Raw genomic sequence first — 115,343 nt, 5'->3', positions numbered from 1 at the left:
GCTAGATTTTCTATTTTACTGGCCTGAATCGTCATCATCAAAAAAGCGGTCCTCATCGAACTCATTATTATCATCGGTAGACGGCTTTTTCTCCCCTACTTCAAGTATCTTAAACTCTGTACGCCTGTTCACCTGATGTTCCTCTTCAGTTTTGGCATTAGGTATGATCAACTTAGACTCACCATACCCTTTAGCAGTCAATCTATTGGCCGAAATACCCTGGGAAATTATATAATCCACTGCTGACTTGGCCCTTCGCTGCGAAAGCTTCATGTTATAACTATCATCAGCCCGGTCATCGGTATGCGAACTTAATTCTATCTTTAACTCCGGATTATCTTCCAGAATAGTTACAAGCTTATCCAGTTCGCTTGCAGCATCCTCCCTGATGTCCGACTTATCAAGATCATAATAAATGTTCTCAAGCACGAAAATTTTGTTCTTCTCAATTTTCTCCAGAACAAGTAAAGTATCGTATTTTACATCCGTAACAAGCTGCTTCAGCGTATCACGGTCTACACTCTTTCCTACGGTAGTAAATTGAGCCCGGGTTATAAGGTATCGATCTTTACCTCCTTTTTTCTCCCCAACAAGGTTGTAGCGCTCATGCTCATAAACCCTAAACAGAAATTTACCGTCGTCTTCTGTAACAGTTTCATCCAACACTTCTCCTTGATGGTCAAGGAGTTTTACTTCTACCCGAGGCAGAATTATATGCTTATCATTATCGTCACGGGTCATAGTAACACCCTGCAGGTAATAATTGACAATTTTAAGATCAGGGTCTTCATTGACGAAAGTATAAATATCATCATCTCCTTCTCCTCCAACTCTGTTTGATGTAAAAAAACCTCTATCTGCCTTAAACAAATACATGCCAAAGTCATCCGCATTAGTATTCATTGGCTCACCAAGATTTTCAATTTCAATCCTTCCGTTTCTACGCTTAGCCACCAACAGATCCAGCCCTCCAAAACCGGCATGCCCATCACTGGAAAAGTACATAAAGCCATCATCAGAAATGTATGGGAACATTTCATTGCCTGTGGTATTTATCTCAGACCCTAGGTTTGTAACCTTATAAAAACGTCCTCTTGAATTTCTTTTGGCAGAATATATATCCGTACCACCATAGCCCCCAGGTCTGTTTGATGCGAAATAGAGTGTTTTACCATCTCTGCTAAAGGTTGGGGTTGAATCCCAGTAACCAGGATTATTAATATTCAGCATTCTTGGCTCCGTCCACCCATCACGACGATTACTTGAAATATATAAATTAACATCAGCTGTCCCCTTCTTCTTTCCTGAATTCCCACGTGCAAAAATCATGGTTTTTCCATCAGGGCTAAATGTCACCGCCCCCTCATTGATATTATAGTTATTGATAAGTTCATCGAGTTCTTTTATAGTAGCTGTATCAATCCTCGCTCCTTTGGTCTTTACTTTATATATGTTAGTGAACGGAGTACCTGTGGCCTTATATATTTTGCTATCACCTCGTGAAGAGGTAAAATAAAGCTCTCCATCATTATATACAGGAGCATACTCAGCTGCAGGTGTGTTGATATCATCAAGGTTCTTTACTCTATAGTAATTTTTCTTAGCCCTCACCTGCTGCAAATTATTGAGGTTATCATATTCCTCCTGTCCTCTTTTTTGGTATTCCTCATCTTTAACCAACTTCAAGTGCTGATCAAGCTCCTTTTTCGCTTGATCATAATCACCATTTGACTTTAGAGCAAACGCATAGAACAATCGGATAGAGTCATTCTTCATACCTCTATCTAGTGCCTTTTTGTAGTAAGGTACCGCCTCTTGCAATCTGTTGGATTGTCGGTAAGACTCTGCTATATAAAAGTTAGCTTCCGCATTATTTGGATCCTTTTTTAGTACCCCTTCATAAAGCTCAATAGTAGACTGAAACTGACCGCGATCAAAAGTTTTTGATGCCTTTTTCTCAGCACTACACGAAAGCAGAATAAGCGCCAGAAAGGCTATCGAAATTTTTAACGTCGCATTCATATTTTAATATTCCTTTGCCTAAATTTATAATTATTACTCCTCAATCGTATAACGACGAGTATAAATATTATGTTGTTGGCGTGCAGTTTAACTGAAGTACCTACCTAACCATGTAGACTTGGCCGGAACTATCCATGAAGTTTCCAGTTCACTTTTATTGGACACTAGATTATTAAAAGTAAGCGTACTTTCATCAATCTTTCCTTCCGCCACACTGGTTTTTAAGTTACTGAGAGATTCAAGATATACTTCTTCATTAAATATAAAGGCAATTTTAGTGCGATCAAAAAAGTTGATGCCTAACTGCTGCTCTATTTGCTTCACAAAGCCTACTGAGCTGTCAATAGAACAACCACTGGCTTTGTTAAAATTTTCATCAGCACTGATCACTAAAAATTGGTTATGAAATATTTTAAAAGAGCTTTTCAGAGGAGCTCCATGAGCGGCCCATTCCTCAAAAAAATTTACCCCTGCATCATTAACACTGACTACTTCGGTATTTGCCAATTTTCGATTCGCCTGGTATATCCATACTCTGGCATCATCGGGCATGTTTTCAAATGGTACTAGCATAATAACAAATTTAGAAAAAAAACGGCAAAAGCCCGGATTAAGTTCTGCTAAACGGAATCAGCTTACACCATCCTTAAGCACCCATATTCAACTCCTGGCTTGAGCAACAGAGACCTTAATCCCAAAGGTTCTCCAGGGTGTACGGACCTTCGTCAACCACCCAAAAATTACCTGTTACATAACGCAACCCACGATCAAGCTCAGCAATCTCCTCCATTTCTTGAGGACCTAGTTCAATAGCGGCTGCCTTGTAGTTCTGTCTGATACGGTCTGGGCTTACCGACTTAGGGATTACGGCTATATTTCGGCTTAGTGACCAGGCAATCAATACCTGGGCAGGAGTTATGCCATTGTCTTGTGCAATTCTTGTAATCGTAGGGTCTTCAAGAAGTAAGGGCTCATCATCAGCTTTAAGCAAAGCTGGCCGGTCTTTAGAACCAAGAGGAGAGTAAGCTGTGAGAAGTATGCCTTCTTCTTTACAAAAATCAACCATCTCTTGCTGTTGCAAATATGGATGCATCTCAATTTGGTTCATTTCAGGCTTGATTTTACACTCTACTGAGAGCGACTTCAATTTATCAATACTAAAATTTGAAACACCAATATGCGTAGTCAAACCTTTTTCCTGCACAGCTTCCATAGCTCTCCAGGTTACTGATAGTGGAATCTCATTAAGTGAAAAGAAATCACTTGCTTTCTCAGCCATAGACACCCCCTTTTTTAGAGCCACCGGCCAGTGGATAAGAAAAAGATCAAGGTATTCAACCTGCAAATCAGCAAGGGTTTTCTTTAAAGCTGGCTCAACATCTTCAGTGCCATGAGCATCATTCCATAGCTTCGAAGTTATCCACAAGTCTTCACGCTTAACGATACCCTCATCAAAGCATTCTACCAATGCATCTCCGACTTCCTTTTCGTTTCCATAAATAGGTGCACAGTCAATGTGTCTATAGCCAGTTTTTATAGCCTCTTTTACTGCAGCATAAACTTCTCCTGGTTGTGATTTCCAGGTACCAAGGCCAAAAGCTGGCATTTTATCTCCATTTCTAAATTGAAGTGTCTTCATTGATCAATATTTTTAATTAGTTGGCATTAGTTCTCCAATGTATTTTCAACGTCCATATCAGCTTCATTGTTACTATAATTTACTTGCTACAAGCCAGATAATATAAAAACGTCAAATAACTGACTTTTTCCCATCCTATAACCCCCTAAATTTATACTAAACCCTGCCGTGATACTTTTGTGATAACTGAAATATACCTTTACTAAGGAATAAGTCCGGCTTGTGATCTAGGGAAATAATCATACATGAAAAAGGTACTGCTTATAGAGGATGATGCTCATATAAAGGATTTACTTGAAATCCATTTAAGCGATTTAGGTTGCCATTTAAAAATGGCACAAAATGGGAATACAGGTTACCAAATGGCTCTAACCGAAGTTCTGGACCTCATTATATTAGACTTAATGTTACCAGATAAAGACGGTATAGAGATCTGCCGAGACCTCCGAGCCAATGATATTGATACGCCCATATTGATGCTGACTGCACGATCAGAAGAAATTGATAAAATACTGGGACTTGAGACCGGTGCAGATGATTATTTAACCAAACCCTTCAGTGTGAGGGAATTTATTGCTCGGGTAAAGGCCATTTTTAGAAGGGTACAAATGCTTAACACGCCCAAAGAAGACACCCGAATAATCAAGCATGGAGCATTGACGATAGACCAATCCAAAAGGAAGGTGCTACGGGATGGAGAAAGAATTGACCTTACTCCAAAAGAATTTGACCTGCTCTACCTGTTAGCCTCTAACCCTGGCAAAAGTTATTCACGTGACCGCCTTCTAAGTATCATTTGGGGGTATGAATTTGAAGGCTATGAACACACAGTAAACTCTCACATCAATCGCCTTCGAGCCAAAGTAGAAAAGAACCTGAACAACCCCGAATACATTCTTACTACCTGGGGAATAGGCTACAGGTTCAATGATGAGATTTCCGAAATAAACCAGTTTAAAAATGAAAATTAAAAATACCAGCCTGGGTTTTTTTTGGAAAATCTCCCTCACCCTAGTCGGACTTTTGCTAATTGTCGGCTTCTCTTATATTTTTATTACCGCCACGCTGGCTGAAAAGTATGTCCAGGAAAAAAATCAGGCACTGAATGCAAGTATTGCCGAGCACATCATCACTGAAGTAAAGCCATTTATCAATGGAGAGCTTTCGGAAAGCGCAACGCATGACATCATGCATCATATGATGGCCATCAACCCAAGTATAGAAGTATATATACTTGATCCAAAAGGCAAAATATTGTCGTATGTGGCCCCATACAAAAAAGTGAAAATGGATGCTGTAGACCTGACTCCCGTTCGTCAATTCATCCGCTCTGAAGACCAAAAGTACATTGTTGGTGACGACCCAAGAAACCCCGGCATTCACAAGGTTTTCTCAGCAGCCCCAATACAGGAGAATGATCAAATCCTGGGATATGTTTACGTAGTATTGGCAAGCGAAGAATATGACTCCGTATCAGCATATATGAGGAACAGTTATATTCTACGCCTCGGCGGCAGAGCAATCTTTACTACTTTGTTTGTAGCACTGATCCTTGGGCTTTTGGTCATCTGGCTTATCACCCGTAACATCAACCGCATAATACAAAGTGTCAAGCGCTTTCAAAATGGTGAAATGAGTGCCCGGATACCTGTTAGGTCAGAAGGAGGTATTCATGATCTGGCCCTGGCATTTAATGAAATGGCTGATACCATTGTAGGTAACATTGAAAATTTGAAATCCATGGAAAACCTGCGTAGGGAGCTTGTTGGCAATGTCTCGCATGATCTGCGCACTCCTCTGGCGGTTATACATGGCTACATTGAAACCTTAATAATCAAACGGAAAACACTTTCTGAAGAGGACCGTGAAAAGTACCTGAAAATCATACTCGAAAGCACCGAAAAGCTAAGAAAGCTGGTGAATGAGTTATTTGAACTTTCGAAGCTTGAATCTAAGCAGGTCAGTCCTAAAAAAGAGCCTTTCTTTATACAGGAGCTAATTAACGATATCAGTCAAAAATTCCAGCTTTTGGCCCGACAGAAGAATATTGAGTTAGTAACCTCCAAACACCAGAGCAATACATTAGTACTTGCAGATGTTGGGTTAATAGAACGGGTGTTACAAAACCTGATAGATAACGCGCTAAAATTCACCCCAGAAAGAGGAAAAATAGAAGTAGAGGTAGGTCAGGGTGATCAATACGTTGAAATCAGGGTTTCTGACTCCGGTCCCGGTATACCCAAAGATCAGATCCCGTTCATATTTGACCGTTATCATATTGGAGATAAGCGTATCAGCCTGGACAATAACAACACGGGATTAGGACTAGCCATTGTTAAAAAAATTCTGGAAATTCATAATGCTACGATTCATCTGAGTAGTAAAGTCAATTACGGTACTACTTTCTCATTTCAACTGCCACAATACCAAACCGCTCAATCATGAAAAGAATATTTGCAATACTATTAATCCTTACTGGCTGTATTGGAACAGATATCATAGATGATGAAATGGAGGAGAAAATAGTTATTGAAAGCCCTCTGACATCATTAAAAGTAGGGGAAACGCATCAGTTTTCGGCAAAGTACTTCAACAATATCGGCAAGGAAGAGCAAGTGGTTTTTGTATGGACTTCGTCCGATGAGTCTATCATTTCGATTGACAATACAGGCCTGGCCACAGCTCTTAAAACCGGTACTGTTACACTCAATGTACTTGCGGAGGGTATTAGCGCCGCTCTGAAAATAACTGCCAGCAACGAAACCAGTGGAGAAGTAGAACAACGAACAGCATCATTATCAACGGTAAGTTCTTACCCACTTTCTGGCGATGTAATACTCAAAAAGGGGGCAAACGGTCTTATCCTGGAATTTGCCGATAACTTTAACACTACTTCTGCACTTCCCGGATTGTATGTCTACCTCTCCAACAATATTAACACAATTAATGGAGCTCTGGAGGTGGCAAAAGTTGCAAAATTCAGTGGTGCGCAGTCCTACGAAATAAGTACAACCTCAGATCTTTTCCAGTATAACATAGTATTATTTTACTGCAAACCTTTTGTAGTACCTGTAGGTAACGGCAAACTAAACCCTTAAACAAATGAAGATCTTCAAAATTACTTTTGCTATTGCCCTGGCATTGTTCAGCACGGAAGCTTCGGCGGGAGGGGGCTGGCCCCAGCCAAGGGGAGATATATTCCTTAAACTCAGCCAGTGGTGGGTAGTTTCAGACCAACATTACACCAATACGGGTATGATTGACCCAAACCTCACCAGAGGAACATACAATACCAGTATCTATGCCGAGTATGGCTTTACTGACCGGCTAACAGGTATACTCTATTTTCCTTTTTTTAGCCGGGCTACATTAAATGAGCTAGTTTCGGGTACAACTGGGCAACTCATTGCTGAGGGCGATGCCATAAATTCTTTGGGTGATACTGATTTAAGTATAAAATATGGATTGATCACTAACAAGCCAATCGTTGTAAGCGCCACCTTAACCCTCGGCATACCCCTCGGAAATGACAATGGTGGGAGAGATGGTTCGTTACAAACCGGAGATGGTGAATTCAACCAAATGATATCTATTGATGTCAGCAAAGCATTTAAAATGGGTGAATTTGACCCTTTCTTTTCATTAAAGGCAGGTATTAACAACCGCACCAATGACTACTCCGACGAGTTCCGTTATGGAGCAGAGGCAGGCATTACTATAGGCAAGGTAACACTCATAGCCAGACTTTTTGGAGTTAAGTCTTTTGATAATGGGGCTGATAACTTCATTGCTATTGGCACAAGCCTTTTTGCAAACAATACGGAATACACTTCGTTTTCTCCTGAGATCGCCTTTAACTTCACAAAAGCATTTGGAATTTCAGCCTCATATGGCACTGCCTTTTCAGGGCAGCTAATTTTTGCCAATCCCAGTTACTCTGTTGGCGCCTTTTTAAAGCTTTAGACTTACGTTATGCTTTCGTGATAATTCCGTGATACTTGAAGCCGACTTTTGATAATATGTTAAACAGAAAATTTTAAAACCATGTTAAAAAAACTCGGAATACTAATCATACCCATCACGCTATGCATTGCTTGTAGCAATGACGATACGGAAGAAATACTAATTGATACCAGCATGCCTCAGGGAAGCTTTACGACAGCAAAAAATGGTATTTTTGTTGAGCAGAATGACACGGGAAGTACAGGTACCGCCCAATTAGGTACTGACGAAAACGGCATCCAGTTTTTGCATTTTGCTGCTGACTTTTCTACTAATCTTGCTACCGGAACGGTAACCGTTTACCTGTCCACTTCCAGCGAATATAAAGCTGACCCTAGCAGTGGCAACCCTGATCTTAGGCTCATCGGCCCCGTAAGCTCTACTGGTGAAAATTACTTCATGTTAGATCCAGCTGCAGCCAGTAAGTTCACTCATGTGATCCTATGGTGCGGTTCCGCAAATATCCCTTTCGGGTACGCTGAATTGAATTAACTTCCATGAACAGTCGAAGTATAAAAGGCAAATGCATGTCCCTGGCATTGGGGGCAGCATTCCTTTGTTTCTCAACGGTACAGGCACAAAGCGGCTGGACCCGTAAAAAAGGAGAGTACTATTTGAAAGTACAAACAAACCATGGCAAGTCTGATAACTATTTCAACCTTTCCGGCGAACAGTTAAAGACCTCTGAATTTGTACAGTCTGTTACCGGGCTTTATGGAGAATATGGGATAACCGATCGGTTTACAATAATTAGTTATGGACCCGTGATCAAACATCAGTACTTTCAAACCACTGAAAAAATTACCGCTTTGGGCGACCTCCCCATTGGCTTTAAGTATGGTATATTTCAGGGCAAGATACCTATATCAGTAAGTCTGGTTACAGATATACCAATAGCTAAGGCCAATAACTATGCACAAAATAAAGAAAATAGCTTTGAGCAGATTAACTTACCCGCTGGTGATGGTGAATGGAATTTTAGGTTAACGGCAGCCGCATCCCATTCATTTTACCCTATCCCTGCCTATGCATCGGTATATTCCACATTTAATTACAGAACCCAATATGAAGGCGTTGATTTCACCCACCAGGCAATGGGTGGTACCGAAGTTGGCATCATCATAGGCTCAAAAGTTTGGCTCATTGGAGGCTTGTCTTTCCAGAAGTCTTTAGGAAGTGGGGCAGCAGTAGATTTTGTAAGGGGTGAAGGTACGGAGTTTACAGCTCTGGAGATTAAATCTGCAGTTGAGGTTTACAATGCCATCAGCCTTAACGTTGGCTATTTTAGGTATATGGATTTGATTATAGAAAGAGCTAACCTCTATAGCTCAGGAATCATCTCGCTTGGACTGGCTTATGAGTTTAAAAAGTAGAGGAACAGAATAATTGTTGTTTAGCTTTTCAAGATTAAGCCCGGATACTGAACCCGGGCTTTTAATTAGCTTTTATTTCTCACCCAAGCCTTCCGCAATAAGTTCGGCCAAGTCCTTCACTTTCACATCTGCTTCCTTCTCTTTATTTTTTACACCATCACTCATCATAGTCATGCAAAAGGGGCAACCTACCGCAATGGTATCAGCACCGGTACTCAAAGCCTCTTCAGTTCTTTCAACGTTAACTTCTTTATTACCAGGTTCTGCATCTTTAAACATCTGTCCGCCACCTGCACCACAGCAAAAACCTTTCGTCTTGCAACGCTTCATTTCTACTAACTCAGCATCAAGCGCCTCAAGCACCTCTCGGGGTGCCTCATAAATATTGTTTGCTCTACCAAGATAACATGAATCATGATAGGTGATCTTTCTTCCCTTAAACTCTCCTCCTCCTTTCAAAGAAACCTTTCCCTGATTGATCAACTGCTGTAAAAATGTGGAGTGATGAATTACTTCATAATTTCCACCTAATGCAGGATACTCATTTTTTAATGTATTAAAGCAATGCGGACAAGCAGTCACTACTTTTTTAACTTTATAACCGTTCAATACCTGAATATTTGAAACGGCCTGCATTTGAAAGAGGAATTCATTGCCAGCTCTTCTTGCCGGATCGCCCGTACAAGTTTCTTCAGGACCAAGCACTGCAAATGAAACCCCAACTACATTTAATATTTTAACAAAAGCGCGGGTAACGTTTTTATACCTGTCGTCATAAGAACCAGCACAGCCTACCCAGAACAATATTTCCGGAGACTCTCCTTTTGCAGCCATTTCGGCCATGGTAGGCACATTATATGTATTATCGCTCATAGCTTATAGATATCTTTTTATTAGTCAATTCTTTTACGCTTCTTCTTTTTTCAGATTATCGGCCCATTTAAACCTATCGGTAGGGGCAAATTTCCATGGAGCAAAATTGGTTTCAATGTTTTGGAACATGCTATTCCAGCTCGCAGGGGAGCCCGACTCTTCCATAGCCACATATCTTTTAAGTTGATATATGATATCCAGCGGGTCAATACTCACCGGACAAGCCTCAACACACGCTTGGCAACTTGTACAGGCATTGATCTCTTCTTTGGTAATAAAATCATGGAGTAGCGTCTTTCCATCTTCAAGACCTTTACCTCCCCCGGCAAGGCTTTTACCCACTTCTTCCACTCTGTCGCGAGTATCCATCATTATTTTTCTCGGCGACAACAGTTTTCCGGTCTGATTAGCAGGACACTCCGAAGTACAACGGCCACACTCCGTGCAGGCGTAAGAGTCCATCAAGTTCTTCCAGGTTAGATCATTGATGTCTTTAGCACCAAACCTACCTATTTCCTCCGGTGCAGGCGGTGGTGTACCTCCTTCCGGCTGTATCCCCAGCATCATGTTTACTTCGTTAGTTACGGCATCCATGTTTTTCATTTGCCCCTTAGGTGTAAGTGTGCTATAGTAAGTGTTCGGAAAAGCCATGAAAATATGTAAGTGCTTAGAGTAAGTAACGTATACTGCAAAAGCAAGAATGCCCACTATATGAAACCACCATGCAGCCCTTTCAATAAAAATAAGGCTTGTCGTGTTCATTCCTTCAAACAAAGGAATTAGAAAAGAGCTAAAGAACAATGAACCAGTTGCGGTATAATGCTCAGGGTTCAGTTGTTGCAATAATTGATCCGCTGCGTTCATGGTAAGAATAGCAAGCATAAGTACAATCTCAATAACCAATATCAGGTTTGCATCGAGTTTTGGCCAAGAAGTCATCTCACGAGAATGAAATCGCTTGACTTTAATAATATTCCTGCGAATCAGAAAAGCTGTACATGAGAAAAGCACGGCTACCGCCAGAAATTCAAAAATATTCATCAATACCGGGTAAATGCCTCCCAGAAACGGAGCAAAAATACGATGTTGACCAGAAAGCCCATCCAGTACAAACTCCAGCACCTCAAGGTTGATGACCAGAAAGCCTACATAGATCAACAGGTGAAGAAAAGCTGGAATGGGTCTCTTAAACATTTTCTTTTGACCAAAGGCAATTAAAAATGTGTTCTTCCACCGCTCGGATGTATTATTTTTTATATCTACATCCTTACCTAGGTTAATATTACTTTTTATGCGTTTAATGCGTTTAAACAGCACAAATATGGCTGTTCCAAGTACGATTACAAATGCTATTTGTCCTATGTATTCCATTCGAAGTAAATTTATCTGTATAAATTTAGTGTTTTTATTTGCATCAATTACAAAATTATATAGTTTTGCATCCTCATTACAACGGTGCTGTAGCTCAGTTGGTAGAGCATCGGACTGAAAATCCGTGAGTCGGTGGTTCGAGCCCACTCAGCACCACATCAAGGTCCCGAAGAAATTCGGGACTTTTTTGTTTTAAATCATTAGCGTTTTTCATCAGTTGAGTTTCTTTTGGTAATTTAGATTATAGGCTTAAAATTAATACTTATGCCAAAAATAGTATGCAAGCATACTATTTTTCCCGCTAATTTATAATAGTTCTTGATAACTCAGCCCCATGTAACTACCTTTTAAGAAATTTAAAAAAAATCATTCCCCATTGCCTGAGATTTCTATAAGACTTTTTTCGCAGCATCTGATGCAAGGTGTTTGGTGCATCATACTCGCACTTTTATTCCTATATACATTTAATGTATACCGCAAGCACTACCTTAAGATCTGGGCTTTCAGCTGGTGGGCTTTCGCCCTATACCTCCTTACTGCGGCAGCCATACTGCAGCTTATGTGGGTATACCCAGTACATCACCCGATTGGGGTTTCATTAACAGTACTATCCATCTGTGCTGCTTACACCCAGACCGTATTGTTATTTGTAGGAACATGGGAATTGATTAATGAAAAGAAGTTTAAAAAATCACAACTTTATCTTTTTCTTCTTTTGACTGTTGCTCTAGCAGTGCTCTCAAGTATAGTATTCCTGAATGGAGCAAATGCTTCTGAGGAAAGATTTTTTGCAAGAGTGGGCATCAGAGCAATTATTACTGGCATAGGTTTTCTCGCGACAGGAATCTGGATAATAACCACAAAATCCACCTCTAAAGGTCTTGGCAAAAAATTACTAACTGTTGCATTTATAATTTTCGGTCTTGAGCAAATCAATTACTTTGTCGTAGGCCTTCTGCCTCTTTTAGGCATCGAATATGAATTCACATACATAACACACTTAGGTCTTCTTGACTTTTTCCTACAAGCTCTTATCGGCATGGGAATGGTTATCTGGTTATTAGAAAACGAGCGGAGAGACCTTAAAAAGGCCAACGCTGATCTTGACAGTTTTTTTTACAGCACTTCTCATGACCTAAGGTCTCCAATAGCTTCAATACTTGGCCTGACTTATCTTGCAAAACATCAAAGCAAAGACCAGGAAACCCTGGAGATATTTGAAAGGATAGAGGGTCGAATCCAAAAACTGGATGAGGTTATTAACGACATTCTTAATTATTCAAAAAATAGCAAGAGGACACTGAATATAACAAAACTTAATTTTAATGTATTACTTGACGATGTAATTGGTTCCATCAAGTTTGTCAAAGGTGCTTCAGCCATCAGGCTGGACTATATTCCTAATGAGAAAAACCTGCTCAATGGTGATAAAGACAGGCTAGTAACTATTTTAAACAACCTCATTTCTAATTCTGTCAAATACCATGACCTTTCCAAAGCTGACCCATATATAAGAGTAAGCTTTCATAAATCCGGCGGGATGGCAAGAATAACTATAGCGGACAATGGGAGCGGTATTGACCCTAAAGATCAGGCAAAAGTTTTCGATATGTTTTACAGAGCTTCTACCGACTCACAAGGCTCCGGTTTGGGGCTGTTTATTGTAAAAGAAGCTGTTAAAAAGCTCAACGGAACAATAACGCTGGAATCAGCTCCCAGAGTAGGATCAACCTTTAAAGTAGTAATACCTGATCTGGAACCCTGACATGAGTGTGAAGCACTCAAATAGACAAATCAGGCATTACAAAAACCTAATTGAGTCTCTTAAGCTTCGCTATTTCCTTATCGGACAAGAATCTCCACTTACCTCTCGGAAGGTTAAGTTTATCCAAAGGACCATACATTACTCTATCTAATTTTATTACCTCATAGCCAAGGTGCTCAAAAATTCGTCTTACAATACGGTTTTTACCAATATGAATTTCAATCCCGAGCGTCTTTTTATTGTTATCAACAATAGCCAAGCCATCCACCATAGCCAGTCCATCCTCTAATTCAAGTCCTTGCTCAATCTTTGCAAAGTCTTCCTTGGTTATACTCTTATCCAGCTCGACCTTATAGATCTTTTTCACATTGTGGGATGGGTGTGCTAGTTTTCGGGCCAATTCACCATCATTGGTAAAAAGTAAAAGGCCTGTTGTATTGCGGTCAAGTCTACCTACAGGGTAAATTCTTTCTTCACAAGCATTTTTCACCAGCTCCATTACAGTCCTGCGATTTTCCGGGTCGTCAGTGGTGGTAATAAAGTCTTTGGGTTTATTGAGAAGTACATAGACAGGCTTCTCCGGACTTAGCTTTCTACCTTTAAAAACAACTTTGTCAGTAGGTTCAACTTTGTAACCGAGTTCAGTGATTACCTGCCCGTTAACCTTGATCTCACCGGCTACAATGAGCTTATCTGCTTCGCGTCGTGAACAAACTCCGGCGTTGGCAATATATTTATTTAATCGGGTCTCTTTGGCTGCATTCTGCTTCGGAGTCTCTGCTTTTGCAGAGCGTGATTTCGGCATTGCTTTAGCCTTACCTCCTGACCTGCCACGATTATTATCTGGTTTTCCTGATTTTTTCATAAGAATAACGCAGTATCACTACTGGATTTAATAGTTGATGTAGAGGTTAATTTTCTGACTCCTCTCCAATTGAATTATCATCTGCAGGAGTAAAATCCTTTGGTGTTGGCAACTCGTTGAGGCTATTTATACCAAAGTACTCCATAAAGAAGTCGCTAGTACCATATAGCAACGGCCTTCCTATTGATTCTGATTTTCCTTTAATTTCCAACAAGCCCTTTTCTAAAAGCTTTTGAACCGCATAGTCACAGTTTACCCCACGTATGCTTTCAACATCTGATTTTGTTACAGGCTGCTTATAAGCTATGATCGAAAGAGTTTCCAAAGCAGATGTTGACAATCGTCTCTTTGATTGCTGTTTAAGCATAATACCTATACTGGCCTGGTAAGCTGGCTTAGTCAAAAATTGATAACCCCCTCCGGAAGAACTCAACCCAAAAGAGAATTCTTCTGACTCAAATTTTGCTTCCAGCCTTTTTAAAGCCTCTTCTATATCCTTCTCTGGCACATCTGCCTCAAACATCTCTGAGAGACAAGCCTTAAGTTCTTTTACCTTTATGGGGTTGGGCGAACAGAATATTAATGCCTCTATATGATTCTGAAGAAAATCCACGGATTAGCTCTGCTGACTCAGTTTAGCTTCAATAGATTGAGTAGTATGAGGTACTGCACGTAAACGATCCTTAGAAATGAGTTTGCCGGTTACAGAACAGATACCGTAAGTACCATTTTTAATTCTTACTAAGGCACTTTCCAGGTTGTTAATAAACTTCTGTTGACGCGCCGCCAACTGACTCAGGTTTTCCTTCTCGGCTGTATCAGCACCATCCTCCAACACTTTTGTATTCCCGGAAGTAGAGTCTGTCCCCTCATCATTGCTTTTGTTAAGGGTTTCTTTTAATATTTTAAGCTCATTTTTGGCCTTCTCTAATTTTTCGATAATGAGTTCTTCAAACTCATTTAACTCTGCCTCTGAATACCTGGTCTTTTCTTCGTTACTCATTATGCTAAAATTTAAGTTAAATACATCGGTTCCAATAAAACCGCCTAAAAATAGTTTATGGAACCCAAAACAAAAAAGATTATATTGAATAAATTGTTTCAGGTCTAAACAAATTTAGTTTAAAATAGTGCCATAAAACCAACAAAAATTTATTCAGTTTATGAAAGTTGTTAAATCTTATATCTTCATTTTTTTACTTTTCACGATTGCTTGTCAATCCCCCAAAAAGGAAGAAAAGGTCATCGGCAAGGAAGTAGAAATAGGAAAAACAGAACAGCCAGGCCCCATTACACTAGTCATTCATGGAGGAGCAGGAACCATAAAGAAAGAAAACATGAGTGCTGAAAAAGAAGCTGCATATACTGCCAAACTTGAGGAGGCTCTCAACAGTGGATATGCTGTGCTTGAAAACGGAGGCACGAGCCTCGATGCCGTTACAACCACTATACAAATACTGGAAGAATCTCCATTGTTCAACGCAGGTAGGGGAGCCGTATTTACCAATGAAGGCAAAAATGAGATGGATGCCTCTATCATGAACGGCAAAACTAGTGAAGCTGGAGCTGTAGCCGGGGTAACCAATGTAAAAAGCCCTATTATGGCAGCAAGAGCTGTTATGGAAAAATCACCTCATGTAATGATGGCAGGCAAAGGAGCTGAACAATTTGCCAAAGAACAAGGCCTGGAAATAGTCGACCCCTCATATTTCTACGATGAAAATCGCTATAGGCAACTGCAACAGATAAAAGCAGAAGAAAATATCACGGCCTTCCTCAAAAAATATCCCGATTACAAATTTGGCACTGTGGGTTGTGTAGCACTAGACTCTTACGGCAATATAGCCGCAGGAACTTCAACAGGAGGCATGACAAACAAGCGATATGGCCGCATTGGTGATTCGCCTGTAATTGGCGCAGGAACTTACGCTGACAACGCCACCTGCGGGGTATCGGCAACCGGACATGGTGAATTTTTTATCCGAAACGTAGTAGCATATGATATAGCTGCCTTAATGAAGTATAAAGGTCTGAGCATTCAAGACGCCGCTAATGAAGTGGTGATGAATCATCTTGTTCAAAAAGGGGGATCAGGTGGAGTTATAGCTTTAGACAGGCAGGGAAATATAGCTATGCCATTTAATACATCAGGAATGTACAGGGGTTATATCCGTGAAGAGAATAACCCCGTAGTTAAGATATACAAGGAATAAGTTCTAAGTCAACTCTAATTGAGAGTTGAGATTTTTAACTCGCTCCTTTAAAGCAGAAATATCCATATTAACACGGTATTTCATTTTGATATACCTTCGGATTACTTCAGCCTTTTTCCCTTGCCTCAAATGAAACAGGATTGACTTGTCAATAACACAATTCATAACTATAGCACGTTTTAGGTTTATAGGTATTATAAATAAAGCATTTTTTTTTAACTAAAGTTTGTATTTAAGAATTGAATTTAAAATTTAAAGGAAAATTTAAATGTAATCTTAAAATTAGTTAAATTTCAAAGAAGCTTATTTCCAATCCTTTGTGCATCACCCACTAAAACTTTGTTCCTACAACTACCTTTTCCTTAAACTGTAACAGATCTCCGTTCAGGTTGAAAACCTCAAGGTAAACCAGGTAATAGCCTGTTCTTACTTTTGCTCCTGAATCATCTGTTGCATCCCAGGTATAAAACCCTTCCGTAGCCAAATAATCATTCTCTCCCAAGGTTTTAATTGTTCTCCCAAATGCATCTACTATTCGCGAATTAGCAACATATCCCGGTTGGTCGAATGCATAAGTTATAGTTGTAAAATCATTCTGACCAGATCCATCAGGAATTATAACTTTCGGATCGGCAACGATATTTCCATTAACAACCTGTACACCTGTTTTTACTTGAGAATTAACATATCCCGGGGTAGCAAAACCAACAGTTGAAGCTGCAGACTTCCAGTTATTACCATCATTGGTAGGCGCCGTAAAAGATACTCTTTCCAAAGAAACCCCTTCTTTATCTGTCAGCAACTCAAATTGCCACTCCTCTGAATACTCCAGTAGGTCCAGCACAGCAGAATCCTGATTGATGAGTATGACAACACCACCATTATCATTGTAAGCAGGAAGTTTTTTAACCTCATTGAGGTTTCTGTCTTCCGACATAGGATACTGTTCTTTCACCCTAATGGCATCTTCGGTAACTACTATATAGCTATGAGGTTCCAGCACCACATCTCTGACTGCAGCAGGGAAAATTTCTTTTAGAAAGTATTGACCATCCTGTTTCACCCCATTAGCCATTAACCTCCCTTTGAGATTGATATGTTTAGATGAGTTGTTATAAAGTTCTACAAAATCAACGCCGCCTGAATAAGGGTTAAACAACACCTCATTTATAATTATATCCAAGCTATCTGCCGGCTCGGTCAAATAAAACTCCAGCGCTTCCTCAGAACTTACAAAGTTGCCACTACAGTCTTTGATCCCTTTTACTCCCAGGGTATATGCCGTATTGCCATGAAGCTGCCCTGAAAGCTTCAAGTCTACTTCTGTAAAGCTATCGCCCAGTACTACATTTGATATATCAATATAGGGAGTAATCACAAAATTATCAGGAGTAATTTCAGTATCAAGCACTTCATTAAACCTAGCTACCACCGAGTCCGGCCTGAGACCCAGTACTTCAATCAACTCGGGAGACGTAAGATCAGGGTTTTGACTCAGAACAGAGTTTGTAATGCCGGGAGTCCCCCCTGAAAGATGCTCTGATGCCGTCCAGTTATTGCCATTACTGCATAGATTATCAGGGTCAATAAGCTCAAGTGTCCAGCCACCGTCTGACTTCGAAGAACTTTTATACCAACTTTTTGAATAATGCACTGAATCTATGGTGTGATCATCGTTATCCTTTATGACTATGAAGTCTTCTCCGTTGTTAAGCGTAGGCCAGGGATCCAACCCCATTGCTGCTCCATATTGCCCAAACTCTTCAACAGCCTCTTTCGGACAAAGAATTAAATATTTTCCAGGAAATAGATAGTGGTTACTCAATGCCCCCCGTTCTTTTAAATCAGAAAAATGCCAACCGCTGAGGCCAAAAATCTTATCACTATTATTATAAATTTCAACAAACTCCTTATCTGGCAGGTCATTAGGAGGACTTGGGTCTGCCAATATTTCAGTAATAATAACATCCTTGACCTCCGCCACTTCTTCCACAAAGTAGAGGAACTCAGAAAGTATCGATGAAACCATATTGCCAAAAAGATCCTGAATACCTGTAATGCTAATTTTCACGGGACTTCCGACAGGGAAGCTGCTTACAAAGTCTAAATGAACAATACTAGGATTTACATGATCAACCCTGGCTGATGCCGGGTAGCCTATACCACTATCAGCAAAATAATTACTTGCATCTTCACCTGTTTGCGTATCTATATTTTCTGAAAAGAAAAGGTCGATCCGGGTACTGGAAACAACTTCGGTTGATACTAAGCCCGGAGCTTTTGTGTCCTTTGACGTAACAGCTACATCATCAAAATAAAAAGCCTGATTTTTAGTGCTTGAATGCTCAACTTTAAAACCAAAATAGGCCCCATTAATAAACTCCTCATCAACAGCGGTTCCAATAGCTTTGTAAGATTCACCTCCTGATGTGTCTGCCTCTAGTACCCATTGGCCAGAGGCTTTTCTAGTTATACGTATATTCACATTAAAACCTGTAGCTACAGAAGGGTTTGGGTCAGAAATTAAAGGAGTGGTCGAGCCAGTTTTAAATAAATCAATGCCATCTCCACTTCCAGACTCTCCAAGACGGATAAAGTAACCCTCCTCAGCATTTGTTAAATCGCTGCTATTACTCAAAAGGTAAATCTCCACATTGTTAGAACTACTAGGAGAAGCTTCATATCTTGCTTTAAACTCCCATGCCACTTCTTGCTGAGTTACATCGGGCACACCATTTGTGCTGATCCACAGGGTAGCTGAAGCCTCTGGACCGTTACTTTGCAACTCACCGCCAGCAGTATAAAAATCAAATCCTGCACCTGATTGGTTTGAACTGCTCCATGCAGGGCTGATAGAAAGATCCCCGTCAGAAAAATCATCCGTAAATTGTGATTGACAGGGAAACTTAACCAAAAAGAGGAACAGGAATGCTAAAAAGAGCTTATAATGACCTAACAAGACAATTAATTCATATTAACAATAGGGGTAAAAAACAAAAATAGTATTTTTGAGTACATATTTATGTCAACATGAAACGGATATGGCTCTAATATCTTTCGGGATACAGAATTATTTCAGTTTCAACCAATTAAAATTATTATTAAAATGAAACTAGCCATTGTAGGAGCAACGGGCCTAGTAGGACAGGAAGTTCTGCAGGTAATTGAAGAAAGAAATTTTGAATTTGATCAATTGTTTTTGGTAGCCTCTGCCAAATCGGTTGGAAAGACTCAAACCTTCAAGGGTAAACCCTACAAGATTATTGGCATGGAAGAAGCCATCGCTAGTAAACCAGATATTGCTATTTTTTCCGCAGGAGGAAGCACTTCACTGGAGTGGGCGCCGAAATTTGCGGAAGTGGGATGTATTGTAGTAGATAACTCATCCGCATGGAGAATGAGCCCTGATCACAAGCTGATAGTTCCTGAAATTAATGCAGAAGAACTAAGGATTGATGACAGGATTATTGCCAACCCTAACTGTTCAACCATACAGATGGTAATGGCTTTAGCTCCATTACATAAAAAATATGGTATAAAAAGGTTGGTTATCTCAACCTATCAATCAGTAACCGGTACAGGTAAAGCTGCAGTTGATCAACTTATGAATGAGCGAAATGGTGTTGACGGTGAAAAAGTATATCCTCACAAAATTGATATGAATGTATTGCCTCATATTGATGTATTCCTGGATAATGGCTACACCAAAGAGGAAATGAAAATGGTAAATGAAACCCGAAAAATTTTAGGTGATGATAGCATTGCCATTACTGCAACTGCAGTACGATTGCCCGTAATGGGAGGTCACTCTGAATCCATAAATGTTGAATTTCACAAGGACTTTGACCTGGAAGAAGTAAAAGAACTTTTGAACCATGCGCCTGGAGTAGTACTTGAAGACGATGTGAAAAATGCTGTTTACCCTATGCCTCTTAATGCACACCGTAAGGATGAAGTATTTGTTGGAAGGCTTAGAAGAGATGATTCTCAACCGAACACCTTAAACATGTGGGTTGTAGCTGACAACCTGAGAAAAGGTGCCGCAACTAATGCTGTTCAGATAGCAGAATTTCTAGCTGCAAATAATCTTGTGTATTAATTATTAATATAAAATAAGCCAATGCCATTCTTGTAGCCAGGAATGGCATTTTTTATATCTATATCAAGCCATTGAATGAAGGATTTGCTCAAACCAAATGTACAGCAGTTCATCAAAGATCACGAGAAAGATGATCCCATAGCGCTTATTCTTAAGTACAAGGAAGTTCATGGTGTATCTATTAAATCAATTGCTGCTCAAATCACTGCTCGTCAAAAAGCAAAGGTAAAGTTACCTGAATGGTATGATACAGAAGGTCTGATTTACCCACCACCCATTTCCATGGAGCAATGTTCGTCAGAAATTACTGCTAAATACAAAGCTGAATTAGTAAGAGGTAAATCGCTTATAGACCTGACCGGAGGTGCCGGTATTGATACGTATTATTTAAGTAAAAATTTTGAGCAGGTCACCTACATTGAGCAAAATGAAGAGCTTGCGGAAACTACCTCAGGCAACCTCCAATCCTTGGGAGCAACAAACATTATTTGTAAAAATGAGAAAGCGGAAGGTTTTCTTAAACACGCTTCCAAAGTTGATGTTATTTACCTAGACCCGGCCAGAAGAGATGAAAATGCTCAAAGGGTTTTCAGATTCGAAGACTGTGAGCCTGACATAATCAAAATTTTGCCAGACTTACTAAACAAAACGGAAATCGTTTTGGTTAAAGCTTCCCCAATGCTCGACATTGATATATCCATAAAAGGTCTTGAGTACGTACATGAGATCCACATTATCTCAATTGAAAATGAATGTAAAGAGGTCCTTTACCTGCTCCGCCAATCTCCCCGAAAAGATCCTTTAATCAGCACCGTCAATATCAGAAAGCATGGAGACAGGCAAAGTTTCAGCTTCCACAAATCAGCTGAAGGGAATGTGGCCACTGAATATGCAATGCCCGAAAAATTTCTCTATGAGCCCAATAGCTCCATACTCAAAGCAGGAGCTTTTAAAAGTGTTGCGCACAGCTATAACGTAAAAAAGTTACACGCTCATACGCACCTATACACCAGCCAGGAAGAAAAGTCAGATTTCCCAGGCCGACGGTTTCGCATTATAGATGTAGTACCATATAACAAAAAAGCCATTGCTGCTTATTTACCGGATAAAAAGGCCAATATTACAACTAGAAATTTTCCGGATGAAGTCAGCACTATCAAAAAGAAACTTGGATTAAAAGATGGTGGTAATATCTATCTCTTCGCTTTTACCGATAAAGATGAAAACAAAAAGATCGCGGTTACGGAAAGGGCCTAACCAAAATATTCCAATAACCTGTATAAGGCAAAAAACAAAAGGCCTGCTGTACCATAAAGTTTAATTACCTTTTTTCTGTTCTGCGTGTCTTCCCACCAAAGCATTACCCAGGGCCTATAAAGCCCCGTTATTAAAAAAACAAGGCTAACAACAGATAAAACAAAGAAAAGATTGGTAAGCAACTCCATTAACAACTGGTTTATTTGAACCTCAAAAGATCAAAATAAAATGAAAGTTACAATGCTTATGGAGTATTTACAAGAGGAGTGTGCACAGTATTGGGTTATCAATGAACTGCGGAACATTCTCCCATTGTAAAACAAGGAAGAAATATTCCGCAGTAACCTGTGAGTGGTTTAATTAAAATCTTTTTTCTGCTCCAACGTTTTAATATACCCTTTAAGGAAAACCTTGCTATTCTCCGGGGCTTTGGCAAGAGCCTCTTTTTCAAATCTCAGAGCCTTCTCATAGTCTCCCAAAGCAGAATAGCCACGTGCCAGTCCATGAGGTGCCAACCAGTGATCTTTCCACTTCTTACTGGCCATTTTAAAAACTTTAAGTGCTTCGTTATCCTTGTCTTTCCCAATTAATTGACGACCATATGTATAATAATCCTCAACTGCAGCATTTGGATCTTCCAGGGCTTCATTCATAACCTTTGCTGCTTCTTCCGTTTTTCCCATCGCAGCCAGTACCATGGATTTCATTTGCAGCGTTCTAAAGTTCTTCTCACTAAAAAACTGACCGTCTATAGCACTGTTTGCCCAACTCAGTGCTTCATCAAGGTGTATTTTGTTTTGAACCAAATAGCCTGTAGCCGCTGTCCAGTTATTAAGCGTGAAGCCAGGACTTGAATGCAGTTCGTTTTTTAAATTTTGATATACCAACTCAGGCGTATCAAATTCAGCCTTAAATGGTATTCTTTTCTTCTCCCAATCCAGTACTATCACCGCATGTTTATCTGTAACACCCACAAAATTATAGGTAAGCAATGGTGTACTTTCATGATCTTTCCATTGCACATTAACTCTCAGGGCATCCTCACTTTCATTGTAAAAAAAGCTACCCCACACATTAGAGTTTTTAGAAAAAATAACAGTTACCGCTCCATTTTCTGCTATAGCCATATGTAGTCCGTACTTCCCTGCCTTAAGCTCTTCCCCTTCTATTTTAACATCATGGCTAAACTCGATAGTAGTATTCTCATTAGCACCGGCACGCCATGGAGCAGCCTTGGAAGTACCAAACCCCAGATTATTAAACCCGTAGGGCACCAGTGTTCCCCATATCTCTCCTGTACGATCCTGCCCCTGAGGACTTACTACATTTGGTCTGGAGTAATTGATAGTAATAGTTGAAATACCTACTTGCTGCTTTATCTCGGCAGTCGGACTAACTTGCGGAAGTTTAACTCCCTGCCCCATTGAGGACTGATAAAATAAGCAGACACTCAACAGTATCATGAAAAATTGTAAAGCTTTAGATCTCATGGTTAAGTTTATTAAGATGTAAAAGATTGATTAAGTAGGTTCTGACGATCAATCTTTAAACGGTCAACTATAGAAGAAGATTCCCTAATTATTTAACTGTATCTATAGGGTGGATGAAAGGCGATTTACAAAGGGGAAGGGCAATAAAAAAGGGCAACTAAACTTGCCCTTTCAACTATATTTTAATCTTTTTTAAACCTTATCAGGTAGGTCTTATTCTCCTCACCCTCGACAATACGCCGTATATTTTTGTTATGTGTCCATACAATAACTACAAACAGAAAAAAGCCAAATATAACCAACAATGGCTCATTGGTCTTGAACCTAGGCACCAGCAAAAGCAGAGCAGGAAAAGATAATGCTCCTATTATGGAGGACAATGATACATATTTGGATATCAACAGGGTGATAAGGAAAACAACAATACAAAGCAATGCAACTTCATAATGAATAGCAATCATCATTCCTAACAAAGTTGCGACACCTTTGCCTCCCTTAAAGTTAATAAAGACGGAGAAAACATGACCTATAACGGCCACTACACCTAATATAAGCTTAAAGGTAACCAGGTTCTGTTCCTCAATGAAATCCAAATTAAATAATACCCGTGCCAGGGAAGTAGCTACCATACCTTTAATAATATCACCAAGCATAACTATTGTACCAGCTCTCTTACCTAATACTCTAAAAGTATTTGTGGCACCAGGGTTTCCGCTACCATGTTCTCTTACATCAATTCCATGTACAGATTTTCCAAACCAAACGGCAGTGGGTATAGAACCAAGCAGATATGCTAAAATTAATGCTATTGCTATTGCAGCTATTTCCATATTTTTTATTTAAGTAAAAAAAAGGAAGTAAGTCCATAACTTCTTCCCTACACTGTTAGTTTCAAATATACAGATTTTTTTTGAGGTAAGCGGTATAATCAGAACCCATCGTCATCGTCTTCGAAGCCGTCGTCTTCTTCTGTACCACCAAAACCATCATCGGGGGTTTCATCCACAACCTCCTCAACCTCAGAGTCAAGATCATAAAATTCATCTATCCCATAGTATTCTAACCTGAACCTGTTGATAAAGTTCAAAGTTTCCGCCTTATCCGCAGGAGAGAAAATGAGATCTCCAATTTTAGCTTTTGAGCCATTGCTCTTTTTGCTGATTATAGCATTATAATTTTCGTTGGATGAATAAGTCAAAAGTCTGTCGTCTTCCAGGCTGAAATAGAACCATGACGCAGGGGAGGCTTTAATGAAAATATTAAATACGGTTCCTCCATCTTCATTTTTCTTTATTTCCATGAATCCGTCAAAGGCTCCATTGACATCCGTCCTCTGAATATTGGACATCCCCAATTTACCTTCACTGTAAAAGGCCTTATAATCAGGAGACCACTTCAGGTCAACATTTGTAAATACTAATGATACGGCTGTCTCTTTGGCAAACCCTCCCATGGATACGTACTCCTCTAGTGACAGCTTCTCATACTCTCTTGCTGGCCTCTCACCTATAATTTCAGCCAGTTTATACAATAGCTGCGTTTGATCCCCAAGACCTTCAGGCGCCCCAAGGTTGTTAATAACGTCTACTATATCCATGGCCATAATGCTAAAAGCCTGAGCTGGTAAAGTAGAAAAGTCAACAGCAAGCATACTGTTTAGCTTATATTCATCACGATCAATATTGCCATCACCTAACACTGCGGCATTTATTGAGACATCTTTTGAAGGTCTCATAAAATTAACCGGTCCTTCAAATCGAATGTCTCTTGTATCCTGATTATAACGATAAACTTTACCAGAAAGCTTTTTGCCTGCCATTTTTAAGGTATCCTCAATGGCATATTCGTTACTATTCTTATCAAAGTGCAAAATCCCTGAGGGCACAAAAAACTCCTCATCATCGGGGGAGTATCTTTCACTAATAAATGTACTATAAAGGCTATTGTCTCCCAAAGAGAAGAACAAACCTGCTTCTAACCTTCTGCCCTCTTCTGTAACAGAGTTATCAAAGTTTATCATTACGTCTCGCTGGTCTCCTGTACTGGAGTGTTCTATCCATGTATTATAACCTGGCTCGTGCAGATCCAATTTGACGTAACCATCAAGCTGCATGGCTGGCTTGTGGGCATAAAGGGTCATATCGCCTTTATAGAACATTCCCGGTGAGATCAGAATATTTTGCAACTCACTTACAGAACCATTAGCAACTGTATGTTGCTTGAATACCTCCTTTTTCCTTGAGCTTGCCACCTGTATTTCCTCAAGATGAAAATTTTCCATCTTTATTGGAACAGTATCATTAAGTGCATTTACAAATTGATATGTCGCATAACCTGTAAACTCATTTCTGGATTTAATATCAATAACCCCTTCTGTAAGCCTATGGTACTCATGAAGTGTGTCCAGAATAATGGTCGTGTTCGTAAGTCTGCCAATTTTGGAATTTTCCAAAATGAGTACCTCATTATTTTCAGGGGTGATTTTCGCATCGGCCACAACTATATAAGGTATACCGCTAACTTTAAGCTCCAGCGTATTAATATCATAGACCGCTTCCGTGGCATTGAACCTGAGTGAATCAAGATCCTCTCTTGTAGTATAGAAGTAAGAACTCTCCAGAGGTACGTCCTCAGGTTTCCTCATAGTGATCTTCTCTTCATTCAAATCCCACCTGGCCTGAGTAATTGATGTTTTAAACTGGGCATAAGGGAATTCAAAAGCTGCCTGACCTTCCACTTCAGGGCTGATGTCAGCATAATTTTCATCCAGATTGAAGCGTAAATAGACGTCATCACCGGAAAGTGCAGGCTTATCAGGGTTATCTGACTTCAACTCAAAATCAGCATGTCTCGCCGAAAAGCGATTATGCTTAAAAGTAATTCTATCCGACTTGGATTCAGAACCTCTGGTAAGAAGGGTGCCGGAACCATAAACTCCCTTATTAGAAACAATGGCCGTACCATCCAGGGAAGCCGTCTCATTGTAAAACTGAATAGGGTCCTCGACGTTGCTTATATACATACTGTCTTTCTTGGGCAACCACTTCATTTCATAGTTCTTTACCGAAGCCTGAGGAAATAGAACTCCATTATATTCTTCTTCACTGATCTCCACATAGTCTCCCTGAGCAACAACCGAATCCGGATAAAATATAAAGTCCTCCGAAACCATGGTTGTGGTAAGGAAGTCAATTCGACCATGACCCCTAAGGCCTTTTTTGTTCAGGGTTAACTGGTTGTAGAATTTTCCTTCTCCCTCATACAAGGTATACCCATCAGTGGGTACTTCATGCGTAAACCCTAATGAATAATCGGGCTGTATCTCCAGTTTTTCCTCAAATGTCGGGAACATACCACTAGACACAAATGACCCCTGGAAGCCAATAGAAGCAGGGTCGGAACCACTTAAACTATCAATCCCAAAGGGAGGAACGAGAAAATACATTGACCTGTCGTACACTCCTGAGAGCACCTCCTTCCTATCAAAATATACTACAGCACCTTTACCAGAATCAAATTTAGGATAATTAGGCAGGTTAACCTTTCCTGATTTATTACCTGGCTTATTAACAAATAGTGTTCCTGACGACGCCTGAAGGTTATTAGTAACATCACCGGTAATCTCAGAATCCACTGATACGAGCGCATTGTCTACCTTGCGCCGACCTGACCTTCCCCGACTATTCTCGTCTTTAACATAAAACTGAATGGAATCAATTTCATTCAGATAAATAAGAAAGCTATCGTATTTAAAAGTAAAATCACGCCCAATATATTCAAAGTTACCTGCAGTAACTTTACCGTTAAACTTAAAATCCCTATCCCTCATGAGCACGATTTCACTACTATCAGGTTTAATAATTACATTCAGCGAATCACTAATCTTAAACCCGTCTACACCACGAACCTTAAATGTTCTCTCTTCAAAATTTAGTGTCGAGTTTGCCTTATGGTGTATCACAGAGCTAATGATGATATTATCAAAATCCTTTTTGCCAAACTTCGAATCAAATAAATGCTTACCCTTATCTTTAACTGTAATCAGTCCCTTATTAGAATCATATCCAATCAAGCCTTTTTGTGCAAGGAACAGCATGGCCCCTTTAATTACCCGCACATCTTTTTTATAGTGACGAGCCAGCTGATCTACATAGAACTTTTCCTCATGCTTCTTTCTAGAATAGGCTACAACTAAAGCCAATGGATTAAATGGGTATATTTGGTCTCCCAATCCACGATAATCCTCAACATTGAAATGATCTGATGATTCAAAATGGGCAGGAACAATCTGTCTACCTTCAAGAATAGACGCATCAAGAGATGCAGAATCGAGATGCCACCTGATGATATCTGCTGTAAAATCTATGTTAAAATAAGTTGCTGTGTAAGGTGTATTACGAAATCCACCTTTGTCTTTTTGTAGTACCAGATACTTATTCTCAAAATCATATTTAAACCTTACTGCGGGATGGTATATGGAATCGCTACCCTGGTAGATCACTATGGAAGCTCTACTTGCAGTGACCGTCGAGTCTGAGAATTCAAATATTTTGGCCTTTGCTCTAAATTTTTTAGAAGCCTTATCATGAACTTCAATTCTAGAAAAATCCCCTAGTACTGAGGAGCTGTATATTTTGCTGCCTTTTAAAGAAAACCCACCATGGTAGATCAGGTCTTTGCCAATATTTTTAACGCGAATATTACTATAGTAAGACATGAACCTGGGGTATTCGGCATCGGTAGTAGTATCATGTCTTACGCTTTTATATTTAAAGACTCCTTCCAGAGGTTCATCCAACTTACCTTTATAAGTAAGCTTCACTGCTTCTGCCTGTAGACTGGGCTTATTTACATCAAAACTATAGGTACTAAATTTGCAAAAAACAGAATCGGCACCGAGCCCTGTCATAGACCAGTCAAACTTACCACCATCACCGACAAATTGTTTTTTTAATATCAGAAAGGAACCCTTGGTATTTTCCAGAAAAACGGAGTCATACGGTGTTGAAAAATTCAAAGTGGCGTTATCAAATTGGATTACCGGTCCGCTAACTACAGGCAGGACAGGCCCACCTCTAATGGCCTCCACCATTTGCTGATCTTCGGTAACATCACCTTCTGAGTAAGTTTCATCCTCCCAATTGTCATCTTCCCACTCCGTATCCCAATCATCATCGGCAGGCTCTTCATTCCACTCATCAAAATACTCATCATCGGCAGTTTCATCAAAATACGGATCTTCTTCAACAGGCTCTTCCTCCACCTCTATAGAGGCCGGATCATCAACATATTCAAAGTAATATTCATCATTGCTGACATATAGCCTGTTCGATTTGGCATGATAGAGCGCATTGTGTTCAAAAAAAGACTTAGTTACCTGCAAGTATTGAAGCAACTCCTCCAAAGTATGGTTATCAATCACCTTTTCAGTAACATTAAGGAAATTAATCATTTTCTGAGCATCAGCCCCCTCTGTATTTACAGCATGCGCAATGGCAGAAAAATATGCAGAGTAAGTTTTTTTATTACCGTTTTTACTGTTCATCAGCACGGAAACCTGCGCTATTATCTTGTCTTGCTGGTCTTTAGGCAGCTTCACCCAGGCCATTTGAAATTCATCACTGATACCCAAAACCTGATGAGCCCGCCCATCATTAAGCATCACCCTTACTGTATCTTTTGGAACAGCCGGTCCGGAATTGCTTTGAGAAAAAGCATTAAAGCCCAACATGCAGAGCAGAAAAAATAAATATCTAAAAGTTTGCCACATGATCAGTCCTCTGAAATTCCTAAATTATTGTGAATAAACCAATTGATGATGATTACTTGTAAACGCAACCGTCAACGAAAAAATTAAATGGCAGGTACTTTTTCTCCTACCTTTTCTCAAAAACCAACGACGACCAATAGTTTCTACTTGAGTTACCGAGCAAACGAAATCCATATTTAGAAGCTTCATTCTCCAAATCCTGATCATCGGAATCATAGAACCCGCTCAGTATCAGGATACCCCCTTCAGGTAAATAAGTCTGGTAGTGTTTTATCTCATCAAGAAGCACATTCTTATTAATATTGGCCAAAATGATATCAAACTTACCTTCAAGTTGTAGAGATTCGATTGTCCCACCAAAAACACTAACGTTATCACATTGGTTCAATGCCACATTTTCAGGGGCATTTTCTATACTCCATGAGTCGATATCATAAGCCACCACTTCTTTTGCTCCTAGTTTTGATGCCATAATGGCAAGTATAGCTGTGCCACAACCGGCATCAAGTACTCGCTTGCCTTTGTGGTCTAGCTCCATCTGGTTTTTTAACATCAGATAAGTAGTAGCATGATGCCCTGTACCAAATGACATTTTGGGTGTAATAATGATCTCGTAAGGGTATTTCTTATCAATTTTATGAAAAGTAGCCCTAACCAGGCATTTGTCTTCTACTATTATCGGATCATAATTTTTCTCCCAGTCTTCATTCCAGTTCTTTCTCTCTACTTCCTCTATGGAATATGATATTGATGTAAGCTCTGCATACTTCGCTGCCAGGTCTTTAACATCCTGCTCAGAGAACTTCTCAATTTCAATATACCCTTCAACACCCTCTTCTGTTTCCATCATGGAGTTGTAGCCAAGCTCACTGAGCTCAGCTATTATGATTTCAGCAAAATCTTCATCACATGAAAATTTAACCCCTATAAACTCTGCCGGAAGTTTCTCTGCACCCATTAAAATGACTTTACAATATCAGTGAAATCTCTTGATTTTAGAGAGGCGCCTCCAATTAGCCCTCCGTCAACATCTTTACAGGCAAAAAGCTCCTTTGCATTATCAGGCTTGCAACTTCCACCATATAGTATAGACATATTTTCAGAAACTTGTCCGCCGTATCGCTCTGCAATAAATTCTCTGATTGTAGCATGCATTTCCTGCGCCTGGTCAGATGACGCCGTTTTACCAGTGCCTATAGCCCAGATAGGCTCATAAGCGATCACTATTTTAGAGAACTTGTCATCATGCAAGTGAAACAAACTGTCCCCGATTTGATTGCACACGTATTCTTCAAACAGACCATTTTCCCTAACCTCTAAAGGCTCTCCACAGCAAAATATAGGAGTAAGATTATTTTCCAGGGCTAAATCAACCTTTTTCGCCAATTGCTTGTGACTTTCTTTAAAGTATTCCCTTCTTTCGCTGTGCCCGATAATAACATATTCGACACCTACTGAGGCCAGCATGTTGGCGGAAACCTCTCCAGTGTAAGCACCTTGTATATTATCATTACAGTTTTGTGCGCCGAGATGGATCTTATCAACACCAGATATTAGTTTATTTACTTGAGTTAAGTGAATGAACGGAGGTGCCAAAACGACTTCAACATCTCCTCTCACTTCATCAGAGATCATATTAACAATCTCAGAAGTAAGCTTTAGCCCCTCATCAAGGGTATTATTCATTTTCCAGTTTCCGGCTACAATTTTTTTTCTCATAGTTAGTGTACGATTTTAATGGACACACAAAGATAATATTTATAATGTCTTTTAACTGATCCTACTCCAGTTAACGGCTGTTTTGCGCATAGACTCGATCTGACTTCTTATATTTCGGTTATCCGGATGCGACAGGTCGGGATCTGCATCGAGCAAACCAATAGCGGCGCCTCTGGCCACCTGTAATATTTTGCCGTCCTTTCCCAAGTCAGCTATCAACAGATCAAGCACGCCACTTTGCTGGGTTCCTGTGAGATCCCCCGGACCACGCAATTGCAAATCGGTATCGGCTATTTCAAATCCATTGTTAGTCCTCACCATAGTTTCTAGCCGCACCCTGCCCTCTTTGCTCAGTTTATAATCGCTGATGAGTATGCAATACGACTGATCTGCTCCTCTACCTACCCTTCCACGGAGCTGATGTAACTGTGCCAGACCGAATCGCTCTGCATTTTCTATGACCATAACGGAAGCATTAGGTACATTTACCCCCACTTCAATCACTGTAGTGGCCACCATGATCTTAGTTTCGGCTTTTACAAACCGCTGCATTTCATAGTCTTTGGCATCAGGCTTCATCTTACCATGCACAACGCTTACAGGAATGTCAGGAAAAGACCTGCAAATACTTTCATAACCATCCATCAAATGCTTGAGATCTAATTTTTCCGACTCTTCAATCAATGGATAAACGATATAAACTTGCCTGCCTTCATCAATTTGCTCTTTGATAAAGCCATTTACCCTCAGCCGGTTCGAATCATACCGATGAACAGTTTTAATGGGCTTCCTACCTGCAGGAAGCTGATCAATAACTGAAATATCCAAGTCGCCATATAAAGTCATGGCCAGGGTTCTCGGGATAGGGGTAGCCGTCATTACCAACACATGGGGATAAACATCCCTGTTCTTTTGCCATAGCTTGGACCTCTGAGCCACACCAAAACGATGCTGCTCATCTACTACAGCCAATCCCAGTTTTTTAAACTGCACTACATCTTCAAGCAAAGCATGGGTACCCACAATAATGTTCAAATCCCCAGATTTCAGGTATTCATGAATGATCCTACGCTCACTTTTCTTGGTGGAGCCTGTAAGCAGGGCAATGGTGATACCCATACTATCAGCATATTCCTTCAGCCCTTGGTAATGCTGGGTAGCCAATATTTCGGTAGGGGCCATCATCACCCCCTGAGTCCCTGAGCCAACTGCCAGCAACATACAGATAAAAGCCACTATGGTTTTTCCACTTCCCACGTCTCCCTGAAGCAGGCGATTCATCTGCTTACCGGATTTCATATCATGATATATTTCCTTTATTACACGTTTCTGAGCATCAGTAAGGTCAAACGGTAAATGCTCATTATAAAACCTGGTAAGAAGTTCCGTGTCCTGAAAAATCTGTCCTTTAAATTTATCTACTCTGGCTAGCTTTAGCTTTAACAGCCGTAGCTGCACATAAAATAACTCTTCAAATTTTAACCTGAAACTGGCTTTTTGCAACAACTCCGTATTTTGAGGAAAATGAACACCAAATAAGGCTTCTTTTTTTGAAAGCAAGCGGTAGTCTGCTATCAGTTTTTGAGGCAGGGTCTCCCTTATCCTATGCTCTGCAAGCTGAAGTAATGTCCGTTGTAACTTCGAAATAGCCTTGCTATCCAGGTATTTTTTTTTGAGCCTCTCTGTAGTATGGTATATAGGATGCAGATAGCTTACGTCTTCATTTTGATGTGTAAGCAGCTCGATTTCCGGGTGGGCTATATTCAATTTACTGCCAAATGCAGTAGGTTTTCCAAAAACCATATACTCCACCCCTGGTTGCAGCTTTTGAAGCACCCATTGCACCCCCTTAAACCAAACCAGTTCAATCTCACCAGTTTCGTCTCTTAAATATGCTTTAAGCCTTCGCTTACGGGGCGGGCCTGCTGTTTCTATATTGCGAATCCTTCCCTTGATCTGCACATATGGCATGGTGCCGTTCAGCTCTCTGACAGTATGAAATTTAGTACGGTCTTCATACCTGAACGGATAGTGCTGAAGCAGGTCTCCATATGTGAATATATTGAGTTCTTTATTAAGTAAGGCCGCTTTCTGAGGGCCAACTCCTTTTAGGAATTCTATCTTTGTATCAAAGAATCCTTGCATGCCTGCAAACTAGCCAAAAAATTTCTTTTACGGTTAATTTCTGCTACTCTCCTTGAGGCTGTTCCACTTCAGGGTATTCATCATATGTACTATATCCACTTTTACGTACTCTATAGCAGGCTGCAGTGAATCATTTTGTACTTGTGTATTAAAATAAAGCGCACCTCTCAGGAAGTTTTCTGTTGAGTCTGTGGAAATAAATTGAAACTGGCTGGGTACCTCACCTTCCAACTCTGCATAAACAACCGTTTTTCCCGATGGTGTCTTTGAAATCGCTTCATCAATAGCAGAGGCTTTAATCTGGTGTTTTGCTGTCAGGAAATAAGCATCGTCAAAATACTCCTTAAGCGAATCCAAATTATTGACCGTTTTATAGGTTATATGGATATCGGCCTTAAACTGCGGATAGTAGATCTCGACCCAATACTTATCTGATATCCATGATGAATCCTTTAGTAAACGTGCGTGCTTTGAATACTCAAAATAATAGGGGAGAGTATCGGGCAATGGTTGGTATGCATGCTCAGGAAGTATAAAGCGATTGTACCCTTTCGGCTTGGGTGCGTAATCAGACTCACAACCCCACAATACTAAAACTATGAAAAAAGCCAACCATAGTTTAGTTATAATCTCCTTTATCTTCATCATTTTCCTTTATAAAGACCCGCACCTTTTTAATTCGCTTGTTATCCACTGCCACTACCGTGAAAACATACTTCTCAAAATAAACTTTCTCACCCGCCGAGGGAAGTTTGGTATTAATCTCCAGCAACAAACCTCCTAGCGACTCGCTCTCACCTTTTATCTTTTCAAAAGTATTAGGGTTAATTTCCAGTATCTTACAGAAATCATTGAGCGTTGTTCTTCCCTCAAAAAGGTAAGTATACTTATCAAGTTTGCTATATGCAATATCCTCATCGTCAAACTCATCATTTATTTCACCCACTATCTCCTCTATGACATCTTCAAGTGTGATCAGCCCTGAGGTTCCTCCGTACTCATCTACAACAATGGCCATATGAACACGCTTCTCCTGAAAGTCCTTGAGCAGGGCGTCAATTTTTTTGTTTTCGGGCACAAAAAAGCCTTGTCTCAATAGCCTGAGCCAGTCAAAAGACTCATCCTGATCTACATAGGGCAACAGGTCTTTTATATACAATATCCCTTCTATATTATCTATAGTGTCCGAGTAAACAGGAATACGAGAAAAGCCTGACTTATTGATCTTATCCATCAGGTCATGAAAATCCATTTCAACATCAAATGCTGTAATGTCCATTCGTGACTTCATAACCTGCTTTACCGTGAGGGTTCCAAAGTTTACAATCCCTTTAAGAATATCTTTCTCCTCGTCTGTGGTTTCTTCACTGGTAGTGGTTATCTCAAGGGCATGATGCAACTCTTCAACAGAGATATCATATCCTTTTTTGATAAACCGACGCTCAATAACGCTACTACTGCTTACTAGTAAAAATGATAAAGGTTTGAAAACGGTGCTCAATAATTTGAGCATGGTTGAAGTTAACCTGGCAAACCTGAGATTATTAGGTGTAGCATAAACTTTTGGCAAAATCTCACCAAAAAACACAATACCCAGTGTAGTGATGGTGGTGAGAATAATTACAGGTTTACCTTCAGTAGTTTTAGCATCCAGAATCTCCCACATTACAAATGTTGACAAAGTAACTATACCAACATTAATAAAGTTATTCATGATAAGTATAGTAGCCAAAAGCTGCTTGGGGTGTCTGATAAGTGAAACTATCCGCTTATCGGGCATCTCCTCGCTTTCTTTGCATTCGGCAATATCTTTTGAAGTAAGCGAGAAGAAGGCTACTTCTGACCCGCTTATTAATGCAGACATAACCAGCAGCAGCAGAAGTGTTATGCCGCTAATTAAATAAAACAGTGAATCCTCACTGAAAATGGTCGCTAGTAAATACTGACTTGGAGGTTCGTCTATTGTTTCCAATACTTAGGATTTATTCTAAAAATCAGAATGGAAGATCGTCAGATTCATCATCCATGGCTATATCAGCCGATGCCTGTGAAGAAGCCGTCTCCTGAGGTCTTGAAGGAGCAGGGCTACCGCCACCTTCAGACATACCTTTAGGAGTTAACATAGTCATGTTATCTCCAACAATCTCTGTTGTATATCTGGTTACACCGTCTTTTTCCCAAGACCTGGTACGGAGTTTACCTTCGATGTATACCATATCTCCTTTATTAAGATATTTTTCAGAAATATCTGCCAGGCCTCTCCAAAGTACCACATTGTGCCACTCGGTTTGCTCTCTTCTTTCTCCTGTATTCCTATCTTTATATACTTCCGAAGTAGCCACGGGGAAATTGGCTACAGAAGCTCCACTCTCCAAATGCCTTACTTCAGGGTCTTTTCCCAACCTTCCAACAATTATTACTTTATTAACTCCTGACATATTATAGTTTATCTTTTTTGCAAAGCTACTAATGTTTTATAAATCTAACTAAAAAATAGTATCATTCAAATAGCGCGAAACCAAAACAGGTTTAGGTAATTCGTGAATATCATCATGTGAAAAAAAACGCAGTCCCTGACGTTTTATCATTGATAATACTTCCTCTTTTTGATCCAGATCAATAGCAAAAAAACGAGCATAAAGTTTCCGGTGGGTGAGCACATGTTTATAATCCTTGCTAATATTAACCTCCTTAATATAAGGTGTCAGCTCGTCAAGAAATTCATTATTACCAGCAAGCCAGTCAAAGTCCCTAAACCCACTCTCTTCAAAAAGCATGTAATCAAACAGGCCTTTCCATATATCATTGCCTTTACGCTGCTTCATGGCCATATCTTCACCATTTTTAAAAACCAGATAATGTAAATAACGACTTTTGACCTTTACCTTCCCCAATTTTACAGGAAGTTCCTTCTGCTGACCATGTATACGAGCATAGCATTCCATATTAAATATACAGTCACCACAAGCCGGTGATTTTGGAGTGCAGTGAGTAGCCCCAAATTCCATTATAGCCTGATTATATACATCAGGTTGTTCTTCAGATATAAGCTCATTGGCTACCTTTTCAAACTTGCGCTGACCGATTCCACTTGAAATGTCATCATCTATTCCAAATATTCTTGATAATACCCTATATACGTTGCCATCAATTACGGCTACAGGTTCCTTATAGGCAAAAGAAGCAATGGCAGCGGCTGTATATTTGCCAACTCCAGGAAGTTTTAACAAGTTTTTGTACCCAAAAGGGAAGTTTCCCTGCAAATTTTCCGCAACTATTTTTGCGCACTTATGTAAGTTTCTGGCCCTTGAGTAATATCCTAGCCCCTGCCACAAACGTAGGATTTCCTGCTCGCTGGCAGCTGCGAGATCTCCAATTTTTTCAAAATGTTTTACAAATTTGTTGTAATAAGGTAAGCCCTGAGCAACACGGGTTTGTTGCAAAATGATCTCTGAGAGCCATATTTTGTACGGATCAGCAGTATTGCGCCAAGGTAATTCCCGTTTATGCACACTATACCACATAATTAACTTTTTAGCGAATTTTTTGTTGTTCAATTAAGTTGTTTTTTAGTCGAAAAATGAACAAAATAGGGTGTTAGATTTTTGGCGTATTTAATTTTTATATATTACCCCATGGAGCCTAAATTTGCTGACCAATATACACCTAGTAATTAAATATCGTTAATCAAAAGACTACTATTCGTGACTAAAGCAGAAGTAATATCCGAAATATCCGAGAAGACCGGAATCGACAAATCAGACGTAACTGTTTCTGTTGAGGCATTTTTCAATATTGTTAAAAACTCAATGGCAGAAGGTAATAATATTTACGTCAGGGGTTTTGGAAGTTTTGTAAACAAAAAGCGCAAGAAAAAAATTGCCAGAAATATCTCTAAGAATACGGCAATTGTAATCGATGAGCACTATATACCAAGCTTCAAGCCTTCAAAAGTATTTATTGAGAAAATTAAGACCAGCGATAAAGTAAAGGACGCCAATAGTTAATATTACCTTTACTTTTAAATCTTAATATTATCCTTGAACTTTGCATGCATTTCTAATCGAAATTTATGCTAAAGACAAGGATAATATTAATAGCAAGTGCAGCACTGCTGGTGCTGCTTATTTTTAGTCTCCCTAAAGTCGTTGTTGACAACGATTCTGACGGGCTTTCATCTACTCAGGAACCGGCTGAAACTAAACCTCCAGACACTCCTTTGCCGACCAATACACATGATCTGGAGCTATCGGAAAATTCCCAAGAAAACATCAAAATTTTAAAGGAAAAACTTACCGCTAGTAAAAATATTGAAAAAAGTATTATCTTTGCGGACTCTTTAGCAAAGCTGTATCTAAGTGTAAGTAAATATGATAGCGCAGCTAAGTTCGTTGAAATCATTGCTCAAAATATTCCTAATGTGGAAAACTTGCAGCGTGCCGGAGACACCTATTATGAAGCATTTAGCTTTGCAATGGATGCCGGCAAAAGAGCTGAAATGGGAAAAAAGGCAAGGGAGTATTATGAAAAAGTATTGAAGGAGTCGCCAAACAGGCTGGACATCAAAAATAACCTGGCTATGACTTACCTGTCTACATCAAACCCTATGCAGGGTATTATGATGTTGAGAGATATTTTAAAGCAGGATCCAGAAAATGAAAAGGCCCTATTCAATATGGGCGCTTTGTCCATGCAATCTAACCAGTATGACAAAGCCATAGAACGCTACAGTAAATTAGTGGAGTTATACCCGGAAAATACTCAGGCCCGTTTCTTTTTAGGTGTTAGCTATATGGAGACCGGCCAAAAAGACAAAGCCAAAGAGCAATTTATAAAAGTAAAAGAGCTGGATGACGATCCACAAGTACAAGCTACCGTGGATTCTTATCTGGAAGAAATTGAATAAATAAAAAATTGTTTAACTATCCCGACGAGTCGGGAGCAAAAAATTTAAAAGTATGCCTTGCGGTAAAAAAAGAAAAAGACATAAGATCGCTACTCACAAGAGAAAGAAAAGATTGAGAAAAAACAGACATAAGAAGAAGTAATTCTTGATCATGGTCCCGGTTTCCCCGGGACTATGCGTCTATACAACATCTTTTTTAAACTAAATTTTAATCTCAAATTACATACATTTTGAGTAACGAATTAATAATTAATTCAACTCAGAACGGATGTCGTATAGCCCTATTAAAGGATAAAAGTCTTGTTGAGTTCCATCATGACGAAGATGGTAACCAGTTTACAGTTGGAGATATATACCTGGGCACTGTCCGAAAAGTGGTTCAGGGTCTCAACGCAGCGTTTATTGATATAGGTTATGAGAAAGATGCCTTTCTGCATTATCTCGATTTAGGACCTAAGTTCAGTTCGCTTCAGGATTTTACGAAGCGTGCGCTTTCAAAAAAAAATACCTCCAGTAAACTGGAAAAATTTGGCTTAAAGCCAGACATAGATAAACATGGAAAGATAACCAACGTACTTTCCAGGAATCAACAAATACTAGTACAGGTTGTAAAAGAGCCTATATCAACAAAAGGGCCACGATTATCCTGCGAGTTGTCTCTGGCAGGCAGATATTTAGTGCTTGTTCCTTTTTCGAACACAGTAAATGTCTCTAAGAAGATAAGCAGCAGCGACGAGCGAAAGAGACTCGTAAGACTGGTGTCATCAATTAAACCTGAGAATTTCGGCGTAATTATAAGAACAGTAGCTCAGGGTAAAGATGTACGGGAACTGGATTCAGACCTTCGTCATCTTCTCGACATATGGCATCAGGGTGTAAAAACACTTAAAACAGCCAAACCAAGGGAAAAAGTAATCGGAGAGATGAGCAAAGCCTCATCTATTCTAAGAGATGTTCTTAATGAGTCATTTGACAACATCCATATCGATGATAAAGATATATATGATGAAGTAAGGACTTATATTAAGACCATCGCCCCGGATAAGGAAAAGATCGTTAAGCTTTACAACGGAAAAGCCAAGATCTTTGAAAATTTTGGCATTGAAAAGCAAATTAAATCAGCCTTCGGGCAGTCCGTAAGCCTTAAAGGTGGGGGTTATCTGATTATAGAGCATACAGAAGCCCTTCACGTAATCGATGTAAACAGTGGCAACAAGTCTAACCGTGAAGAAGACCAGGAAGCCACCGCTCTGTCGGTTAACATTGAGGCTGCCAAAGAAATAGCACGCCAGCTTAGGTTGCGTGATATGGGCGGAATAATTGTAGTCGACTTCATTGACATGAAGAAGGCCGAAAATAAGAAGATGATCTACAAGGTCATCAAAGAAGAAATGGCAGCAGACAGATCTAAATTCACTGTACTGCCCTTATCTAAATTCGGCCTGATGCAGATTACCCGCCAAAGGGTAAGGCCTGAGATGAACATTACCACTAAGGAAGTTTGTCCTACCTGCCAGGGAACTGGCAAAATCAGCGCTTCTATCCTGGTTTCAGACCTTATAGAAAGGTCGGTAGATTACCTGATGACGAAGCAGAATGATAAGGATATAACTGTAGTGGTACACCCTTTCATATACGCCTACTTCACTAAAGGCACCATGTCGAGAAGGCTGAAGTGGTTTATGAAATATTTCAAATGGGTTAAAATGGTACAGGACTCTTCACTGGCCATTACGGAATACAAGTTCCTCAACAAGTTTGGAGAGGAGATTGATGTTGGAGAGCTATAAAGCATTAAAGACCTCCAAGGTTTTCGAAACCTTGGAGGTCTTTTTGTTTGTTCACGTCTCTGAACAACCCCCAAACTAGTCATCTCATAGCAGCTATTATTCAATCACCGACCGCATCTTCCTTACAACCGTATTCCAACACTTTTACTTGGCTATTTCCATTTCGAACTATTGTCATTTCAAGTTCTCCTACTGGTTTGAAAAGAGAATCCCCTTCATGTATATCCTCATATGCTCTTGTTTTCTCCGCTACAAAAATAGTGCTTTTAATTATGCCTTGCGGGTCATTAACTTCAATGGTTTTATGATTATGATTTCTCTCATCTCTGTATTTGGAAACTATTACCCCATTAAACAACGTACCTCTAGCCTGCTTTTGCTCCCAACACCGGAGTTCATTTGGAGTTCTTAAAGAAAACGGAGCCCTTGTCAATATTTTTCTAGAAAACATGAAATGAAAAACAACCAAGAGCACAAAAATCACTCCTAATACTATTATCCAACTTTTTTTCATAATTTTTAAAGATTACCTCCAAACGTCCATGTTTTCATCCAGCTATAAGTGGCACCTGATACCTCGGAAGAATAACCAGAAAAACCTTCAATATAAAGACTTCCGTAATTGAAAGGAGTATTTGTAATTTGATCTCCACCATGACTAAAGTCAAGGATTCCCGCGCCTATTCCAACCATGTCCATCACCTTCTATTTTATCTAGCGTAAAAGGAGTCTCCGGGTTACTCAGAACAAAATCACCCAAGACGATCCCACGGAACCATCATGCCCCACATGCGCACCAAGAGAGATTCACCCCCAGGCTTCTATCTCTCTAATATTCAATCCTCTGCTATAAAACCACACCGGGCGGACGCCCTAGGTCTATGGATCGCTACGCTAAACCTTAGACCAGACAGAGGAACTCAATATTGGCCCTTCTAACTCAACAAGTTGGAAAACGGGATCAGGGAACCTTCTGTTAAAGAACTTCAGCAGCTTGCAAAGCTCTTTGGTATGACTGTCGATCAGGTTTTGAACTTTGAAGGGGAGATCCCCCAGGAGGTTACTCTTGAAAACAAACCGGGATTTGAACAGCTTAATATGATCAACCAGCTGGACGAGGACGATAAAAATGTTATTCTGAAGATCATTGATACCATGCTCACCAAAAAGAAGTTTAAAGAGTTCTTTCAGAAAAATGTGGCTTCCTTATAACCAAAAAAACCTGCATCTCTGCAAGGCTCTTGTATTTCTCTCCCTTATCTCCTGTGCCCATTCCGATATGAAAAAAGCCCGGGCTATTTACCCAGGCTCCTATATCTCTCTAATATTCAATCCTCTGCAATAAAACTACACCGGGCGGACGCCCTAATCCATTATTGGTCTAAGGATCGCTACGCTAAACCTTAGACCAGATAGGGAAGGCAGGATTAACATTGAGGAATATCAAAGAATAGTCTTATAATGTTTCCTGCTTTAAGTACCCAAAAAAAGAAAAATATAAACATCAACAACAATTTAATCACCCCCCAAACTCTCCTTTCTTTAAATCTATGTCTGAGCTTATTTATACGATCCACTGAATAATAGTAATAATTGAATCCTAATAAAGTCAACCCAAATATTGCAAATCCTATTTTCAAGTTATTATCCTCACTTATAAAGGCATCACAACCTAAAATATATTTGGATGCTATTATATAAATTGGAAGTATTAGGAAGCCTTCAAATACAACTACTCCCATACGAGCCCAATAAGATGAGTTGTATATTCTAAGCCCTAATATTTTCACAAATAAGTAATTAAAAATAATCATCAGAACCCTAAATTTATACTTCCACTAACATTTGAATCTATTGCATTTTTTGTATAGTCTGTAAGACTAGTACCAGTCACATATGAAGTACCCACATCTACGACTCCATAAATAACTCCATAAACAGGAAAAGCTATTTGTAAAGCAGTATTAATCCTCACAAAAGCATCGCCCCAAGTTAATTGCCCATCAGATACTATTGAATACCCATTTGTAAAAACAGCTGTTACTGTTAACGCAGGGGCAGCAACCTTCATTATTGCAGCTCCATTCCTAGCAAATGAACTGCTTACTTTTCCTAAGCGGACAGCATTGTTATTAACAGACTTATAAGAGGAAAAAATATTCTTTTTAAGATGAAACGGAACACTCCCTTTTCCACCGTTTTTAAATGCATCATATGCCGCAGCTTCAAAAGAGGGCTTCAATGCAGCAATCGCCAATTGTGCAGAAGTCAAAAAGTCATCTGTCAACGCAGCATGTAACGTTCTACCTCCTTGAGCAAAATCTAAAGAAGTATAAGTTCCTGCAACAAGTTCTGTTACACTAATAGGTATATCAGTATATGGAACAAACATTTGTCCCTCATCGTCAATATCCACATATTGATCATCGATCAGATATTGTGTAAGAGTTCTTCCTTTACGGGATACACCGGAATGAGCTACAACTGAAGATGTTCCATGTCTAAGGTGATATCCATAACCCGCAGCCATAGCCTCCTGATCACTTTTAAAGTAACTATAACCACCAGAAGGAGTCCAAGTTCCTCCATAAGAAGAATTCATCAACCTACCTGATATATCTCCTACACTAGAACCCCCAGATCCCCTATATCCACTGCTCATATGGTATTTTCCTGACCCAATACCCATCCTTCCTGTAAGGAAAGCCATCGACCCAAAGTTATCCGCCCCACTAAGAATACTGCTACCACCACCATCGCGATCCCCATCCAAAATAACCGGCCTTTCGGTCAGCCCTGTCGGATCATTAAAAGAAACAGGATTATTAAACCCGAACCTGTACGGTGTAAGTGTCGGGGTCATGTGGGCCAGCGCGTCCACACCATTGAAGCGCCCTGTTGCCGGATCATACTGCCTGAACGGCGTGTCGTAAGTGTCCGTAAAGTCGTTGTACTCGGTGGCTGCATTGAACTTGTGGGCGTTTGGAGTCTGGTCCATACGCGTCCAGCTGGTATTTTGCTGTAGCCCGAACGGGTAGTAGTTATTGCTCTGTACTACCTTCCCTTCCGTTAACATTACCTCAAAATCATCAAAATACACTTCGTTTAGTGTATTGCTTTCATTTGTCAGGTAAATATAGATAAATCCTTCGATATCGGAAGTGATATTATCTATTCTTAACTCATGAACTGTATTGGCAGTAGCAGGTATTTGTGTATGCCCATGCTGATGAACTGTAAAGTCTTTGGTAAATAAAATATAGTTGAGGTATGCTGCGGGTTGCAGATCATTTTGTGTTCCCTGTAGTCCTATCCCTCCAAGCACGGGGTCAATAGCCTGCTCTGTAAAGCTATAGATGGTTTGCTCAGTTGTGTTTCCTCCATTCACACCTCCAAAGGCTGCTGCCAAGGCCGTAATAAAGCTATTAAGATCTACAGGGCTGGCATTGCCGCTGCCTCCTCTATGATAGCCTTGTACCTTCATATCTATCCTATCACCGGGGTACACGGGCAGACTAAGCGCTGGCCCGGTCATCTGTACACTGTTCAGCCTAGAAACTTCATCTCCTGAAACGGCATCAGGGTCTACAGCACGAGAGTTATCCATGTTGGTGAATATCTCCCCTTCATTATGAGCCTCCTCAGTCTCCATGGTCGCTTTGAAGTTGTGTACTTTTTCCTCTGTGGTAAATACCGTACGTACATTTCCCAGATGATCCGACAGGTAATATTGGTACTCCCAGCTTCCATCCAACTTATTGGGCAATATACGGCCCTGCTGGTGATGGATGTATTGCAGGGTATCATTATCATAAGTAAAGGCACCTATGTAATCGGTTCTCTTCACCAAATTACCTGAAGGGTCATATACCTGTTTGTACAGTTTGGTACCAGCAGCATCGTAAACAAAAGTGACTTTGGAGCCATCCAATTTCACGATCTGCTCCGGCATATTCATCAGGTTATAGCTGACAAGGGCGATCTCTTTGTTGTTGTCACTGGTGATGTTGCCGTTGGCATCATAGGTGTAATCGTCACCTGACCTGTCCTTGAAGCCATCCACCGCAGGTTCTGCCATACTGTTATCCGTGATGGAGAGGAGCCTGTTGCTAATTCCTACTGTTACATCATTGTAGTCATAATCCAGGTCATCAATCTTTGTTCTCTGTGTACTGCCACCATATCTCTTCAAACCCAGAATGTTTCCATTCAGGTCATAGTGGATATTTTCTACATCGTAGTACCCCGGCATGGCGGTCCATGTTCCCGCAGTCTCTGCCTTGTAAGTAGCTCCTGTCAGGCGATTTTGATCATCGTATGTGAAGTTATACGCTTGCTCTTTCACATCACCCATCCCCATATTGTAGCTGGTCTTCATGGCACTGACATTACCATTAAAATAGTTGCCATTACCCGTTCCGGCATTATCTTCATAGCTCAGCTCCATGCCCCAGTAATCTTTCTCACTAAGGAGTGGACTGGGGTCATTAGGGTTGTTGTCTGCATTATCTTCCAGCCTGGCATTGTTGATTGACTTGAGCCACCCTCTGATGTTGTAGCTATAATCGACATATTGAGCAAAGTACTGGTCTTGCTCCCCTTTGTGAAGGTTCTTTTCTACCAATTCGCCCAGCTCATTGTAATGATACGCTGCCAGGAGCACTTCACCATAGCCTATGGTGGGTTTGGAGACCCTGCTACCGAGCTGGTATAGGGAGATATCCACCCTGAGATCAACATCATCAATGCCTATCCTGGTATAGATAAGCTCATTGTTGTGGTAAAAACGGAGGTTGAGTCCGTCTCTTTCTATTCTGAATTTATCACCAGCCACATAAGTCCGACTGCTACCAAGCATATTGGCGCTGCTACCAGCCCGCCTTACCTGTACTTCTCCACCATTGGTAAGATAAAAAGCGTTTTCAATGGTATTCCAGTGACTATTCGCACTAGTGGCTGATAATCCAAAGAATAGCGCTCTGTCCGCCCTTTCCACGGTCATTTCAACATAAGCGACACGGCCTGCTGGCAGTACTTTAACAGATTCTGCCCCAGCATCCCAGGAATAGTTGGCCCCATCAGTCTTTACTATTGCATCTCCTGACTCTTCGATATGGTCACTTTTTTGCCATTGGATCTGCTCAGTTACCTCATGCCATGTTTTCAACAATCTTCCGACTCGATCATATTCATACCTCTGAGACAGGTCTATAGCTGAGGATTTTGGCTGGAGATAAGGAAATGACGTTTGTACACCAGCAAAGAAGCCTCCCTGACTATAAATGCTGACGTCAACCATCAGAGATTCGTAAAACCTGGTAGCCGAGGTATACAGTACCTGGCCATTTTTAAGATACCTAATCTCTCCATCCACCCGCTCTATTTTAAATACATCACTACTTTGATATGACCCAAAGCTTCCTTGATCACTTCCCTTTTCCAGGATGCTGATGGTGCCATCTGATTTCAGGTATAGGGCATAATCAATATCATTGTAATGGCTGCCCTGATCTTCGTGCGCCAGGCCAAGAACCTTTGAAATATTGGTTTGACCTGCGGGGAAAGTTACCCACCCGTCAGCTTTACCGTCCAAACGGTTGAATGAGTATGAGCCGCCGATATCCCAGGAATTGCTGGTATGCTGTTTGGTAAGCGTGTCACTTTTAAAAGTATTTCCATGTCGGCTGGCCCAGAGTACTTCATAAGGAGGCTCTGCAGGGGTTGGAATACCAAATGAACACCTGATATACCCTAAAGTAGCAACGGCCTGCTGTAAAGACGCATCTACAACCATCGCTTCTGTGCTGGAATCTGCAAAGGTGTACACCAATATATCGTTATGGTATATCATCACTGCTCCCTGGGCTCTTTCCAGTCTGAGTTTATCTCCAAGCTCAACTGTGCCGACTGTAGCCAGATAAGTACCTTGGCGATAGGCTTTAAGTGCCGTGCCATTCATATAAATGGCAAAGTCAATTTCATTAAAGGATACACCATTATCCCATTCGGAAAAACCAAGAAATTTGTTTCCGAAGGATATTACTGTTGTTTCAACCCATCCGTCTTGTTCAGCTCTCAATTGATTTGCGGAGGCCATTCCTCCTCCCCAGTTTACGCTGGCCGTTGAAGTAAATACCGAACCGGTTTGCTCTACATTGACCATGTTCTTCCAAATAACCGGAACCGGGATCATATGACTGACTTTCGTATGGTTTACCTTCCCGGTAAAATCAAATTGACTGCTCAATCTTTCAATACCTTCTTTATGGTTATTGCTTACCGATTGTATGTTCTGATATTCATCATCGTAATAGTGAATATTATTGATCCATATCTCTGTTCCCAATATCCGGGTTTTGGTTCCGGTGACCAGTCCTTTCACCCGATTAAAATATGATGGATTTTCTTCATCGGGCACATAGGCATACTCAGGCAGAGCAGCATGCTGAAAGCTGTACTCATCATAATAAACTACACTCAGGCATTGTTGTGTATTTTCTACAAAGGGATAGGTATTGTTAGTATAGCCATAAATTGCAGAACCCTCTTCTTCAAATAACTGTGGTGTTTGCTCGTAAAAGTTATCTATATCATCCTGTAACTGATCTCTGGTTAAGGTGCTGTTATAAACCCCTGAATATACCGGTCTGTCAAAAATATCGTACTTTACAAAAAGCCACTGGTTATCGAGTCTTTGGTTACCATCCTGACTCAACACAGGCCTGTTCAGCTCATCATATACCATATAGATCCAGTCCGCTCCCGGGGTTTTGCTACCTACCAGCCGTCCCTGACCATCATACTGGTACTGAAAAGCCATCTTATCGATTTGCTGTGCCGTTGGTTGATAGCTCCCAGAAGTTACCAGGCCTTTAACGAGTTCAGGCTGAAGTACAAATCGCATTCTGCCACGCTCATCATAAACCGCGTAAGTCTGCGCCTGAAGAGCCGCTTCCTGAAGTACGGTATAGCCCTCTGGTGCTGTGTAGCTTTGGGTAGTAACACCATGTTCATCGGTAATACGTTGTACTGTAAGCTGACCTGCGGCATAGGCCGCTGTAGATACTGGTAGGCCGGTGATGTCATCTATTTTCCATACCCTCACATTTTCTGAGCCATCATTGAGTTGCTGGTCATAGGAGGTAGTATGCGTACCTTCAAGCTGCCAGGCTTCTCCCTGTGCTCCGGATTTTTTAACCCGGCCCATCGGGGAGTTTTCCCGCTCAACTTCGGCAAAGGGTTTCAGGGTGTTGGCTATGCCATCATTCGCCTGTTGATAAAAAGCATTCAGCCTGGTCTGCCAGTCTTCCATATACAAACCTGAGCCATCATTATTGGTAAAAGACAGATAACTTTTAGACTCTCTCCCTAAGGCATCGTACTCATGCACCTTCACCATGTCTTTTCCGGAAGGGCTGGCACCTATAGCCATTTGCTGCTCCACACGACCATACTCATCGTAATAGCTGATAGACTGCAACTTATCTTCTGCCGGAAGGCCTATGACATCGCCTTTAGTTTTTGCTCCTGGCACCAACACACGGGTAGAAATGGAGTATGTCCTGTTTTCATCTTCGAGCATATGAGCTACCCTGAACGGGTCTGATTTCAACTCTTTGGTAAAGCCACTTTTCTTTGTCCCTACCGTATAAAAGCCTGCGCCCAAGGCTTTGTAGTTTCGCTGAGTGGCCCCGGAAATAGCGCTACCGTTAAGGTACCACTGGTATTGGTCATGAGCCTCTGTAGTACTGAGCTCTACCCACTCTTGCTGAAAATTAATACCCGCCTGCCCGATAACTGTAATTATTGGAAACTTTTGAACGGTAATCGTAACGGGCACCTTGGCACTGTAGCCTTCTTCAGCGATATATCCCTGTGCATACATTACCGTTGTGCTGCTGATCAGTACAACGATAGACGACTTTGGAGTAGCGTTTATAGGTGTTGCATCAGAGGCATTGTTGTACCAGTAGTAGGTACCGCTTGAGCCAGTAGCCTCAAATTTGGCGTATCCTTTTCCGTACTGCTGCTTGTTGACAGGTACAGGGTCAGCCAATGCCATTGATGCCAAGGCAATGCTTCCGCCAGTCTCATTCTTCTCCGCTTTAGCCCCATGGGAGAAGCCAAAAGCCGCGAGTAAAATCAAAACAAAAGTATATTGAAGTAGTTTATTTATATTCATCATTGGATATTCTCTTTAAGCAGTGGAAGCATTTTAGTTCAGGCAGTCTTTATCTTGACTTATGGTTTGCGTTACAGTAGCACTGAGCCCTGAAATATCCGTAACCGTACAGGTCAGCGATCCTGCTCCGAGAAACTTCTCCACAAAAACTTCATCCGTACTGGTGATGGTACCTGAAGTATTTTCGTTATAGTAGCTGTAGCTCCATGAATAGGTATATGTACCACACCCTCCGGTAATACTAGGGGTCACCGCTATCTGGTCTGAGTTTACCGTACAATAGTTATAGGGATACAAAGGCCCTCCGCTAAGAGACAGGGTCATTTCAGCATTTTCAACATCCACTTTTATATACTTTTTGATTGATACCAGCCCGGTACCGGTTTCATCGATAACCTCGCACTTAACCGTAAAGAAATCTTTGCAGAGCGCCTTCAACTGAACAGAAGTACTGGAACCAATGCCAGAAACTGTGGTTCCCAAATAGTTTTGATTATTGTTGGTATCCACCGTATACCAGTTGAAGTAATACTTCCCGCATCCCCCTGAAGCATCTACGCTAAGGGTAAAATAAGCACCAACTCCAACGGTCATATTATCGCCTCCGCTAAAACTAGCCTGAATAGGAGCTATCTCACTCCCTTCGCACGGTGTAGCAAAGTAAGCGTAGTTATGTTGAGTGGTTTGAATAATGTCCCGGTCATTGTTCCTTACATTGGTGACCTGATTCATTTTGTTATAATCATAGTAAACAGACTGGTCGTTAGTATCTGTTGCTGAGATAACATTGCCTTTCCAGTCGTAGGCCGTGGTGGTTACTCTCGCTCCTTCGGGGTAAACACGTACTTCGTCCAGGGCTTCGCCTTCATTGATAGTAGCAGCAAAAGGTTTTTCTCTGTAGTACCATTGCCCGCTGCTATAATACCAGTAGGTGAGTATGTAATCTTTATTAGGGTCAGGAGTGAATGGTATGGTAAATTGCCCTCCGGAATGGCTTTTCTGACCTGTTTTTGCTTGTGCTTTTGTCCCATCCTCTTCAAACCCGTTGAAGTACACATCAGAAGCATAGGCATTTTCAACGCTGGCTATAGGCAGCTCGTTTTTATAGTCCCAAACGGTCGCTGCTACCTTATGTTTACCCGATGTTTGTATCAGGTTGCCATGAACATCGTACTCAAACGCTGCTCCCAACTTATAATTTTTGTTACTTATTGTGGGTATCTCAGATTCCGGAGTAGCCCCATCAGGCTGATTTTCCCAGTGATAGGTTGCTTTGACAAGGATATTTTCATTGACCATGTCCGGTTGATCGTTAGCCGGGTCATTATCGGCAAAAAAGCCGTAGTCAGAAATGGCTCCTCCGGTCAGAAGTTCTGTAGCTCCTTCTTTTCTATACGTGAGTGCTTCTACGGGGTAGGCCAGCATGTTACGCGAAACCATTTCATCATATACAGGCTCTCCGGTATATTCAAAAGGGTAAGAAATGGTACTATAACCTGATACACCATTGGCCAGCAGGGTGGTGGTTTTGCGTGTAAAGTTTTGGTTATTGTATTCGAAACTGGTGGTTGTGGTTTTGGAGATACCAGCGGTTTCCGAGTAGGTTTCCGTACTCTGGCTCATCCGGGTCCAGGTAGTCGGTATCTGGTAGGCCTGCATACCGGTGATATCTCTGAAAGTAACAGTAGCGGCGGTGCTGTTATTACCTGAAATTGTGGCTGCAGCATTAACTACATTTTTATCTCCGGCGGCATCGATCATGAGCAGGTTAAGCCCGCTTAAAGCCGGCCGGGATTGCTCTTCGTAGGTGCGAGTGACATGTTGCACGACTTGCCAGGTATTATTTTCATATTTATAAACTTTGCTCCCCTTCAGTTTACCTCCGGTAAAGTCAAGGCCTGAAAGGAAAGGAGCAAAGGATTGGTTATAGTACCCTTCTGCCTGAGTGGTTGTTAGTACGGGTTCGGTATATTCATAAGAGGCTTTTCCTTTGCCTGGCGACTCAGTCCATATGCTGGAGTAGGTTACCATGGGCCCTCCTAATACTGTAGTAAAAAGCGGGGTTACATGGTTGTTGGTCACAGGGCCATTAACAATGCTGTAGCTCCCGTCTTTATACCACCGGTCTATGGTATAGTCAAAGTTTTTGAAATTATATAAGGTACCACTGGAGTTGCCCAGATCATCCTCGTAGTGGAAATAAGTTTCGAGTGGCTCGGCTCCCTCTACGGCCACATGCTCAAGTCTGTAGCCTAGCTTCAGTTTTTGCAGGTCTTCACTGGCAATAGTATAATTTGAGAAATCGTGCGGCTCATAGAAGTATTTTATCTTTTTACCTGAATTATACTGCACTTCTGACAACATCCGGTTGCCATCAATGGTAGTATAGGAGACCTTAGTAGCTGATATCAGATTTTCCCGTACCGAGGCATTTTCCGGACTCGGGAGCGGATTGAATGGTCCTGAAGGGTCATTCGTTTGTTCAATAACTTCAGAATGGTAGTGATATACTGAACTGAGGTTACCATCACCAATAGTAAGCGATACATGGCCGGTCTGTTTCCAATCTGCACTATCCTTTACTTCTACTATTACTTTTTCAAGTATTTTGGTAAAACTTCCACCAAAAGGGCTTCCCGCTTCAGTAGTACGAGACTGGAATGTCAACCTGTTACCATACGTACCATTATCCAGTGTAATGCTCTCCAGATACGGAACGAAATGGTAACGCGCCAGGTCTAGCTTTTGATTGGCAATTCTATTAGCAAAACTAGCCTTAAACTCTCCTGGCAGTGTCAGGTCGGAGTAATATCCATTTTCTACTACAATGGCCTGCCCATAGTTAAGAACAACCTCTTCCTTCAAAGGAGAGGTGATTTTAGTCAGGTACCAACTGGTAACTGATAGCTTATTGACCCCGTCTTTGCTGATGTGCTCCATACCATTGGTCCCTCCAAAGGTATACTGATAGCCTTGTGCATCACGGATTATCCACTCACCATTTTCATTGGCAAGGGGTTCTATCTTCAAATGGTTGGATGGGTCTGTTATCAACTCCCCTTGCGGAGTAAAAGCAAAGCTGCCTTTATATCCGGCAAAGTTGAAATAGAAAATGTCAGGCCCCGTATCAGTTGTTCCGCTAATAGCCTGATTAATATAGGTGGAAGATGCCGCAGCAAGGTTGGCAGGAAGGTTGGAGCCAACATATCCGTTGGCATCAAAATCGCTAATACCATTAATAACCCGGGTAATTACTCCAGCTCCCTCCAGCACCCAGTCTTCTCCTACCCATGATTTGGCAGAAGCTTCACGATCCAGAACAGAATGGTATCGCAAAGACAGGGGCAGGCTAATATCTTTTCCGGTTAGGGCATAAACCGGTATGGAAATGTTGGGTACCCCTGTATAACTCCCGGTGGGTATGGCAACTTGCCTTGCCAACGCTATGGCTTCCGAAGACGGCAGTATTGCCTGAGGTGATGCAAGATGATCATTTTGAGCTACACCCGGAAGTATAACTCCCAGTAATAAAAGTGACCCCAGAAGCAAAACAAAACGGTGTGCCCTGTAGCCTCTGACAAGACTAAGTCTGAAAGAATGCATATAAATTCTTTATAATGAGAATAATAAAAAAACAGTGTAGAAATTACTTTCTTGGGGATTCAAAAAAGTAAAACTAAAGCCAAGATTAATGCGTATCCATTAATCGGCCGCAATTTATGGTTTATTTAATTACAGATGAAATTATTTTACTAAATGTTTAAATATTTATTTTTAAACACTGCAAATAGTGAAAATTATATGCACTACGGTAGTTCTAATTGAGTAAATGACAGCAGGCTAACCAAAAAAAACCTGTCAAATTTTTATTAATTTATAGTTATAATATTACATAAATATTAAAGACCTAAAGCCCTTAAGAAGAGTTGATTAATTCAGCAGTTTAATATCCAGCCAAACACATAAATAAAGCCCTCCATGGGTTTTGAACCCTTGGAGGGCTGGGAGGCCTATTGTTTATTCCCCATACTTCAAATACACAACGCCGAGTGGCGGCAGAGTAAGCACAATAGAGTTGTCATGACCATGTGACTGAAAGGGCTCCGAGGTAATGACCCCGATATTTTTTACATGACTTCCGCCATAGGCCTGGTCGTCGCTGTTGAAGATTTCTTTCCACTGCCCTTCTTTTGGCACTCCAACCCGATAATTTTCACGGGGTATTGGGGTAAAGTTGCACATTACCAGGATCAGCTCAGTATCACTTTTGCCTTTACGAACAAATGAGATGACGCTGTTGGCATCATCGTGAATGTCTATCCATTCAAACCCAGCCTCGTCAAAACTGATCTCATAAAGTGATCTCTCCGTTTTATAAAGCTGATTAAGTGCCATCAACTCTTTCTGTACCCCCTGATGGAGGGGATATTCTGTCAGATGCCAGTCCAGGCTCTGGTCATGGCTCCATTCTGAGGTTTGACCAAACTCTCCGCCCATGAATAACAGCTTGGCTCCGGGGTGGGCATACATATAGCCATAAAGCGCTCTGAGGTTAGCAAACCGCTGCCATTCATCTCCAGGCATTTTGTATAACAACGCATTTTTATAATAGACCACTTCATCGTGTGAGAGAGGAAGCATAAAATTCTCAGTAAACATATAATATGCGCTAAAGGTAATTTCATTTTGATGATGCTGACGGTGTATGGGATCTTTTTTGAAATATTCGAGGGTATCATGCATCCAACCCATCATCCATTTCATGCCAAAACCCAACCCACCAACATAAGTGGGCTTCGACACCATCGGCCATGAGGTCGACTCTTCAGCTATGGTCTGCACATCAGGAAACCGGGCATAAACCGCTTCATTAAATTCTTTTAAAAAAGAGATCGCTTCCAGGTTTTCGTTACCTCCATATGGGTTGGGTTCCCATTCGCCATCATTTCTGGAATAATCCAGATAAAGCATTGAAGCCACTGCATCAACTCGCAGGCCATCGGCATGATATACGTCAAGCCAGTACATGGCATTGCTGATCAGAAACGCTCTTACTTCATTGCGCCCGTAATTAAATATATAGCTTTTCCAGTCAGGGTGATAGCCCTTTCTTGGATCTGCATGCTCAAATAGAAATGTACCGTCAAAATAATGCAACCCGTGCTGATCGGATGGAAAATGTGATGGTACCCAGTCCAGAATGACCCCGATACCTTCCTGATGTAGGGAATCTATCAAATAAATAAAATCCTGCGGGCTACCAAAACGGCTGGAAGGAGCAAAATACCCCGTAACCTGATAACCCCAAGACCCAAAAAAAGGATGTTCCATTACGGGCATGAACTCTACATGTGTGAAACCCATTTTCTTAACATAAGCAGGTAATTCTGCCGCCATTTCACGATAACTGAGGGACCTGTTATTATCCTCAGGTACTCGCCGCCAGGAACCAAAGTGCATTTCGTACACGGAAAATGCCTGAGGTTTACCTGTATTTTCTTTCCTCCTCTCCATCCATGCTGTATCTCCCCAGGTAGAGGCAATGTCCCAGACTATTGATGCTGTATTGGGTGGAATTTCCCATTTGAAAGCAAACGGGTCGCCCTTTTCTACTTTATAAGCTCCATGCCTGGATTCAATAAAATATTTGTAAACAGTACCTTCACCAATACCTGGTATAAAAGACTCCCAAATACCAGAACCATCATACCTCACATTCATGGGATGCTTATTTCGTGCCCAGCAATTAAAGTCTCCAATTACCGATACTCTTTCTGCATTGGGTGCCCAGACTGCAAAATAGGTGCCCTTTACTCCTTTATACTCAATAACGTGTGAGCCCAGCTTGGTGTAAAGCTCATAGTGTTTCCCTTCTTTAAACAGGTGAATGTCATAATCTGAAAAAAGCGTAACATGATCTGTTACCGGCACTTCGGCAGTTTCTACACCTTTCTCCATATTAGGTTTCATTTTTTCAGGAGGTGTTTTCACCGTAGCCACTCCACTCCTCTTAAGAGATGCGCGTGTTGCACTTTTCCTTTCCTTTACGGTTACTTTTGCATTTTCTTTTTTAGTCATGGATGTACCTCCTTATAGTTAGTTGTATACCACTCAACAGCATTATACTCTTATGCTCTTTATATAATCTAGCCATTTCATAATAACTGATAGTACCAAGGGCACTAGTCATCAATTATTTACTGGCTCTCCACAACCTTTTCACACAATTGGTTTTACAGGGTTAAAAGCAAAGTTTTTATATGATTACTGAGAAAACTCGATTGGCTTTTTCAGGTGCCCATATAACTTAAGAGTAAACAGATTATGATTAAATATGTTATGGCAACTTTTGAAACAAATACCGATCAGGTCATAACTATATCATAGTCAAGCAGGTTTCTTCTATAAGAAATACATACGTCAAACATTTGTCATCACCCTTTGTTAATTCTACATACATTAAGGGCACCATAATTATGTTACCTTACATTTCTGAACATTCAATTAATGTAAAACAGCTTCACCATGATTAAAGCAACCGGGGCAGAACTATCAGGCCATCGCTGTCAGTTTACTGTCTGGGCTCCGTTCCGGAAAAGTGTGGATGTAGAATTTGAGGCTCCTGACCATAAAGCAGTACATTTGGAAAAGGATAAGTACGGCTACTGGAGCAAAGAAGTCGCCAATATTATGGCAGGTACCAAATACCGATTCATCCTTGATGGTATAAAACCCTACCCCGATCCTGCATCAAAAGCTCAACCCGACGGTGTGCATTCCTGGTCGGCTGTAGTAGATGAACATAACTATGTATGGGGCGATTCAACATGGAATGGTGTTGCCTTAAAAGACCTGATCATATATGAGATCCATATCGGTACTTTTACCGATGAAGGAACATTTGAGGCAGCCATACTCAAACTTGACCACCTGCTGGAACTCGGTATAAATGCCATTGAGGTTATGCCCGTTGCACAATTTCCAGGGAGCAGAAATTGGGGTTATGACGGTGTGTACCCTTATGCCGTACAAAACAGTTACGGTGGTGGTACAGGTTTAAAAACATTTGTAGATGCCTGCCACCAAAAGAATATTGCAGTAATTCTTGATGTAGTTTATAACCATATGGGGCCGGAAGGGAATTATCTGGCCGAATATGGCCCTTATTTCACTGGCAAATACTCAACACCATGGGGCAAGGCATTAAACTTTGATGATGCCTATAGTGATCACGTAAAAGCATATTTCTTGAGAAATGCCCTCATGTGGCTGGATGATTATCATATTGATGGTTTAAGGCTAGATGCTGTTCACTCTATAATTGACCATAGTGCATATCACTTCCTGAAAGAACTGCGGCAAAGTATCGATGAACTACAGATAAAAAACAGGAGAAGATATTTCTTAATAGCCGAAAGTGAACTGAACGATGTCAGGATATTGGAGCCCTATGAAAAAGGAGGTTATGGTCTGGATGCTCAATGGACAGACGATTTCCACCATGCTGTACATGCCCTGGCTACTGGTGAAAAAGATGGATATTACCAGGACTACGGAAAGATCAATCACCTGGCTAAAGCTTTCAGACAAGGTTTCGTTTATGATGGGGAATATTCCTCTTTCAGAAAAAAAACGGTTGGGAACAGCCCTCAATCAATGGCCTCAAGTCGATTTATAGTTTGTATTCAAAACCATGACCAGATAGGTAATAGAATGCTGGGGGAAAGAGTTGCCGGACTCGTTTCATTTGAAATGCTGAAGCTAATGGCAGGCATTATGCTTGTATCGCCTTACGTACCCATGCTATTCATGGGAGAAGAATACGGAGAAAACCACCCTTTTCAATACTTTATCCATCATGGAGACTCTGATTTAGCTGAGGCCGTAAGAAAGGGCCGCTCCAAGGCGTTTAAGGCCTTAAAATCGAAAAGGAAGATGCCAGACCCTCAGGCTAAGGAAACCTATAACCACTCAAAACTCAAATGGAATTTCCATCAGCATCCGGAGCAGCGTGCATTATTTACTTACTATCAATATCTGATATCGCTGCGCAAACAGGGTCTGTTCTCTGTCTTCTTTAAAAGACACCTGGATACAGAAGTTCATGAGCAGCAAAAACTGCTGATGGTGAGATCAAAAGATGCCCGTCCTGGCATTGGTATCCTGCTGGTAGTATTTAACTTTAGTAAGGAACCGCAGTATGTTAACACACCTGGCTTCACGGAAATGTGGTACAAGGTATGTTCATCATCCGACGAACACTGGCGAGGAAAAGGGTGCACGAGTAAAGTCCTTCTTCAGAAAGGTGAGCGTATTACTGTAGCCCCGGAATCAATGATACTCTACAAGAGTGAAAATTCATAGCCCAATGAGCGATATAAAAAAATACTTGTGTATACACGGCCATTTCTACCAGCCCCCCAGGGAAAACCCGTGGCTAAACAAGGTAGAAATACAAGACTCAGCTTATCCTTACCATGACTGGAATCATAGGATCAACGCTGAATGTTATGCAAGAAACTCTGCATCGAGAATACTGAATGAAGAGGGTAAGGTGGTGGATATTATTAACAACTATGCCTGGATGAGCTTCAATATGGGCCCCACGCTTCTGGCCTGGATGCAAAATGAGGCACCGGAAACCTATGCTGCCATTCTTCAGGCTGATAAAGACAGTATAGCAAATTTCTCAGGGCATGGCTCAGCACTAGCCCAGGCATATAACCACATGATCATGCCACTCGCCAACCAACGAGATAAAGAAACGCAGATAATTTGGGGTATAGAGGATTTCAGGTCGAGATTTGATCGTGAGCCTGAAGGCATGTGGCTGGGTGAAACAGCGGTAAATACAGAAACACTAGAAGTGTTGGCAGCACACCATATCAAATTCACCATACTTTCGCCGCGTCAAGCCAAAAGGTTCAGGAAAATTGGAGCAACGGAATGGAAAGATAGGGCTGGTACCAAGATCAATTCCAGGAACTCATACATATGTTACCTGCCTTCCGGCAATAGCATAGCCCTTTTTTTTTATGATGCTTCGGCATCCCAGGCAGTGGCTTTCGAAGGCCTGCTCAACAATGGTGAAGATTTTGCCTCCCGGCTACTAGGCAGGTTTAATGATGAAAACACCCCTCAACTTGTGCATATAGCCACTGATGGCGAAAGCTATGGTCACCACCACCACCTGGGAGAAATGGCATTGTCTTATGGCTTAAACTTTATTAACAAAGACAGGTCGGTTGAGCTTACGGTGTATGGCGAATATCTTGAGAAGTTCCCACCCCGGCATGAAGTAGAAATACTCGAAAACACATCGTGGAGCTGTGTACATGGTGTGGAGCGCTGGAACTCAAACTGTGGATGCAATACGGGCGGGCATCAGGACTGGACACAAGAGTGGCGCAGACCGCTTAGAAAGGCCTTCGATTGGGTAAGGGAGCACACCATAGCACTTTATGAAAAGGAGCTTACTACATACACCACTACCCCTTGGGATGTGAGAAATAAATACATTTGCGTTGTCCTCGATCGATCGGAAGCCAACGTATCAATTTTCCTTAAAAAGCATTTTGGAAGCAATCTCGATAAAAAGGATAAAATCAAACTGCTGAAATTACTGGAAATGCAATATCACTCCATGCTCATGTATACCAGCTGTGGCTGGTTTTTCGATGAGGTAACCGGCATTGAATCCATGCAGGATATCTTCTATGCTGCCCGCGCAGTACAACTGGCAGAAGAGATAAGTGGGCAGCCCTATGAAAAAGACTTTATTGCCCTGTTGGAAAAAATTCCCAGTAACATCCGTGAATATGGCAATGCTGCGGCCGCTTATAATAAGCATGTAAAACCTATGATTGTAGATATGCTTCGTGTTGGTGCCCACTTTGCTGTATCCTCTGTTTTTGAAGAGTTTCCCGATGAGACTATCTTATACAGTTTTAGCGCAAACTCCAAAAGCAAATACTACTATGAGGCGGGTAAACAAAAGCTCGTGATAGGCCGCACTTGCTTCAGATCAAATATTACCTGGGAAGAAATTGATATCTCATATGCAGTAGTGCATATGGGGGAACACAATCTTTTCGGTGGAGCAAGGCCTTACCTGGGAAGTGAGTCGCTTGAAGAGCTGCACACTAATATTGTAGATGCTTTTCAGAAAAACAGGTTATATGAACTCTTTAACCTCCTTGATAAATACTTTGGAAGCCACAGTTACTCGTTTTGGCATCTCTTTCGTGACGAACAGCGCCAGATCATGGAGTTAGTTATGGAAAATACACTAAAGAATGCAGAAGGCACAATTTATCAACTTTATGAAAATAACTACCAACTCTTGCAGGTATTTGATGAGATCAATATGGCTGTGCCCAAGCAATTAAAGCTCCCCATAGACTTAGCCATCAATACGAAGCTCATTGGCATGTTTGAAACTGAAGAGATTAACCTAAAAACATTGGGAAACCTGCTCGATGTAACTAAAAGAATTTCTGTTGAGCTCGATACTGTTACCTTAAACTACCTCGCTAATGAAAGGGTCAGGACATTAGTTGACAAACTGGCCATAGACCCTAGTGACAATGAATTACTACAATACATAGTAGACTTTTTAAGGCTGATCAAAAAAGGGGATATGAAAACAGAGTTTTGGGAAGCTCAAAATACCGCCTTTCTAATCAAGGCAGATATTTATGAAATTTATATGGAACGTTGCAAAAAGGGTAATAACCCTGATGCAGAAAAGTGGTGTCAGCTCTTTGATGCCTTATATAAAAATTTAAACCTGGTGGTGTAGCATAAGATGAACATACCAGCTTCCACATATAGAGTGCAACTATCCTCAGCCTTTCCTTTTAAGGCTCTAAAGAAAATTGTGGCCTATCTGGATGAAATGAACATCTCAACAATATATGCCTCTCCAGTATTCCAGGCCCGAAAAGGCAGCTCCCATGGATATGACGTTACTAACCCGCTAAAGATCAATAAAGAAATAGGAACACTGGAAGAGCTTCAGGAAATAAGCGAGGATCTCAGGTACAGAGGTATGTCATGGCTGCAGGACATAGTACCTAACCATATGGCCTATGACAGTAGTAATACCTGGCTATGCGATGTCCTTGAAAATGGCTCAGCCTCTCCATATTATGAGTTCTTTGATATTAACTGGAAAGATCAGAAAACAGGAGAGAGGGTAATGGCCCCATTTTTAGGAGAAGCCCTGGAAGATGTAGTCCAAAAAGGTGAATTAACAATCAGGTATGACAAAGACACTTTCAACTTTTACTATTTCGACAACAGATACCCTGTCAGTATCAAGTCTTACCCACAGATCATTTCAATTATCCAAAGTATTATCGAAAAGCGATTGTCTCGACACAACAGGACGTACAATCACTTAGAAGACATTGCAAAAGGCATTGAAAATACTTCTTCAAATGTGAGTAACTGGCAGCAATATAAGGTTGAACTTCATCAGCTTTTTGAACAGGATGAGGAACTAAGAGATTCAGTAATAACTGCAACAGAAATCATAAGTTCATCCCGCGAACTCCTCCTGGAACTGCTTAGCCACCAGCATTTCCAATTACTTTACTCGAAAAACACTGAAAAGGAAATCAATTACAGGCGTTTCTTTACTATCAATGACCTGATTTGCCTGAAAATGGAAGAGACGGAGGTATTTGACACATATCATCAGCTCATCAAGAAATTATGCCATAATGAATTATTTAATGGCCTGAGAATAGACCATATAGATGGTCTGTTTGACCCGGAAACCTATCTTAACCGTTTAAGAAAACTAGTTGGACCAAAGCAATATATCATCATTGAAAAAATACTGGGATGGGAAGAAGCACTACCTGACCTGTGGCCCATTCAAGGCACAAGCGGTTATGGCTTCCTTGCCTTAGTCAACCAACTCTATACAGACATTAATGGTGAGCAAAAGTTTACCAATGCTTATCAATCCATTAACCCGGGTAAAGAATCTTATGAGAAGCTCGTTTATAACAAGAAGCTCTTCATTTTAAAAGAAAGAATGGCCGGAGAATTAAGTAACCTATATGACTTGATGCTACAGCTTGGTTTTCTTAAACCTAGCCAGAAAAGAGAAGTATGGGCCGAGGCATTGGCCAGTTTCATAGCAGCATTCCCGGTTTACAGAATCTATCCCAAAACATTCCCACTTTCCAGCAGGCAAATAGACATCATTGAAGAGGCCTATGAAACGGCTTTAACCGGACAGCCTTCATTACGCAAAGAGCTGGACTACATCCGCAACATTTTCTATGGCAATTCTGATCAGCCTGTAGCTTCAGCCCTGTGTTTCTTGCAAAGGTGTCAGCAATATACCGGACCTCTGGCAGCTAAAGGTGTTGAGGATACCATCTTTTATATTTACAACCGGCTCATTTCTCATAATGAGGTAGGGGATTCCCCTCGTCACTTTGGCATAGTTCCCACCACATTTCACAAAAGGATGATCCAACGAGAAAAGCATGCCCCTTTATCAATCAATGCTACTGCTACTCATGATACCAAGCGAGGGGAGGATGCTCGCATGCGGATTAATACCCTAAGTGAAATACCAGATGAATGGTTTGCCAAGGTCAATGAATGGAGACACTTAAACAACTCCTTCAAAAGCAAACCGGGCATACCCGATTACAATGAAGAATACTTCATCTACCAAACATTGATAGGTGCCCTTCCTCAGACAGAGGTCTCCAAAGAAAGTTTCGAACAACGTACTAAAGATTATATCCGAAAAGTACTTAGGGAAGCCAAAGTCCATACCAACTGGTCTGAACCAGATGAAGCATATGAAGAAGCTGTTTTTAACTTTATATCTTCTATCCTAGAAAGCCAGGGTTTCATGGCGTCATTTAAACCCTTTAGCCGCAAAACAGCATTTTGGGGAGCTATTCATTCTTTAGGACAATGCTTGATCAAAACCACTGCACCAGGCATACCCGATATCTATCAGGGCACCGAGTTATGGGACCTCTCCTATGTAGACCCTGACAACCGTCGACCTGTTGACTATGACCTAAGGGTTCAGATATTGCGAGAAACAAAAGAGAATGAAAATAACCCCCGGTACTTCCATAAGCTCCTTGAAAATATGAGTGATGGCCGGATAAAAATGTTTACACTTTTCAGAGCCCTGCGAGAACGAAGGCTAAACCAGAAAGTATTTGACTTTGGTGAATACTTACCTTTAGAGATAACAGGAAGGTTAAAGGATCATGTTATCAGCTACGCCAGAAGACTTCATACCGATTGGTATATTGTTATAATTCCCAAATGTATAGCTACTTTTTGCAACGATCTAAGCATACCTGTTGGTGTATCTATCTGGCACGATACATCGATCATGATACCCAAAGAAGCTCCTCGATCCTTAACTAATATCTTCACCGGTGGCCAACTAGATATAAATGCTAAACTTTATATGCATGAAGGTCTTTCAAAGTTTCCTGTTGCCATGCTAAAAGGTTCCAATGATAGCTGATTTAAGAAAATTTAATTCACTTAACAAAACTCACGAGAGATAAGTCTGTTCAAAGTTTGCTATGAGGCGAGTAAGCTTCTTCAATTGTACTTCAGGAGTAAACTGTTCAGCCACCTGGCGTGCCTGAACCTTTGCTTCCTGCAAAAGCTGACGATCATGGATGTACGGTTCAACCTGATCCAAAAATGTCAATGGCGATTCGGGCAGGTAGCTGAAACCACACGAGTACTTTGCTAACAACCTTCCTATCCACCCTCTAAAATTTATTATGATCAATTTACCTGCTGCCAACCCATCAAAAAATTTGTTTGGACTACCTGTAGCCAGTACGGGTGTATTTCTGAACGAAATAAACAAAGCATCAGACACATTGAGCACCTCCTTTACACCTTCTTTATTCAAAAAATCTATGAACGTAATATTATCTAACCGGCGGGCTAATGCTTGCTTTCTGATAGCTGTCCAACGAGCACCTGAACCAGCAACAATAAAGTGAATATTCTTTTCATGCTTTTGAGCCAAACTGGCAACATCGAGCAAGTATTCAAGCTGATTTGCCATGCCCACCGTACCTGTATAAGCCACGACAAACTTGCCCCCTACATTGTACTTCTTTAAAAGGTCTTCCCTCTTTGGTGCTAAACTGAAAAACTGAGTATCAGCAAAATTGGTTATTACCTCCACATCACTGCCCGGTAACTTTTGCTCGATAGCGTTTTTTATATCAGGGGATAAGGCTATCAACTGACATGCATTTTCATAACTTGTTTTTTCAAGCTTATAGGCCAATTTCTTTAACAGCGCGTTTTTCAATACGCCGAGACTTACTGGAGCATCGGGCCAAAGATCACCTACTTCAAAAAAGTAAGGAGTGCCAAACCTGCGCTTGGCAAACAGTGCAATCAAGCCCGTGGTAAGTGGAGTAGTGATCACATAGTTGAGGTCAACTGGCTGCATCTTTTTTAAAAGTTTGATAGATTTCCTAACAAACCTGTAAAAAGCATGTATTCGGCTTAAAAAACTTAAATGATTAGTATAGTATACGGGCAAGTAATGTACAGTTACCCGGCCGTTTTGTTTTATCTGGTATTCCTTTTCATTATAAGCAGTAATTACATCGACTTCATGCCCTAAAGCTGCCAGGTGCTCTGCGATATAGTACGAACGTATGGCACCCCCTTGTTGCGGGGTCTTGTAATACTGATGAATGATAACAATTTTCATAGGCCCTCAGCCCTGAATATAATTCTTCTCAAAATACCTGCAGAAATGTGCAATCTTACACTCCTCACACTTTGGTTTTCGAGCAAGGCAAACGTACCGGCCATGTAAAATAAGCCAGTGATGTGCTCGTGCAATATATTCTTCTGGAATATTCTTTACCAATTGTTTCTCCACTTCAAGGGGAGTTTTGGCATTTTGGTTAACCAGTCCCAGCCTTTTAGATACTCGAAAAACATGTGTATCTACCGCCATGGTCGGCTGGTTATAGATCACAGAGGCTATTACATTAGCTGTTTTTCTTCCTACCCCTGGCAGCTTTTGAAGCTCCTTAAGGTCAGCCGGAACTTCTGATTTAAAATCCTCTACGAGCATTTTGGCCATGCCTAAGAGGTGCTTGGTCTTATTATTGGGATAGGAAACTGATCGTATGTAAGGAAAAAGTTCATCAAAGTGACTGGCTGCAAGGTGTTCCGGCGTAGGAAAATCCTTAAAAAGCGCAGGCGTAACCTGGTTGATTCGCTTATCTGTACATTGTGCACTCAATATTACAGCTATAAGCAATTCATACGGATTACCATAGTTTAACTCGGTTTCCGCATCAGGCTGATGAGTGGTGAAATATTCTACAAACTTTTCAAATCTTTCTTTTCGCTGCATTCCATCATTTGTTGGAGAGCAAATTTAAAGATTTTGAGTAATTAAGAATACTTTCTGTCACCTTATCCGAAGGAGACTTCATACTTTGATCCAATTGTCTTTTGATGGCAATAAGTTCTTTGTACAGGTCTTGAAGTTCAGAATCACAGATGATCGCTTGTTTTAACTCTTCACGATCCTCTCCGGAAATTTCGTCATAAACATACCTGATTACATCATCTTGGGTAAATGTCTTGGTCATAGGCAATATTATATTGTTTCATTTTTTTCCTCAGGTTAATGAGGGCATATCGCATTCTTCCCAAAGCAGTATTAATGCTTACTCCTGTATTTTCAGCTATCTCCTGAAAACTCATCTCCATGTAATGCCTCATTATCAATACCTCTTTCTGTGCCTCAGGTAACTCTTGTATCAGATCCCTTAGCTTAGAATGTGTATCATTTTTTATTTGAACAGATTCAACTGAATCCTCTGCAAATTCTAATGCATTGAAGACTTTGCTACCATCTTCAAGAATCATAGTGGGATACCTCTTCTCCTTCCTGAAATAATCTATAGAAAGGTTATGAGCTATCCTGGTAATCCAAGGCAGAAACTTACCTTCTTCATTATACCTGCCTCCTTTGATCGTGTTAATTGCTTTCACAAAGGTCTCTTGAAGGAGATCTTCAGCCACATAATTATCCTTTACAATGAGGTAAATAGTTGTATAGATGCGAGCCTTATGCCGCTTAAGCAACTGTTCGAATGCCTCTTCGCTACCTTGTTTGTAAAGTGATACCAACTTGCTATCACTGATCTTATAATTCTCCATTAAATGTTACAATTTAGTTAACGTAGAGGTCTATATCATATTGTTGCCTGGGGTTTAATTTTTGAATGGTTTTTTTCAGGAATTTCAAATGTAAAAAATTAAACAAGTAACATGCAAAAATTTCAACCAATAAATTTTTCTTCCTTCGTCGCTTAGTGACATCCCTAATTTATATGCAAAATCAAAAAATTTTCAGAATAATATTTTATTGAATGTTAAATCTTTTATTACTTTTCCACTTATAACAAAACAGCTAAATGAAGGTTAATAACTCAAATGGAAAAGAAGAGAGTAATCAAAAGTCTTGAGAACTTAGATCCGACTTTAAAAACCCTGCTAAAAAAGAAATATCCAGATGGTTTTGAAAGCAATCTGATGCGTTTAACCAACGCAAAAAACGAACCATTCTTTGTTGTCCCTCTGGAAACAGATGACACAACGTACCTAGTCAAAATCGCCGTTACGAAAAACAGCGAAGGTGAATATGACCTGGAAGTAGATGAGGAAGATAACATGGATGATGATGACGATCTTGATGTAGGGGATGATTATGATCCCGACTTCGAAGGTTAACATCTAAATTGCAGGACTTGGTCAGGTTGGCAAACGGCGCTTTGCCAGAGCATGGCTCGTTTACCAACCTACTTGTGCATATAAGATGATGTGTACTAACTAAATTATAGCCCTTCCAAAATCTGTTAATTTGCTCCTGCTCAATTTTTTTACTAACTGTTGTGTAACATTCTTTATCTGTTAATTGTATAGTATCTTTGCCAACCACTATGCAAGACGCCAAAACAGAAAAACTCTTAGATACGCTGGACCCCAAGGAGCACATAATCATCAAACGTGCCAGGGTTAATAACCTCAAAAACCTCAGCGTCGCCATACCGAGAAACAAACTCGTGGTAGTTACCGGGCTTTCGGGCTCAGGTAAATCTTCTTTAGCTTTCGATACCCTGTTTGCCGAAGGCCAGCGCATGTATGTTGAAAGCCTGAGCTCCTATGCCCGACAGTTTTTGGGTAGAATGGAAAAACCTGAAGTAGATTATATTCGTGGGGTTTCTCCAGCCATAGCCATAGAACAAAAAGTAAACACCAGAAACCCGAGATCAACGGTGGGTACAACCACTGAGATCTATGATTATCTGAAGCTTCTGTTTGCCCGTGTAGGTGTTACATATTCGCCAGTCAGTGGCCAAATAGTATCAAAAGATACCGTTTCCGATGTTGTAAAGTTTATTAACCAACACGAGGAAGGTACCAAAGTAATGGTTACCTGTCCGCTAAAACTCCATAGGGAGAGAACTATTGAACAGGAGCTTAAAGTGCTCCTAAGCAAGGGTTATACGCGTATAATGCGGAATGAAGAGGTTGTTTTTATAGAAGAACAGCTGGAAAATGCAAGTGACCTGGGAGAAGCCCCTCAACTCGAAATACTTATTGACCGAGCTGTAGTGAAGCCAGAGGATGAAGATACTCAGTTCCGACTTGCCGACTCAGTGCAGACAGCATACTTCGAAGGGATTGGAGATTGTTATATACACATTATAGGAAAGGGAAAAAGTGAATTTTCGGATCGGTTTGAGGCAGATGGCATGCACTTTCATGAGCCTAATGTCAATTTTTTTAGCTTCAACAACCCTTATGGCGCTTGCAGAACATGTGAGGGTTTTGGCAAAGTTTTAGGTATTGATCCAGATCTGGTAATTCCTGATAAAAGTTTATCCGTCTATGAAGGTGCAATTGCCCCTTGGAGAAGTGAGACAATGAAAAAATGGCTCACGCCTTTACTAAAGGATGGCATACGATTCGACTTTCCTATCCACAGGCAGTATAGCGAGCTTAACGAAAAGGAAAAAGAAGTTTTATGGACAGGAAATGAATATTTCAAAGGCCTTAACCAGTTTTTTAAGCATCTTGAAACTAAGACCCATAAAATTCAATACCGGGTGCTTCTTTCCAGGTACCGTGGTCGCACCACCTGCCCCGACTGCCGCGGAACACGGTTAAGAAAGGATGCCTCATATGTTAAGATCAACGAAAAATCAATTACTGACCTGGTGCTGATGCCTATAGAGCGGATAATTGAATTTTTTGATAATATAAAACTCACCGAACATGAGGAAGCTATTGCCAAAAGACTCCTGAAAGAAATCAATAATCGCCTCTCGTACATTAACAGAGTTGGTCTTGGATACCTTACGTTAAACAGAATGACAGCCACTTTATCGGGAGGAGAATTTCAAAGGATAAAACTCGCCACCTCACTGGGTAGTGCTCTGGTAGGCTCAATGTATATACTTGACGAACCAAGTATTGGCCTCCACCCTCGTGATACCAAAAGGCTGGTAGGTGTACTTGAATCATTGCGAAACATGGGTAATAGTGTGATTGTGGTAGAACATGAGGAAGAAGTGATGAAAGCCGCAGACCAAATCATCGATATCGGCCCGGATGCAGGTATCCATGGTGGAGAGCTTGTATTTCAAGGGAAAATTTCAGACCTGGATACTTCTGACTCCTACACTGCCAAGTACCTGTTGGGCAAAGAGCAAATACCCATTCCTACTCATCGAAGGAAATGGAAAGATTCTATTAAAATATCAGGGGCTATAGAAAACAACCTGAAAAATATAAGTGTGCAGTTTCCTCTCGGTATACTGACGGTTATTACTGGTGTTAGTGGATCTGGGAAATCTACTTTGGTCAAGAAGATCCTTTACCCTGGTGTAGGGAAGATTTTGGGCTCCGTATCTGAGGCCACTGGTAAATTTGACAAGCTGGATGGGGATTACGAAAAAGTCACCCAAATAGAATTTGTTGACCAAAACCCTATTGGTAAATCATCACGATCCAACCCGGTAACCTATGTCAAGGCTTATGATGCCATACGTCAATTATTCGCAGAGCAGGCATTGGCAAAACAAAGAGGCTATAAACCTTCTCATTTTTCGTTTAATGTGGATGGAGGCCGTTGTGAAACCTGTCAGGGAGAAGGTGTAGTGAAAATTGAAATGCAGTTTATGGCAGACATTTTCCTTACCTGTGAAAGCTGCAAGGGAAAAAGGTTCAAACAGGAGATCCTGGATATAGAGTATAATGGCAAAAATATAGCTGAGGTACTCGAACTCACAGTGGAGGAAAGCCTTGAGTTCTTTACAAACAAGGCACCAATACTCAATAAACTTCAACCACTATTTGACGTAGGGTTGGGTTATATCGGCTTAGGACAATCTTCGAATTCGTTAAGTGGTGGAGAAGCTCAAAGGGTTAAACTGGCATCGTATCTTGGGAAAAACTCGAAAGACAGTAAAGATCATATTCTGTTCATTTTCGATGAACCCACTACAGGTCTCCATTTTCATGACATTACCAAACTCTTATACTCCATTAATGCACTGGTTGATCAGGGCCATAGTGTTATAATCATTGAGCACAATATGGAAGTGATCAAATCTGCAGACTGGATCATTGACTTAGGACCCGAGGGTGGAGAACGCGGTGGTAATGTTTGTTTCGCAGGTGTTCCTGAAGACATGATTAAACTTCAAAACAATCATACGGCAGATTTTTTAAAGGAGAAAATTTAGTAAACCCCATCTGCTAATTCTACGTGTAGGCATACAATCACTTTTATATACAAGAGTTTTTGTTATGATTACCTGTTCAAAATCTCTCTTTTATAATCAGTGAGAGCAATAGATAAATACCATACATCTTAATACCAAAGGCAATCAAAAGATGGCTCAGAAAACGTTTGCATTAAGCATAGTTATACTATATTTAAGAAATAATTAAACTTAATCCATGTCAGAATTACTCAATATTGTAAAAGAACGCAACCCCGGAGAACCAGAATTTCACCAGGCTGCCGAAGAAATAATAGAATCGGTAAAACCGGTTCTGGACAAAAACCCAGAATACAGGAAACATAAAATCCTGGAAAGAATGCTTGAGCCTGAACGTATTGTATCGTTTAGGGTCACCTGGATGGATGACAAGGGTGAAATTCAGGTTAACAGAGGCTACCGGGTACAAATGAATAGCGCCATAGGTCCTTACAAAGGAGGTTTGAGGTTTCACCCCTCGGTTTACCCCGGAATACTCAAGTTTCTTGCTTTCGAACAAGTATTTAAAAACGCGCTGACCGGCCTCCCCATGGGCGGAGGTAAAGGGGGCTCTGATTTCGACCCTAAAGGCAAATCTGAAAATGAAGTAATGAGGTTTTGTCAAAACTTCTTTGCTGAACTGACCAAACATGTAGGCCATAGAACTGACGTACCGGCTGGTGATATCGGCGTAGGAGGAAGAGAAATTGGCTATATGTTTGGTATGCACAAAAAACTAAGTAATGACTTCACTGGTGTACTCACCGGAAAAGGAGTCGGTTGGGGTGGTAGTTTAATGAGAACTGAAGCAACAGGTTATGGCTTGGTGTATTTTGCCGAGAATATGCTGAACCGCCTGAGTGATAGTATTAAAGGGAAAGTCTGCCTCATATCTGGTTCTGGTAACGTAGCTCAATATGCCATAGAAAAGATATTACACATGGGGGGCAAACCTGTTACTGCTTCAGATTCTTCAGGCTTTATTTATGATGAAGAGGGTATAACTCATGAAAAACTAGAGTTTATAAAAGACCTGAAAAATAACAAAAGAGGTCGTATCCATGAATATGCTGATAAATACAAGACAGCAAAATATACCAAAGACACTAATGGTGCATCTAACCCATTATGGGATATTAAAGCCGACTGTGCTTTCCCATGTGCGACCCAAAACGAGGTAAATGCTAAAGACGCGCAAAACATGGTTAAAAATGGGGTACAACTCATTGGTGAAGGAGCCAACATGCCGTTAACTATTGAAGCCATTAACATTGTAATAGATAATGGAGTGTTGTATTCTCCAGGAAAGGCTTCTAATGCAGGAGGTGTTGCAACATCGGGTATTGAAATGATGCAAAACTACCTGGGCTCGTATTGGCCTGCCGAAGAAGTGGATCATAGATTACAAAAAATAATGAAGGAAATTCATGATACTTCACTTATAGCAGCAAGACATTATGGGTTTGAAGGCAACTATATGGTGGGAGCAAATATTGCCGGCTTCACTAAAGTAGCTGATGCTATGATTGCACAGGGAATAGTATAAGGTTAAAAAAATAATATATTGAAAGCCCTGAAGAACCTCTTCGGGGCTTTTTATTTGAATTAATCCATATTCTTTCAGTACTTTAGGGTAAACTATAGGTGCGGCCGTGAAAAAGTTCTTTCTGATTCAACTCTTATTGCCCCTGTTCATATTTTGTGAAGCACAGGATGGAGATTTCTATCTTACACATTATTCCCCAACAGGTAGCCGAGTCGATAATGTTAATTTTGATATCGTTCAGGATCATCGAGGCATCATATGTATTGCAAATAGAGCAGGGATACTTACTTTCGATGGCAAAAATTGGGATTTTTCAAAAACACCCTCTGCTATATTCAGTCTTGCTATCAGTAAGGATAATGTTATTTATGCCGGGGGAAGAAATGGTTTTGGGCAATTGAACCGAGATGCAAACTTCGACTTATCCTACGTTTCCCTTTCTGATCCACTACCAGAAGCCAAGGATATCTTTACTATACTTATTCAAGGAAACAGCCTGTATGCCATCAATGAAACGCACATTTTTGTTTACAATATTGAAAATGGCAATTCAACCAAAATCTCTCCCAGGTATAGCGGTAAACTGATCAACCTCCTCTCTTTCGAGGGCAATGTTTATGTGACGACCACTAACAGTGGCATGCAAAGAATTGAGGGCACAAAACTGATGAACCCTACAAACCAAGCCATTAAAAACCTGGAACCCAACTTCATTTGTACCGGACCTGGTGGTAAAAATCACCTAATTAGCACCGTAGAGCACAAGTTGTATTTATATAGCCAAAACAAACTAAAGCCCATAAAAATTAGTAATGACCAGGGGTACTTGGCAGAAAGTGGCATTCAGGAGGGAATTTGGTTTAGTGACTCTTTAGCCGCCATTTCTACCTTAAAAGGTGGGATAGTGTTTATAGACCCTGTCAAAGGAGAAATTAAAGAGATCATTAACTATCAAACCGGACTTCCTGATGATGAGATTTTTGCACTTTCAATTGACCAAAACTTTGGTATTTGGGCTGCTCATGCTGTTGGCCTAACCAGAATTTCCCCTGCATTCCCTTTTAAGAACTTCAACCGCTACCCTGGCTTGAATGGTAAAATGTTATCCGCTAGAAACCATAAAGGGAAGCTGTATGTGGGCACGAGTTTGGGGGTTTATTTTCTTGATGAAGTCAGGAATTATAACGAGACCGTTCATTATGTTGAGGTGCCCGAAGCACCAAACAAAGAGGTTGAAGTAGCTACAGAAGAACCAGATAGCAAAAGTAGAGGTATTTTCTCTTTCTTAAAAAGAGACCGGGATAGAAAGGATAATGATATCAAGTCTTCGAAAAAATCGGAAAAGAGTAGCTCTCCTGTATTTCAGGCCCAGATTAAGCGTGAGCTTCAATCTATCAAATATAAATTCCAAAAGATTGAGGGCATAGAATCAAAAACTTTCCAATTTACTTCTGTTGGCAACCGATTATTTTGTGGAGGGCTTGACGGGCTATTTGAAATCACTAATGGCGAGGCAGTTCCCATCTCCAAACTTCCTATACGATATTTTTATATTTCTAAAAATCATGGTAAAATATTTACGAGCACATATACCGATGAACTGAAAGTTTTCGATTACTCATCAGAAGGGTTACCTGAATTAGAGGTTTTTGGTGATTATAAAGATTATGTTCAACATATTTTTGAGGACCATCAAAATCGTATCTGGTTTTGCAGCACTAACGACTTATATTGGATAAAACTCCGGGGTGATCAGATCACAGAGATGGACGAATACCATATAGAAAACCCATACTTCTATGAAACTTATGGTGCGGCTTCTGGCGACAGCATATTATTCATTAACGAATCAGGCATTTATACGGCCAGGGAATCTGATAAATCACTAGTAAAAATAAAGAGTACTTCCAATGTAGACAGATATCTGGCTGGAGCTGATGGAAAGGTTTGGATACATACAGACCAGAAGTGGTCAACTTTGGCTCAGGAAAAAACATCGCACAAACTAAATCTGCTTAGCCTTTTTAAAAATATAAATTACATCACTGCTGATAACAGCGAAGATTACTGGGTAATAACAGATAACAATGATCTCTACAAACTCACCGATCCTAACCAAAGTGCCATCCCAAATGGGTATGAGCTTTATCTGAAAGATATTAGAACAAACTCCGATGTACTGCCCCCGTCACCTAAGTTGGTATTTGACCAACAAAACAGTAACCTGATCTTTGAATTTGTTCAGCCAGAGTATTCAGGAGTGTTGGATATTCAATATTCTTATAAACTTGATGGCCTCAATACTCAATGGTCTGAATGGTCTTCCAACTATAATGAAATTAATTTTCCGTATTTGCCTGAAGGAGAATATACACTTAGAGTTAAATCGAGAAACACTTTAGGAAGGATTAATCAAGCCGCTCCGGTAACCTTCAAAGTTATTCCCCCATATTGGAAGAGGGCATGGTTTTATGCTCTTGAATTTTTAGCGCTGGCCCTTCTTTTGTTTATTTCGGTAAAACTTAAGAAGTTAGATAATAAATATCGACTGGTTAGCAAATTGCTGGCAGTGCTCACATTAATTATAATTATCGAGTTTATTCAAACCGTTGCTGAAAATGAGTTTGGCTCACAGAGTTCTCCGGTTCTTGATTTTATAATGCAGGTGTTAATTGCCTTGATAATTTTACCTTTTGAAGGTGTTTTGCGCAAATACATTTTTAAAGGAAATAATGTAAAAGTCTCAGACGTAATCAAAATCAGAAACAAACAAGTGAACCCAAAAACTAAATGAAGAAATTTGTATTCTTAGCCTTGTTGGCCATAACATTCGGTTGCACCTCCCCGAAAAAGCAAGCAGAACAGCAAACGGACCCGAATCCCGCTGCTGAAGGTTTTAATGAAACGGGTTCTGACCAAGAAGCAATTAGCCTGGCAGATAGCGTAATGGCAGCCATGGGTGGCAGGAAAAATTATGATGAGATCCGTTACATTGCGTGGAATTTCTTTGGTGCCAGAGATCTCATATGGGATAAATATACCGGCAGAGTAAGAATAGACGTCCCCTCCAGAAAAACATCATACCTTGTCAATATCAATACCCTGGAAGGGAAGATCATCAAAGACAGTAGCGAAATAACCAACCCGGACTCTCTTCAATTTTACTTAAAGCGAGCAAAAGATATCTGGATCAATGATTCCTACTGGCTGGTAATGCCTTTCAAACTAAAGGATAGTGGTGTTACTTTGAAATATAGCAGGGAAGATACCACTGCATCGGGCATAGTAGCTGATGTACTTACACTAACTTTTGAAAATGTAGGCTCAACCCCAAATAACAAATACGAAATTTATGTAGACAAAGCCGATCACCTGGTTAAACAATGGGCTTATTTTAAAGAGGCAAACCAGAAAACCCCTTCAGCAATATGGCCATGGGACAATTACAAGGAATATGACAAAGTTCTATTATCTGCTGACCGGTCTGACGGCAAGGGACCCCATAACGTCAGGGTCTTTCAGGTTTTGCCTGATGAAGTATTCACTTCTTTTGACAAACCCGCTCTTTAAGGATTAAATTGTCAGCGGTTAATAATCATCATACTTTATAAAACTTTTTCAAAATGGATATCCAGACTATTCGTCAAAATACTCCGGGAGTTACGCATGTTGTTCATTTCAATAGTGCTGGTGCTTCCTTGGTCAGCCAGCAAGTATTAGCTGCTCAAATAGATTATTTGAAAGAAGAAGCTCAATACGGGGGATATGAAACAGCATCAAAATATGAGTCTCGGCTTGAGGAATTTTACAGTGAGGCTGCTAAGCTCATACATGCAAGCCCGGAAGAAATAGCGTTTACGGAAAGTGCTACCGTTGCATGGCAAAGGGCCTTTTTCTCAATTCCTATGGAAAAAGGAGATACCATACTTACCACAAAAGCTGAATATGCCAGCAACTTTATCTCCTATTTATACCAAAAAGAGAAACAAGGTATCAACATCAAAGTAGTCCCATCTGATGGTTCGGGGGAAATTGACCTCAAAAAGCTGGAAGAAAGCATTGACGAAAGTGTAAAACTTATTTCTATTACGCATTTACCTACAAATAGCGGCCTGGTAAACCCTGCAGAAAAAGTAGGAGAGCTGGCAAGAAAATATAATATTTTGTACCTGCTGGATGCCTGCCAGTCTATTGGACAGTACCCAATAGATGTGCACAAGATAGGGTGCCATTTTTTATCTGCTACAGGCCGTAAATATCTGCGAGGGCCTCGTGGCACCGGCTTTTTATATGCAAATAAAGAAATTTTAAAATCATGCATTCCCTCAAACCTTGATCTGCATTCGGCCAACTGGATAAAAGATAATATCTACGAAAAGAGAACCGATGCAAGAATATTTGAAACCTGGGAATCTAATGTAGCGGCCAAAATGGGACTTACACAGGCCCTGAAGGAAGTTAATATTTTGGGCATTGATAACATCTGGAAGCGTGTGGTCGAGCTTTCAAGGTATTTGCGCAGCGAATTGGAAAAAATAGAAACCGTAGCCATAAAAGATATCGGCTCTATACAATCAGGAATAGTCACTTTCACTTCCTCAATGAAAGCTTCACAATTACAGGAAGCACTAAATGCTAAAGGCTTCAACACTATCGTATCTCCTAAAAATAGTACTTTGTTAGATATGAGCGATAGAAATTTAGAAGAGGTGGTCAGGGCATCAGTACATTACTATAACACAGAGCAGGAAGTAGATGATCTGACTGCTGCTTTACGTCAAATACTTTAACAAACCTATGAGATATTTACTTACCATAGTCATAGCTGCTTTATTTTTTAACCAGAACCTTTTCGCCCAACAAAAGCCTTCCTGGTCCTTTGGAGTCAACACCCACTATGGCGGCGTACTGAGGTATAAAGAAGATATGCCAAAATTACAAATGTCAAACCTCTATGGGCTTGAGCTGTATGCAGCCAAAATAACAAATGGAAATCGCCGCTGGGAGAAGCTCTTCAATTACCCACACGTGGGCTTCGCTGCATCATATTTTAACTATGGATTGCCTCAGGAGTTGGGAAGTGTTTATTCCCTAGCCAGCTATTTGGATGTAACGACGAATAATCATCGAAAAAATCAGTGGAGGCTCAATATTGGTACTGGCTTTGTATATTCTACCCGTACTTTTGAAGCCAGCACAAACCCAGAAAATAAAGCCATAAGCAGTAAAATAAGCTATGTGCTCAGGGGCACTGTTCACCATGAAATTAAAATAAGTGATCAATATTATTTCAATATCAACCTTGCTTTTCGCCACTACTCAAACGGCAAATTAAACATGCCCAATAATGGCATGAACTTTCCCATAGCAGGTATTGGCCTGCGTTATGTGCCTAACCCACAGAAAATAAGATTTGAAAAAGACACATTAAAATCCATTGACAGAAAGTGGCATATAAACATTTTTGGAGGTACAGCCTGGAGAGAGGTGTTAAGAGAAGACACAAAGCACAAGGCCTACAGTGCAAGTCTGTATACAAGCAGGCAAATAACCAAATATAATACTATTCTTTTGGGTATGGATGGTTTTTTATATTCCGATGAATCGGTAAAAAAGTCATGGGCTGTTTATAATGAACAACATGGAATAGCTGAAAGCACTCTGGAGGACGACGGAAGGCAGTTGGCACTCACTGTTGGATCCGAGCTGATGCTCGGTAAAATGATGGTGATACTACAGGGAGGCTTTTATGTTTATAAACCTCAGGATTATTATGCGTCAAGCTGGTATCAACGCTATGGGTTTAAATACAAGTTAGCACCCAACTTTTTCCCTCAGGTCACACTTAAAGCACATAGCCGTACTGCTGATATGGTAGAATTTGGTTTAGGCCTCTCGATTTAAGGCACCCGCAATCTTTAATTTTAGCAATTTTACTTGTATATTGATAAGTCCAATTTGGATAATTATGTGGTAATGTGCTAAATGAGACCCTCTAAAAAGAACTATAACGATGAGCTTGATGCGGAAAATAGCTACCTATCGCTAATTTTTCAAAACACCTCAGACCTGTTTTGTTTATTGGAGGTAAATAATAATGATGAACTCGTAATACTATCCGTCAACCCATCTTACCTGGAAGCAGCAAAATCATTTAATCCAAAAATAACAACTAAAACATTCCTTGGAAGAAGCATCACCGAAGTAATGTATGAAGAGTACGAGTATAGCAAACCTAAAGCCCAAATAGTGCTAAACAAGTATAAGGAGGTACTTAAAACTTGTGAAACCAATATCTTTATAGAAGAATTCGAATTTAAAGGTACTACCAGGTATTATTCCTCATCCATTACCCCAATTACAAATAAAAAAGGGAAATGTACGCACTTGCTATATGCCTCTAATGACATCACCGAAAAAAAGAGCTATGAAATAAGACTAACATCACGGGAGAAAAAATTCAGAGCCCTGATAGAAAATGCCTACGAGGGAATAGTACTATACAATTCAGAGGGCACCATTATTTATGCCAGCCCGTCGGTACTAAATATTGCCGGCTTTACAGAAAATGAAATTTACGGAAAAAAGGGTACAGACTTTATACACCCAGATGACTTGCTCATATCCCGCGAAGCATTTACGAGTATACTGTCAAAGCCTGGACAAAGTTTGAATTACAGATTTAGACTTAGACATGCCGACGGACATTATTTATGGTCTGACGCCACACTTACCAACCTTCTTAACAAGCCTGAAGTAAGAGGTATTGTATCCAATTTTAGGGATATAACCAAGCAAAAGCTGGCAGAAGACAGGGCTCGTGAAACTAGCCAATTGTTAGAAGGAATCAACCAAAACATAAACGAGGGTATCTACCGAAGTATACCAACCGGAAGTTTCAAATATGTCAACCAGGCATTCCTGAAAATGTTTGGCTTCGACTCGCTTGAATCACTAAATAAAGTCCACTCATCCAAACTATATGCCTCTGGAGACAAGCGAAAAGAAATTCATAAGCTGCTATTAAGCAAAAAAAGCATCAATAACATTGAGGTAAAATTCAAGAGAAAGGATGGTTCTATATTTTGGGGGCTAATGAGCTCCTCTCTTATCAAAGGTGAAAACAATCAGACCTATTTTGATGGAGCAATTAGAGATATCACCAAACAAAAAATAGCCGAAGAAAAGTCTAGGCAGAATGAACAGCTACTTACCTCAATCAGCCAGAACATTACCGAAGGTATATTCCGAACCTCAGTCAATGGAGGTATTGTTTTCGCCAATGAGGCATTTGTGGAAATATTTGGATATGACTCAGAAGAAGAGGTACTTAAGATTGACCCCAATTTACTTTACGCTAAAGAAAGCGCACGCAACCAGATCATTGAGTCTATTCGTAAGGTAGGCTTTGTTCGTAATAAAGAAGTTGAACTTGTTAAGAAAAATGGAGATACTTTTTGGGGGTTATATAGTTGTTCTCATACCAAAGGTCCTGGAGGGGATGACATTTTTGACGGTGCGGTTAGAGACATCACCGAAATAAAAATGGCCGAAGATAAACTGACTAAACTCAATGAGGAGCTGAGGAAACAAAACCTAGCATTGGCAAGTAGAGAAGAAGAACTTAATGTGGCACTGCGTGAGTTATCTGATAGAAATTTTGAGCTTGACCAACTAGTTTACAAAACTTCTCACGATTTACGGTCTCCTCTAACTTCAATTCTGGGACTGGTTAACATTGCCAAAATTGATGAAGACCAAGAGCATCAGGCTGAATACCTTAGCAGGATAGAGAAGAGTATATTGAAGCTCGACGAATTTGTTTGCTCGATGCTTAACTATGCCAAAGCCAGCCGTTCTGAAGTAAAAATGGAGTCTTTCGAACTTAGAACGCTTATTGAAAACTGCATTAATGACCTTGAGTACCTTGAGAGTTTCAAACGGGTAAAAACTACTTTAACCATTGAAGGAGAAAAAAAATCATTTAAAAGTGACCCTCTCAGACTAAAAATCATTGTTAGTAACATTATTTCCAATGCCTACAAGTATGTGAACCCGGAAGAAGCCAATAGCTACTTAAAAATTAATGCTGTTTTTAAACCTACAGAGCTTGTCATTACATTTAAGGACAATGGTATTGGCATCCATAAAAGTCAGATTAAAAAAATATTTGATATGTTTTACCGAGCTACTGAAAAGTCTGAAGGGTCTGGTCTCGGCATGTATATTGTAAAACAATCCATCAACAAGCTTGGCGGAGAGATTAGTGTTGAAAGTAAGGTTAATGTGGGAACAACCTTCAAAATAGTTTTACCTTCCAGGTAGGAACAACAAAGGTTATAAATTGGCGGTTTGACATTAACGGGCTAACTTTGTGCCCTTTAAAAACCCTATCAAAAATGAATACCCACAACTACATAGAACAAAACAAGCAAAAATTTCTTGACGAACTTTTGGACCTGCTAAGAATCCCTTCGGTGAGTGCTGACAGCAAGTTTAAAAATGATGTATTGAAGACAGCGGAGTTCATCAAATCCAGCCTTGAGCAAGCCGGTGTCGACAAAGCTGAAATTTGCGAAACTGCAGGATTCCCAATTGTATATGGAGAGAAAATTATAGATAAAAACCTACCGACTGTATTGGTTTATGGGCATTACGACGTCCAACCTGCCGACCCTTATGAGCTATGGGATTCACCTCCTTTTGAGCCCGTCATTAAAAATGATAAGATATATGCGCGCGGCGCGTGTGATGACAAAGGTCAAATGTACATGCATGTTAAGGCATTTGAGTCTATGATGGCAACAAACTCACTTACCTGCAATGTGAAGTTCATGGTTGAAGGTGAGGAGGAAGTAGGCTCTGACAACCTGGGCATCTTTGTAAAAGAAAATAAAGAAAAACTGGCAGCTGATATCATTTTGATCTCTGACACTTCCATGATTGATAATAACACGCCCTCTCTGACTGTGGGTCTTCGCGGGTTGAGCTATCTGCAAGTCGAGGTGACTGGTCCTAACAGAGATTTGCATTCAGGAGTCTATGGAGGTGCAGTGGCTAACCCTATCAATGTGCTTTGCGAGATGATAGCTTCTTTAAAAGATGAAAACAACCACATTACCATTCCGGGGTTTTACGATAAAGTGGAAGAACTTACTAAAGAAGAGCGTGAAGCTTTAAATAAAGCTCCTTTTGACCTTGAGGAGTACAAAAAGGATTTAGACATAGAAGAGACAAGTGGAGAAAAAGGTTATACCACCCTGGAAAGAGCAGGTATCAGGCCCACACTGGATGTGAATGGGATCTGGGGAGGATATACTGGAGAAGGGGCTAAAACCGTATTGCCTTCAAAAGCTTACGCTAAAATATCTATGAGACTTGTACCTGGTCAAAAATCTCACGAGATAACAGAGTTATTTACCAAGCACTTCACATCAATAGCTCCAAAATCCGTAAAAGTAAAAGTTACGCCTCACCATGGAGGAGAACCTGCAGTTACACCAACGGATTCAGTAGCATATGCCGCAGCCAGCGCAGCATATGAAGAGGCTTTTGGTAAAGCCCCCATACCAACAAGAGATGGAGGAAGTATTCCAATAGTTTCTTTATTTAAAGATGAGCTTAAGTTAAACACGGTACTCATGGGCTTTGGCCTTGATTCCGATGCGATACATTCACCAAATGAGCATTACGGCTTATTTAACTATATGAAAGGAATAGAAACTATCACCTTGTTTTACAAGCACTTTGCTGAAATGAACAAGTAAAACCCCAAAAGGCCTTCAGGAAATTTTCACAAAAACCGGAGGCCTTTTAGCTATTTACCCAATTAGATTACAAATAATTATTCCCTGCCAACCATCCTTTCATACTTATTACGCGTGTTGGATATCAGAAACATTTTAAGAACTTAAAGCTTTTTATAAGCGTAATTAAAATTTGAGTCTTTTTGCATATTTAATTGCCAAACGTGTTAACATGAAGAAGTTATTTTTTCTACTTATTACAAGCTTATTTTTTTTCTCTCAAGCTTTTTCTCAAGTTATTGAACCTTCTTCCTGGACTACTTCAGTTAGTAGTAAGGAAGTTAAGGTCGGAGACAACATAGACCTAATCTTTAAAGCTAAGGTTATTAAAGACTGGTACTTGTATTCATCAGATTTTGATCCCGAATGTGGGCCAATGGTTACTACATTTACCTTTGAACCCAACAGCAGTTATGAACTCGTAGGTGGTATTCAGGCCATTAACCCCACCGAAAAATATGATGACATTTTTGAGTGTACAGTTAGAATATTTAAGAAGACGGGGGAATTCCGACAAACGATCAAGATACTCAACACAGACCTTAGAATCTCGGGAAACTATGAGTTTCAAGTATGCTCTGATGTAGATGGAAAGTGCATACCTTTTGACCATGATTTTACTTTTGAGGACTTCACTGTTAAAGGCTCGAATTCAACTGTTTCGGACAGTAAGGATACTCAACAACCCAAAGAGGAATCTCAACAAAAAAATAATGAAGTAAAAAAGGACCAGACAGATACAACATCAAGCACAAAAACTGAAAAGCCTGAGAAAACAGATTACTCTGCTACTACTAATACAGGCCCTATACTGGATGATTCTTTAGTGATGAAGGATGATAAAGATAAATCACTCATCTGGTTTATGATATTTGCATTTGTTGCAGGACTGGCGGCACTACTCACACCTTGCGTATTCCCCATGATACCCATGACTGTAAGCTATTTTACAGGTGGTGGAAAAGGTCCGGGTAAAGCATTTATCTATGGCCTTTCTATTATTATAATTTACACACTTATAGGATCGGCCCTGGCACCTCTAATGGGCCCCGAAACAGCTAATCACCTTTCTACAGAGTGGCTTCCAAATATTATCTTTTTCACGGTTTTCCTGGTTTTCGCTCTATCATTTTTTGGGCTGTTTGACATAACCCTTCCCAGTTCATTTGTTAACAGCATGGACAGAAAAGCAGATAAGGGTGGGTTAATAGGCGTGTTTTTTATGGCCTTTACGCTGGTTTTAGTTTCATTCTCATGCACAGGTCCCATTGTAGGCAGCATTTTGGTAGGCTCAGCTGGAGGCCAGATTTTAAAGCCTATACTCGGCATGTTTGCATTTTCACTTGCATTTGCTATTCCGTTCACATTATTTGCAATCTTCCCTAAATGGCTTAGCAACCTTCCAAAGTCTGGTGGTTGGCTAAATTCTGTTAAAGTAGTGCTTGGCTTCATTGAACTCGCCCTGGCATTTAAGTTTCTAAGCATTGCAGATCAGGCTTTTCATTGGGGCCTACTGGACAGAGAAGTTAATATTGCCATTTGGATAGTGATATTTACACTTATGGGATTCTATTTGCTTGGGAAAATACGCTTACCACATGACAATAAACTTGAGGTGATCAGCGTACCCAGGTTAATAATGTCCATTGCCACCTTTACTTTTGTACTGTACCTTATTCCAGGCATGTGGGGTGCTCCGCTAAAAGCTCTTGCAGGCTACTTGCCTCCTATGTACACCCATGACTTTGACCTCATAGGTTTATCTCGCGAAACGGACAGCGTTGAATTTGCAGAATGTGGTGAACCAAAATTCGGTGACTTCTTACACCTACCACACGGCCTGAATGGCTACTTTGATTACGATCAGGCATTAGCTTGTGCCCGTAAGCAAAACAAACCACTTTTTATCGATTTCACTGGGCATGGTTGCACAAACTGCCGTGAAATGGAAGCAGTGGTATGGTCAGACCCTGAAGTACTCAGAAAGCTCAAGGAAGATTATGTTATTGTTGCCCTTTATGTAGATGACAAAACAGAACTCCCAGAGTCGGAATGGTATACTTCAGAATATGACGGCAAGGTTAAAAAGACTATTGGTAAGCAAAATGCAGATCTGCAAATCAATAATCTCAACAATAATGCCCAGCCGTTCTATGTATTGGTTGGTTTAGATGAAAAAGTATTGGTGGAACCTGCCACTTATGATAGAAGCATTCCAAACTTTGTTGAGTTTCTTAATAAAGGCACCAAAAAGTTTGATCAGCTATATAATTAAAGATCGAGTAATGGGTTCTTGTGAATAAACTCGTATGGCAGTTTCTTTATAAGCTTACTGGAATCAATAATTTTAAATGGAGCCGTTTCGCTATTGAATTGAGGCGGCTCCAATCCTAAACCCCTACAAGCTTTGGTATAGAAGTCCTTTCGATTAGGATGCTCCGGAGCACATGCATTAAAAGTCTGTCCTTTTATTTCCTTTTCAATCACCTGGCTGATAATGCCAATGCAATCTTCCTGATGAATAAGGTTAACAGGAATATCTGCCCCCCTAACATCCTTTTTCCCAGCCATGAACCGCCCTGGCTCCCTGGACGGACCATATAGTCCGGCAAAACGAATGATCGTAGTATCAAATTTACGGTTATCTCTAAAAAGATTCTCAATCTGCAACAGTTGCACTCCTGAGTGTGGTGAAGCAATATCAACGGCATCCTCTTCGGAGACACTACCTCCGATATTTGGATAAACAGAAGTTGAGCTTACAAAGATAACCCATGGCACCTGATGAGTAACAATCGCACCCAACAATGAATCAATGACCTGGTCATACTGGTTTACTGAAGGAGGCATGCTGATAACCAGAATATCTGAATCGAAAAAATCCTTACTATGCTCAAGACCGGGCAATGTCAGGAGATAGCCCTTCACCCCCGCCTCACTGATATCTTTTAATTTAGAAGTAGTGGTGGTCGATCCCTTAACAAGATATGGTCTATTAGCTAAAAACTTACCCAAAGGAAGGCCTAGCCAGCCCATTCCGACGATACTAATAGATTTTTTTTGATATTTAATCAATTGATTATCAGACATTTATGATGATTTGGTGAAAGAAACAAATTAAAACATTACGAAAATCTGGCTTTTTTCTTACTTATTGATTAATATTAGCCGCTGTTTTCGCTTATTTGCGGGCTATTTAGCGAAATTTTTTAAACTTAAAACCAACATGTCAAAAAAGTATTTAGGGCTAATTATTTTAGCCGCCATTTCACTTGGATTTTACTTTCTGATCCCCATCCTTAACGATTCAAAATCAGTTAAGCAGCAAATTGTAAATGTTTCGGATTCAACAAGTGTTGAATTAGAACCCACTGAGCCAAAAATGCTTTACGGGCTTGTGGTTGACTCGATGCTGGTAATCGAGGATAAAATTAAAAGGAATCAAAACATTTCCGAAATTTTATCTGCGCATAATATTTCATCAGAGGCTATTTTCAAGCTTGCCAACATCTCCAGAGATGTTTTCGACGTTCGAAAAATAGCAGCCAACAAAAAGTACACCCTCATATGTGATCAGGATTCTCTAAAAACAGCCAAAGCACTAGTTTATGAGCACAACCCTGTTGAATATGTTGTCTTTAATCTACGAGATTCTCTCTCCGTAGAAAAAAGGCAGAAAGAGGTACAGATTGTTGAAAAAGGTATATCCGGTGTTATTGAATCAAATCTCTCAATAACCATGAGTGAGCTGGGTTTATCACATCAATTAACAAATGACTTTGTTGACGTATTTGCCTGGCAACTTGATTTCTTCAGGTTGCAAAAGGATGACAAATTCAAAGTGATTTATGAAGACAAGCTTGTAGATGGTAAATCAGTTGGCACCGGTAACATAAAAGCTATCTATTTTGAGCATTTTGGAAATGATTACTATGCATTTCACTTTGACCAGGGTAGTGGTATAGATTACTTTGATGAAAAAGGCCAAAGCCTAAGAAAAGCACTTTTAAAATATCCTTTAGAATTTACTAGAATAAGCTCAAGGTACTCAGGAAACAGATATCATCCCGTGCAAAAGAGGTGGAAGGCACACAGAGGCACTGACTTCGCAGCACCAAAAGGAACACCCATAAGATCTGTTGGTGATGGTATAGTGGTAGCAGCTCAATATAAAAAGTATAATGGCAACTATGTAAAGATCAAGCATAACAGCACCTATACTACACAATACCTGCACATGTCCAAAATTGCTTCAGGGATTAAACCCGGAACAAGGGTAAGACAAAATCAAACCATCGGGTATGTTGGAAGTACCGGACTAGCAACAGGAAACCACCTATGCTACCGATTCTGGAAAAACGGAGTTCAAATTGATGCGCTTAAAGTAGACCTTCCTCCTTCAGAGCCTGTTAAGGAAGAAAAGATGACGGAGTATACGGCACAAAGAGACCTGCTCATGAACAAGCTTAACCAGATAGAGTTTCAAAAGAAACAGCAGGTTCTGGCAAGCACGAAATAAACGACACTTCTCTTAAATTTAACAAGCAAGGCAATATTAGCCTTGCTTTTTTGTTTACATTTAGGGTGAAAAACCTATAAACCTGTATGTGGTTGGTCAAAATACTTTCTTGTATCGGGCTATTGAGTATTAGCATTTTTAGCCATGCACAAAAGGTGGCACTGGTGCTAAGCGGTGGTGGAGCAAAGGGTATTGCTCATGTTGGAGTCATCAAAGCACTGGAGGAAAATAACATACCCATAGACTATGTGGTAGGTACCTCTATGGGTGGGATAGTTGCCGGATCATATGCAGCAGGACTCTCCTCCGACGAACTTGAAGAAATCATGATCAGTAAGGAGCTTGGTCAGTGGGTCGGCGGAGAACTGAAAAATAAGTATGACTATTTTTACAATAAAGAAAAGCCAAACGCTGCCTTCTTATCGCTGAAGCTTTCATTAGACTCGACCTTTAATGCCTCCTTTACATCAAGTTTAGCAAGTGACCTTTCCCTTAACTTTGCTCTGGCAGAAATTATGGCACAGCCCTCCGCTAACGCCAATTATAATTTCGATAGTCTCTTCATCCCTACCCGCATTGTAGCCGCAGATATATTTACTCAAAATGAAGTAGTACTTAAAAGCGGATCTCTAAGTCATGCTTTAAGGGCAACACTCTCCGTTCCATTTTTCTATAGACCCATAAGGATAGATGGAAAATACCTTTTTGATGGTGGTATTTACAATAATTTTCCTGTTGACGTGGCCATAGAAGAGTTTAAACCAGACATAGTAATTGGTGTTAACGTATCATCAAAAATATTTAATAATTATCCATACGAAAAGGACGAAGAACTACTGAATAACTCTCTTCTCTACATGCTCCTGGACAAAACAGACCCAGAAATAATTCCTGAATCGGGGGTTTATATTGAGCCAGACCTCAAAGGCTATACGGCTTTTGACTTTAGTAAAGCCAAGGCCCTGATTGATAGCGGTTATGCTGCCACTATGAAGCAAATGGATAAAATTAAGGCCAGAATCCAAAGAAGCAGTTCATGTGATTCGCTTGCTAAAGAACGCAATCGATTTTTTGAAAAGAATGTTCCCTTGAAGTTTACCAACATTAATTTTCATGGCTTCAACTCGAAACAAAGAAAGTATATAAGCCGCATATTCAAATTTAATAAAAGGGAACCTCTTTACATTGAAGATATCAAGACTGGCTATTTCCGACTGGTATCAGAAAAGTACTTTAGAACAATTTACCCTGACATTACTTTTAATAAGGAAAGCAAATCTTATCAGTTAGAGATTTTCGGCAGACCCAGAAATAACTTTAATGTGGAAATAGGAGGCAATATAGCCACCCGAAATGTTAGTCAGATCTTTTTAGGGCTGGAGTACTATTACTTCAATAACTATTTATTGAAAAACAGCATTAACTTCTATACAGGAAGTTTCTACAAATCAGCCCAGGCAAAATCAAGGCTTGATCTACCTGTGTTTAATCAGCTCTACCTCGAAGCTGAAGTTACCTACAACAACTGGGACTTTATAGATGCTGACGACATTCTTAAGCAAGAGAATACTTCTACGGTTTTGGTAAGCACGGATAGAAAATATAGTTTTAATATAGGTTTTCCAGTTGGTGCACAGTTCAAAGGCATTATCAATACGTCGTTGATAAACAATACAGACCGGTTCTCCAACTCTTCCATATTTACATCTGCAGATACTCTTGATGTTCTGGATGTAAGCGGGTTAAGAGCTGGGGTCAGTTTTAGTAGAAACAGCCTGAACAGAAAGCAGTACTCCAATGAAGGAAAAGCATTTAACGTCAGCTTAGACTATTTTAATGTCAAAGAAAAATATGAGCCGGGTAGCACATCCACAATAGAAGAGGAGATAACAGATGATCATGACTGGTTCCGGGCCAAAGCTACTGTGGAACAGTATTTTCGAAATGGAAAATTCAGTTCGGGATACTTTTTTGAAGGAGTAATCTCCAACCAGCCTTTCTTTAGCAATTACTACAGCACAATTATTAACGCCCCCTCATTTAACCCACTACAAGATAGCCGAACACTATTTCTTGAAAACTTCAGAGCCCATAACTACCTATCTGCCGGTTTACGAAATGTTATCAGTGTAAGACCAAACTTGGATATTAGGCTGGAAGGATATGCATTTAAACCATTAGAAGCCATTAAACAACAGCAAGATCAACAACCAAAGTATGATGAGGTAATAGAAGAAATCTACTTTGTAGGGAGTGCAGGGGTGGTTTTGCACAGTCCAATAGGTCCTATCAGTTTCAGTGTCAACTATTATGATGATGCTCAAACCCAATTTGGAGCCCTGCTTCATGTAGGATTTTTACTCTTTCAGAATAAATCCATGGATTAAGGTCGATGTATATATTAATATAGTTAATACTTTTGCAGCATTATCAACATTAACAAACTACACAACCCTGTAATATTTTAGTTCTTATTGTAAGATTATGATTTCATAAGCTGAACATGGAATCAATGCAAAAATTTAACTATGTTTACCTTTGGGAATTAAAATTGAACCATTCGACCTATTTATGAAAAAATTTCTACCCCTAATTCTTATAACTATAATCAGTTTTTCCGCTTATTCTCAGACTGTACAGTGGGCTACTGAAGTTATTGAAGTTTCCTCGGAATTAACACCTGTTCAGTATTCAGCCAAGCAAATTCTTGGTAAACCCAATGTGTTACCTGCCGGAGGAGAAAGTCCTAATGCATGGACTCCAGAACGTGCCAACAAAAAGGAATTTATCAAAGTTGGATTTGAAAACCCTATTCAGATCAGGCAAATTGCGATTGCAGAATCATATAACCCAAGCGCCATTTATAAGGTTTTAGTCTACGATGAAAATGATAAGGAACATTTAGTAAATACATTTAGTCCAAGAGCTGTCCCTCTAAAGGGTAGAATGCTCAATGTATTTGTAGAGTACACACCATACAAAGTAAAAGCGGTCAAAATAGAGTTGGATGGCGCAGCTGTACCTGAATATTATAGTCTGGATGCCATTGCTATTTCTGATTCTGATATTCCGATCATTCCTGAAATCAGTATTCCGGAATTCATAAACCCTGAAGTAGATAAAGAGAGGTTGAGCGAAAACGTAAACAGTAAATACAAAGAGTTCAAACCATTGCTTTCCCCCGATGGAAAAACACTTTACTTCTCCAGAAAAAATCACCCTGAGAATATTGGTGGTGTGGAAGATACAGAAGATATCTGGTATTCGGAGTTGGATGAAAACGGTGAATGGAAGTTAGCCCAAAACATGGGGAAAGGTTTGAATAATGCTGGCCCAAACTTTGTGAGTTCAGTAACTCCTGACGGCAAAGCTGTTTTATTAGTATTGGGCAATCAATACTTGGATAATGGAAAAATGGCAGCAGGTGTTTCTATTAGCTCCAATGCAGGGGGAAGTTGGTCTAAACCCATGGCTCTTGATATTACCAATGACTACAACTATTCCGAAAAAGCCAATTTCTTTTTGGCTAATAACAGAAAAGTACTTCTTATGTCGGTAATGCGTGATGATTCACACGGAGGCAGAGACCTTTACGTCAGTTTCATGCAAAATGATAGTTCCTGGTCTGAGCCGCTGAACCTATCCGAGAAAGTTAACACAGCAGGAGAAGAGTCTTCACCTTTCCTCGCACCAGACGATAAAACTCTGTATTTTTCATCTAACGGATACAGCGGATTTGGGGGCAGTGACATTTTTGTAACCAAGAGGCTTGATGATACCTGGACAAACTGGTCTGAGCCTGAAAACCTGGGTCCTACTATCAACTCACAGTATGAAGACCTGTTCTTTAATATACCCGGAAATAGCGAGCACGCATATTATTCGCAAGGTGTAAGTGAGGAAGACCTAGATATTTTCAGAGTATCTTTGCCAGTATTTAAACAGCCAGAGCCGGTAATAGCGGTAAAAGGGAAGCTGTTTGACTCTAAAACAAAACAGCCTATCGGAGCAAAAATTATTTATGAAAGGTTATCAGATGGCAAGGAAATTGGTATAACTGAATCGAACCCTAAAACAGGAGAGTATGAAATATTACTTCCTGCAGGTGAGATGTATGGCATTAGAGCTGAAGCTGAAGGTTTTGTAGCGGAAAGTCAGAATATAGACCTAAGGGACTTCAAAAAGGATGGTGAGTACTTTGTAGACGGCAAAGATCTTTATCTGGTACCTATTGAAAAAGAATCAACCGTAGTGTTAAATAACGTTTTCTTTGATTTTGACAAAGCAGAAATAAAGCCTGAGTCAAATGCAGAGCTAAACAGAATTGTAACGCTTATGAAGGAAAGAACAAATTTAGAAATTGCTATAGCAGGCCACACTGACAATGTTGGTCCAGGAGTTTATAATATGGGTCTTTCTGAGCGCAGAGCAAATGCCGTAATGAATTATCTAGCCAAAAATGGTATAGAAAAAAGCAGGTTGACTGTAAAATACTTTGGTGAAACAAAGCCTACAGCTCCAAACACAACAGTAGAGGGAAGAAGAAAAAACCGAAGAGTAGAGTTTCAAATTATGAACAACTAAAAGCAGGAGGTCTTTATGCGCTTGAATAGACTTATTTCTTTATTGGTGCTGATCATGCTATCACCGCATCTCACCGCGCAAAATGCAAAACCAGATGTGATGCTGATAAAGGGAAATATAATTGACTTTTCAACGCATGAGCCTGTTAAAGCCAAAATCCAATATGAAAGCCTGCCCTATGGTAGCAAAATAGGCATATTCTCCGGCAGTTCGTTCTCTTTCAACATGGAAGAGGGTAAAGATTATTCTTTAAGAGTGAGCGCCGAAGGATATGCTCCATATACTACCGTACTAAAAGCTTCCAAGCTCCAGACCAACAACGGAAACACAGTCATAGAACTAAAACCAACTGGCATCAATCAGCTTATTCGCCTGGATAAACTAATCTTTGCGCTAGGCAAAGCGGACATCTCGGAAGAGTCGCACCAAGAACTTGATGAATTAGTAGCCATGCTCAATGGCAATGAAAACATCACCATTCAGCTAGAAGGTCATACAGACTTTAGAGGCAACGAGAAACAAAACATGAAGCTTTCCGAGAAAAGAGTCGAAGCTGTTAAAGATTACCTGGTAAGCAAAGGCATAGATAAAAAAAGGATCGGTACCAAAGCATTCGGTGGTTCACATCCATTAAGCCGAGAAGATGACGCCGAAGCCAGAAGAAATAACAGAAGGGTAGAAGTGAGGATTTTGTCGAACTAAATATCCCTATCTCACAGCATAAGACCTTTCTGTAGTAAGCAAGTTGTTTATGCGATTTAGATAATCTCTTTTTGCCTCATCTTGTATTTGATCAACCTCTAGCAATGTTTTAGCTACAAGCAATCCAAACTCGCTAATACGCGGGGAAAAATAAAAAACTACCGCTTTCTCTAGATTGTCAATGGAACTGGAAATATCTTCCTGATTAAAAGAGTTTATTGCAGCATTGTAATAGTGTAAACCAACAAGATCAAACATATCAATGTTATCATTTACCTGACTTTCAAAAACATATACCTCTTTATTAGCTATATTTTCCCCTTCCCTTATGCTATTACCATGGTTGTAGTAACTAAGTCTATTTGCTACCTCTTTCTGATCCGCAATAAACCCATACATAGGGTCTGTGGACTCCATAAGAAAAACCTCATTTTCATGCTGAACCCTTAGATAAATATGATGATTGGTTTCCACAATGTCATGCTCAATACCCAGCCTATGCAAAATAAGTGCATACAAAGTTGTTCCCGATAAGCAGTCATACTCCCCAGTTTTAAAAAGAAGTGCGGGAGAGGTAAATGGCTTGTATCGTTTAAGAAATTTCTGATTTACCTTATAAAAGGCATAAGACAAAAACTGCTTATCACTTTTATATTTTCCTCTTTTTTCAGATAGCTTCTTTACAAATTCATCAAGCCTGGTGTTATAAGCTTTTAATACAGAAGCAGAAATATCGCGTGAGGAAATCAACTGCAACTCTAGCAGGTCTACATCCTTCTTTTGTAAAAACTCAATGATGACCTCTTCTTCTAAAGCTGAATGAAAGTTTAGCGAACTGACAAGTTTAGTCTGTGAATGAACTACTCCGAACGTGAGTATAAAGCCAAGAGCTAAAAAATAGAAGGGTCTCTTCATATTATGTTCAATTAATAAATTCTTAACATTAATTTAACATTAAAACCCAATTATAACAACATATTTAACATTAAGTTAATGTTAGAATGTTTCGCAACATAACTGAAAGCTTCCCTCTTTTTTGTATTTTTATATTATGAGCACTGTCAAAACCCCCATAGAAACCTACAGCAGTAGCATAGGTGAAGTTTTTTCAAAGCAACAAAAGCAGTCTTTGCATATGCGTTCGGAAAACATCAAGCAGCGGGCCCGCCGGCTTAAGGCTTTACAACTTTGGGTAGAAAAGAACCAAAAACCCATTCAAGACGCTATTTACAAAGATTTCAAAAAGCCTGCTACAGAAGTCAACATTACGGAAATCTATCCGGTACTCACCGAAATAAAACATACCCTGCAACACCTCAACAATTGGACAAAACCAGCAAAAGTAGATGCGCCAATTTCAATGATGGGCACAACATCATATATTCAGTATGAACCTAAAGGTGTTTGCCTGATTATTGCTCCATGGAATTTCCCTTTTAACCTTGCCATAGGCCCGCTGGTTTCCGCATTGGCAGCAGGAAATACCGTGGTATTAAAGCCCTCTGAAATGACTCCACATACTTCAGAGTTGATTGATACTATGGTAGGGGAGTTATTCAAAGAAGAAGAAGTACGGGTTTTTAATGGAGGCATCGAGGTCTCTCAAGAACTGCTTAAACTACCTTTTGATCATATCTTTTTTACCGGGAGCCCTTCTGTTGGTAAAGTAATCATGAAAGCCGCAGCAGAGCACCTAACATCCGTAACCCTTGAGCTTGGAGGCAAATCACCGGCAATAATAGACCAAAGTACCAACCTAAAGGATGCAGCAGAAAAAATTGCCTGGGGAAAGTTCATTAACAATGGCCAGACCTGCGTTGCTCCAGATTATGTGCTAATCCAAAACACTGTAGCCGATGCTTTTGCAGAACACTTGATAGGTGCTGTCAAACAGCAGTTCGATAGCAAAAAACAAGGTTTTGATATATCGACAGATTATGCGCGCATAGTAAACCAAAAACATTTCAATAGAATAAATGAGCTTATAAAGGATGCACTTGAAAAAGGGGCGGAATTAATCATGGGCGGTGAAGCAAAGGCTGACGAAAATTTCATTCCCCCAACCGTTCTTACAAGTGTCTCTGACAAAGCCGCTGTAATGGAAGAGGAAATCTTTGGTCCCGTACTCCCTATCAGAACCTATGAAAATATTGACGACGCCATAGAATTCATAAATAGTAAGCCCAAGCCTTTGGCTCTATACTATTTTGGCAAACATTCTTCAAACAAAAAGCTAATATTAAACAGCACCTCATCAGGAGCAGTATGTATAAACGATTGTGTTTTGCATTTTAACCACCCCAATTTACCTTTTGGAGGCGTCAATAATAGCGGCATTGGCAAGTCTCATGGATGGCACGGTTTTATGGCCTTTTCAAATGAAAAGCCAGTGCTTAAACAACGCGTAGGCCTAACCACCTCTAAAACCGTTTACCCTCCATACAATAACCGTGTGCAGCAAGTAGTAAATTTGCTAATGAAGTATTTCTAATCGATACAATCTTTGCTCATCATCCGCGTTTACCTATTACGAAATGACAGAATGATGAAGAGAATAACTTTTATTTACCTGGTTTTAGCAACGGCTTGTAGCGAAAGCCAGGAATTTGATAAGTTAGCAAATACCTGGACCGTCTCATGGACCATCGACAATGAGAAGGTGACAGGAGATTTGACACTATTCGATAATAACTATGCCCAACTCAGGGTTACTGGCCAACCTAATTCTCTACTGGTAAAGGAAAACGAAGGGGTGAACTTTCAATGGGAAATGAACAACAGACAGCTTACACTTAAGCGGTTAGATAACGATATAGAGCTCAAGTATGAAATCCTTAAAAAGAGCAAGGATTACATGGAGCTTTCATTTGCCCACGATATCACGGTAAAGCTTTTCAGGCAATAGCTCATCAACTAAGATTTAATGTTAATCTTTATTAAATTTGTTTAGGAAGGAATAACATTAAATATTCACAATTATGAAAAAAGTCCTGATTGCCTTTGGCTGCATAATTATAATTCTACTTGCAGCCGCATTTATAGTGCCTTTAATTTTTAAGGACGATATCAAAGCCTCTATTGACAAAGCCCTGGCCGAATCAGTAAATGCTGACGTAGTCTGGGATACAGAAGACTTTGGAATCTCTCTTTTCAAAAATTTCCCTAATGCAACGGCCACGCTAAATAATTTTGGTATTATCAATAAAGCACCTTTTGAAGGTCAGATATTATTTGCAGTACAACATTTTGAAGTGGAAGTTGATATATTCAGCTTGCTAGGTGATCAGATCAAGATTGAGGGTATCCAACTTGACCACCCGGAAATATTTGTTAAGGTATTAGAAGATGGCACAGCCAACTACGACATCGCCATTACTGACGAAAGTGCTCCTGAAGAGGTTGAAACTGATACAACTGCCACTGAATTTAATATAGGTATTGACCATTGGGAAATTACCAGCGGCCACTTGGTATATGACGATCGGTCTATTCCTTTTAAAATGGAGCTAACCAACTTGCAACACTCAGGCAGTGGAGATTTCACACAGGATATATTTGATCTAGTAACCAAAACAAGCGCAGACTCAGTATCCGTTATTTTTGATGGTACCGAGTATGTGAGTAATAAGCATATTGAAATTGATGCCATTTTGGCCATAAGTGACGAGTATGGTAAATATACCTTCAAAGAAAATACTGTTATGGTTAATGACTTTAGCCTGAGCTTTGATGGGTATCTGGCGCTGTTGGAAGATGGAAGTATGGACATGGACATCAACTATGGCACAAAAGAAAATACTTTTAAAAGCCTATTGTCTCTAGTTCCTGGTATATATACGGCTGATTTTAATGACATAGAAACGGAAGGAACTCTAGCCTTCAACGGATCCGTAAAAGGTAAATATGATAGTCTTACCATGCCTGCGTTTGGACTAGCATTGAAGGTAAATGATGCGATGTTTAAGTATCCTGACCTTCCAACTGCTATTGAAAATATCAATATGGATCTTTTGGTTGACAATCAAGACGGTATTATAGAAAACACCATTGTCAACATGAAACAATTCCATATGGACTTTGGTCAAAACCCAGTCGATGCCAAGTTGCTTGTTAAAAACCTACGTAACTATGACATGGATGCTGAATTGAAAGGAAAGCTTAACCTGGGAGAACTCAACTCAATGTTCCCCATGGAAGGCATGAGCATGAAAGGGGCATTTAACATTGACATGAAGGCATCCGGCATTTATGATAGTGCACGTCAAGTAATGCCATCAATAGCTGCTAATATGAGCATGAAAGACGGGTATATAAAAACATCTGAGTTTCCCTATGCATTGGAAAATCTAGCCTTTGATTCAAAAATAACTGACCCTACAGGAAAAATGAGTGATTTCAAAGCTGTGGTTAGTGATTTTAAAATGGTAATGGATGGAGAACCGTTCAGTGCAAACCTGGTACTTGAAAATCTGGATAACTACAAATGGGATCTGGGAGCAAAAGGTGGTATTGACTTAGAAAAAATTACAAAAGTATTCCCACTTGAGGGCATGAGTCTTGCAGGTAAAATAAATGCCGATATTAAAACAGCAGGTACCATGTCAGACCTAGAAACTGAAAAATATCAAAATTTACCAACAAGCGGTACAGTTACCATCAACAACTTTAAATATACTGATGCCGAACTTCCTTACGATGTAACCATTTCGGCTGCTACAGCGTCATTTGACCCTAAGCAAATGACATTATCCAATTATAAAGGAACTGTAGGAAAAAGTGATATGGCCATGAATGGTTCCATATCCAACTATATTGGCTATATGTTTGGGGAAAACCAAACGCTGAAGGGAACTATGAATTTTAACTCGAACTTGTTAGACCTCAACGAGTTTATGAGCGAGGAGGAAGAGACAACAGCTACAACTGCAAGCGAAGAAGAGTCATATGGTGTAATCCAAGTTCCGGAAAATATCGACTTTATCCTGAAATCAGACATCAAAAAGGCACTGATTATGGATATGGAAATTACCAACGCTACAGGTAATATTATGGTAAAAGACGGTATAGCTAATTTGAATAATCTCAGCTTTAATCTATTGGAAGGGGCTTTTGTAATAAACGGTTCATATAACGCACGTGAGATCGATAAGCCTAAATATGATTTCAATATGGACATCAAGGATCTGTCCATTCAAAAATCATTTAAAACGTTTGAATTGGTACGAAGCTTTGCCCCTATTGCAGAGAAGGTAAACGGTAAGGTTACCACTAACTTCAACGTTAATGGATTGCTAGATAATGAAATGATGCCAAACCTGGTAACAACCAATGGAGGCGGCTTACTACAAGTAGCACAGGCAACTGTTGATAATTCCAAAATTGTAAACGGGATTATGAGCCTTGCCAGCCTCGACAAAGTTGATCAGGTAAAAATTAAAGATGTATTGATGTCAGTCAAAATTGAGGATGGAAAACTTAAAGTAGAGCCCTTTGACGTGAACCTGGGAGGTTATAAAACCACAATTGGAGGTGCTACCGCCCTGGACGGAGGTATTAACTACAGTTTAAAAATGGATGTGCCTGCTGGCAAATTGGGCTCACAATTCAATAGTTTGATATCCTCTTATGGTGGTGGTAACAATGGCGGGTCGACCATTCCTTTAAGTATTGGGTTGGGAGGAACCTACGACAACCCTCAACCCAAACTGCTAATGGGGGACCAAAAGCAACAAGCTGCAGATGCAGCTAAAGATAAGGCTAAAGAAGAGGCTAAAGATGTAGCTACTGATCTGCTTAAGGATGTTAAAGACGATAAGGCCAAAGAAGTAATTGGTAATTTACTGGGAGACGATAAAAAGGATACCACCAAAACAGAGTCTAATGACCTGCAGAAACAAGTGGAGGAAGAGGCCAAAGATAAAATTAAGGACCTATTCAAAAAGAAGAAAAAAGGAGGAAACTAACGTTAATAGCGTTCTAATGAACCCCTCTGGTAAATAGTCCAGAGGGGTTTTTTATTATAGAAGAATATTTTTTTGTTTACTTACTTATGAGTAAGTAAGTTTGCTTTATGGACACCAGGGATAAAATACTAGCAGCAGCTAAACAACTCATCTTAAAAGTTGGTTATAATGCTTTTAGTTTTACAGATATCTCCGTGCCTCTAGGTATCAAAAATGCCGCTATACATTATCACTTTCATGGTAAAGAAGCCTTGGGCTGCGCCGTTATTCGCAAAGAGCACGAAAACCTGTTCAAATGGAGGGAAGAGGTAGCAGCCCTTGATCCATGGACAAAACTGGATAAGTTCTTTACCATTTATGATTCTAACCTGGTACACAACCGAATTTGCATGGTAGGCTCTATTTCCAGTGATTTATACGCTGTTCCCAAAAGTATGAGAGAATGCCTGCACTCTATGGTAGTTGATATAAGCCAGTGGTTAACTGAACTGATGGAGGAAGGTCGAAACACTGGCTTTTTCCACTTCAACGGATCAGCAGAAAGCAAAGCCGCAGTGGTAGTAACCGGTTTGGCTGCAGGCTTACAAATATCCAGGGTATTAGGCCCTGAACTGTTTGAGCAAATTAAAACTCAAATCAAATTAGACATAACCCCAACTAAAGATGACAACTAAACGAGTAGTAATAACTGGCCTTGGTGCATTGACGCCTATTGGTAATAATGTAGAGACTTTTTGGAGTAACCTTATAGAAGGGCAAAGCGGTGCTGGACCTATCACAAAATTTGATACGGAATTATTTAAAACCAAATTTGCTTGCGAATTAAAAGGCCTGAACCTAGAAGATTATTTTGATCGTAAGGAGATCAGAAAAAATGACCCTTTCACACTATATAGCATCATTGCAACAGAGCAGGCTATAATTGATAGTGGTATTAATCTTGACAAAACCGACATCAACAAATTTGGTGTCATCTGGGCATCTGGAAACGGGGGTATCCATACCTTCGAAAATGAGGTCCTTGAATATGCTCAATCGGACCGTGGTCCTCGTTTCTCTCCTTTTTTCATACCCAAAATATTAGTAGACACACCTTCAGGAACAATTGCACTGAAGTATGGCTTAAGAGGCATCAACTATTGCACTGTTTCAGCTTGTGCCTCCTCAACCAGCGCCATAATGGATGCCTATAATTATATTAAATGGGGAAAAGCCAAGTTAATGGTTGCGGGAGGGTCGGAAGCTCCAATCACCCGTTCCGGAATAGGTGGTTTTGGTGCAATGAAAGCACTATCGACCAGAAATGATAACCCTGAAACAGCTTCCAGGCCTTTCGATATAGATCGTGATGGGTTCGTTATGGGAGAAGGTGCCGGAGCATTAATACTTGAAGACCTGGAGCATGCATTGGCCAGAGGAGCCAAAATATATGGAGAAATAATTGGTGCGGGCATGTCTAACGATGCGTATCATACAACCGCTACACACCCTGAAGGGTTAGGAGCTATTTTGGCCATGGAAATGGCGCTAGAGGAGTCCGGCATTACAGCTGATGATGTGGATTATATCAACCTCCACGCTACCAGCACACCCGTCGGTGACCCTTCTGAGCTCTCAGCCATTATTCGCATGTGGAAGGATACCAGCAAGCTCCATGTAAGTGCCACAAAGTCCATGACAGGTCACCTTTTGGGGGCTGCAGGCGCAGTAGAAGCAATCGCAACAGTGAAAGCAATTCAGGAAAATATTGTCCCGCCTACCATAAACACACAAAATGTAGACCCTGACTTGCCACAAGGCATTGATTTAACCCTTGGAAAACGTGTTGAAAAACCCATCAAATATGCTATGAGCAATACATTCGGATTTGGAGGACACAATGCTATTGCACTTTTTAAAAAGTGGGAAGACAACTAAATAGTATAAAGAAGCTGCATTAATTTCATATAATAAATGTAGCTTCTTATATTCTTTACCGAATAGATTAATCAAAAAAGCGTCCGACCCTCTCCCTCAAACACTTTTGACACAACAGAAACTGATTACCAAACCAGTAAAGTCCGGTACTATTAAAAGCTGCCATTTATGGTACTGCCTGTCCGGTTTCATCAGCATGACTTCTTTTAAAGTAAGGCATTAGAATAAAAGCTGTTGTAATACCTGAGAAAGAGCCCTCAAAAAGAACAGCTGCCGCTGCAATGTAAGGATTAAGGTATTCTCCAAACATTTCATTCTCCCTGATAGCAGTCATAAAACCAGGATTTATAACATCCAAGTAGATACATAAAAAGACCGCAAAAATCAGGCATGAACTGACTGATGCTACCACCCCAACACCTATTCCATTGAGATAGGCAAATGATTTCTTATGAGTATGTTTATAGTCTTTGATGGCCATAAATACAGCTGAAAACAGGAATATGTAATTGAGCGCTCTTAACCAATAGAAATGAGCCAACCCAACAATTTGCATGATAATAAAAAACAAAATATAGGCTACGGCCGCATAAATACCGTACCTGAGTCCGATTTTTTCTATTGAATACTTGCTCATAGTGGTATTGTTTATTGTATTAACTAAAACAAACTAGCCACTATATTTGTTCTTATTTATCTAAAAGTCATCTACAATTTCCTCCACCACTTGTTGTTTTTCCTCTTTCAACTTATTATTCATTAAAAAAGATCTGTAAACCATTTCAATCTTGTTATTTGAATATGAGCTATACAAAAGCTTCAATCGCTCTGATTTCCAGTAGTACTTATTAGTTCTATAAGCAAATTTCGGTTCGCCAAAAGCTCTCTTAAGCCCTTTATAAAGGTTGGGGTCTTTTTCTGTAATGACTTTAATTTCAAAAATTGAATCTTTGTACACCTTTACTTCCAGATCAAAGATTTTCAGGCTCCCAATATTCTCATAATACCCCTTTTTAGAAGTGTACAATTTAGCTTCCGGAAAAACCTTATCTTCTATATCCTTTTTATACTCAAGCCCCTCATAAGTTGTTATGCTGGAAGCCATTTTAATGTCTTTAAATCCATTTCTCCTATCCAGCTCTTCTACATCCTGAGCAAACATGCTTGAAGAAATCACTAAAAAAAGCATTGTAAGGCGTATGACCATATTCCTCTTAATATTTTAGAATAACTAAGATACAAGTACATTCTACAAAACCCATAGGTAAGAAAATATTAGCAATTCGATTTGTATCAAAAAACAAAACAACTACTTACGCCACTAATTACTTAACGGCACAAGTAGTTGTATCCTTATGATTGATGTTTGCCAGCTCTTACAAAGTCTACTTAAGTAAAACCTAAAGCTATACAAATGATTTAAACATTTATGGCTGCAATGACATCTTTGAGAAGCTCATTGCCAAAGTCCTTAACCTGAGACTTCAAGTTGACCTCTACTCGAATGGCTTTCAGCCCATTAGCTCCTTGCAATTCCTCAAGCTCCAAGTGCTCCACATCACCTGTTAGATAGTCAATAGCTTTAAGGTATTTGATATATCGCAGATATTCATCAGCCTCCTTCTGTTGAGTATAAACTATAGCGATTTTTCCGGGTTGAGTAAGGCGTTCATTATCCCCCTTAATATAAGCCTTATCTATTCGCTTCTTTACTATTTCATATCTGATATTGTAAGCCCCATCTACATCAAAGTGTTTTTCATCTTTCCTAAACTTGATGGACAAAGGCTCACCATGAACCAGTATCAACTGGGTAATGTCCAGTTCTTTGGACAATTCCGGTTTAAGTTTTTCTATGCTTACTGCTATCTCACATTGCGTTAACAACTGCCAAAGTCTGAAGTTTCTCAAGTATATCTCGCTAAACTTCTTACCCTGAACCAAAGACTCTCCCAGATAGATATTGTATTCAACTCCATCTGTTTTATACTTCTCAAAATAGTGTGGAAACATATCCTGAGCACGATGCTCCACCTGATCCAGGTAAATGGATATAGTCTCGTTGATCTTGGTCAGGCTCTCTTCAAAATCTTTCCTCTTATCATAAATAACACCTAATTTTGGATCAATAAGCTTCTCATAATCTTCAATGACAGGCCTTAGAAGCTCCTCTGATTCCTTGAAATAATTGAATGTAGGCACAACTTCGCTTCGAAGGAAGTCCAGCACTCCGGATTCATCTCCTGAATCAAGTCCTTTAGAAATTTTCTTTATTTCGAGGTCTACCCGATAATTTATCTCATCCAGTATAGGCATATTTTTATACTCCAATATGGTTGATATCACCTTCTTAACCTGCTTCAGGTTATTTTTAAGGTCCTGTTGGATAGCCCTGGCCCGCTCCAGCGATGAATTACGAATATCAGAAAGTCCATAAATGGGATATACCTCAGGAAAAATAATATCCCCTAGCTCAGCCTTTATACCTTTTCTCCTCCGGCTCATCAACTCGTACCCTTCTTCCATAAACCTCCATTCTACCGTGGGGTGAATAGCGGTACACTCTTCCTGTATTAGAGCCCTCACTTCTGTCTGCATCTCACCCAATACTCTTTTCACAGCGGCGGTAAACATCGGAAGAACATTTGCTACCTGAGCAGCATTCATAGGGTTTAATTTCCCTGGATAAGAAGCTCCTAACTCAAGCATACCTATAACCTCTTTATCATGAACAAGAGGGGCTACAACAATACTCTTTATGCCCTTTTTTAGTAATGAGCGCTCAATTGGTCCCTTGCTTTCGTATTCACGAAGGTCTTCTATTACAACAGGTCTCATTCTTTTATAAGCACCCTCATAAACAGACCCCTCGAAGCATTCACATGTAAGTGTTTCCTCGCTTTTAGGCATCATAAAGCTACTCCAGTCACTGGCTCCATAATTGGAGATCACGTTATTATTCGGGTCAATATATGATAAGCCCATTTTCATTTCTGGTAAACGGAAAATAGCTCTTATTTTTTCCTGTATCAATTGAAAACTATCGGCACACGTAACAGCATCTTTCTTCAAAAGATCATATTTAATGGAAGACAACATCTCTTCCACCGTTACGTCTACAAGCTTGATGATTCCAAACCCTTGAAATTGATATTTTTCAGGCTTGATATGTTTCAACCACAATTCAGTGTTGTACAGGTCGTCAAGCAACTCTCTGATTACTTTTTTATCTATCGGATCAGGTTCTCCGTGACACACTACATCTACAAACTGGGTGTTCAGGTTTACCTTAAATATTTGCTTTAGTCCTGTCTTATCATCAGGAACAGACGCCAACATAGGCTTGTCCATGGATAAGTTAGTGCCATAAAATTTGTTCAAAATAAACACACAGGCCATCATAATTTTGCCCGCCAAAATGTTATCTTCAGCCAAGTTAACGCTCACATCCTCTCGAATATGATCAAACGGCATGACCTTGAGATAACCTGGGGTAGCAAAAACTCCTTTAAAACTGAAGGGGACTATAGCCGCAGATAACTCAGACTCAATCATAGCAGGAGGAAAAACAGCACTCATTAAAAGTCCCATCAACCTCTTATGCTTGTCAAGCACCTCCAGATTGTATACAGGCTCTCTTAACTCAGGTGCCTCATCTATCATTCTACGTATTTCATCCGCTGGATACCCAGAAAACAATGTATTAGATTTTAAATTGGACTCCCAATAATTGATCAGCGATGCCAGGTTAAGCACACTCTCAAAAGGGAAATCGGCAGGATTTATTTTGCATAAAGTCATTTCTCAGGGTGTTAAGCACATTAATTTAGAACGAAATTAAATTTAAATAGGTTTGGGTTTGACCCTCTAATTAAATTTGTCGAGAGTCCTCCGAAATCATAACTACATACTACTTAGTCGTTTCATTCATCATTATATTTTAAATACTGCGAATAAACTTGAAATCTGACTTGAAAGGAAAAAATGAATGCGGTACGTACCATTTGAAATAAGGAATTATTTCTAATTTTATAAGGTGAATAAACTAAAACTATATATCCTAATTCTTCTGTATTGGGTATTCATTATGGGCTTATCATCATGGTTTGCCCTAGCTAATGTTACCGGATTCATTGAGTTGGCAGAAATTGACCTTACAGTCATTCAAAACCCTGTTATTAAATACTGGGCATCCCCTTTTCAGATGTTGGAGGCTGTGCTATTTGGGCTATTATTTGGATTGCTGTTCATTGGCGCTAATGAGATCTCTGAAAAACTTCTGGTTGAAAAATATAGCTTTGGTAAAGTAATACTTATAAAAAGTGCGGTTTATTTAGGGGGATTCCTTTTGAGCACAATCGCGGTCTCTCTTATCATGAGCCAGTTTGACTTCTTCCCAAAAAATGCATTTAAGGAAATGAGTCAGTTCAGAATCGTTTATTGGATCATTGGCTTTGCCGTGATATTCCTGGGCTTTCAAACTCTGCTTGTAAACTTTGTGATTCAAACCATTAAAAAGTTTGGACTTAATAACCTGATCAACTTTATCAGTGGTAAATACCAGAGCCCGGTGGTGGAAGACCGCATTTTCCTGTTTATGGACCTTAAATCATCAACGACCTATGCTGAAATGCTAGGCAACATTAAATATTCACAACTCATAAAAGATTGTTTTGATGATATCAATTTACTTGTAGATAAGTTTAAGGCAGAAATATACCAATATGTAGGTGATGAGGTAGTACTTACCTGGCGGACTGATCGCGTGCTATCAACCCTCGAGTATATCTCTATTTTCTATGCGTTTAAAGAAGCACTCGAAAAACGACGAAACCATTATATGAAAAGGTACGGTGTTGTTCCTGAATTTAAAGCTGGTGTGCATGGAGGCTTAGTAACAGTGGCTGAAATTGGGAATATCAAACGTGATATTGCATACCATGGTGATGTTCTTAATACGGCCTCAAGAATACAATCCATTTGTAATGACTATGGAGAACACTTCCTTATCTCCGGAGAGCTTCTTCAAAGAACTGATACTCTAAACGGCTATAGCTCTAAATCCATTGGGCAGATACAGCTCAAAGGTAAGCTCACCAGTATAGATGTTTGTTCGGTAAAAAAACAACTGATGTCTACCCCAAAACCTGCTTTTCACCAAGCCACTCTCTGAGTATAGTCGTTTATTCACTAACGGTTAATGTCTCGTTAATCGGCAAACTTAACTCAACAAGAAGTTTTCCCTTTATGATACTTGGAAAGTTATGGTTACTAAACCCCATTATGCTTTCCTCCACGCTATTGAGCACCTCCATAATATCAATACAACTTTTACAGGTGATTTTAATGATAAAGGAAATGGGTTATGAAATTGCAGTCTCTTTAAGAGTATCGGTGAAGCCATTTAGGTAGCAGAAAACCATTTCCAAATAAATGACCCTCACTTACTCCAAAGCTATTTCCTACCACAGCAAACCCCGCTGGGGAAAATTCTACTCGCTCTTCCTATATCAAATTCCCTACGCTCATAGAATGGACAGCAACCACATTTTCTGCCCCTGTATCAAAAAACGAAAGGGTAAGTACCCTAAAACCCCGCAGTTTCAACATCTATATGCAAGTGACTCTCTTTGTAAAACCTGACCTATGATTAATTCGCATTAATTTCATTAGTTTTACTAAACATCTATGATAGAAATCCTCAATATATCAAAGTCATTTAATTCAACTCCTGTGGTCAGGAATATTTCGTTTTCCGTTGACCCAGGGGAGGTATTGGTTTTACTTGGCACAAGCGGAAGCGGTAAAACAACCACTTTAAAGATGATTAATCGACTTATTGAAAAGGATAGTGGAAAAATATTTATTGAGTCAGAAGATACGGATAAGCTCACTCCGTATGAACTCAGAAGAAGAATAGGGTATGTCATTCAAAGCATAGGGCTTTTTCCTCATTACACTATTGAGCAAAATATAGCCATTGTTCCGGAACTCCTTGGCTGGAATAAAGAACAAATCCAAAATAAGGTGAACGGTCTGTTAAAAATGATGAATTTACCCTTGACGTTAAAACCTCGGAAACCACATGAACTAAGTGGAGGGCAGCAACAGCGTGTGGGTATTGCACGGGCACTAGCGGGAAACCCTTCTCTTATCCTGATGGACGAGCCTTTTGGTGCTCTTGACCCAATTACCAGGCAAGAACTTCAGAAAGAGTTTAAGCACCTGGAGGGGGCTATTGACAAGTCCATTATTCTAGTTACCCATGATATTATTGAAGCCATGGTATTGGGAGATAAGATATGCCTGCTTAACGAAGGTATTATTCAACAAATTGGCACGCCAAAAGAACTCCTCTTTAACCCTGCTAATGAGTTTGTAAGAGAATTCTTCAGCCAACATAAACTACAGTTAGAATTAAACACCATAACCTTGCAAGATTTGGTAAAAATTATGGGGGTAGATTTCCTAGATACCAATATCAACCCTGATACCACTTTAGCAGAATACCAGACGCATACGAACAAAGACAGAGCTCTTAACTTTGATGACTTGTTAAAAACCTATTTTAATCATAGGGAAAATTTGATTAAACAAATTAAGCATGAAAGCTGCCTGTAACCACAGCGCGCAACAATAAAAGGTAAGAGTGAAAGCCACTCAAAAATTTTTGATGTGGCCCACACTACAACAAGGAATACTTTTTATTCAAGCATTAGCTTCAATAAGCTATCTTTTCTACCTGCCCTAACCTTAAGCATGTAAACGCCCTTGGGTTCATTCTCTAATTGAAAACTAACCTTATTGCCAGTGTGGAGAAATTCTACTTTCACCATTCGGCCCATTATATCAAATAATTCGATCGTAATATTGTCCTCATCAGCCTGATTGGTTATTAGCAAGGCAAACTTTCCTTTTCCTGGGTTTGGGTAGAGCAGCATTTCATTTTTCTCCCAATTTGATAAACTGATAGTTTTTAAATATTCACTTCTGCCATTAAAATCTGTCTGAGATAACCTGTAGAATAAAGCATTGGCACCACGGCTATCATCTATATAATCATAATTTTGCTCTTCAGAAGTTGTACCAGAACCATCCTTAAACCCTATAACTTCCCAAGCACTACCATCTATTGATCTTTCAAGTGTATAGAAGTCATTATTCAGTTCACTCCTTGTACCCCACCTAAGTGTTACATATCCTGATTTCCCAATCACGCCATTAAAATACAGAAGAGAAACAGGCAGTGGATCAGAACCTATTTCATCACTAACACCCTGCCCGTTAGAGCCAGTAGGCTGTTGGCCTGGGGTCGAATTGCACGGATTAGAGTCATTATTACATCCAGATGAGCCATTATTTGTAGATACTGATGTATTTCCTGGCTGTGCTACAGTGAACATTATTCGGCCTTGGCCTCCACCACCTCCTGCTCCATGTATATTTGCAGTAATGGCTGAACCCCCATTGCCTCCACTAGCCGACACTGCCAAAGTACAAGCGGCATCAATGCTAAACTTTGGGACACTAAAAATAATCGTTCCCCCTGCCCCGGCACCACCAGACCCGTCATTTCCTGAATCATTGCCATTAATACCATTGGCTGAAATAATACGCCCGCCACATGGTCCTGAAGTAGTAATTTCATTTGCTTTAATCAATATTATCCCTCCTCCATTAACTCCTGAAGAGCCAACGCTATTATTTTGGTGCGCACCACCACCACCACCGCCCATAAATATCCGGCCGGAGGTTATATATGAATCCAAAGCAATTCCACCTTGTCCACCAACAGGATTGGCAGAGCAATTCCAACCGTCGCCTCCTTCTCCGCCGGTAGTAACGTTTCCACCGCCGCCGCCGCCGCCGTTGTGGATAGCTCCGGCACCACCACCGTTAATTATTTTTGCTCGTCCATGTCCATAGTTGGCATCTGTTATTTTATATATTCCTTCCCCCTTTTCCCCTGCATAACCTGTATTACTAGTTGTCCATGTAGAGGCATAACAGGCAACTGTTCCATCATTTCCGGAAACTGTACCTCCTCTAAAACCTTTGCCATCAACATTAACATTATGATTTAATGTCAAAACTCCTCCAACTTGCAGAGCAATTATACCCCCAATATTTCCGTTCCACGCAAATGCTGTCAGATCAGATGTAGTAGCATAATCCCCACCTGCTCCCAAATCAGGGAATGATATAATTTGTAAGGAAGAGTTACTTCCTGTATGATATGGATTTTTCAAAGCGGCGGTGAGCGTAATAGCCGAAGGTGCTACTGTGCTGATCGTAGCCACTTCATACAAGCCGGCAGATTGAATATTATCAAGCGCACCAAAATTACTATCATTAGAAGTATTGAGTCCAATAACATTATCCTGCATCTGCATAATTATAATCTGCTCACCGGAGACAAAGGTATCATAGCTCTCGTTGATGTCAGAAAGTGTAATCGTTGTACCCGAAATGCCAGTCACTTTGGCATATGCATTTATTATGCTTTGAGCATTTAAGTTAATCTCAAATAACATGAGTATGAATACACTAAGAAAAAGCCGAACTATAGTTAACATATATTAAAAAGTTAAAAGTCTTACTTAACTATAATCTTTACTTGTTTTTGATGGCGGTTTGAGTGGAGATCAAGAATATAAATGCCACTGTTTAAGCCCGAGATATCGACTGTTGCAGGCCGCCCAGAAAGAATTCCTTCTCTAAGTACCTGCCCATTAGTGTTCTTAATCTGCCAAGCTTCATTTTCAATGGCTCCATGTATATAAATCAGGTCATCCTGAGAGACGGGGTTAGGCATTACCTCAAGTTCGGGACTTTTATCATTATTCGCATCAACAACAATCACCCGCTCATAAGTGTAGCTACCATTAAAATCTGTTTGCTTCAGACGATAATAAACCTTCTCAACAAGCTGGGCTTTATCTTTCCATACATATGCATTGGAAACATCGGTTGTCCCATTTCCTGCTATCTGACCAACCCCTATAAAAGACTTGCCATCTGTTGATTTCTCAATAGTGAAATAATCATTATTAAGCTCTGAAGCCGTTTTCCACTCCAACACCACATGGTTATTGATGAGATGATATTCCAGTACAATAACCGTCACTGGCAGAGCTCCACAGCCATTTCCACAACAACCACCAGAGCATGAAGCGTTGATACCTCCAAAATTATCTGTAATAGTGCCTCCTACAACAAGCGAACCGTCTGGTATATCTATTGTAGCTGCCTGATCATTAGTCAAATCGTTGGTTACAGACAATGTTCCTCCTCCATCAATGGTCACATCACTTCCATAATCATTATCAAAATTACCACCAACACTCATATTAGATCCGTTTACATTGACATAACCCGATGTAACGGAGAAATCCGTATTGCTTCCATTGTTAAAATCACCGCCAATGGTAAAGGTTGAATTGTTTTGCACATCCAATTGGGCATAGTAGTCGTTGTTCATGTTACCAGATACCATTACGGTACTGTTATCAACAGTCAGGTGTGACTGATCTTCTGTAATCAGGTTACCATTAGAGACTATTAATGAACCATTATTTTGAATTGTAGTCACGGCCTGAAAGTCATTAATAAAGTCGCCTGAAGAAACTGTTAGTGTAGAGTTATCAATGGTAAGCCCAGCCCCATTGTCGTTCTCAAAAGTACCATTAGTAACTGTAAATGAGCTTCCGTTGAGAAGACTCATCGTGGAACCATAATTATTTATACTAGTACTTACTCCTCCATTATTCCCTACAGTTACGTCAACATTAGAAAAGGTAAAAGAAGTATTGGTTCTGACATCGTTAAAGAATCTGCCACTTACACCCAGACTACCACCTCCCGATATGTTCAAAGCACCTGCCATATAGCCTGTCTGCAAATCGCCAGACACAGTGACAGTGACACCTGGGTCAATAACCAAGGATGCAGAGTTAGTTAGTATTAAATTGCCAGTTATGGTAATATCTGAGCTTATTGTGCAAGCACTGGAAATTGTCAGGTTCCCAGAACTGTAACCACTAGTACACTGAGAGCTTCCTTCAAAGTGGCCTAATAGAAGGAAGGATGAAAGTGCTACCTGGATTACAGGCAAGTAAAATTTTTTCTTAATTTTCATATCTCTTTCGTTCAATTGATAATTTAATTTCTCATGACATGCATCATTTCTGACAACGCCCGTACTGGTTCCCTCCACCAGGGTTACCATCTCTGGCAAATAGGATCAGGAGCCATGCTGCTCCAAAAAGAGGCACCAATCCGAATAACAGCATTTGGCTCCCCTCACCTATATCGTGTAGCCTTCTGACACTTACCGACAGTGTGGGCAGAAATGCCACCAACATGTAAGTGATTGTAAATAACCCCACACCGAACCCAATAAAAGCCGTTCCTGCCTTGGCGTCTATCACTATGGCAAGAAGCATAAACAGTATATTGAAAAGCATAAACATCCAGAATTCTCTTCTTCTGGCTCTTCCATAAAACCTAGTGTATTTCCTAAAAGCTATCAAATACCAATACATAGACTCTTCATTTTAGTAATGTGTCAAAAGTTGCTATTGCCAACCCTTGTGGATAATATGTTCTCTCCACCATATTCAAATGCTTTTCCTATACATCATTGTATCACCCTCATAAACCGGAAGTTTTCTTTGTTTCCCCTCACTTTTTTCTTGCGACTTGGATATTTCCAGCTCAAGCAAAGCTGAAAACTGCCTGATGATATTATCCAACTCCATACTATTCATATAAGCCAGGTCTACTACCTTGCGCATTTCTTTATCTTCAATATAGGCTGGCTTTAATTTCATAATGTGAAGTAACCCTTGTATTCTGGCTAATGGCGCTCTTGTTTTGTGTGAATTGAAGTAAGTATACTCAATAAGCTTGTTGTTGAGGCCTTGAATGGTTTGAGTTCTACTATCTACTAATTCTTCCAGGTTTTTATTATACTCTGCAATTTGATTGTGTGCATTTTCCAGCCGTTCATTAGCTAAAAATAGACGAGACTGCTCCAAATCATATCGTTTTTTGTAAGCCAGAAAAATTTGTAATAAGCTTAGAAGACGCAAGACTATTTCAGCTACACTTACTATAGGATTATCATTCACTCTGATATTATCAATGAGGTCTGTTTGAAATACTTCAACATAGCCTAATAGCAGGATAAGAATCAGAATGGCCCGTAGGAAAATGCTCCTCTCTGTTCCATTAAATATTGCTGAGAACACCAACATGACCGCACAAAAATCTATAGCTGTGAGAGCCCCCATTCCACCTTGCAAAAAAAATCCAGATGTAACAGCGGTGAGATAAAAAAAAGCTAAAAACCTTTTAACAAATACAGAGAAGTGTACTGTCACCAGCCAATAGCAAGCAGCAAACACCAAAGACACAAATACATCTATGGTAATGAGGTCATTGTTGTCACCTGTAAGCAAATCATATATTAAGTATATTAATACTATAATAATAGAATTACGAACTGAGTGTAAGAGTATTTGGCGTTCTAGTAAATCAGTATTCAAGTGCAATTACTTTAGATTATGTGACCTTTCAGGTTTATTCCTATTCTGACAGTTAGACCAACTGCTTTTTATCAACTATCATTATCCCGACTAATGTGTGATCACACCTTGATATCATTTAGTTCAGTATACATTACCTCTAAAAGCCTATGCCGTTGTTAGTTTATTAAACCAATCAACGGCATGCTCTTCGTTATCAAAATATTCTGTTATCACTTGAGCTCGCACTCCTATGGGAGCTATTTCACTCAAAGAAAAACTGGCAAATACATCAGTAGGTGAGATTACGGCACAATGCCTTTGTCCAAGAACAGCAGCCCGCTTGACCCATGTTTCACCCATCCATTCTATAAGGTCAGAGTGTACAGCTCCCTGTAATCTGGCATCTACCAACGTTTTTCTTACCCCAAAATGGCCAATAGCTGTCAGCATATGGCCACAACCTTCCTTAAATTCTTCATTTGTTGGAGGTGTCAGCCACAGAAGTTTGACATATTGAGCTGACTGCTCATAAAGAATTTTGACGTAGTCCGATTCAAAGTAGATCTCCATGAGTTCAATTATTGTTTTAGAATCCAATCAAGAGCATGCTCCATATTATCAAAATTTCGAGATATCACTTTTTTACTAACCGTATCCATAATCTCATCCACAGACAGTTGAGTAAAAACATCTGTAGGCAATATAATTGCCCCATGTGAATACCCTGCGGCTACTGCTTTGGCTATCCAATCAGTAGTCATCCATTCTAAAAGGTGATTTGCAACTGTACCCTGTTCACGAGTGTCCACCACCACTTTCCCAGTCTTGAAGTGAGCCAGAGCCCGAATCATCTGCTCACACCCATACTTAAACTCTGTTTCAGTAGGCGGAACTAGCCATTCATAGATAATTATGCTGTTATTAGAGTCATATGATACCTTGGCGTAATCCTCTTCAAAAAAAACTTTCATAGTATTTCTCTTTAAAGTGTTACTTGATTTTTATACCTATAGCAAATTTTACCCTCTCCTTCATTTGTATGATCGCCGTTCTAAACGATACTGGTTTTCCTTTCTTATTAGTAACCCATAGCAATGCATCTGATAGACTAAAAGAATAATAAGCCACTAACGAACCTGGGGCTTGCGCCTGAGACTCGCTGGCATTTTGAATGCACTCTCCATTAGTTGAGTTGATAGGTAATACAATGGCTAATTCCGTTACCCCAACTGCTGAAACATTTTCGTGAAAATCATTTTTTACATGACTGGCATTTCCGCCTATATTCATTAGACCGAAATCGGCGATACAGGTTCTTACCTTGGTTCTTTCTATTTGTTTAATCCCCTCTTCAATAATTAACTTGAACTCTTCCTTCAAAACCGGGCCTTTACAAATTAGCAGCAGGGAATTTATCTCTTGCAGCAGAAACCCAGATCCACTTTTATCATCTGTTTCAAACTTTATAGCAAATAATTCCTTGGTTATCATACCTGATTTTGATCAAAATTTCTGTCAATAACTACTCATATAAGATTCTCTGATTTACACATTTTTAATTCTGACTTTGGTTCATAGACCTAAGCCGTTTCACTTCCTCTTCAGCTGTTTTTAATTTAGCTACCAGCTCTTGTGTTAGTTTCTTTTGAACCTCTACTGATTTTGATTCTTCTACTTTTCTTGCTCTTTCCTTCTCCTCTTGCACGGCCAAAAGTTCTTCCATACTCTGACGTAACGCTCCTTCTTGCGCTCTCAATTCTTTCGCCTGTTCTTTATTCTGCCTTTCCGTTTCCCTGAGCTTACTAATTATTCTGGCCATAGATTGCTTTTGAGCCTCTGCTTGGGCATTTGCGCGTTCAAGTTCAAGGTTTTTCTTATTAGCCACTTCCTGCGCACGCTGCAGTTCCTCCATATTCTGTCGCAACACCTCCTCCTGGGCCTTTAACTGTTCCGTCTGTTCCTGTTTTTCGTTTTCCTTTTGCCTAAGCCTCTCAAGCATTTTGCTCATAGTTTGCTTTTGAGCCTCAGCCTGGGCATTTGAACGTTCTAATTCCGCATTTCTTTTCTCAGCAGCCTCCTGAGTGACCCTCAGTTTTTCCATGTTCTGAAGTAGCTCTTCCCCCTGTACTCTCAACTGCTGCCTCTGTTCATCGCTTTGTTTTTCCTTTTCCTTAAGCTTCTCAAGCATTCTGGACATGGACTGCTTTTGGGCTTCAGCCTGTATGCCCGCTCTCTCCAACTCAACGTTTCTTCTTTCTGCAGCTTCCTGGGTAGACTGCAGTTCTTCCATATTCTGCCTTAACTCCTCTTCTGACGCTCTCATTTCTTCTGCCTGTTGTTGACTCAGTTCCAGAAGGTTTTGAGTTTGTGTATTCATCTTGGCACTGAAAATAGCAGAAGCAATATTTTCACTTACTTTAAGTATAAATTCACGCTCATATTCCTCATATGGCCTAAATGTTGCAAGCTCCAGAATACCATAGGTATCCTCATTTACTTTTAATGGAGCTATAAAAACACAGCCTGGTGTAGCTTCACCCAAACCAGAGGTAATGTGGACATACTCTTGTGGAACTTGAGTGATGAATATAGGCTCACCCTCTTGCCAACACTCACCTGTTAACCCTTCTCCCAGCTGGATTTCCTTATCAACAAACCGCTTTTTATCCCATGCATAACAGGCTGCCATTTTAAGGTAAGCGTCTCCCTCATCATTACCTTCGACAATAAAAAGTGCCCCCTGATTGGAATTGGTATATTTTACCATTTCGCTAATAATACTGTTAGCCAACAATTTAAGGTCTGTTTTGCTGCGTATGATATCCGCAAATTGCGCAAGGCCAGAAACTATCCAGTTTCTTTGTTTTTCCTCTTTCGCATTTCGCTTGAGATTTTCTTTCATCTCAAGCAACGCCCTACTCATTCCGTCATCCTCACTCCTAAGCTCTATATCATTGTCATAATTGCCGTTGCCTATGGCTACAGCAAATGCAGTTCGTTCCTTAAGATCATTAATCAAGTTGACCAGAGCGTTGGTCATTACCTGATCCTGACCAATTTTAAAATCTGCGTTAACCAATTTTCCTTCACTGATGGCGACAATGATATTCCTCAATTGGGTAAGAGGTTTATATAGTTTCTCTCTTACATGATAAAGTGAAAGTAGACATCCAATAATAAAAATCAGGAGCAGAAGGATTACCAAAACAACTAAAACATCATCCGCACGTTCCATTTCAACCACAACTGAAGAGACCTTCCGCTCCTGTGCCTGAATCACGCCTTCAAGCATTTTCTTTATATTGGAAACCCGATTTTCAATTTTCCTCTTGATGTTATCCACCGATATGCTTGTTAACTCAGAAGTTCCCGATTCACTAACGGTTAATAGCTTTATTAACTCTTCCCTTGATATCAGTAGAGCTTCAAATGTATTCAGGAACTTCTCAGAACTTTCATCTTTCCCTATGACAGCAACAAGATTCTTATATTCTTTTTTAAGCGTGCTATATTTATTAGCTATCTTATCATGAGCAATACCTGTATTCTGCGATTCAAAAAGCAACACCTCAAATTCCCTTAAAAGCCAAATTGTCGGCATTTGTACTTCCTGAACTTCATAACCCAGCATCTTCATTTCTTTATGCTTAAAATAGAGAGCATAAACTACAGCTAGCGCCATTACAAGCAATACCATATAAGTAATGGCAAATTTCCCCAATAAGTTAACCTTCAATTTTGTCATCACATTTCATACATTAACTTTCACATCCTCATTAATCTGTTAGTTTGAGGAATTCTATCAGTTAATGAGTTTGAACCAGACTGCGATGATAAGAGTTTTACGACATAGTTTTTTTATATGCTACTAGACAAAAAGGTGGGCTTTTTGGTTGACAAAAAGGTGGACATTAATAAAATATGCTCAATTTTAATGCTATGAAGTATTCTGAGTACTATAACAAGTATGAAACCCCTAGCATAAACCGTAGAATATCAAATGATTGTATGAATCAAATGCCCTAATGGATCAAATTTATCAGTTCAAGTCGTTTATAAAATCTCACCAGCAAGAACTGCTGGATCAAATCCTGGAGCACCTATGGCTATGCCTGATTTCACTGGCAATTGCCACAGCTATGGGTTTATTTTTGGGTATTTTTATAAGTAAAAAGAGAAAACTCTCATCTCCAATCATAGGTTTTGTTAATGCCATACAAACAGTACCCAGTGTGGCATTACTAGGATTCCTCATTCCTTTTCTGGGGATAGGAGTTGTGCCAGCTATTGTAGCCTTGTTTTTATACGCTCTCCTTCCAATAGTTAGAAACACCTATATTGGAATAGCTGAAATAGATCCTGCCATAAAAGAAGCCGCTATAGGTATGGGTATGTCCCCTCAGCAGGTGCTAATAAAAGTAGAGTTACCATTAGCCATGCCAGTAATCTTTGCTGGCATTCGTACGGCTTTTGTTATTAATGTAGGGGTTGCCACCCTATGCGCATTGATAGCAGCAGGCGGCTTGGGTGAATTTATTTTTCGTGGCCTTAGTACCAATAACCCACATATGATACTTGCCGGCGCTATCCCTGCGGCCTTAATGGCTCTATTCTTTGATACATTAATGAGCCATATTCAAAAACACATTTATAAGCTTATTAAGCCTATATTAATCACAGCGGTGGCCAGTCTTCTTTTTATAACTTGGTATAGCCTAAGTGGACAGACTGAATCAGCTCGATTTGTTGCGGGTTTCCCGTCTGAGTTTATTGAGCGTGGAGATGGTTATCTGGGCCTAAAAGAAGCCTATAGCCTTGACCTCGAAGTAAAAGAAATGGAAATTGGGCTGATGTACCAAGCCGTTAAAAGCAAGCACGTTGATGTAATCAGTGGCTTTTCTACCGACGGAAGAATTGAAGCTTTCAATCTCTATAAATTAAGAGATGATAAGAATTATTTCCCCCCATATCATGCATCTCCAATCATACACCAAAAGACTCTGGACAAACACCCCAGAATAGCAGTAGCACTAAGTGAGCTAGCAAACACAATTTCAGATGAGGAAATGGCTCGAATGAACTTCCTGGTAGATGAAAAAGGAGTAGATATCCGAGAGGTGGCCATGGGTTTTCTAAAAAGTAAAGGGTTTCCGGTTGAAGCTTCTCTTTCAGGCAACCCAGATGTGCTTATAGGATCAAAAAATTTTACTGAAAGCTATATTCTGGCTCACATTTTCAAAATTATTATTGAAAACAAAACAGGACTCACCGTTGACCTAAAGCTCGGTTTTGGAGGAACCAAATTACTCTTTGATGCTTTGGATACAGGAGAAATAGACATTTATCCAGAGTACACAGGCACCGGGCTGCTTGTAATACTAAAGCCCAACAAGGACGTTAATATCCCATACCATAAGGACAAGGTTTTCGATTTTGTAAGCAAGGAGTTTAAAAAGCAATATAACATTGTTTGGCTTCCTCCCCTTGGTTTCAACAATACTTTTGCATTAATGATGAGGAAAAAACAGGCAGAAAGTTTAGGCATTCAATCTATTAGTGACCTAGCAAAGGCACGCAAAAAATAGGTGTCTACACCTATTGATTTTATATATTAAAGTGAATTATTTACAATACTCTTTAACAGAAGCCTTTGCCTCTTCGGAACCTAGCTCCACCGCTGTATTAAGATCGAGGCACCCATCATATTTATCACCTTTTTGTATTTTGGCTAAGCCTCGCTGGTGGAAGGTCTCAGGGTCGGTTGGGAACAACTCTATTGAATATGAATAATCTTGGATAGCACCTTTATAATCTTCAAGTGCCATTTTTGATAATGCTCTGTTATCATAGTAAACGGGGTTGTATGGGTCGAGCTCAACAGCCATATTGTAGTCTTCAATAGCACCTTCATGGTTTTCAAGATTATACTTTACTACTCCTCTCAAATTATAAGTATCAGGATCTTCATTAAATAGCTCGATTGATTTATTATAATCAGCCAGTGCTCCTTCGTAATCTTCAAGTGTACTTTTTGCCAAAGCTCGGTTTTCAAATTTGACAGGGTCAGATGCATCCATTTCAATAGATTTATTATATCCTTCTATGGCCTTTTCCACTTCACCAATATTATATTGAGCCACACCTAAATAGTTATAAGCATCAGGATCTGACGGATCAAGAGAGATGGATTTATTATAATCATCAATTGCACTGATATACTCTTCAAGCTCGGCTTTTACAACCGCACGATTGAAGTATTTATCAGCATCATTAGGATCCAACTCAATGGCTTTGGAGAAATCAAAATATGCACCTTGTAGGTCTTCAAGGTTGTATTTAGCAAAGCCCCTGTTGGTATATGCTCGTGCAGATTTAGAGTCATACTTTATGGCCTTGTCATAGTCCTCCATGGCTCCATAATCATCCCCAAGGTTAAACTTTGCCTCTCCACGGTTGACCAACGCATCTGCAAAGGTAGAGTCTACCTCCAGGGCAATGTTATAATCGCCAATGGCACCATAAAAATCACCTAATTGATTTTTCGAAAACCCCCTTTGGTTATAAGCTTCTTTATATTTACTATTCGCCTCAACAGCCTTGGTCAATATAGAAACTGCCTCCTTGTAATCTTCATTTTCAATACTCTTTAAGGCTTTAGTGTATAACTCTTCAGCAGACTGGGCTATGCACAGAATAGGAGACAAAATTAAAATAATAACACTCAGAGCTTTCATAGGCAATTGATTAATCATTCCAATGACATCAAATATAGGTGATTTCAAACAAAATAGTGATAACCGCAAAAACAACGAGTTGCAAATAATAAATTTATTTTCACATAGTTTATTTAACATCTAAAAAGGCGTTACTATTTAAATTTTTTAACATGTCCCCTTTGATGATTTCCTAAACAAAATAAGCTAAAAGAGCTGTCAAATAACCTAACAGCTCTTTTACGTTTTTAACCCCTCTTTCATTCCTTTCAAAGAAAAGTTTCCTCCGAAAAAACCCGGCTCAATTCCGATTACCTCTGCCCATATATAGGTATATATCTGAACCTCATTCAACCTAATTTACCTATGAATCGCTATTTAATACAGCAAGGGTTCTCGTCCTGCTCCCTTGATGAACTGAGCGCCATAAATTACTATGTTAGGTTTATGCCTGTTTTTTGCCTTACACTAGTAATAACAGGCCTACTATTAAACCAACCATTAATTTATTTCAGTTTGGCTACCCTTGGCATAATGGGGTTTGCTTCAAAAAAATATCATCCCATGGATGCCATTTACAACAGGGTAATTGCGCCTATCTATCAAAAAAAATTGCCTGCCGTAAATCCACTGCCCAGAAGATACTCCAGTCTGATGAATACAATTTTTAACCTTACTACAGGACTCTTACTATTCAATGGCTTTTATTCGGTGGGTCTCTTCACAGGAGGCCTTTTGATCTTGCTTCAGCT

84 protein-coding genes and 1 tRNA gene (1 of these 85 only partly in view) are annotated in these 115,343 nt (G+C 40.1%); 41 read left to right on the top strand and 44 right to left on the bottom strand.

The window, feature by feature from the left end:
- Positions 1-15: 15 nt before the first annotated feature.
- The 3 genes from JMN32_RS14425 to JMN32_RS14415 all read right to left on the bottom strand — a co-directional run bounded on the left by JMN32_RS14425 (position 16) and on the right by JMN32_RS14415 (position 3,661).
- Entirely contained in the window at positions 16-2,022 is a 2,007-nt protein-coding gene (locus JMN32_RS14425; protein WP_238354477.1) for an OmpA family protein, read from the bottom strand.
- A gap of 87 nt (positions 2,023-2,109) precedes the next feature.
- Positions 2,110-2,595 (bottom strand): hypothetical protein, encoded by a 486-nt coding sequence (locus JMN32_RS14420; protein ID WP_202857046.1) that lies wholly within the window; start codon positions 2,593-2,595, stop codon positions 2,110-2,112.
- Positions 2,596-2,710: 115 nt separating this feature from the next.
- Complete coding sequence (locus JMN32_RS14415; protein WP_202857045.1) at positions 2,711-3,661, bottom strand: aldo/keto reductase; 951 nt, start codon at positions 3,659-3,661, stop codon at positions 2,711-2,713.
- A 245-nt stretch (positions 3,662-3,906) separates the two neighbouring features.
- Between JMN32_RS14415 and JMN32_RS14410 the strand changes: the two genes are divergently transcribed.
- The 6 genes from JMN32_RS14410 (at position 3,907) to JMN32_RS14385 (ending at position 9,036) form a co-directional block, all read left to right on the top strand.
- Positions 3,907-4,632 (top strand): response regulator transcription factor, encoded by a 726-nt coding sequence (locus JMN32_RS14410; RefSeq protein ID WP_202857044.1) that lies wholly within the window; start codon positions 3,907-3,909, stop codon positions 4,630-4,632.
- On the top strand, positions 4,622-6,106 hold the full coding sequence (locus tag JMN32_RS14405) for a sensor histidine kinase (protein WP_202857043.1): 1,485 nt from the start codon (positions 4,622-4,624) through the stop codon (positions 6,104-6,106). The genes JMN32_RS14410 and JMN32_RS14405 overlap by 11 nt, the downstream gene beginning before the upstream one ends.
- Positions 6,103-6,759, top strand: coding sequence for a DM13 domain-containing protein (locus tag JMN32_RS14400; RefSeq protein WP_202857042.1), 657 nt, complete (start codon positions 6,103-6,105; stop codon positions 6,757-6,759). Before JMN32_RS14405 ends, JMN32_RS14400 begins: the two co-directional genes overlap by 4 nt.
- Before the next feature lie 4 nt (positions 6,760-6,763).
- Complete coding sequence (locus tag JMN32_RS14395; RefSeq protein ID WP_202857041.1) at positions 6,764-7,624, top strand: hypothetical protein; 861 nt, start codon at positions 6,764-6,766, stop codon at positions 7,622-7,624.
- A gap of 81 nt (positions 7,625-7,705) precedes the next feature.
- Positions 7,706-8,155, top strand: coding sequence for a DM13 domain-containing protein (locus tag JMN32_RS14390; protein ID WP_202857040.1), 450 nt, complete (start codon positions 7,706-7,708; stop codon positions 8,153-8,155).
- Positions 8,156-8,160: 5 nt separating this feature from the next.
- Positions 8,161-9,036 (top strand): hypothetical protein, encoded by an 876-nt coding sequence (locus JMN32_RS14385; RefSeq protein WP_202857039.1) that lies wholly within the window; start codon positions 8,161-8,163, stop codon positions 9,034-9,036.
- 72 nt (positions 9,037-9,108) lie between these two features.
- Here the strand turns inward: JMN32_RS14385 and JMN32_RS14380 are convergent, their stop codons facing one another.
- Together JMN32_RS14380 and JMN32_RS14375 are read right to left on the bottom strand one after the other, a co-directional pair.
- Positions 9,109-9,909 (bottom strand): (Fe-S)-binding protein, encoded by an 801-nt coding sequence (locus tag JMN32_RS14380; RefSeq protein WP_202857038.1) that lies wholly within the window; start codon positions 9,907-9,909, stop codon positions 9,109-9,111.
- A gap of 33 nt (positions 9,910-9,942) precedes the next feature.
- Positions 9,943-11,280: a (Fe-S)-binding protein gene (locus JMN32_RS14375; RefSeq protein ID WP_202857037.1), complete on the bottom strand. Its 1,338-nt coding sequence runs from the start codon at positions 11,278-11,280 to the stop codon at positions 9,943-9,945.
- An 83-nt stretch (positions 11,281-11,363) separates the two neighbouring features.
- Between JMN32_RS14375 and JMN32_RS14370 the strand changes: the two genes are divergently transcribed.
- Together JMN32_RS14370 and JMN32_RS14365 are read left to right on the top strand one after the other, a co-directional pair.
- Positions 11,364-11,436, top strand: a tRNA-Phe gene (locus JMN32_RS14370).
- A 220-nt stretch (positions 11,437-11,656) separates the two neighbouring features.
- Positions 11,657-13,045, top strand: coding sequence for a sensor histidine kinase (locus JMN32_RS14365; protein ID WP_202857036.1), 1,389 nt, complete (start codon positions 11,657-11,659; stop codon positions 13,043-13,045).
- Positions 13,046-13,091: 46 nt separating this feature from the next.
- Here JMN32_RS14365 and JMN32_RS14360 read toward each other — a convergent pair whose 3' ends face one another.
- The 3 genes from JMN32_RS14360 to JMN32_RS14350 are packed head-to-tail and all read right to left on the bottom strand — an operon-like array spanning position 13,092 to position 14,913.
- Complete coding sequence (locus tag JMN32_RS14360; protein WP_238354476.1) at positions 13,092-13,910, bottom strand: pseudouridine synthase; 819 nt, start codon at positions 13,908-13,910, stop codon at positions 13,092-13,094.
- Between the two features lie 46 nt (positions 13,911-13,956).
- Positions 13,957-14,523, bottom strand: coding sequence for an SMC-Scp complex subunit ScpB (scpB, locus tag JMN32_RS14355; RefSeq protein ID WP_202857035.1), 567 nt, complete (start codon positions 14,521-14,523; stop codon positions 13,957-13,959).
- A 3-nt stretch (positions 14,524-14,526) separates the two neighbouring features.
- Positions 14,527-14,913 (bottom strand): TraR/DksA family transcriptional regulator, encoded by a 387-nt coding sequence (locus tag JMN32_RS14350; RefSeq protein ID WP_202857034.1) that lies wholly within the window; start codon positions 14,911-14,913, stop codon positions 14,527-14,529.
- 160 nt (positions 14,914-15,073) lie between these two features.
- Between JMN32_RS14350 and JMN32_RS14345 the strand changes: the two genes are divergently transcribed.
- On the top strand, positions 15,074-16,123 hold the full coding sequence (locus tag JMN32_RS14345; RefSeq protein WP_202857033.1) for an isoaspartyl peptidase/L-asparaginase family protein: 1,050 nt from the start codon (positions 15,074-15,076) through the stop codon (positions 16,121-16,123).
- A gap of 3 nt (positions 16,124-16,126) precedes the next feature.
- Here the strand turns inward: JMN32_RS14345 and JMN32_RS14340 are convergent, their stop codons facing one another.
- Positions 16,127-16,288: a hypothetical protein gene (locus tag JMN32_RS14340; RefSeq protein ID WP_202857032.1), complete on the bottom strand. Its 162-nt coding sequence runs from the start codon at positions 16,286-16,288 to the stop codon at positions 16,127-16,129.
- Positions 16,289-16,454: 166 nt separating this feature from the next.
- A complete protein-coding gene (locus tag JMN32_RS14335; RefSeq protein ID WP_202857031.1) occupies positions 16,455-19,037 on the bottom strand; it encodes a lamin tail domain-containing protein in 2,583 nt (860 codons plus the stop codon).
- 192 nt (positions 19,038-19,229) lie between these two features.
- Here JMN32_RS14335 and JMN32_RS14330 point away from each other — a divergent pair, with 192 nt between their 5' ends.
- Both JMN32_RS14330 and JMN32_RS14325 read left to right on the top strand, forming a co-directional pair.
- Complete coding sequence (locus JMN32_RS14330; protein WP_202857030.1) at positions 19,230-20,222, top strand: aspartate-semialdehyde dehydrogenase; 993 nt, start codon at positions 19,230-19,232, stop codon at positions 20,220-20,222.
- A gap of 75 nt (positions 20,223-20,297) precedes the next feature.
- Positions 20,298-21,479, top strand: coding sequence for a class I SAM-dependent methyltransferase (locus JMN32_RS14325; protein ID WP_202857029.1), 1,182 nt, complete (start codon positions 20,298-20,300; stop codon positions 21,477-21,479).
- 356 nt (positions 21,480-21,835) lie between these two features.
- On the opposite strand, the gene JMN32_RS14320 is transcribed toward JMN32_RS14325, so the two are convergent.
- From JMN32_RS14320 to mutY, 10 genes are all read right to left on the bottom strand, one after another.
- A complete protein-coding gene (locus JMN32_RS14320) occupies positions 21,836-22,969 on the bottom strand; it encodes a DUF2911 domain-containing protein (protein ID WP_202857028.1) in 1,134 nt (377 codons plus the stop codon).
- A gap of 182 nt (positions 22,970-23,151) precedes the next feature.
- The gene (plsY, locus tag JMN32_RS14315; RefSeq protein WP_202857027.1) at positions 23,152-23,799 is read right to left on the bottom strand and encodes a glycerol-3-phosphate 1-O-acyltransferase PlsY; all 648 of its coding nucleotides are present in this window, start codon (positions 23,797-23,799) and stop codon (positions 23,152-23,154) included.
- 98 nt (positions 23,800-23,897) lie between these two features.
- Complete coding sequence (locus JMN32_RS14310) at positions 23,898-28,739, bottom strand: hypothetical protein (protein ID WP_202857026.1); 4,842 nt, start codon at positions 28,737-28,739, stop codon at positions 23,898-23,900.
- A 106-nt stretch (positions 28,740-28,845) separates the two neighbouring features.
- Positions 28,846-29,697 (bottom strand): 50S ribosomal protein L11 methyltransferase, encoded by an 852-nt coding sequence (gene prmA, locus JMN32_RS14305; RefSeq protein ID WP_202857025.1) that lies wholly within the window; start codon positions 29,695-29,697, stop codon positions 28,846-28,848.
- Positions 29,697-30,458 carry a triose-phosphate isomerase gene (gene tpiA / locus JMN32_RS14300; protein WP_202857024.1) on the bottom strand — a complete coding sequence of 254 codons (762 nt, stop codon included), beginning with the start codon at positions 30,456-30,458 and terminating at the stop codon, positions 29,697-29,699. The genes prmA and tpiA overlap by 1 nt, the downstream gene beginning before the upstream one ends.
- 51 nt (positions 30,459-30,509) lie before the next feature.
- Positions 30,510-32,603, bottom strand: coding sequence for an ATP-dependent DNA helicase RecG (recG, locus tag JMN32_RS14295; protein WP_202857023.1), 2,094 nt, complete (start codon positions 32,601-32,603; stop codon positions 30,510-30,512).
- A gap of 33 nt (positions 32,604-32,636) precedes the next feature.
- Positions 32,637-33,248 carry a gliding motility lipoprotein GldD gene (gene gldD, locus JMN32_RS14290; protein WP_202857092.1) on the bottom strand — a complete coding sequence of 204 codons (612 nt, stop codon included), beginning with the start codon at positions 33,246-33,248 and terminating at the stop codon, positions 32,637-32,639.
- Complete coding sequence (gene gldE, locus JMN32_RS14285) at positions 33,223-34,566, bottom strand: gliding motility-associated protein GldE (RefSeq protein ID WP_202857091.1); 1,344 nt, start codon at positions 34,564-34,566, stop codon at positions 33,223-33,225. Before gldE ends, gldD begins: the two co-directional genes overlap by 26 nt.
- A gap of 31 nt (positions 34,567-34,597) precedes the next feature.
- Positions 34,598-35,041: a single-stranded DNA-binding protein gene (locus JMN32_RS14280; RefSeq protein WP_202857022.1), complete on the bottom strand. Its 444-nt coding sequence runs from the start codon at positions 35,039-35,041 to the stop codon at positions 34,598-34,600.
- 48 nt (positions 35,042-35,089) lie between these two features.
- A complete protein-coding gene (gene mutY, locus JMN32_RS14275) occupies positions 35,090-36,160 on the bottom strand; it encodes an A/G-specific adenine glycosylase (protein ID WP_202857021.1) in 1,071 nt (356 codons plus the stop codon).
- A gap of 147 nt (positions 36,161-36,307) precedes the next feature.
- On the opposite strand from mutY, the gene JMN32_RS14270 reads away from it, so the two are divergent.
- The 3 genes from JMN32_RS14270 (at position 36,308) to JMN32_RS14260 (ending at position 39,299) form a co-directional block, all read left to right on the top strand.
- Positions 36,308-36,610 carry an HU family DNA-binding protein gene (locus JMN32_RS14270; RefSeq protein ID WP_202857020.1) on the top strand — a complete coding sequence of 101 codons (303 nt, stop codon included), beginning with the start codon at positions 36,308-36,310 and terminating at the stop codon, positions 36,608-36,610.
- Between the two features lie 65 nt (positions 36,611-36,675).
- Positions 36,676-37,509 carry a tetratricopeptide repeat protein gene (locus JMN32_RS14265; protein WP_202857019.1) on the top strand — a complete coding sequence of 278 codons (834 nt, stop codon included), beginning with the start codon at positions 36,676-36,678 and terminating at the stop codon, positions 37,507-37,509.
- Between the two features lie 230 nt (positions 37,510-37,739).
- The gene (locus tag JMN32_RS14260; protein ID WP_202857018.1) at positions 37,740-39,299 is read left to right on the top strand and encodes an Rne/Rng family ribonuclease; all 1,560 of its coding nucleotides are present in this window, start codon (positions 37,740-37,742) and stop codon (positions 39,297-39,299) included.
- A 100-nt stretch (positions 39,300-39,399) separates the two neighbouring features.
- Here the strand turns inward: JMN32_RS14260 and JMN32_RS14255 are convergent, their stop codons facing one another.
- Positions 39,400-39,813 (bottom strand): hypothetical protein, encoded by a 414-nt coding sequence (locus JMN32_RS14255; protein ID WP_202857017.1) that lies wholly within the window; start codon positions 39,811-39,813, stop codon positions 39,400-39,402.
- A 5-nt stretch (positions 39,814-39,818) separates the two neighbouring features.
- Positions 39,819-39,998: a hypothetical protein gene (locus tag JMN32_RS14250; RefSeq protein ID WP_202857016.1), complete on the bottom strand. Its 180-nt coding sequence runs from the start codon at positions 39,996-39,998 to the stop codon at positions 39,819-39,821.
- 249 nt (positions 39,999-40,247) lie between these two features.
- On the opposite strand from JMN32_RS14250, the gene JMN32_RS14245 reads away from it, so the two are divergent.
- The gene (locus tag JMN32_RS14245; RefSeq protein WP_202857015.1) at positions 40,248-40,511 is read left to right on the top strand and encodes a helix-turn-helix domain-containing protein; all 264 of its coding nucleotides are present in this window, start codon (positions 40,248-40,250) and stop codon (positions 40,509-40,511) included.
- Between the two features lie 215 nt (positions 40,512-40,726).
- Here the strand turns inward: JMN32_RS14245 and JMN32_RS14240 are convergent, their stop codons facing one another.
- The 4 genes from JMN32_RS14240 to glgB all read right to left on the bottom strand — a co-directional run bounded on the left by JMN32_RS14240 (position 40,727) and on the right by glgB (position 53,559).
- Positions 40,727-41,089, bottom strand: coding sequence for a hypothetical protein (locus JMN32_RS14240; protein ID WP_202857014.1), 363 nt, complete (start codon positions 41,087-41,089; stop codon positions 40,727-40,729).
- Positions 41,090-41,112: 23 nt separating this feature from the next.
- Positions 41,113-47,484 carry a DUF6443 domain-containing protein gene (locus JMN32_RS14235; protein ID WP_202857013.1) on the bottom strand — a complete coding sequence of 2,124 codons (6,372 nt, stop codon included), beginning with the start codon at positions 47,482-47,484 and terminating at the stop codon, positions 41,113-41,115.
- Between the two features lie 30 nt (positions 47,485-47,514).
- Positions 47,515-51,084 carry an RHS repeat domain-containing protein gene (locus tag JMN32_RS14230; protein WP_202857012.1) on the bottom strand — a complete coding sequence of 1,190 codons (3,570 nt, stop codon included), beginning with the start codon at positions 51,082-51,084 and terminating at the stop codon, positions 47,515-47,517.
- Between the two features lie 414 nt (positions 51,085-51,498).
- Positions 51,499-53,559: a 1,4-alpha-glucan branching protein GlgB gene (gene glgB / locus JMN32_RS14225; protein WP_202857011.1), complete on the bottom strand. Its 2,061-nt coding sequence runs from the start codon at positions 53,557-53,559 to the stop codon at positions 51,499-51,501.
- A 447-nt stretch (positions 53,560-54,006) separates the two neighbouring features.
- Between glgB and treZ the strand changes: the two genes are divergently transcribed.
- From treZ to treY, 3 genes are read left to right on the top strand one after another with little or no spacing between them, the layout of a single operon-like run.
- Positions 54,007-55,845 (top strand): malto-oligosyltrehalose trehalohydrolase, encoded by a 1,839-nt coding sequence (gene treZ / locus JMN32_RS14220; RefSeq protein WP_202857010.1) that lies wholly within the window; start codon positions 54,007-54,009, stop codon positions 55,843-55,845.
- Positions 55,846-55,849: 4 nt separating this feature from the next.
- Entirely contained in the window at positions 55,850-58,282 is a 2,433-nt protein-coding gene (locus JMN32_RS14215) for a DUF3536 domain-containing protein (protein ID WP_202857009.1), read from the top strand.
- Between the two features lie 6 nt (positions 58,283-58,288).
- Positions 58,289-61,003 (top strand): malto-oligosyltrehalose synthase, encoded by a 2,715-nt coding sequence (gene treY / locus JMN32_RS14210; protein WP_202857008.1) that lies wholly within the window; start codon positions 58,289-58,291, stop codon positions 61,001-61,003.
- Positions 61,004-61,033: 30 nt separating this feature from the next.
- Here the strand turns inward: treY and JMN32_RS14205 are convergent, their stop codons facing one another.
- The 4 genes from JMN32_RS14205 to JMN32_RS14190 are packed head-to-tail and all read right to left on the bottom strand — an operon-like array spanning position 61,034 to position 63,699.
- On the bottom strand, positions 61,034-62,227 hold the full coding sequence (locus JMN32_RS14205; protein WP_202857007.1) for a glycosyltransferase family 4 protein: 1,194 nt from the start codon (positions 62,225-62,227) through the stop codon (positions 61,034-61,036).
- Positions 62,228-62,233: 6 nt separating this feature from the next.
- The gene (nth, locus tag JMN32_RS14200) at positions 62,234-62,884 is read right to left on the bottom strand and encodes an endonuclease III (RefSeq protein WP_202857006.1); all 651 of its coding nucleotides are present in this window, start codon (positions 62,882-62,884) and stop codon (positions 62,234-62,236) included.
- Between the two features lie 4 nt (positions 62,885-62,888).
- Entirely contained in the window at positions 62,889-63,125 is a 237-nt protein-coding gene (locus JMN32_RS14195; RefSeq protein ID WP_202857005.1) for an anti-sigma factor, read from the bottom strand.
- Positions 63,100-63,699, bottom strand: coding sequence for an RNA polymerase sigma factor (locus JMN32_RS14190; protein ID WP_202857004.1), 600 nt, complete (start codon positions 63,697-63,699; stop codon positions 63,100-63,102). The genes JMN32_RS14195 and JMN32_RS14190 overlap by 26 nt, the downstream gene beginning before the upstream one ends.
- 276 nt (positions 63,700-63,975) lie before the next feature.
- On the opposite strand from JMN32_RS14190, the gene JMN32_RS14185 reads away from it, so the two are divergent.
- The 10 genes from JMN32_RS14185 to JMN32_RS14140 all read left to right on the top strand — a co-directional run bounded on the left by JMN32_RS14185 (position 63,976) and on the right by JMN32_RS14140 (position 80,937).
- On the top strand, positions 63,976-64,272 hold the full coding sequence (locus tag JMN32_RS14185) for a hypothetical protein (protein WP_202857003.1): 297 nt from the start codon (positions 63,976-63,978) through the stop codon (positions 64,270-64,272).
- A 209-nt stretch (positions 64,273-64,481) separates the two neighbouring features.
- Positions 64,482-67,292, top strand: coding sequence for an excinuclease ABC subunit UvrA (gene uvrA / locus JMN32_RS14180; RefSeq protein WP_202857002.1), 2,811 nt, complete (start codon positions 64,482-64,484; stop codon positions 67,290-67,292).
- Between the two features lie 217 nt (positions 67,293-67,509).
- Entirely contained in the window at positions 67,510-68,856 is a 1,347-nt protein-coding gene (gdhA, locus tag JMN32_RS14175; protein WP_202857001.1) for an NADP-specific glutamate dehydrogenase, read from the top strand.
- 106 nt (positions 68,857-68,962) lie between these two features.
- Positions 68,963-71,650, top strand: coding sequence for a triple tyrosine motif-containing protein (locus tag JMN32_RS27645; RefSeq protein WP_202857000.1), 2,688 nt, complete (start codon positions 68,963-68,965; stop codon positions 71,648-71,650).
- Positions 71,647-72,426 (top strand): hypothetical protein, encoded by a 780-nt coding sequence (locus tag JMN32_RS14165; protein WP_202856999.1) that lies wholly within the window; start codon positions 71,647-71,649, stop codon positions 72,424-72,426. The genes JMN32_RS27645 and JMN32_RS14165 overlap by 4 nt, the downstream gene beginning before the upstream one ends.
- 53 nt (positions 72,427-72,479) lie before the next feature.
- Positions 72,480-73,646, top strand: coding sequence for an aminotransferase class V-fold PLP-dependent enzyme (locus JMN32_RS14160; RefSeq protein WP_202856998.1), 1,167 nt, complete (start codon positions 72,480-72,482; stop codon positions 73,644-73,646).
- Between the two features lie 7 nt (positions 73,647-73,653).
- A complete protein-coding gene (locus JMN32_RS14155) occupies positions 73,654-74,760 on the top strand; it encodes an acyloxyacyl hydrolase (protein WP_202856997.1) in 1,107 nt (368 codons plus the stop codon).
- A gap of 81 nt (positions 74,761-74,841) precedes the next feature.
- The gene (locus JMN32_RS14150; protein ID WP_202856996.1) at positions 74,842-77,181 is read left to right on the top strand and encodes a PAS domain-containing protein; all 2,340 of its coding nucleotides are present in this window, start codon (positions 74,842-74,844) and stop codon (positions 77,179-77,181) included.
- Between the two features lie 74 nt (positions 77,182-77,255).
- Positions 77,256-78,623, top strand: coding sequence for a dipeptidase (locus tag JMN32_RS14145; protein ID WP_202856995.1), 1,368 nt, complete (start codon positions 77,256-77,258; stop codon positions 78,621-78,623).
- A 211-nt stretch (positions 78,624-78,834) separates the two neighbouring features.
- Complete coding sequence (locus tag JMN32_RS14140; RefSeq protein WP_202856994.1) at positions 78,835-80,937, top strand: protein-disulfide reductase DsbD family protein; 2,103 nt, start codon at positions 78,835-78,837, stop codon at positions 80,935-80,937.
- Here the strand turns inward: JMN32_RS14140 and JMN32_RS14135 are convergent.
- On the bottom strand, positions 80,934-81,752 hold the full coding sequence (locus JMN32_RS14135; protein WP_202856993.1) for an SDR family oxidoreductase: 819 nt from the start codon (positions 81,750-81,752) through the stop codon (positions 80,934-80,936). The two genes, JMN32_RS14140 and JMN32_RS14135, sit on opposite strands and share 4 nt — an antisense overlap.
- Before the next feature lie 136 nt (positions 81,753-81,888).
- Here JMN32_RS14135 and JMN32_RS14130 point away from each other — a divergent pair, with 136 nt between their 5' ends.
- The 4 genes from JMN32_RS14130 (at position 81,889) to JMN32_RS14115 (ending at position 88,467) form a co-directional block, all read left to right on the top strand.
- On the top strand, positions 81,889-83,181 hold the full coding sequence (locus tag JMN32_RS14130) for a peptidoglycan DD-metalloendopeptidase family protein (RefSeq protein ID WP_202856992.1): 1,293 nt from the start codon (positions 81,889-81,891) through the stop codon (positions 83,179-83,181).
- 86 nt (positions 83,182-83,267) lie between these two features.
- A complete protein-coding gene (locus JMN32_RS14125; RefSeq protein ID WP_202856991.1) occupies positions 83,268-85,568 on the top strand; it encodes a patatin-like phospholipase family protein in 2,301 nt (766 codons plus the stop codon).
- A gap of 184 nt (positions 85,569-85,752) precedes the next feature.
- Entirely contained in the window at positions 85,753-87,765 is a 2,013-nt protein-coding gene (locus JMN32_RS14120; RefSeq protein WP_202856990.1) for an OmpA family protein, read from the top strand.
- Between the two features lie 15 nt (positions 87,766-87,780).
- Positions 87,781-88,467 carry an OmpA family protein gene (locus tag JMN32_RS14115; RefSeq protein ID WP_202856989.1) on the top strand — a complete coding sequence of 229 codons (687 nt, stop codon included), beginning with the start codon at positions 87,781-87,783 and terminating at the stop codon, positions 88,465-88,467.
- A 6-nt stretch (positions 88,468-88,473) separates the two neighbouring features.
- On the opposite strand, the gene JMN32_RS14110 is transcribed toward JMN32_RS14115, so the two are convergent.
- Positions 88,474-89,382 (bottom strand): hypothetical protein, encoded by a 909-nt coding sequence (locus JMN32_RS14110; protein WP_202856988.1) that lies wholly within the window; start codon positions 89,380-89,382, stop codon positions 88,474-88,476.
- A gap of 136 nt (positions 89,383-89,518) precedes the next feature.
- Between JMN32_RS14110 and JMN32_RS14105 the strand changes: the two genes are divergently transcribed.
- The 5 genes from JMN32_RS14105 (at position 89,519) to fabF (ending at position 96,347) form a co-directional block, all read left to right on the top strand.
- On the top strand, positions 89,519-90,958 hold the full coding sequence (locus JMN32_RS14105) for an aldehyde dehydrogenase family protein (RefSeq protein ID WP_202856987.1): 1,440 nt from the start codon (positions 89,519-89,521) through the stop codon (positions 90,956-90,958).
- A gap of 51 nt (positions 90,959-91,009) precedes the next feature.
- On the top strand, positions 91,010-91,372 hold the full coding sequence (locus JMN32_RS14100; RefSeq protein WP_202856986.1) for a hypothetical protein: 363 nt from the start codon (positions 91,010-91,012) through the stop codon (positions 91,370-91,372).
- 73 nt (positions 91,373-91,445) lie between these two features.
- Positions 91,446-94,430: an AsmA family protein gene (locus JMN32_RS14095; RefSeq protein WP_202856985.1), complete on the top strand. Its 2,985-nt coding sequence runs from the start codon at positions 91,446-91,448 to the stop codon at positions 94,428-94,430.
- A gap of 107 nt (positions 94,431-94,537) precedes the next feature.
- Positions 94,538-95,104 carry a TetR/AcrR family transcriptional regulator gene (locus JMN32_RS14090; protein ID WP_202856984.1) on the top strand — a complete coding sequence of 189 codons (567 nt, stop codon included), beginning with the start codon at positions 94,538-94,540 and terminating at the stop codon, positions 95,102-95,104.
- Positions 95,094-96,347 carry a beta-ketoacyl-ACP synthase II gene (fabF, locus tag JMN32_RS14085; RefSeq protein WP_202856983.1) on the top strand — a complete coding sequence of 418 codons (1,254 nt, stop codon included), beginning with the start codon at positions 95,094-95,096 and terminating at the stop codon, positions 96,345-96,347. The genes JMN32_RS14090 and fabF overlap by 11 nt, the downstream gene beginning before the upstream one ends.
- Before the next feature lie 166 nt (positions 96,348-96,513).
- Here fabF and JMN32_RS14080 read toward each other — a convergent pair whose 3' ends face one another.
- The 3 genes from JMN32_RS14080 to JMN32_RS14070 all read right to left on the bottom strand — a co-directional run bounded on the left by JMN32_RS14080 (position 96,514) and on the right by JMN32_RS14070 (position 100,148).
- Positions 96,514-96,984: a DUF4199 domain-containing protein gene (locus tag JMN32_RS14080; protein WP_202856982.1), complete on the bottom strand. Its 471-nt coding sequence runs from the start codon at positions 96,982-96,984 to the stop codon at positions 96,514-96,516.
- Between the two features lie 60 nt (positions 96,985-97,044).
- Positions 97,045-97,554 (bottom strand): hypothetical protein, encoded by a 510-nt coding sequence (locus tag JMN32_RS14075; protein ID WP_202856981.1) that lies wholly within the window; start codon positions 97,552-97,554, stop codon positions 97,045-97,047.
- 212 nt (positions 97,555-97,766) lie between these two features.
- On the bottom strand, positions 97,767-100,148 hold the full coding sequence (locus JMN32_RS14070) for a GAF domain-containing protein (RefSeq protein ID WP_202856980.1): 2,382 nt from the start codon (positions 100,146-100,148) through the stop codon (positions 97,767-97,769).
- Positions 100,149-100,383: 235 nt separating this feature from the next.
- Here JMN32_RS14070 and JMN32_RS27640 point away from each other — a divergent pair, with 235 nt between their 5' ends.
- A complete protein-coding gene (locus JMN32_RS27640) occupies positions 100,384-101,520 on the top strand; it encodes an adenylate/guanylate cyclase domain-containing protein (RefSeq protein WP_202856979.1) in 1,137 nt (378 codons plus the stop codon).
- 515 nt (positions 101,521-102,035) lie between these two features.
- Positions 102,036-102,968, top strand: coding sequence for an ABC transporter ATP-binding protein (locus JMN32_RS14060; RefSeq protein ID WP_202856978.1), 933 nt, complete (start codon positions 102,036-102,038; stop codon positions 102,966-102,968).
- 83 nt (positions 102,969-103,051) lie between these two features.
- Here the strand turns inward: JMN32_RS14060 and JMN32_RS14055 are convergent, their stop codons facing one another.
- The 8 genes from JMN32_RS14055 to JMN32_RS14020 all read right to left on the bottom strand — a co-directional run bounded on the left by JMN32_RS14055 (position 103,052) and on the right by JMN32_RS14020 (position 111,623).
- On the bottom strand, positions 103,052-104,923 hold the full coding sequence (locus tag JMN32_RS14055; protein ID WP_202856977.1) for a T9SS type A sorting domain-containing protein: 1,872 nt from the start codon (positions 104,921-104,923) through the stop codon (positions 103,052-103,054).
- Between the two features lie 20 nt (positions 104,924-104,943).
- Entirely contained in the window at positions 104,944-106,485 is a 1,542-nt protein-coding gene (locus JMN32_RS14050; protein WP_202856976.1) for a T9SS type A sorting domain-containing protein, read from the bottom strand.
- A 43-nt stretch (positions 106,486-106,528) separates the two neighbouring features.
- On the bottom strand, positions 106,529-106,891 hold the full coding sequence (locus JMN32_RS14045) for a DUF805 domain-containing protein (RefSeq protein ID WP_202856975.1): 363 nt from the start codon (positions 106,889-106,891) through the stop codon (positions 106,529-106,531).
- Between the two features lie 75 nt (positions 106,892-106,966).
- On the bottom strand, positions 106,967-107,896 hold the full coding sequence (locus JMN32_RS14040; RefSeq protein WP_202856974.1) for a hypothetical protein: 930 nt from the start codon (positions 107,894-107,896) through the stop codon (positions 106,967-106,969).
- Between the two features lie 147 nt (positions 107,897-108,043).
- On the bottom strand, positions 108,044-108,448 hold the full coding sequence (locus tag JMN32_RS14035) for a hypothetical protein (protein WP_202856973.1): 405 nt from the start codon (positions 108,446-108,448) through the stop codon (positions 108,044-108,046).
- An 8-nt stretch (positions 108,449-108,456) separates the two neighbouring features.
- Positions 108,457-108,849, bottom strand: a complete 393-nt coding sequence (locus tag JMN32_RS14030; protein WP_202856972.1) for a hypothetical protein — start codon at positions 108,847-108,849, stop codon at positions 108,457-108,459.
- A 19-nt stretch (positions 108,850-108,868) separates the two neighbouring features.
- A complete protein-coding gene (locus tag JMN32_RS14025) occupies positions 108,869-109,369 on the bottom strand; it encodes a hypothetical protein (protein WP_202856971.1) in 501 nt (166 codons plus the stop codon).
- Positions 109,370-109,433: 64 nt separating this feature from the next.
- Positions 109,434-111,623 carry a GAF domain-containing protein gene (locus JMN32_RS14020; RefSeq protein ID WP_202856970.1) on the bottom strand — a complete coding sequence of 730 codons (2,190 nt, stop codon included), beginning with the start codon at positions 111,621-111,623 and terminating at the stop codon, positions 109,434-109,436.
- A gap of 280 nt (positions 111,624-111,903) precedes the next feature.
- Here JMN32_RS14020 and JMN32_RS14015 point away from each other — a divergent pair, with 280 nt between their 5' ends.
- On the top strand, positions 111,904-113,463 hold the full coding sequence (locus JMN32_RS14015; protein WP_202856969.1) for an ABC transporter permease/substrate-binding protein: 1,560 nt from the start codon (positions 111,904-111,906) through the stop codon (positions 113,461-113,463).
- A 36-nt stretch (positions 113,464-113,499) separates the two neighbouring features.
- Here JMN32_RS14015 and JMN32_RS14010 read toward each other — a convergent pair whose 3' ends face one another.
- Positions 113,500-114,612, bottom strand: a complete 1,113-nt coding sequence (locus JMN32_RS14010) for a tetratricopeptide repeat protein (RefSeq protein WP_202856968.1) — start codon at positions 114,610-114,612, stop codon at positions 113,500-113,502.
- 345 nt (positions 114,613-114,957) lie between these two features.
- Between JMN32_RS14010 and JMN32_RS14005 the strand changes: the two genes are divergently transcribed.
- A protein-coding gene (locus JMN32_RS14005; protein WP_202856967.1) for a DUF4395 family protein crosses the window boundary here: on the top strand, positions 114,958-115,343 show its 5' portion. The gene runs 349 nt beyond the window's last position; only the first 386 of its 735 coding nucleotides appear in the window; its start codon is at positions 114,958-114,960; the stop codon falls past the right edge of the window.

Source organism: Fulvivirga marina, assembly GCF_016775155.1.
Classification (GTDB): domain Bacteria; phylum Bacteroidota; class Bacteroidia; order Cytophagales; family Cyclobacteriaceae; genus Fulvivirga; species Fulvivirga marina.
This window is presented reverse-complemented; position numbering and strand designations above follow the sequence as displayed.

What these genes read in the sequence shown, in the direction of transcription:
- JMN32_RS14425 (WP_238354477.1), bottom strand. Translation starts at nt 2,022, where the DNA reads ATGAATGCGACGTTAAAAATTTCGATAGCCTTTCTGGCGCTTATTCTG.
- JMN32_RS14420 (WP_202857046.1), bottom strand. Translation starts at nt 2,595, where the DNA reads ATGCTAGTACCATTTGAAAACATGCCCGATGATGCCAGAGTATGGATA.
- JMN32_RS14415 (WP_202857045.1), bottom strand. Translation starts at nt 3,661, where the DNA reads ATGAAGACACTTCAATTTAGAAATGGAGATAAAATGCCAGCTTTTGGC.
- JMN32_RS14410 (WP_202857044.1), top strand. Translation starts at nt 3,907, where the DNA reads ATGAAAAAGGTACTGCTTATAGAGGATGATGCTCATATAAAGGATTTA.
- JMN32_RS14405 (WP_202857043.1), top strand. Translation starts at nt 4,622, where the DNA reads ATGAAAATTAAAAATACCAGCCTGGGTTTTTTTTGGAAAATCTCCCTC.
- JMN32_RS14400 (WP_202857042.1), top strand. Translation starts at nt 6,103, where the DNA reads ATGAAAAGAATATTTGCAATACTATTAATCCTTACTGGCTGTATTGGA.
- JMN32_RS14395 (WP_202857041.1), top strand. Translation starts at nt 6,764, where the DNA reads ATGAAGATCTTCAAAATTACTTTTGCTATTGCCCTGGCATTGTTCAGC.
- JMN32_RS14390 (WP_202857040.1), top strand. Translation starts at nt 7,706, where the DNA reads ATGTTAAAAAAACTCGGAATACTAATCATACCCATCACGCTATGCATT.
- JMN32_RS14385 (WP_202857039.1), top strand. Translation starts at nt 8,161, where the DNA reads ATGAACAGTCGAAGTATAAAAGGCAAATGCATGTCCCTGGCATTGGGG.
- JMN32_RS14380 (WP_202857038.1), bottom strand. Translation starts at nt 9,909, where the DNA reads ATGAGCGATAATACATATAATGTGCCTACCATGGCCGAAATGGCTGCA.
- JMN32_RS14375 (WP_202857037.1), bottom strand. Translation starts at nt 11,280, where the DNA reads ATGGAATACATAGGACAAATAGCATTTGTAATCGTACTTGGAACAGCC.
- JMN32_RS14360 (WP_238354476.1), bottom strand. Translation starts at nt 13,910, where the DNA reads ATGAAAAAATCAGGAAAACCAGATAATAATCGTGGCAGGTCAGGAGGT.
- JMN32_RS14350 (WP_202857034.1), bottom strand. Translation starts at nt 14,913, where the DNA reads ATGAGTAACGAAGAAAAGACCAGGTATTCAGAGGCAGAGTTAAATGAG.
- JMN32_RS14345 (WP_202857033.1), top strand. Translation starts at nt 15,074, where the DNA reads ATGAAAGTTGTTAAATCTTATATCTTCATTTTTTTACTTTTCACGATT.
- JMN32_RS14340 (WP_202857032.1), bottom strand. Translation starts at nt 16,288, where the DNA reads ATGAATTGTGTTATTGACAAGTCAATCCTGTTTCATTTGAGGCAAGGG.
- JMN32_RS14330 (WP_202857030.1), top strand. Translation starts at nt 19,230, where the DNA reads ATGAAACTAGCCATTGTAGGAGCAACGGGCCTAGTAGGACAGGAAGTT.
- JMN32_RS14325 (WP_202857029.1), top strand. Translation starts at nt 20,298, where the DNA reads ATGAAGGATTTGCTCAAACCAAATGTACAGCAGTTCATCAAAGATCAC.
- JMN32_RS14320 (WP_202857028.1), bottom strand. Translation starts at nt 22,969, where the DNA reads ATGAGATCTAAAGCTTTACAATTTTTCATGATACTGTTGAGTGTCTGC.
- plsY (WP_202857027.1), bottom strand. Translation starts at nt 23,799, where the DNA reads ATGGAAATAGCTGCAATAGCAATAGCATTAATTTTAGCATATCTGCTT.
- JMN32_RS14310 (WP_202857026.1), bottom strand. Translation starts at nt 28,739, where the DNA reads ATGTGGCAAACTTTTAGATATTTATTTTTTCTGCTCTGCATGTTGGGC.
- prmA (WP_202857025.1), bottom strand. Translation starts at nt 29,697, where the DNA reads ATGGGTGCAGAGAAACTTCCGGCAGAGTTTATAGGGGTTAAATTTTCA.
- tpiA (WP_202857024.1), bottom strand. Translation starts at nt 30,458, where the DNA reads ATGAGAAAAAAAATTGTAGCCGGAAACTGGAAAATGAATAATACCCTT.
- recG (WP_202857023.1), bottom strand. Translation starts at nt 32,603, where the DNA reads ATGCAAGGATTCTTTGATACAAAGATAGAATTCCTAAAAGGAGTTGGC.
- gldD (WP_202857092.1), bottom strand. Translation starts at nt 33,248, where the DNA reads ATGAAGATAAAGGAGATTATAACTAAACTATGGTTGGCTTTTTTCATA.
- JMN32_RS14280 (WP_202857022.1), bottom strand. Translation starts at nt 35,041, where the DNA reads ATGTCAGGAGTTAATAAAGTAATAATTGTTGGAAGGTTGGGAAAAGAC.
- JMN32_RS14265 (WP_202857019.1), top strand. Translation starts at nt 36,676, where the DNA reads ATGCTAAAGACAAGGATAATATTAATAGCAAGTGCAGCACTGCTGGTG.
- JMN32_RS14255 (WP_202857017.1), bottom strand. Translation starts at nt 39,813, where the DNA reads ATGAAAAAAAGTTGGATAATAGTATTAGGAGTGATTTTTGTGCTCTTG.
- JMN32_RS14250 (WP_202857016.1), bottom strand. Translation starts at nt 39,998, where the DNA reads ATGGACATGGTTGGAATAGGCGCGGGAATCCTTGACTTTAGTCATGGT.
- JMN32_RS14235 (WP_202857013.1), bottom strand. Translation starts at nt 47,484, where the DNA reads ATGATGAATATAAATAAACTACTTCAATATACTTTTGTTTTGATTTTA.
- JMN32_RS14230 (WP_202857012.1), bottom strand. Translation starts at nt 51,084, where the DNA reads ATGCATTCTTTCAGACTTAGTCTTGTCAGAGGCTACAGGGCACACCGT.
- glgB (WP_202857011.1), bottom strand. Translation starts at nt 53,559, where the DNA reads ATGACTAAAAAAGAAAATGCAAAAGTAACCGTAAAGGAAAGGAAAAGT.
- treZ (WP_202857010.1), top strand. Translation starts at nt 54,007, where the DNA reads ATGATTAAAGCAACCGGGGCAGAACTATCAGGCCATCGCTGTCAGTTT.
- JMN32_RS14215 (WP_202857009.1), top strand. Translation starts at nt 55,850, where the DNA reads ATGAGCGATATAAAAAAATACTTGTGTATACACGGCCATTTCTACCAG.
- treY (WP_202857008.1), top strand. Translation starts at nt 58,289, where the DNA reads ATGAACATACCAGCTTCCACATATAGAGTGCAACTATCCTCAGCCTTT.
- JMN32_RS14205 (WP_202857007.1), bottom strand. Translation starts at nt 62,227, where the DNA reads ATGAAAATTGTTATCATTCATCAGTATTACAAGACCCCGCAACAAGGG.
- nth (WP_202857006.1), bottom strand. Translation starts at nt 62,884, where the DNA reads ATGCAGCGAAAAGAAAGATTTGAAAAGTTTGTAGAATATTTCACCACT.
- JMN32_RS14195 (WP_202857005.1), bottom strand. Translation starts at nt 63,125, where the DNA reads ATGACCAAGACATTTACCCAAGATGATGTAATCAGGTATGTTTATGAC.
- JMN32_RS14190 (WP_202857004.1), bottom strand. Translation starts at nt 63,699, where the DNA reads ATGGAGAATTATAAGATCAGTGATAGCAAGTTGGTATCACTTTACAAA.
- JMN32_RS14185 (WP_202857003.1), top strand. Translation starts at nt 63,976, where the DNA reads ATGGAAAAGAAGAGAGTAATCAAAAGTCTTGAGAACTTAGATCCGACT.
- uvrA (WP_202857002.1), top strand. Translation starts at nt 64,482, where the DNA reads ATGCAAGACGCCAAAACAGAAAAACTCTTAGATACGCTGGACCCCAAG.
- gdhA (WP_202857001.1), top strand. Translation starts at nt 67,510, where the DNA reads ATGTCAGAATTACTCAATATTGTAAAAGAACGCAACCCCGGAGAACCA.
- JMN32_RS14165 (WP_202856999.1), top strand. Translation starts at nt 71,647, where the DNA reads ATGAAGAAATTTGTATTCTTAGCCTTGTTGGCCATAACATTCGGTTGC.
- JMN32_RS14160 (WP_202856998.1), top strand. Translation starts at nt 72,480, where the DNA reads ATGGATATCCAGACTATTCGTCAAAATACTCCGGGAGTTACGCATGTT.
- JMN32_RS14155 (WP_202856997.1), top strand. Translation starts at nt 73,654, where the DNA reads ATGAGATATTTACTTACCATAGTCATAGCTGCTTTATTTTTTAACCAG.
- JMN32_RS14150 (WP_202856996.1), top strand. Translation starts at nt 74,842, where the DNA reads ATGAGACCCTCTAAAAAGAACTATAACGATGAGCTTGATGCGGAAAAT.
- JMN32_RS14145 (WP_202856995.1), top strand. Translation starts at nt 77,256, where the DNA reads ATGAATACCCACAACTACATAGAACAAAACAAGCAAAAATTTCTTGAC.
- JMN32_RS14140 (WP_202856994.1), top strand. Translation starts at nt 78,835, where the DNA reads ATGAAGAAGTTATTTTTTCTACTTATTACAAGCTTATTTTTTTTCTCT.
- JMN32_RS14135 (WP_202856993.1), bottom strand. Translation starts at nt 81,752, where the DNA reads ATGTCTGATAATCAATTGATTAAATATCAAAAAAAATCTATTAGTATC.
- JMN32_RS14130 (WP_202856992.1), top strand. Translation starts at nt 81,889, where the DNA reads ATGTCAAAAAAGTATTTAGGGCTAATTATTTTAGCCGCCATTTCACTT.
- JMN32_RS14125 (WP_202856991.1), top strand. Translation starts at nt 83,268, where the DNA reads ATGTGGTTGGTCAAAATACTTTCTTGTATCGGGCTATTGAGTATTAGC.
- JMN32_RS14120 (WP_202856990.1), top strand. Translation starts at nt 85,753, where the DNA reads ATGAAAAAATTTCTACCCCTAATTCTTATAACTATAATCAGTTTTTCC.
- JMN32_RS14115 (WP_202856989.1), top strand. Translation starts at nt 87,781, where the DNA reads ATGCGCTTGAATAGACTTATTTCTTTATTGGTGCTGATCATGCTATCA.
- JMN32_RS14110 (WP_202856988.1), bottom strand. Translation starts at nt 89,382, where the DNA reads ATGAAGAGACCCTTCTATTTTTTAGCTCTTGGCTTTATACTCACGTTC.
- JMN32_RS14105 (WP_202856987.1), top strand. Translation starts at nt 89,519, where the DNA reads ATGAGCACTGTCAAAACCCCCATAGAAACCTACAGCAGTAGCATAGGT.
- JMN32_RS14100 (WP_202856986.1), top strand. Translation starts at nt 91,010, where the DNA reads ATGATGAAGAGAATAACTTTTATTTACCTGGTTTTAGCAACGGCTTGT.
- JMN32_RS14095 (WP_202856985.1), top strand. Translation starts at nt 91,446, where the DNA reads ATGAAAAAAGTCCTGATTGCCTTTGGCTGCATAATTATAATTCTACTT.
- JMN32_RS14090 (WP_202856984.1), top strand. Translation starts at nt 94,538, where the DNA reads ATGGACACCAGGGATAAAATACTAGCAGCAGCTAAACAACTCATCTTA.
- fabF (WP_202856983.1), top strand. Translation starts at nt 95,094, where the DNA reads ATGACAACTAAACGAGTAGTAATAACTGGCCTTGGTGCATTGACGCCT.
- JMN32_RS14080 (WP_202856982.1), bottom strand. Translation starts at nt 96,984, where the DNA reads ATGAGCAAGTATTCAATAGAAAAAATCGGACTCAGGTACGGTATTTAT.
- JMN32_RS14075 (WP_202856981.1), bottom strand. Translation starts at nt 97,554, where the DNA reads ATGGTCATACGCCTTACAATGCTTTTTTTAGTGATTTCTTCAAGCATG.
- JMN32_RS14070 (WP_202856980.1), bottom strand. Translation starts at nt 100,148, where the DNA reads ATGACTTTATGCAAAATAAATCCTGCCGATTTCCCTTTTGAGAGTGTG.
- JMN32_RS14060 (WP_202856978.1), top strand. Translation starts at nt 102,036, where the DNA reads ATGATAGAAATCCTCAATATATCAAAGTCATTTAATTCAACTCCTGTG.
- JMN32_RS14055 (WP_202856977.1), bottom strand. Translation starts at nt 104,923, where the DNA reads ATGTTAACTATAGTTCGGCTTTTTCTTAGTGTATTCATACTCATGTTA.
- JMN32_RS14050 (WP_202856976.1), bottom strand. Translation starts at nt 106,485, where the DNA reads ATGAAAATTAAGAAAAAATTTTACTTGCCTGTAATCCAGGTAGCACTT.
- JMN32_RS14045 (WP_202856975.1), bottom strand. Translation starts at nt 106,891, where the DNA reads ATGTATTGGTATTTGATAGCTTTTAGGAAATACACTAGGTTTTATGGA.
- JMN32_RS14035 (WP_202856973.1), bottom strand. Translation starts at nt 108,448, where the DNA reads ATGGAGATCTACTTTGAATCGGACTACGTCAAAATTCTTTATGAGCAG.
- JMN32_RS14030 (WP_202856972.1), bottom strand. Translation starts at nt 108,849, where the DNA reads ATGAAAGTTTTTTTTGAAGAGGATTACGCCAAGGTATCATATGACTCT.
- JMN32_RS14025 (WP_202856971.1), bottom strand. Translation starts at nt 109,369, where the DNA reads ATGATAACCAAGGAATTATTTGCTATAAAGTTTGAAACAGATGATAAA.
- JMN32_RS14020 (WP_202856970.1), bottom strand. Translation starts at nt 111,623, where the DNA reads ATGACAAAATTGAAGGTTAACTTATTGGGGAAATTTGCCATTACTTAT.
- JMN32_RS14015 (WP_202856969.1), top strand. Translation starts at nt 111,904, where the DNA reads ATGGATCAAATTTATCAGTTCAAGTCGTTTATAAAATCTCACCAGCAA.
- JMN32_RS14010 (WP_202856968.1), bottom strand. Translation starts at nt 114,612, where the DNA reads ATGAAAGCTCTGAGTGTTATTATTTTAATTTTGTCTCCTATTCTGTGC.